At 71.6% G+C, this 114,057-nt stretch carries 99 protein-coding genes and 5 tRNA genes (2 of these 104 cut by a window edge); 35 read left to right on the forward strand and 69 right to left on the reverse strand.

The window, feature by feature from the left end; all coding sequences use genetic code 11:
* From smc to MQE23_RS13300, 3 genes are all read right to left on the reverse strand, one after another.
* Positions 1–2,434, reverse strand: partial view of a chromosome segregation protein SMC gene (gene smc, locus MQE23_RS13290; RefSeq protein ID WP_243379251.1) — the 5' portion only. It extends 1,145 nt beyond the left edge of the window; only the first 2,434 of its 3,579 coding nucleotides appear in the window; the start codon lies at positions 2,432–2,434; its stop codon lies off the left edge, out of view.
* A gap of 212 nt (positions 2,435–2,646) precedes the next feature.
* Entirely contained in the window at positions 2,647–2,850 is a 204-nt protein-coding gene (locus tag MQE23_RS13295) for a hypothetical protein (protein WP_003993245.1), read from the reverse strand.
* Positions 2,851–3,231: 381 nt separating this feature from the next.
* Positions 3,232–3,513, reverse strand: a complete 282-nt coding sequence (locus MQE23_RS13300) for an acylphosphatase (protein ID WP_059421923.1) — start codon at positions 3,511–3,513, stop codon at positions 3,232–3,234.
* Positions 3,514–3,674: 161 nt separating this feature from the next.
* Here MQE23_RS13300 and MQE23_RS13305 point away from each other — a divergent pair, with 161 nt between their 5' ends.
* Both MQE23_RS13305 and MQE23_RS13310 read left to right on the forward strand, forming a co-directional pair.
* Entirely contained in the window at positions 3,675–4,832 is a 1,158-nt protein-coding gene (locus MQE23_RS13305; RefSeq protein WP_243379252.1) for a CAP domain-containing protein, read from the forward strand.
* A gap of 73 nt (positions 4,833–4,905) precedes the next feature.
* On the forward strand, positions 4,906–5,304 hold the full coding sequence (locus MQE23_RS13310; RefSeq protein WP_243379253.1) for a helix-turn-helix domain-containing protein: 399 nt from the start codon (positions 4,906–4,908) through the stop codon (positions 5,302–5,304).
* Here MQE23_RS13310 and mutM read toward each other — a convergent pair.
* From mutM to recG, 8 genes are all read right to left on the reverse strand, one after another.
* Positions 5,294–6,154 carry a bifunctional DNA-formamidopyrimidine glycosylase/DNA-(apurinic or apyrimidinic site) lyase gene (gene mutM / locus MQE23_RS13315; protein ID WP_243379254.1) on the reverse strand — a complete coding sequence of 287 codons (861 nt, stop codon included), beginning with the start codon at positions 6,152–6,154 and terminating at the stop codon, positions 5,294–5,296. The genes MQE23_RS13310 and mutM overlap by 11 nt on opposite strands.
* A 115-nt stretch (positions 6,155–6,269) precedes the next feature.
* Complete coding sequence (rnc, locus tag MQE23_RS13320) at positions 6,270–7,076, reverse strand: ribonuclease III (protein WP_020270071.1); 807 nt, start codon at positions 7,074–7,076, stop codon at positions 6,270–6,272.
* A gap of 49 nt (positions 7,077–7,125) precedes the next feature.
* The gene (rpmF, locus tag MQE23_RS13325) at positions 7,126–7,299 is read right to left on the reverse strand and encodes a 50S ribosomal protein L32 (protein WP_003951102.1); all 174 of its coding nucleotides are present in this window, start codon (positions 7,297–7,299) and stop codon (positions 7,126–7,128) included.
* A 2-nt stretch (positions 7,300–7,301) separates the two neighbouring features.
* Positions 7,302–7,946, reverse strand: coding sequence for a YceD family protein (locus tag MQE23_RS13330; protein WP_020270070.1), 645 nt, complete (start codon positions 7,944–7,946; stop codon positions 7,302–7,304).
* Between the two features lie 129 nt (positions 7,947–8,075).
* Positions 8,076–9,149, reverse strand: a complete 1,074-nt coding sequence (locus MQE23_RS13335) for an ATP synthase F0 subunit B (RefSeq protein WP_243379255.1) — start codon at positions 9,147–9,149, stop codon at positions 8,076–8,078.
* A 121-nt stretch (positions 9,150–9,270) separates the two neighbouring features.
* On the reverse strand, positions 9,271–9,750 hold the full coding sequence (coaD, locus tag MQE23_RS13340) for a pantetheine-phosphate adenylyltransferase (protein WP_037666994.1): 480 nt from the start codon (positions 9,748–9,750) through the stop codon (positions 9,271–9,273).
* A 26-nt stretch (positions 9,751–9,776) separates the two neighbouring features.
* The gene (rsmD, locus tag MQE23_RS13345; RefSeq protein WP_020270067.1) at positions 9,777–10,364 is read right to left on the reverse strand and encodes a 16S rRNA (guanine(966)-N(2))-methyltransferase RsmD; all 588 of its coding nucleotides are present in this window, start codon (positions 10,362–10,364) and stop codon (positions 9,777–9,779) included.
* A gap of 82 nt (positions 10,365–10,446) precedes the next feature.
* Entirely contained in the window at positions 10,447–12,702 is a 2,256-nt protein-coding gene (gene recG / locus MQE23_RS13350; RefSeq protein ID WP_243379256.1) for an ATP-dependent DNA helicase RecG, read from the reverse strand.
* 188 nt (positions 12,703–12,890) lie between these two features.
* On the opposite strand from recG, the gene MQE23_RS13355 reads away from it, so the two are divergent.
* Both MQE23_RS13355 and MQE23_RS13360 read left to right on the forward strand, forming a co-directional pair.
* Complete coding sequence (locus MQE23_RS13355) at positions 12,891–14,729, forward strand: HSP90 family protein (RefSeq protein ID WP_243379257.1); 1,839 nt, start codon at positions 12,891–12,893, stop codon at positions 14,727–14,729.
* Positions 14,726–17,713, forward strand: a complete 2,988-nt coding sequence (locus MQE23_RS13360; RefSeq protein WP_243379258.1) for a tetratricopeptide repeat protein — start codon at positions 14,726–14,728, stop codon at positions 17,711–17,713. The genes MQE23_RS13355 and MQE23_RS13360 overlap by 4 nt, the downstream gene beginning before the upstream one ends.
* 26 nt (positions 17,714–17,739) lie before the next feature.
* Here MQE23_RS13360 and MQE23_RS13365 read toward each other — a convergent pair whose 3' ends face one another.
* Positions 17,740–19,557: a DAK2 domain-containing protein gene (locus MQE23_RS13365; protein ID WP_243379259.1), complete on the reverse strand. Its 1,818-nt coding sequence runs from the start codon at positions 19,555–19,557 to the stop codon at positions 17,740–17,742.
* A 247-nt stretch (positions 19,558–19,804) separates the two neighbouring features.
* On the opposite strand from MQE23_RS13365, the gene rpmB reads away from it, so the two are divergent.
* Positions 19,805–19,990 carry a 50S ribosomal protein L28 gene (gene rpmB, locus MQE23_RS13370; protein ID WP_003993230.1) on the forward strand — a complete coding sequence of 62 codons (186 nt, stop codon included), beginning with the start codon at positions 19,805–19,807 and terminating at the stop codon, positions 19,988–19,990.
* A gap of 96 nt (positions 19,991–20,086) precedes the next feature.
* Here rpmB and thiD read toward each other — a convergent pair whose 3' ends face one another.
* Both thiD and MQE23_RS13380 read right to left on the reverse strand, forming a co-directional pair.
* A complete protein-coding gene (thiD, locus tag MQE23_RS13375; protein ID WP_020270062.1) occupies positions 20,087–20,878 on the reverse strand; it encodes a bifunctional hydroxymethylpyrimidine kinase/phosphomethylpyrimidine kinase in 792 nt (263 codons plus the stop codon).
* Positions 20,875–21,840: a thiamine-phosphate kinase gene (locus tag MQE23_RS13380; protein ID WP_020270061.1), complete on the reverse strand. Its 966-nt coding sequence runs from the start codon at positions 21,838–21,840 to the stop codon at positions 20,875–20,877. Before MQE23_RS13380 ends, thiD begins: the two co-directional genes overlap by 4 nt.
* Before the next feature lie 206 nt (positions 21,841–22,046).
* On the opposite strand from MQE23_RS13380, the gene MQE23_RS13385 reads away from it, so the two are divergent.
* Both MQE23_RS13385 and MQE23_RS13390 read left to right on the forward strand, forming a co-directional pair.
* Positions 22,047–22,280 carry an Lrp/AsnC ligand binding domain-containing protein gene (locus MQE23_RS13385; protein WP_003997603.1) on the forward strand — a complete coding sequence of 78 codons (234 nt, stop codon included), beginning with the start codon at positions 22,047–22,049 and terminating at the stop codon, positions 22,278–22,280.
* 20 nt (positions 22,281–22,300) lie between these two features.
* The gene (locus MQE23_RS13390; RefSeq protein ID WP_243379260.1) at positions 22,301–22,822 is read left to right on the forward strand and encodes a DUF3515 domain-containing protein; all 522 of its coding nucleotides are present in this window, start codon (positions 22,301–22,303) and stop codon (positions 22,820–22,822) included.
* A gap of 15 nt (positions 22,823–22,837) precedes the next feature.
* Here the strand turns inward: MQE23_RS13390 and MQE23_RS13395 are convergent, their stop codons facing one another.
* From MQE23_RS13395 to MQE23_RS13405, 3 genes are read right to left on the reverse strand one after another with little or no spacing between them, the layout of a single operon-like run.
* Positions 22,838–23,995, reverse strand: a complete 1,158-nt coding sequence (locus MQE23_RS13395; RefSeq protein ID WP_020270059.1) for a D-alanine--D-alanine ligase family protein — start codon at positions 23,993–23,995, stop codon at positions 22,838–22,840.
* Positions 23,996–24,054: 59 nt separating this feature from the next.
* Positions 24,055–25,065, reverse strand: coding sequence for an NAD(P)H-dependent glycerol-3-phosphate dehydrogenase (locus MQE23_RS13400; protein WP_020270058.1), 1,011 nt, complete (start codon positions 25,063–25,065; stop codon positions 24,055–24,057).
* On the reverse strand, positions 25,062–25,898 hold the full coding sequence (locus MQE23_RS13405; protein WP_243379261.1) for a lysophospholipid acyltransferase family protein: 837 nt from the start codon (positions 25,896–25,898) through the stop codon (positions 25,062–25,064). The genes MQE23_RS13400 and MQE23_RS13405 overlap by 4 nt, the downstream gene beginning before the upstream one ends.
* A 158-nt stretch (positions 25,899–26,056) precedes the next feature.
* Between MQE23_RS13405 and cofC the strand changes: the two genes are divergently transcribed.
* Together cofC and MQE23_RS13415 are read left to right on the forward strand one after the other, a co-directional pair.
* Entirely contained in the window at positions 26,057–26,695 is a 639-nt protein-coding gene (cofC, locus tag MQE23_RS13410; protein WP_243379262.1) for a 2-phospho-L-lactate guanylyltransferase, read from the forward strand.
* A gap of 9 nt (positions 26,696–26,704) precedes the next feature.
* On the forward strand, positions 26,705–26,908 hold the full coding sequence (locus MQE23_RS13415) for a hypothetical protein (RefSeq protein ID WP_010044574.1): 204 nt from the start codon (positions 26,705–26,707) through the stop codon (positions 26,906–26,908).
* A 60-nt stretch (positions 26,909–26,968) separates the two neighbouring features.
* On the opposite strand, the gene MQE23_RS13420 is transcribed toward MQE23_RS13415, so the two are convergent.
* The 4 genes from MQE23_RS13420 to leuC form a co-directional block, all read right to left on the reverse strand.
* On the reverse strand, positions 26,969–27,607 hold the full coding sequence (locus tag MQE23_RS13420) for an HU family DNA-binding protein (RefSeq protein ID WP_020270055.1): 639 nt from the start codon (positions 27,605–27,607) through the stop codon (positions 26,969–26,971).
* 136 nt (positions 27,608–27,743) lie between these two features.
* Complete coding sequence (locus MQE23_RS13425) at positions 27,744–27,974, reverse strand: hypothetical protein (protein WP_020270054.1); 231 nt, start codon at positions 27,972–27,974, stop codon at positions 27,744–27,746.
* Between the two features lie 277 nt (positions 27,975–28,251).
* Positions 28,252–28,845 (reverse strand): 3-isopropylmalate dehydratase small subunit, encoded by a 594-nt coding sequence (gene leuD, locus MQE23_RS13430; RefSeq protein WP_020270053.1) that lies wholly within the window; start codon positions 28,843–28,845, stop codon positions 28,252–28,254.
* A gap of 5 nt (positions 28,846–28,850) precedes the next feature.
* Positions 28,851–30,281 (reverse strand): 3-isopropylmalate dehydratase large subunit, encoded by a 1,431-nt coding sequence (gene leuC, locus MQE23_RS13435; RefSeq protein ID WP_020270052.1) that lies wholly within the window; start codon positions 30,279–30,281, stop codon positions 28,851–28,853.
* A gap of 197 nt (positions 30,282–30,478) precedes the next feature.
* On the opposite strand from leuC, the gene ndgR reads away from it, so the two are divergent.
* Positions 30,479–31,195: an IclR family transcriptional regulator NdgR gene (gene ndgR / locus MQE23_RS13440; RefSeq protein WP_020270051.1), complete on the forward strand. Its 717-nt coding sequence runs from the start codon at positions 30,479–30,481 to the stop codon at positions 31,193–31,195.
* A 184-nt stretch (positions 31,196–31,379) separates the two neighbouring features.
* On the opposite strand, the gene MQE23_RS13445 is transcribed toward ndgR, so the two are convergent.
* The 9 genes from MQE23_RS13445 to MQE23_RS13485 all read right to left on the reverse strand — a co-directional run bounded on the left by MQE23_RS13445 (position 31,380) and on the right by MQE23_RS13485 (position 35,442).
* Positions 31,380–31,452, reverse strand: a tRNA-Glu gene (locus MQE23_RS13445).
* Positions 31,453–31,480: 28 nt separating this feature from the next.
* A tRNA-Gln gene (locus MQE23_RS13450) sits at positions 31,481–31,552 on the reverse strand.
* A gap of 20 nt (positions 31,553–31,572) precedes the next feature.
* Positions 31,573–31,645 (reverse strand) — tRNA-Glu (locus tag MQE23_RS13455).
* A 40-nt stretch (positions 31,646–31,685) separates the two neighbouring features.
* A tRNA-Glu gene (locus MQE23_RS13460) sits at positions 31,686–31,758 on the reverse strand.
* A gap of 41 nt (positions 31,759–31,799) precedes the next feature.
* Positions 31,800–31,871 (reverse strand) — tRNA-Gln (locus MQE23_RS13465).
* 92 nt (positions 31,872–31,963) lie between these two features.
* Positions 31,964–32,695, reverse strand: a complete 732-nt coding sequence (locus MQE23_RS13470) for an HAD family hydrolase (RefSeq protein WP_020270050.1) — start codon at positions 32,693–32,695, stop codon at positions 31,964–31,966.
* 128 nt (positions 32,696–32,823) lie between these two features.
* Positions 32,824–34,308: a glutamate--tRNA ligase gene (gltX, locus tag MQE23_RS13475; protein WP_082319730.1), complete on the reverse strand. Its 1,485-nt coding sequence runs from the start codon at positions 34,306–34,308 to the stop codon at positions 32,824–32,826.
* Complete coding sequence (locus MQE23_RS13480; protein ID WP_020270048.1) at positions 34,301–35,077, reverse strand: fumarylacetoacetate hydrolase family protein; 777 nt, start codon at positions 35,075–35,077, stop codon at positions 34,301–34,303. Before MQE23_RS13480 ends, gltX begins: the two co-directional genes overlap by 8 nt.
* A gap of 173 nt (positions 35,078–35,250) precedes the next feature.
* Positions 35,251–35,442, reverse strand: a complete 192-nt coding sequence (locus tag MQE23_RS13485; RefSeq protein WP_020270047.1) for a hypothetical protein — start codon at positions 35,440–35,442, stop codon at positions 35,251–35,253.
* A 602-nt stretch (positions 35,443–36,044) separates the two neighbouring features.
* Between MQE23_RS13485 and MQE23_RS13490 the strand changes: the two genes are divergently transcribed.
* The 8 genes from MQE23_RS13490 to MQE23_RS13525 all read left to right on the forward strand — a co-directional run bounded on the left by MQE23_RS13490 (position 36,045) and on the right by MQE23_RS13525 (position 46,757).
* Positions 36,045–39,881: a nitrate- and nitrite sensing domain-containing protein gene (locus MQE23_RS13490; RefSeq protein WP_243379263.1), complete on the forward strand. Its 3,837-nt coding sequence runs from the start codon at positions 36,045–36,047 to the stop codon at positions 39,879–39,881.
* 9 nt (positions 39,882–39,890) lie between these two features.
* On the forward strand, positions 39,891–40,304 hold the full coding sequence (locus MQE23_RS13495) for a roadblock/LC7 domain-containing protein (protein ID WP_020271453.1): 414 nt from the start codon (positions 39,891–39,893) through the stop codon (positions 40,302–40,304).
* Positions 40,305–40,415: 111 nt separating this feature from the next.
* Positions 40,416–40,811 (forward strand): DUF742 domain-containing protein, encoded by a 396-nt coding sequence (locus MQE23_RS13500; protein ID WP_010044602.1) that lies wholly within the window; start codon positions 40,416–40,418, stop codon positions 40,809–40,811.
* The gene (locus MQE23_RS13505) at positions 40,792–41,367 is read left to right on the forward strand and encodes an ATP/GTP-binding protein (protein WP_020271455.1); all 576 of its coding nucleotides are present in this window, start codon (positions 40,792–40,794) and stop codon (positions 41,365–41,367) included. The genes MQE23_RS13500 and MQE23_RS13505 overlap by 20 nt, the downstream gene beginning before the upstream one ends.
* 377 nt (positions 41,368–41,744) lie before the next feature.
* Positions 41,745–45,098, forward strand: coding sequence for a nitrate- and nitrite sensing domain-containing protein (locus MQE23_RS13510; RefSeq protein WP_243379264.1), 3,354 nt, complete (start codon positions 41,745–41,747; stop codon positions 45,096–45,098).
* Positions 45,099–45,108: 10 nt separating this feature from the next.
* On the forward strand, positions 45,109–45,522 hold the full coding sequence (locus MQE23_RS13515; RefSeq protein ID WP_004983065.1) for a roadblock/LC7 domain-containing protein: 414 nt from the start codon (positions 45,109–45,111) through the stop codon (positions 45,520–45,522).
* Between the two features lie 94 nt (positions 45,523–45,616).
* A complete protein-coding gene (locus MQE23_RS13520) occupies positions 45,617–46,195 on the forward strand; it encodes a DUF742 domain-containing protein (RefSeq protein WP_020271458.1) in 579 nt (192 codons plus the stop codon).
* Positions 46,176–46,757 carry an ATP/GTP-binding protein gene (locus tag MQE23_RS13525; RefSeq protein ID WP_014675207.1) on the forward strand — a complete coding sequence of 194 codons (582 nt, stop codon included), beginning with the start codon at positions 46,176–46,178 and terminating at the stop codon, positions 46,755–46,757. Before MQE23_RS13520 ends, MQE23_RS13525 begins: the two co-directional genes overlap by 20 nt.
* A 149-nt stretch (positions 46,758–46,906) precedes the next feature.
* Here the strand turns inward: MQE23_RS13525 and MQE23_RS13530 are convergent, their stop codons facing one another.
* The 4 genes from MQE23_RS13530 to MQE23_RS13545 all read right to left on the reverse strand — a co-directional run bounded on the left by MQE23_RS13530 (position 46,907) and on the right by MQE23_RS13545 (position 52,211).
* Positions 46,907–47,101 carry an acyl-CoA carboxylase subunit epsilon gene (locus MQE23_RS13530; protein WP_020271460.1) on the reverse strand — a complete coding sequence of 65 codons (195 nt, stop codon included), beginning with the start codon at positions 47,099–47,101 and terminating at the stop codon, positions 46,907–46,909.
* 35 nt (positions 47,102–47,136) lie between these two features.
* Complete coding sequence (locus tag MQE23_RS13535) at positions 47,137–48,720, reverse strand: acyl-CoA carboxylase subunit beta (RefSeq protein ID WP_243379265.1); 1,584 nt, start codon at positions 48,718–48,720, stop codon at positions 47,137–47,139.
* A 154-nt stretch (positions 48,721–48,874) separates the two neighbouring features.
* Complete coding sequence (locus tag MQE23_RS13540; protein WP_243379266.1) at positions 48,875–51,265, reverse strand: polysaccharide lyase 8 family protein; 2,391 nt, start codon at positions 51,263–51,265, stop codon at positions 48,875–48,877.
* 94 nt (positions 51,266–51,359) lie between these two features.
* Positions 51,360–52,211 carry an SDR family NAD(P)-dependent oxidoreductase gene (locus MQE23_RS13545; protein WP_243379267.1) on the reverse strand — a complete coding sequence of 284 codons (852 nt, stop codon included), beginning with the start codon at positions 52,209–52,211 and terminating at the stop codon, positions 51,360–51,362.
* Between the two features lie 362 nt (positions 52,212–52,573).
* On the opposite strand from MQE23_RS13545, the gene hpnR reads away from it, so the two are divergent.
* Entirely contained in the window at positions 52,574–54,073 is a 1,500-nt protein-coding gene (gene hpnR / locus MQE23_RS13550; RefSeq protein ID WP_037668119.1) for a hopanoid C-3 methylase HpnR, read from the forward strand.
* Between the two features lie 370 nt (positions 54,074–54,443).
* Here the strand turns inward: hpnR and MQE23_RS13555 are convergent, their stop codons facing one another.
* Positions 54,444–55,157, reverse strand: a complete 714-nt coding sequence (locus tag MQE23_RS13555; protein ID WP_243379268.1) for a glycosyltransferase — start codon at positions 55,155–55,157, stop codon at positions 54,444–54,446.
* A 238-nt stretch (positions 55,158–55,395) separates the two neighbouring features.
* Here MQE23_RS13555 and MQE23_RS13560 point away from each other — a divergent pair, with 238 nt between their 5' ends.
* The 3 genes from MQE23_RS13560 (at position 55,396) to MQE23_RS13570 (ending at position 57,392) form a co-directional block, all read left to right on the forward strand.
* Positions 55,396–55,635, forward strand: coding sequence for a hypothetical protein (locus MQE23_RS13560; RefSeq protein WP_243379269.1), 240 nt, complete (start codon positions 55,396–55,398; stop codon positions 55,633–55,635).
* A gap of 236 nt (positions 55,636–55,871) precedes the next feature.
* Positions 55,872–56,471: a YceI family protein gene (locus MQE23_RS13565; protein ID WP_243379270.1), complete on the forward strand. Its 600-nt coding sequence runs from the start codon at positions 55,872–55,874 to the stop codon at positions 56,469–56,471.
* A 135-nt stretch (positions 56,472–56,606) separates the two neighbouring features.
* A complete protein-coding gene (locus MQE23_RS13570; protein WP_020271468.1) occupies positions 56,607–57,392 on the forward strand; it encodes a serine protease in 786 nt (261 codons plus the stop codon).
* A gap of 59 nt (positions 57,393–57,451) precedes the next feature.
* On the opposite strand, the gene MQE23_RS13575 is transcribed toward MQE23_RS13570, so the two are convergent.
* On the reverse strand, positions 57,452–58,024 hold the full coding sequence (locus tag MQE23_RS13575; protein ID WP_243379271.1) for a YdeI/OmpD-associated family protein: 573 nt from the start codon (positions 58,022–58,024) through the stop codon (positions 57,452–57,454).
* A gap of 39 nt (positions 58,025–58,063) precedes the next feature.
* Positions 58,064–58,657: a TetR/AcrR family transcriptional regulator gene (locus MQE23_RS13580; RefSeq protein ID WP_020271470.1), complete on the reverse strand. Its 594-nt coding sequence runs from the start codon at positions 58,655–58,657 to the stop codon at positions 58,064–58,066.
* A gap of 73 nt (positions 58,658–58,730) precedes the next feature.
* Between MQE23_RS13580 and MQE23_RS13585 the strand changes: the two genes are divergently transcribed.
* Positions 58,731–59,678 (forward strand): DMT family transporter, encoded by a 948-nt coding sequence (locus MQE23_RS13585; protein ID WP_243382618.1) that lies wholly within the window; start codon positions 58,731–58,733, stop codon positions 59,676–59,678.
* 156 nt (positions 59,679–59,834) lie between these two features.
* Positions 59,835–61,007, forward strand: coding sequence for a Cmx/CmrA family chloramphenicol efflux MFS transporter (locus MQE23_RS13590; protein ID WP_243379272.1), 1,173 nt, complete (start codon positions 59,835–59,837; stop codon positions 61,005–61,007).
* 343 nt (positions 61,008–61,350) lie between these two features.
* Here MQE23_RS13590 and MQE23_RS13595 read toward each other — a convergent pair whose 3' ends face one another.
* The 7 genes from MQE23_RS13595 to ureA form a co-directional block, all read right to left on the reverse strand.
* Entirely contained in the window at positions 61,351–62,694 is a 1,344-nt protein-coding gene (locus MQE23_RS13595) for a hypothetical protein (RefSeq protein WP_037668110.1), read from the reverse strand.
* A gap of 94 nt (positions 62,695–62,788) precedes the next feature.
* Positions 62,789–64,393 carry a citramalate synthase gene (gene cimA, locus MQE23_RS13600; RefSeq protein WP_020271474.1) on the reverse strand — a complete coding sequence of 535 codons (1,605 nt, stop codon included), beginning with the start codon at positions 64,391–64,393 and terminating at the stop codon, positions 62,789–62,791.
* A gap of 301 nt (positions 64,394–64,694) precedes the next feature.
* Positions 64,695–65,942, reverse strand: coding sequence for a hypothetical protein (locus MQE23_RS13605; protein ID WP_243379273.1), 1,248 nt, complete (start codon positions 65,940–65,942; stop codon positions 64,695–64,697).
* Positions 65,943–66,069: 127 nt separating this feature from the next.
* Positions 66,070–66,675 carry a TetR/AcrR family transcriptional regulator gene (locus tag MQE23_RS13610; RefSeq protein WP_243379274.1) on the reverse strand — a complete coding sequence of 202 codons (606 nt, stop codon included), beginning with the start codon at positions 66,673–66,675 and terminating at the stop codon, positions 66,070–66,072.
* Positions 66,676–66,690: 15 nt separating this feature from the next.
* Positions 66,691–67,728, reverse strand: coding sequence for an agmatine deiminase family protein (locus MQE23_RS13615; RefSeq protein WP_243379275.1), 1,038 nt, complete (start codon positions 67,726–67,728; stop codon positions 66,691–66,693).
* Positions 67,729–67,736: 8 nt separating this feature from the next.
* Positions 67,737–69,449 carry an urease subunit alpha gene (locus MQE23_RS13620; protein ID WP_243379276.1) on the reverse strand — a complete coding sequence of 571 codons (1,713 nt, stop codon included), beginning with the start codon at positions 69,447–69,449 and terminating at the stop codon, positions 67,737–67,739.
* Complete coding sequence (gene ureA, locus MQE23_RS13625) at positions 69,446–70,150, reverse strand: urease subunit gamma (protein ID WP_243379277.1); 705 nt, start codon at positions 70,148–70,150, stop codon at positions 69,446–69,448. Before ureA ends, MQE23_RS13620 begins: the two co-directional genes overlap by 4 nt.
* 115 nt (positions 70,151–70,265) lie before the next feature.
* Between ureA and MQE23_RS13630 the strand changes: the two genes are divergently transcribed.
* Positions 70,266–71,717 (forward strand): cytosine permease, encoded by a 1,452-nt coding sequence (locus tag MQE23_RS13630; RefSeq protein WP_243379278.1) that lies wholly within the window; start codon positions 70,266–70,268, stop codon positions 71,715–71,717.
* Positions 71,718–71,757: 40 nt separating this feature from the next.
* On the opposite strand, the gene MQE23_RS13635 is transcribed toward MQE23_RS13630, so the two are convergent.
* On the reverse strand, positions 71,758–72,846 hold the full coding sequence (locus MQE23_RS13635; protein ID WP_020271482.1) for a branched-chain amino acid aminotransferase: 1,089 nt from the start codon (positions 72,844–72,846) through the stop codon (positions 71,758–71,760).
* 242 nt (positions 72,847–73,088) lie between these two features.
* On the reverse strand, positions 73,089–74,132 hold the full coding sequence (locus tag MQE23_RS13640; RefSeq protein WP_037668111.1) for a 3-isopropylmalate dehydrogenase: 1,044 nt from the start codon (positions 74,130–74,132) through the stop codon (positions 73,089–73,091).
* A gap of 155 nt (positions 74,133–74,287) precedes the next feature.
* On the opposite strand from MQE23_RS13640, the gene MQE23_RS13645 reads away from it, so the two are divergent.
* Positions 74,288–75,856 (forward strand): metallophosphoesterase family protein, encoded by a 1,569-nt coding sequence (locus MQE23_RS13645; RefSeq protein ID WP_020271484.1) that lies wholly within the window; start codon positions 74,288–74,290, stop codon positions 75,854–75,856.
* A 78-nt stretch (positions 75,857–75,934) separates the two neighbouring features.
* Here MQE23_RS13645 and MQE23_RS43515 read toward each other — a convergent pair whose 3' ends face one another.
* From MQE23_RS43515 to MQE23_RS13660, 4 genes are all read right to left on the reverse strand, one after another.
* Positions 75,935–76,066, reverse strand: a complete 132-nt coding sequence (locus tag MQE23_RS43515; RefSeq protein WP_020271485.1) for a hypothetical protein — start codon at positions 76,064–76,066, stop codon at positions 75,935–75,937.
* A gap of 248 nt (positions 76,067–76,314) precedes the next feature.
* Positions 76,315–76,857 carry a GNAT family N-acetyltransferase gene (locus MQE23_RS13650; protein WP_037668113.1) on the reverse strand — a complete coding sequence of 181 codons (543 nt, stop codon included), beginning with the start codon at positions 76,855–76,857 and terminating at the stop codon, positions 76,315–76,317.
* A 72-nt stretch (positions 76,858–76,929) separates the two neighbouring features.
* Entirely contained in the window at positions 76,930–78,561 is a 1,632-nt protein-coding gene (gene pruA / locus MQE23_RS13655) for an L-glutamate gamma-semialdehyde dehydrogenase (RefSeq protein ID WP_243379279.1), read from the reverse strand.
* Positions 78,562–78,615: 54 nt separating this feature from the next.
* A complete protein-coding gene (locus tag MQE23_RS13660; protein WP_243379280.1) occupies positions 78,616–79,542 on the reverse strand; it encodes a proline dehydrogenase family protein in 927 nt (308 codons plus the stop codon).
* 190 nt (positions 79,543–79,732) lie between these two features.
* On the opposite strand from MQE23_RS13660, the gene MQE23_RS13665 reads away from it, so the two are divergent.
* From MQE23_RS13665 to MQE23_RS13685, 5 genes are all read left to right on the forward strand, one after another.
* Positions 79,733–81,022, forward strand: coding sequence for a helix-turn-helix domain-containing protein (locus MQE23_RS13665; RefSeq protein ID WP_243379281.1), 1,290 nt, complete (start codon positions 79,733–79,735; stop codon positions 81,020–81,022).
* A 236-nt stretch (positions 81,023–81,258) separates the two neighbouring features.
* On the forward strand, positions 81,259–82,752 hold the full coding sequence (locus MQE23_RS13670) for an ABC transporter substrate-binding protein (protein WP_243379282.1): 1,494 nt from the start codon (positions 81,259–81,261) through the stop codon (positions 82,750–82,752).
* Complete coding sequence (locus MQE23_RS13675; RefSeq protein WP_243379283.1) at positions 82,749–84,518, forward strand: ABC transporter permease subunit; 1,770 nt, start codon at positions 82,749–82,751, stop codon at positions 84,516–84,518. Before MQE23_RS13670 ends, MQE23_RS13675 begins: the two co-directional genes overlap by 4 nt.
* Entirely contained in the window at positions 84,508–85,473 is a 966-nt protein-coding gene (locus tag MQE23_RS13680) for an ABC transporter ATP-binding protein (RefSeq protein ID WP_243379284.1), read from the forward strand. The genes MQE23_RS13675 and MQE23_RS13680 overlap by 11 nt, the downstream gene beginning before the upstream one ends.
* Positions 85,470–86,156: a dipeptide/oligopeptide/nickel ABC transporter ATP-binding protein gene (locus tag MQE23_RS13685; RefSeq protein WP_243379285.1), complete on the forward strand. Its 687-nt coding sequence runs from the start codon at positions 85,470–85,472 to the stop codon at positions 86,154–86,156. Before MQE23_RS13680 ends, MQE23_RS13685 begins: the two co-directional genes overlap by 4 nt.
* On the opposite strand, the gene MQE23_RS13690 is transcribed toward MQE23_RS13685, so the two are convergent.
* Positions 86,143–86,721 carry a TetR/AcrR family transcriptional regulator gene (locus tag MQE23_RS13690; protein WP_020271496.1) on the reverse strand — a complete coding sequence of 193 codons (579 nt, stop codon included), beginning with the start codon at positions 86,719–86,721 and terminating at the stop codon, positions 86,143–86,145. The two genes, MQE23_RS13685 and MQE23_RS13690, sit on opposite strands and share 14 nt — an antisense overlap.
* Before the next feature lie 87 nt (positions 86,722–86,808).
* On the opposite strand from MQE23_RS13690, the gene MQE23_RS13695 reads away from it, so the two are divergent.
* Positions 86,809–88,350: an MFS transporter gene (locus MQE23_RS13695; protein WP_020271497.1), complete on the forward strand. Its 1,542-nt coding sequence runs from the start codon at positions 86,809–86,811 to the stop codon at positions 88,348–88,350.
* A 54-nt stretch (positions 88,351–88,404) separates the two neighbouring features.
* Here the strand turns inward: MQE23_RS13695 and serA are convergent, their stop codons facing one another.
* From serA to MQE23_RS13725, 6 genes are all read right to left on the reverse strand, one after another.
* Positions 88,405–89,994, reverse strand: a complete 1,590-nt coding sequence (serA, locus tag MQE23_RS13700; RefSeq protein WP_243379287.1) for a phosphoglycerate dehydrogenase — start codon at positions 89,992–89,994, stop codon at positions 88,405–88,407.
* 269 nt (positions 89,995–90,263) lie between these two features.
* A complete protein-coding gene (gene ilvC, locus MQE23_RS13705) occupies positions 90,264–91,262 on the reverse strand; it encodes a ketol-acid reductoisomerase (RefSeq protein ID WP_020271499.1) in 999 nt (332 codons plus the stop codon).
* A gap of 121 nt (positions 91,263–91,383) precedes the next feature.
* Positions 91,384–91,908 (reverse strand): acetolactate synthase small subunit, encoded by a 525-nt coding sequence (gene ilvN, locus MQE23_RS13710; RefSeq protein WP_010048631.1) that lies wholly within the window; start codon positions 91,906–91,908, stop codon positions 91,384–91,386.
* Between the two features lie 21 nt (positions 91,909–91,929).
* Positions 91,930–93,777 (reverse strand): acetolactate synthase large subunit, encoded by a 1,848-nt coding sequence (locus MQE23_RS13715; RefSeq protein ID WP_243379288.1) that lies wholly within the window; start codon positions 93,775–93,777, stop codon positions 91,930–91,932.
* A gap of 231 nt (positions 93,778–94,008) precedes the next feature.
* Positions 94,009–97,029 carry an EAL domain-containing protein gene (locus MQE23_RS13720; RefSeq protein WP_243379289.1) on the reverse strand — a complete coding sequence of 1,007 codons (3,021 nt, stop codon included), beginning with the start codon at positions 97,027–97,029 and terminating at the stop codon, positions 94,009–94,011.
* A gap of 424 nt (positions 97,030–97,453) precedes the next feature.
* Entirely contained in the window at positions 97,454–98,404 is a 951-nt protein-coding gene (locus tag MQE23_RS13725) for a 2-hydroxyacid dehydrogenase (RefSeq protein ID WP_037668114.1), read from the reverse strand.
* 77 nt (positions 98,405–98,481) lie between these two features.
* Between MQE23_RS13725 and MQE23_RS13730 the strand changes: the two genes are divergently transcribed.
* A complete protein-coding gene (locus tag MQE23_RS13730) occupies positions 98,482–99,480 on the forward strand; it encodes an aldo/keto reductase (protein WP_020271503.1) in 999 nt (332 codons plus the stop codon).
* A 125-nt stretch (positions 99,481–99,605) separates the two neighbouring features.
* The gene (locus MQE23_RS13735) at positions 99,606–100,778 is read left to right on the forward strand and encodes a PQQ-dependent sugar dehydrogenase (protein ID WP_243379290.1); all 1,173 of its coding nucleotides are present in this window, start codon (positions 99,606–99,608) and stop codon (positions 100,776–100,778) included.
* A gap of 20 nt (positions 100,779–100,798) precedes the next feature.
* Here the strand turns inward: MQE23_RS13735 and MQE23_RS13740 are convergent, their stop codons facing one another.
* The 7 genes from MQE23_RS13740 to MQE23_RS13770 all read right to left on the reverse strand — a co-directional run bounded on the left by MQE23_RS13740 (position 100,799) and on the right by MQE23_RS13770 (position 108,867).
* Positions 100,799–100,987: a DUF6191 domain-containing protein gene (locus MQE23_RS13740; protein ID WP_020271505.1), complete on the reverse strand. Its 189-nt coding sequence runs from the start codon at positions 100,985–100,987 to the stop codon at positions 100,799–100,801.
* A 49-nt stretch (positions 100,988–101,036) separates the two neighbouring features.
* Positions 101,037–104,105 (reverse strand): helix-turn-helix transcriptional regulator, encoded by a 3,069-nt coding sequence (locus MQE23_RS13745; RefSeq protein WP_243379291.1) that lies wholly within the window; start codon positions 104,103–104,105, stop codon positions 101,037–101,039.
* Positions 104,106–104,530: 425 nt separating this feature from the next.
* Entirely contained in the window at positions 104,531–104,716 is a 186-nt protein-coding gene (locus MQE23_RS13750; RefSeq protein WP_020269516.1) for a hypothetical protein, read from the reverse strand.
* Between the two features lie 199 nt (positions 104,717–104,915).
* Positions 104,916–105,446 carry a hypothetical protein gene (locus tag MQE23_RS13755; RefSeq protein WP_037666718.1) on the reverse strand — a complete coding sequence of 177 codons (531 nt, stop codon included), beginning with the start codon at positions 105,444–105,446 and terminating at the stop codon, positions 104,916–104,918.
* 35 nt (positions 105,447–105,481) lie between these two features.
* Positions 105,482–106,057, reverse strand: coding sequence for a GNAT family protein (locus MQE23_RS13760; RefSeq protein WP_020269518.1), 576 nt, complete (start codon positions 106,055–106,057; stop codon positions 105,482–105,484).
* Entirely contained in the window at positions 106,035–108,281 is a 2,247-nt protein-coding gene (locus MQE23_RS13765) for an MMPL family transporter (protein ID WP_243379292.1), read from the reverse strand. Before MQE23_RS13765 ends, MQE23_RS13760 begins: the two co-directional genes overlap by 23 nt.
* A 157-nt stretch (positions 108,282–108,438) precedes the next feature.
* Positions 108,439–108,867, reverse strand: coding sequence for a hypothetical protein (locus MQE23_RS13770; RefSeq protein WP_020269521.1), 429 nt, complete (start codon positions 108,865–108,867; stop codon positions 108,439–108,441).
* A 190-nt stretch (positions 108,868–109,057) separates the two neighbouring features.
* Between MQE23_RS13770 and MQE23_RS13775 the strand changes: the two genes are divergently transcribed.
* Positions 109,058–109,867: a methyltransferase domain-containing protein gene (locus tag MQE23_RS13775; RefSeq protein ID WP_020269522.1), complete on the forward strand. Its 810-nt coding sequence runs from the start codon at positions 109,058–109,060 to the stop codon at positions 109,865–109,867.
* Between the two features lie 66 nt (positions 109,868–109,933).
* On the opposite strand, the gene gatB is transcribed toward MQE23_RS13775, so the two are convergent.
* The 5 genes from gatB to MQE23_RS13800 all read right to left on the reverse strand — a co-directional run.
* On the reverse strand, positions 109,934–111,448 hold the full coding sequence (gene gatB / locus MQE23_RS13780; protein WP_020269523.1) for an Asp-tRNA(Asn)/Glu-tRNA(Gln) amidotransferase subunit GatB: 1,515 nt from the start codon (positions 111,446–111,448) through the stop codon (positions 109,934–109,936).
* Between the two features lie 15 nt (positions 111,449–111,463).
* Positions 111,464–111,703, reverse strand: a complete 240-nt coding sequence (locus MQE23_RS13785) for a hypothetical protein (RefSeq protein ID WP_020269524.1) — start codon at positions 111,701–111,703, stop codon at positions 111,464–111,466.
* Positions 111,700–113,199, reverse strand: a complete 1,500-nt coding sequence (gene gatA, locus MQE23_RS13790) for an Asp-tRNA(Asn)/Glu-tRNA(Gln) amidotransferase subunit GatA (protein ID WP_243379293.1) — start codon at positions 113,197–113,199, stop codon at positions 111,700–111,702. The genes MQE23_RS13785 and gatA overlap by 4 nt, the downstream gene beginning before the upstream one ends.
* A gap of 6 nt (positions 113,200–113,205) precedes the next feature.
* Entirely contained in the window at positions 113,206–113,502 is a 297-nt protein-coding gene (gatC, locus tag MQE23_RS13795; RefSeq protein WP_004925108.1) for an Asp-tRNA(Asn)/Glu-tRNA(Gln) amidotransferase subunit GatC, read from the reverse strand.
* Positions 113,503–113,828: 326 nt separating this feature from the next.
* A protein-coding gene (locus MQE23_RS13800) for a bifunctional diguanylate cyclase/phosphodiesterase (protein ID WP_243379294.1) crosses the window boundary here: on the reverse strand, positions 113,829–114,057 show its 3' end. 2,069 nt of this gene lie beyond the right edge of the window; the window shows 229 of its 2,298 coding nt (coding positions 2,070–2,298); its start codon lies off the right edge, out of view; its stop codon occupies positions 113,829–113,831.

A 114,057-nucleotide genomic window follows, 5' to 3' on the forward strand; every position in this document is an offset into this window, starting at 1 on the left:
CCCGCTCCTCGTGCGTACGGACCTGGAGGCGGGCCTCCATCTCGGTCTGGCGCGCGTTGGCACCGTCGGCGGCGAGCCGGTCCCGTACGGAGGTGTCGGGCTCCTCCTCGATCGGCATCTCCTCGGCGACGGCGAGCCGCTCGGCGAGTTCCTCCACCTCTTGCAGCGCCTTGTCGAGTGCCTCCTGGGCACGGGCCGCGGCGGCGGTGGAGCGCTCGGCCTCCCCTGCCGCGCCCCGGGCCTGCCCGGCGAGCCGGCCGAGTTGCTGGGCGACGGCCGACTTCTCCCGGTCGGCGGCCCGGCGCCGCTCCCCCAGCTCCTCGACCAGCGCGGCGCACTCCCTGCGGCGTTCCACCGCCGCCTGCTGGGCCTCGGTCAGCTCCTCACAGCGGACGGCGAGCTCTTCCAGCTCGGCTGCGGCCTCGTCGACGGAGGCCTGTACCTCGAGGAGGCTGGGGGCGCCTGCGGAGCCGCCGTGGGCGAAGTGGGCGCCGAGGAGATCGCCCTCGGCTGTTACGGCGGTGAGGTCGGGGTGGGTGTAGACGAGGTCTTCGGCGTCTTCGAGGGTGCCGACGACGACGATGCCGTGGAGCAGCCGGCGGACGGCCGGCATGAGGTCGGCGGGACCGCGGACCAGGTCGGCGGCGAAGGGGTGTCGTGCGTCTGCGGGGCCGTCATGGCCGGTCGCGCCGTTCCCCGCGCCCCCAGGGGGAGCGTCTCCTGCCAGGAGCAGAGTCGCCCTGCCTCCGTCCTGTTTGCGGAGGAGTCTGATCGCGTCTGCTGCCGAAGACGGGCTCGTCACCGCGATCGCGTCCGCCGCGGCTCCGAAGGCAGCCGCGAGGGCGACTTCGTAGCCCGGGGTCACCGTCAGGAGTTCCGCCGCCGGGCCGAGGAGGCCGGAGAGACGGTCCTTCGCCGCGAGCAGTATCCCGGTGCCGTCCTTGCGGCGCAGGCCGAGCGCCAGGGCCTCGTGGCGGGCCTGGGTGGCGGCGCGCTTGCGTTCCGCCGCCGTGGTCGCCTCGCGGGCTGCAGTGAGGGCGGCCTCGGCGTCGGTGAGCTGCTGCTTCGCCGCGTCGTGCTGCTCGGCGAGTTCGACGTCGCCGGCGTCGAGGCCGTCGACCTCGGCCTTGAGGGCCTCGTACTCCTCCTGGGCTGCGACGGCACGTTCCTGCGCCTCGTCGCGGGCGGCGGCCAGGCGTTCGATCTCGGCCTGGGCGGAGGCCGCCCGGGAGCGGGCCGCGTTGACCTGGCCGCTGAGCCGGGCCAGGCCCTCGCGCCGGTCGGCGATGGCCCGGGCGGCGTCCTTCAGGCGCCGTTCCTCCTGGGTCAGGGCACGCTCCAGCTCGGCGCGGTGCGCGACCGTGTCCTCCAGGGCGCGTTCGGCCGCCTCCAGGGCCGCTTCCAGCTCGGCCTCCTGCTCGCGGATGCGGGCGGCCTCGCGCTCCATGTCCTCGGGGTCGCGGCCGCGCCGTTCCTCGGGGGGCGCGGAGGTGGCGCTCTTCACGCGGGCGTCGGCCAGCGAGATCGTGCCGCGCACCCGCTCGGCGAGCTGGGAGAGTTCGTACCAGGTCTGCTGGGCGCGCTGGAGGCGCGGTGTGAGCTGCCGTACCTCGTCCTCCAGGAGCGCCTCGCGCTGGAGCGCCTTGCGCAGCTCCCGCTCGGCGGCCTCTTTGCGCTCCTTCAGCGCGGCCTCGTCGGCGACCTCGGCCTTGAGGGCTTCCCTCAGCCGTACGAGGTCGTCGGCCAGCAGGCGCAGCCGGGCGTCGCGCAGGTCGGCCTGGATGACGGCGGCCCGGCGCGCGACCGCGGCCTGGCGGCCGAGGGGCTTGAGCTGCCGTCTGAGTTCGTCGGTGAGGTCCTGCACGCGTGCGAGGTTGGCCTGCATCGCGTCCAGCTTGCGCAGCGCCTTCTCCTTGCGCTTGCGGTGCTTGAGGACGCCGGCGGCCTCCTCGATGAAGGCTCGGCGGCCCATGGGGTCGGCGTGCAGCACGGAGTCGAGCTGGCCCTGCCCGACGATGACGTGCATCTCGCGGCCGATGCCGGAGTCGGAGAGGAGCTCCTGGATGTCGAGGAGGCGGCAGGTGTCTCCGTTGATCTGGTACTCGCTGCCGCCGTTGCGGAACATGATCCGCGTGATGGTGACCTCGGCGTACTCGATGGGCAGGGCCCCGTCGGAGTTGTCGATGGTCAGGGACACCTCGGCCCGGCCCAGCGGGGGGCGGCCGGTGGTGCCGGCGAAGATGACGTCCTCCATCTTGCCGCCGCGCAGCGACTTGGCGCCCTGCTCGCCCATGACCCAGCTGAGCGCGTCGACGACGTTGGACTTGCCCGAGCCGTTCGGTCCGACGACGCACGTGATGCCCGGCTCGAACCGGAGTGTGGTCGCCGATGCGAACGACTTGAACCCGCGGAGGGTCAGGGCCTTGAGGTGCACGCCGCTGGACTCTACCGCCCGGGTTCGTCTCACTCCATGAACCCACGGTTTCGCCGCTGAACGCGCAGGGCACACCAGACGTTAAAGACAGTGAAAGGATGCGCGGGGGAAAGAAAGAAGGGACGCCTAGGGCGTCCCTTGCACTTCTGACAACTCAGCGGTTGTGACGGGCGGCCCAACCACTGCGGTGCTGTTGTGGAGCGGTGCAGTGATCAGGTGAGCGCAGGCTCCGCCTGGTGTGCGTCAACGCTCTCCATGATCCTGTCGTGAGAAGCGGCAGCCGTCAGCGCTTCGTTCTCCGCCTGGATCCGTACGAGCTCGGATTCCAGGTCCTGGACGCGCTGCTGGAGCCGTCGCATCTCGGCGAGGAGTCGAGGGTCGGAGCCGCCGACGTAACCGAGAAGCGCCTTTGCCATGATGGATGGTCCTCCACAATGAGTGACCGACCGATGCGGTGTGGGTCGTGAGGGATTCCGCACCCGCAGTCTTGGCAGGGCCTGGAGTTGTGCTGCCGTTCAGCCATGCCAAACAGCTAGGTGCGCGGGGTGCTTTCAGCGTCTCACCAAAAAGTTTGACGGTCAACACGATCACGCCCCGTATTGGCGGCGACCCGGGCGCGCACGGCCTGGAACGGCGGTGTCGGCGCTTCTGCGGGGCCTTCGGGGCGTGGCGATCATCCTTGCGTGTGCGGCCTGCCAAGGCAAGTGATTCTCGGCAATCACCAGCAAGTTTCCGTTCGGGGAGGCCCTCGGCGGCCGGTCCGCGGGCGGCCCCGGGGCCCGCCCGGCGGTGTGGGGTCAGCGGATGGCGAAGCCCTCGTAACCTCCGCGAGGTGTGTCCCAGATCTCGGTGACGCCGTCCACGCGGCCGGGCGTGTCGTCACTCCGGAGCCATTCCAGCAGGCCTTCACAGCCCTCTCGCGCGCCCTCCGCGACCACTTGGACGCGTCCGTCGCCCAAATTGAGAGCAAAACCACTCAGGCCGCCGATCTCCAGGGCCTTGGCCCGCGTGAACCAGCGAAAACCCACACCTTGGACGCGTCCACGCACCCAGGCGACCAGTCGCACATCCTCACTCATGACTGCAACCTAACCGCCCGATCTCGCTCGGGGCACTTCCTCCACTTGCGCCATGCGGTACCGTCCCCACCCAACGAATCTCATATGAAACTCACACGATCGAGTGAGTTTGGTGTTGATCTCGAGGACGAGTCGACCGCCAGGACGAGGAAGGCCAGGACATGGGACGCCACCGACGCTCCGCCGCCGGCCGCGCCGCCACGGGCCGCGCCACGGGGATCACGCAGGCCGACGGCTCCGTGGCAGGCCGCGACCCGCTGCACTCCCCCGCGGGAGACGGCCCGACGATGGGCATCGCGCCCTACCTGAACCCCGAGGCGTACTCCGGCACCTACGCGAAGAGCGAGGCCTACCTGTTCGCCACGGGCGCCTCCGAGCCGGGTGACGGCTACGACGCCCGGAACGCCGACACGGCCGTCTTCGCCGGCGACGGCTTCACGCCCGACGGCGGCGCCCGGCGCTCCGGCTCGCACCGCCGCCGGAAGAAGGCCGCCGCACGGCCGATGCGCACCGGACTGCTCGGCGTGTCCGCCGCGGTCGCCCTCGGCACGGTCGCGGTCGCCACGGGCGCGGTTCCCGGCCTCGAGAACTACCGGCTCGGTGGTGGCGGCGGCGCCGACAAGGTGCAGGCCGGGGACACACCGACGAACAGCCCGATCGAGCAGGGCGGCACCACCGGCAGCGCCGACGGCCGGGACGGCGCGCCCACGAGCCGGGACGCCGAGCGCTCCCTGTCGCCGTCGCCGTCGCCGTCCGCCTCGAAGTCGTCGGCCGCGCCGACGAAGACGCCGGAGAAGACGGCGAAGCCGGAGAAGACGCAGGAGAAGACGCCGGAGAAGAAGGCACCGGCGGCCACCCCCCGCGAGAAGCAGGACGACACCCCCTCCCGTACGGCCACGAAGGCACCGCAGAAGCCCAGCGCGCCCGCCGCCCTCTCCGAGGAGTCCGCCGCCGCGGCCCAGGTGCTCAAGCTGGTGAACGAGGAGCGGGCCAAGGTGGGGTGCAGCGCGGTCGCCGCGAACAGCGCGCTGACCGAGCTGGCGCAGGACTACAGCGAGGACATGGCCGCGCGAGGCTTCTTCGATCACACCGACCCGGACGGCAGGACGCCGTGGGACCGGGCCGAGAAGGCCGGGATATCCAACCTCGGCGGGGAGAACATAGCCCGCGGGCAGGCCGACGCCGCGGCTGTGATGGACGCCTGGATGAACAGCCCCGGCCACCGCGCCAACATCCTGAACTGCGACTTCAAGACGCTGGGCGTCGGTGTCGAGTTGGGGTCGGGCGGCCCGTGGTGGACCCAGGACTTCGGATACTGAGCCCTGCCGATCGTCGCTAACCATCGGTTAGCGCGACCTGTCGGTTAGCGCTGCGCTGGCGTACGCTGGGCATATGACCACCACCCAGGAGCTCACGGCGGGGCTGGACGACCTCCCGTACAACGTGTTCGCCAAGGCCTGCCCTTCGCGCGGCACGCTGGAGCACGTCACGGGCCGCTGGGGCGCACTGACGCTGGGCGCCCTGTACGAGGGCTCGCTCCGCTTCAACGAGCTGCGTCGCCGCGTCGACGGCGTCAGCGAGAAGATGCTCTCCCAGACGCTGCACGCGCTGGAGCGCGACGGCCTGGTGCACCGCGAGGCGCAGCCGACCAACCCGCCCCGCGTGGACTACGAACTGACGCCGCTGGGACGCGGCGTGGCCGAGCGGCTGCTCGCCCTGATCCACTTCGTGGAGGGCAGCATGGACGACGTACTGACCGCGCGCGAGCGGTACGACGCGGCTAGGGCGTGATCCGCGGGGGCCGCTGGCACTTCGGGCAGTAGTAGCTCGACCGGTTCATCCAGGGCCGTCGGCGTATCGGGGTGCCGCAGCGCCGGCAGGGCAGACCCTCGCGGCCGTACGCGTCGAGGGACCGGTCGAAGTAGCCCGACTCGCCGTTGACGTTGACGTACAGGCTGTCGAAGCTGGTGCCGCCCACCGCGAGGGCCGCGTTCATGACGTCCCGCACATGGCCCAGGAGCAGCAGGGTGCGCGGGCGCGTGAAGGTTGCGGTCGGGCGCTCGTAGTGGATGCGGGCGCGCCACAGGGCCTCGTCCGCGTAGATGTTGCCGACGCCGCTGATCAGCGACTGGTCGAGCAGGGCCCGCTTGATGGTGGACCGCTTGCGGCGCAGCGCCCGGTGGAAGGCCTCGTCGTCGAAGAGCGGATCGAGCGGGTCGCGGGCGATGTGCGCGATGACGTCGGGCAGGCCGTCCGGGGTGTTGTCGTGCAGCGACAGGCCGCCGAAGGTGCGCTGGTCGACGAAGCGGAGTTCGGTGTCCAGGGCGTCGGTGAAGCGGACGCGGATGCGCAGGTGCTTCTCGTCCGGCGCCGTCTGCGGCTGGACCAGCAGCTGGCCGCTCATGCCGAGGTGGGCCAGGATCGACTGGTCCGTGTCCTCCAGGGGCAGCCACAGGTACTTGCCGCGGCGGCTCGGGACGCCGATGCGGTGGCCCTTCAGACGGTGCGCGAAGTCGTCGGCGCCCGCGAGGTGGCGGCGCACGGCGCGCGGGTGCAGCACCTCGGCCTCGGCGACGGTCCGGTGGGCGACCCACCGCTCCAGACCGCGCCGTACGACCTCGACCTCGGGCAACTCGGGCATGGGGTCCCCCGTCACGTACCTGCGGATGACCCGAGCGCCCGACCCCGGGCAGGGGCGGGCGCTCGGGTGCGCTGTGCTGTGCCACCGCCCGGCTGGAGTGCCGGGGCGGCGGCTGTCAGCCGTCGACGCTGCCGTCGACGGCCGTGTGGGCGGCCTGAGCCGCCGCCGTCTGCGTCGCCTCGGCGGCCTTGGCCGCCTTGGCGCGCTCGTCCGCCGCGGCCCGGATGGACCGCCACGCGGACTCGGCGGCCTGCTGCTCCGCCTCCTTCTTGCTGCGGCCGGTGCCGGTGCCGTACGAGACGCCTCCGACGCGGGCGGCAGCAGTGAAGGTCTTCTCGTGGTCGGGGCCGGTCTCCGTGACCAGGTACTCGGGCACGCCGAGCCCCTCGGTCGCGGTGAGCTCCTGGAGGCTGGTCTTCCAGTCCAGGCCGGCTCCGAGGTTCGAGGACTTCTCGATCAGGGGGTCGAACAGGCGGTGCACCAGCTCCGCCGCCGAGTCCAGGCCCTGGTCGAGATAGACCGCGCCGATCACCGCTTCCAGGGTGTCGGCGAGGATGGACGCCTTGTCCCGGCCGCCCGTGCCCTCTTCACCCCGGCCGAGCCGGATGAAGGAGCCCAGGTCGAGCCCGCGCCCCACCTCGGCGAGCGCACGCGAGTTCACCACCGCGGCCCGCAGTTTGGCCAGCTGGCCTTCAGGCAGGTCGGGGTGGGTGCGGTACAGCGTGTCCGTGACGACCAGGCCGAGCACGGAGTCCCCGAGGAACTCCAGGCGCTCGTTGGTCGGCAGACCGCCGTTCTCGTATGCGTACGACCGGTGGGTCAGTGCTCGCACCAGAAGGGCGGACTCGACCTTGTAGCCGAGCCGCCCTTCCAGAAGCGTGTGGGACGAGGCCTGGTTGTCCGCCGTTGTGCTTCCGCTCACGCGGGAAGACTTGTTCTTAGGCGTGGACACAGTGCCTCTCACCAGCCGCTCAGACCTCGAGGACCTGGCGCTTGTTGTAAGTGCCGCACGAGGGGCACGCGATGTGCTGCTGCTTGGGCTCGTGGCAGCGCTCGCACGCAACCAGGGTGGGGACCGCAGCCTTCCACTGCGACCGGCGGTGGCGCGTGTTGCTGCGCGACATCTTCCGCTTCGGAACAGCCACGGCTACTTCTCCTGCTTCTCGTCGACGCCCGGTTCGGCGCCGCTCATCTCGTCCTTCTCGCCGTCCGACATGGTGTCGGCGAGTCCCTGCAATGCCGCCCAACGGATGTCGACGGCGTCATGGTGGTGGTCCGGGTCGTCCGCCAGCCGTGCGCCGCACTCGGCACACAGACCAGGGCAGTCTTCCTGGCACACCGGCTGCATCGGCAGTGCGAGCACCACCGCATCACGCAGCACGGGCTCGAGGTCGAACAGGCCGTCCTCGAGGAAGAGCCTGTCCTCGTCGTCCTCGGCGTCGTCGCCCGGCTCCGCGATCACGCGGCCCCGGTCGTCGGCGTCAGGGTACGAGAACATCTCCTGGAACTCCGCTTCGACGTCGAGCTGAAGCGGCTCCAGACACCTTACGCACTCCCCCTCGGCGGCGGCACGGGCGGTGCCTGTGACGAGCACCCCTTCCATGACCGACTCCAGGCGGAGTTCGAGCTCCACCGGGGCGCCTTCCGGCACTCCGATGACTCCCTTGATACCGAGGTCCTGGGGAGCGTCGACCGTGCGGGTCAGGCGCTGTAGCGCACCGGGCCGCCGACCCAGCTCGTGCGTGTCGAACACGAGGGGGTTGCGGTGGTCGAGGCGGGCGTTCAGGGCCATTCCTGCTTTCGGTCTTCCGAGCTGAGGGAGACGCCGCCCTTCGGTGTTCCCGGGCAGCGGTGATCGCGGACGTACGCGCGACCGAAGAGCCAGGATACTGGACCTTTGCCCGTCGGCCCAATCCGGTGCTCAGCCGTTGCCGCGGCCCTGCTCATAGGCCCGGAGCTGCTCGGCGCTGATCATCCCGGTGTCGAACAGGCTGGTCTCGTCCAGGGCGTATGCCTGGTGACTCTGATGCTCGTGTTGCCCGGGCTGGGCCTGTTGCGCCTGCTGGCCCTGGTTCGGGTCGTACGCGGCCTGCTGGGGGTCGTAGCCCTGGTAGGCGTAGGGATCGGCATGCTGGTAGCCGTACGGGTCCTGCTGGGCGGCGTACGGCTGCTGCGGGTAGCCGCCGTAGGGGTCGGGCTGCTGTTGGTAGGCGTACGCCGGCTGCGGCTGTCCGTAGTCCTGCTGCTGGGCGGGCTGCTCGGCCGGGGGCTTCTCCTCCGCGAGGGCGGCCAGACCGGCGAGGTAGTCGGCGTCGCTGGAGTGCTGGACGGTGCTGTTGTCGTCGGCGAGGGCGCCGAGGTCGTCGGTGGCGATCCGGCCGTGCAGCTTCTGCCGGCCGCGGCCGACGGCGTCCAGGGTCTTGGCGAGGACCGCCTCGAAGGCGCCCAGCTTGGCGTCGACGTACTCGTCGGCGGTACGGCGCTGCGTCTCCGGGTCGTGGCTGCGCTCGGGGGCGTCCTCGTCCTCGTAGCCCTGCTCGTCGGTGCCGGGGCCGGTGCCGAGGAGCTTCTCGCGGCCGCGGCCGACGGAGCCGAGGGTCTTGGTGAGGACGACCTCGAAGTTGGCGAGCTTGGAGTCGACGTAGTCGTCGGCCTCGGCGCGGATCTCCTCGGCCTCCTGGCGGGCCTCGGCGAGGATCCGGTCGGCCTCGGCCTGGGAGCGGCGGGCGACCTCGGTGTCGGAGATCAGTGAGCCGCGCTCGGCGTGCGCGGTCTGGATGATCCGCTCGGCCTCCTGGCGGGCCTGTTCGACCATCTGCTCGCGGTCGCCGATCAGCTCCTGGGCCTGGGCGAGGGAGCCGGGCAGCGCCGCGCGCACCTCTTCCAGCATGGAGAGCAGTTCGGCGCGGTTGACCACGCACGAGGCCGACATGGGCATGGACCGGGCGCCGGAGACCGCGGCGACGATCTCGTCGAGCTTCTTCTGCACGTCCACCGTGTGCTCGCCACTCTCTACAGATGCGTTGGAGACGGACGGGACGACTGTACGGCCAGGGGGATGCCGGGGAACACCGGGTGACGGCCTGTCAGGCTCCGGTGGGACGTCCGGGGCTGGTTCAGTCCTGCCCCAGGCGCTCGGTGAGGGCCTGGAGGACCTCCGCCGGAACCAGGTGGGAGACGTCGCCGCCCCAGGTCGCGACCTCCTTGACCAGGGAGGACGACAGGAAGCTGTAGGTGGGGTTGGTGGGGATGAAGAGGGTCTCCACGCCCGAGAGGCCGTTGTTCATCTGGGCCATCTGGAGCTCGTAGTCGAAGTCGCTGACCGCGCGCAGGCCCTTGACGATGGCGGGGATGTCGCGCTGCTTGCAGAAGTCCACGAGCAGGCCGTGGAAGGCCTCGACGCGGACGTTGCCGTACTCGGCGGTGACCCGGCGGATCAGGTCGATCCGCTCGTCGATCTCGAACAGGCCCTTCTTCGACTGGTTGATCATCACCGCGACGTAGACCTCGTCGTACAGCCTGGAGGCGCGGGAGATGATGTCGAGGTGTCCGTTGGTGATCGGGTCGAACGACCCGGGACATACGGCGCGGCGCACTTGTGATCCCTCGCTCTCCGGTCCGGTCATCGTGCGTCTTCGCACGTAGAGGCGGCGCGACCGTACCAAAACGTTCCCTCGCCGTAGCGACGGGCCCGGAGGGCTTCGAAACCCTCGGGCCACCGGAATTCACCGCCTCTGGTGCTGCGCTCCACGGTGACGAGGGCTTCTTCGGTGAGCCAGCCTTCCGTGCGGAGTGTGAGCAGGATCTCGCGAAGATCGTCGTCCGTGACGGCGTACGGCGGGTCGAGGAAGACGAGGTCGTAGGGCTCGCCGTGGGGTGGTGTGCGGATGATCTGTTCCGCTTTGCCTGATCTGACCTCGGCGCCGGGAAGGCCGAGGGACTTCACGTTCTCGCGGACCGTGCGGGTCGCTCGCGCGTCGGCCTCGACCAGGAGGGCGTGGCCTGCGCCGCGGGAGAGGGCCTCCAGGCCTACTGCGCCGGAGCCGGCGTAGAGGTCGAGGACGCGTTCGCCTTCCAGGGGGCCGCCGAGGAGGGATTGCCAGGTGGAGAAGAGACCTTCGCGCGCGCGGTCGGAGGTGGGGCGGGTGCCGGTGCCTGGGGGTACTGCCAGGCGACGTCCGCCGGCTGTGCCGGCGATCACGCGGGTCATCTGTGGTCCTTGGGTGTGGGCGGCCTTAGGTATCAGTGTGGCTGGTCGCGCAGTTCCCCGCGCCCCTTGGGGGCAACACCTGTCACCCCTTTTCCAAGTACTGCTCCCTCTCCTCGTCCAAGAGGGCGTCCAGTGCTGTCCGCAGGGCCGGGAGGTGGGTCAGCTCCGGGTCCTTGGCCACCACCGCTGCTGCCTCTTCCCTCGCCTCGGCGATGATCTCCTCGTCCTCGATGACCGCGAGCATCCGCAGGCTGGTGCGGGCGCCCGACTGGGCCTGGCCGAGGACGTCGCCCTCGCGGCGTTGTTCCAGGTCGATGCGGGAGAGTTCGAAGCCGTCGAGGGTCGCGGCGACGGCGTTCAGGCGCTGGCGGGCCGCGCTCGCCTCGGGCATCTCGCTGACCAGGAGGCACAGGCCGGGTGCCGAGCCACGGCCCACGCGGCCGCGCAGCTGGTGGAGCTGGGAGACGCCGAAGCGGTCGGCGTCCATGATGACCATGACCGTGGCGTTGGGGACGTTGACGCCGACCTCGATGACCGTCGTGGCGACCAGGACGTCCGTCTCCCCGGCGGCGAAGCGGCGCATGACCGCGTCCTTGTCGTCGGGGTGCATGCGGCCGTGCAGCACCTCGACCCGGAGACCCTTCAGGGCGCCCTTGGCGAGCTGGTCGGCCACATCGAGGACGGCGAGCGGCGGGCGCTTCTCCGCGGCGTCCTCGGGGGACCCGGGGGGCCCGGGGGCCTCGGAGGACTTCTTCTTGCCGGCCTTCTTCGGGTCGTCCTCCTCGTCGCCGATGCGGGGGCAGACCACGTACGCCTGATGGCCGTTGCCCACTTCCTCGCGGACCCGTTCCCAGGCGCGGGACAGGAAGTGGGGCTTGTCGGCGGCCGGGACGACATGGCTGGCGATCGGCGAGCGGCCGGCCGGGAGCTGGTCGAGGACGGAGGTCTCCAGGTCGCCGAAGACCGTCATGGCGACCGTGCGCGGAATGGGCGTGGCCGTCATGACCAGGAGGTGCGGGGGCTGCTTGCCCTTGCCGCGCAGGGCGTCGCGCTGCTCGACGCCGAAGCGGTGCTGTTCGTCGACCACGACCAGGCCCAGGTCGTGGAACTGCACCTTGTCCTCGATCAGCGCGTGCGTGCCGATGACGATGCCTGCCTCGCCGGTGGTGAGGTCGAGCAGGGCCTGGCGGCGGGCGGCCGCGCCCATGGAGCCGGTGAGCAGCACCACCTTCGTCCCCTGCTCGGCCCCGCCCAGCATGCCGCCCTCGGCCAGCTCGCCCATCATCTCGACGATCGACCGGTGGTGCTGCTGGGCGAGCACTTCGGTGGGCGCGAGCATGGCGGCCTGGCCGCCGGCGTCGACCACGGCGAGCATGGCGCGCAGGGCCACCATCGTCTTCCCGCTTCCGACCTCCCCCTGCAACAACCGGTGCATCGGATGCTCCGTCGCCAGGTCCTCGAAGATCTCCCGGGAGACGCGCTGCTGGCCCTCGGTGAGGGTGAAGGGGAGACGGGCGTCGAAGGCCGTGAGGAGGCCGTCGGGGCTGGGTGTGCGGGGGACCGCCGGGAGCTGGGCGTCCGCGTGGCGGCGGCGGGCGAGGGCGACCTGGAGGACGAAGGCCTCGTCCCATTTCAGGCGGGCGCGGGCGTCCTCGATGTCCGCCTTGGTGTGCGGGCGGTGGATCTTCAGGAGGGCCTCGGGGAGGGGGACCAGGCCGCGGCCCCGGCGCAGGGATTCCGGCAGTGGGTCGGCGGCCTCCTGGGCGGTGGGCAGGACCGTCTGGAGCGCCTTGCCGATCTTCCAGGACTCCAGCTTGGCGGTGGCCGGGTAGATCGGGATCAGGGCGCCGGCCCAGGTCTCGACGGACTCGGCGGGGTCTTCGGAGTCGCCTCGCAGCAACTCGTAGGCCGGGTGGGCGAGTTGGAGGCGGCGGTTGAAGACGGAGACCTTGCCCGCGAACATCGCGCGGGTGCCCGGCAGGAGCTCCTTGTGGGGCTTGTGAACGCCGTTGCCGAAGAAGACCAGTTGGAGGCGGCCGCTGCCGTCCGTGATCGTGACCTCCAGGCGCTGGCCCTTGCCGCGCGGGGCCCTGGCGGAGGCGAAGGTGTGCAGGCGGGCGTCGGCGACCTGGGCGACCACCGTGACGTGCTCGTCCATGGGGAGGTCGGCGAGGTGCGTGAGCTGGCCGCGCTCCTCGTATCTGCGCGGGTAGTGGTGGAGCAGGTCGCCTACGGTGCGCAGGCCGAGGTGCTCGGCCATCACCTTCGCGGTGGCAGGGCCGAGCACCGACTTCAGTGGTTGTTGCAGCGGTTCGTGAAGTGCGGGCACGAGATCCATTGCACACCACACCACTGACAATGCCGTAGAGGCCATGGCGCAGGTCGCCGTATACGTCCCGGAAATCCCTGGTCAGGCGGCTGGTTCGGGCCTTAGGATGACGCGCTCCCGGCCCTCTTTCGCGGTCACCTCCCCACCGGGACCGCCCGACCCCGCGCCGTCGCGAGTCCCCCACCGGCGCCGTGAAGATGGACTCCCAGACATCACAGGCATCCCAGGCATCCCATTCGCCCCAGTCACCTCATACGTTCCAGGTCGACCTGCGTGGTCTGGTGGACCTGCTCTCCCACCACCTCTACTCCAGTCCGAAGGTGTATCTGCGGGAGCTGCTGCAGAACGCCGTGGACGCCATCACCGCCAGACGCACGGCGGAACCCGACGCTCCGGCCCGGGTTCGGTTGTCTGCGGAGGGCGGCGCCCTGCGCGTCGAGGACACCGGGGTCGGGCTCACCGAGGCGGACGTGCACAGCCTGCTCGCCACGATCGGGCGCAGTTCCAAGCGCGCCGAGGGCCTTCAGGAGGCGCGTTCCGACTTCCTCGGGCAGTTCGGCATCGGGCTGCTGGCCTGTTTCGTCGTCGCCGAGCGGATCCGGGTGGTCAGCCGCAGCGCCCGTACGCCCGGGGCGCCGCCCGTGGAGTGGACGGCGTCCGACGACGGTTCGTACACGGTGCGGACGCTGCCGGACGCCGAGCGGCCCGAACCGGGCACCACCGTGCATCTGGTGGCCCGGGCGGGGGCCGCGGAGTGGCTCACGCCCGAGCGGGTCGGCGCGCTGGCGCGGGAGTTCGGGTCGCTGCTGCCGTACGACGTCCGGGTGGGCGACGACCCGGTCACCGACCTCCCGGCGCCCTGGGACCGGTCGTATCCGGGCCCGGCCGCCCGCCGCGTCGCCCTCGCCCGGCACTGCCACGACCTGTTCGGCTTCACCCCGCTGGACACGATCGACCTGTCCGTGCCGCTGGCCGGCATCCGCGGGGTGGCGTACGTGCTGCCGTCGGCGGTCAGCCCGGCCCAGCGCGCGGGTCACCGCGTCCATCTCAAGGGCATGTTGCTGACCGAGCGGGCCGAACAGCTGCTGCCCGACTGGGCGTTCTTCGTGCGCTGCGTGCTCGACACGGACAGCCTGCGGCCGACGGCGTCGCGCGAGGCGCTGTACGAGGACGAGACGCTGGCCGCCGTACGGGAGGCGCTGGGCGAGCGGATCCGGGCCTGGCTGACCGGTCTGGCCGCCGGTGATCCGGAGCGGCTGGCCGCGTTCCTGTCGGTGCACCACCTGGGCGTGAAGTCGCTGGCCCGGCACGACCGGGAGATGCTGCGCACGATGCTGCCGTGGCTGCCCTTCGAGACGACCGACGGGCGGCTGTCCCTGGAGGAGTTCGCGCAGCGGCACCCGGTGGTGCACTTCACGCGGACCGTCGAGGAGTACCGGCAGGTCGCGCCGATCGCGTCCGCGCAGGGCATCGGCGTGATCAACGGCGGCTACACGTACGACAGCGAGCTGGTTCAGGCGCTGCCGTCGGTGCGGCCGGGGACCGTGGTCGCCGAGCTGGACGCGGAGACGGTGACCGCGCACCTGGACGCGGTCGACCCGGCCGAGGAGCTGGCCCTGTCCGGCTTCCTGGCGGCCGCGCGGGCCCGGCTCGACCCGCTGGGCTGCGACGTCGTGCTGCGGGCCTTCCACCCGCTCTCCGTGCCCGCGCTGCACCTCGACGACCGGGACGCCCGGCACGAACAGGCCCGGGCCGACGCCGAGGCGCAGGCCGACGACCTCTGGGCGGGCATCCTCGGCTCCCTGCGCGGCAGCGCTCCCCGCGCGCGTCTGGTGCTCAACCACCTCAACCCGCTCGTCCGGCGGATCAGCTCGCTGCACGACCCGGAGCTGATCGGCACGGCCACGGAGTCGCTGTACGGGCAGGCGCTGCTGATGGCGCAGCGGCCGCTCAGGCCCGCCGACTCGGCGCTGCTCAACCGGGCGTTCATCGGCCTGTTGGAGTGGGCCACGCACAGCGAGGACGGTCAGGCATGAGTGAGATCACGGACTTCGACGCCCTGCGCCGGGCGATGGCGGAGAACTCCGAGCAGCCGGAGGGGCCTGCCCGCAACGCGCGCGCCGAGGAACTGCTGGCCGCCGCCGAGAAGCTGAACATCCCGCTCGCCGTGATCGAGGCGCTCGGACACCAGCTGAAGGTCTACAACTACAGCTCCGAGAAAGGGAAGATGTTCGTCCCCTTCGCGCGTCTGCTGCGCATGTGGGACGAACGGCCCGAGGACTTCGACGAGTACGAGACCTACACGCTGCACTGGGTCTTCAAGTGGGTCTCGTCCGGCATGCTGGACCAGCCGCACATCCCGCTCGCGTCGATCGAGAAGTGGCTCGGCGAGATGGAGCACCGCTACCGGCTCGCCGGGTACTCCGAGTGTGCCGTGCGCAGCGCCGAGCACAGTGTGGCCGCGCATGTCGGGGACCTGGCGCGGGCCGAGCGGGCGTACGCCGCGTGGCTGGCCGCCGACCGGGACGCCATGGCGGACTGTCACGCCTGCGAACTGCACGGGCAGGGCTGGTGGCAGGCGGAGCGGGGCCGGGACGCGGAGGCGCTGGAGCTGTGGCGGCCGGTGCTGGAGGGCGAGTACACGTGCGCCCACGAGCCGCACACGGCCCTCGCCTCCTCCCTGGTGCCACTGCTGCGGCTGGGCCGCCTGGACGAGGCCCGCGCGAACCATCTGCGGGGCTTCCGGCTCGTACGGGCCATGGAGAGCATGCGCGGCGCCTACGCGGAGCACGTGGAGTTCTGCGCGCTGACCGGCAACGAGGCCCGTGGTCTGGAGCTGCTCGCGGAGCGGCCGGCGTACTTCACGGACGACGGGCAGCCGCAGAGCAAGCTGGAGTTCATGAGCGTGGTGGCCCTGCTCATGGACCGTCTGACCGGGCTGGGGCTGGGTGACCGGCAGGTGCCCGGTCCGGCCGGCCGGACGTGGAGTGCCCGGGAGCTGGCCACGCACGCGCGTGCGGAGGCCCTCGCCCTGGCGGCCCGCTTCGACGAGCGCAACGGCACGACGTACGTCAGCGAGCGGGCCCGCGCGCGGATGGAGCGGCGCCCGCTGGCGGAGCGGCTGCCGCTGGGAGTGCGGTCGGTACGGCCGGTGCCCGCGCCCGCTCCCCCGGCGGCCACGGCCGCCGCGACCGGGCAGCCTGATCTGCCCGCCCTGCTGGCCGAGGCACGCCGGCTGTCGGACAACCTGCGGCCGGGCGCCGTGGAGGCGTGGGCGGCCGTCGCCGAGGCCGCGCACGGCGTGGAGCTGGACCCGCGCGACCGCGCCGAGATCGCCGACCACGAGGCGATGGGCCTCGGCCCGGAGGGCGCCGCGCTCTTCGAACGGGCCGCGCAGCTGTACGCGGCGGCGGGCGACCCCGGTGAGGCCCTGGCCGCACGCGCGCGTGCGGCGTACGTACGTGCCCTCGCGGGCGACGTGGACGCGGCGCTCGCGGCCGTGTCCGGGCCCTACGACGAGATCCTCGCGCTGTACGCCGCCGGCGACACCGGGATACGGCAGACGGCGTCCGTCCTGATGGCACGGGCCCGGATCCTGCTGCGCCGGGCGCACCAGGCCGGGGAAGTTCTCGCAGAAGGTGACGCCGAGCGCGACGGCCCGGAGGCGGTTCTCGGCGAGGCCGAAGCCGCTGTCCGGGAAGTCGTCGCGCTCGTCGAAGGGCGGACCGGTCAGGACGTGCGGCTGGCCGCGCGGGGCGCCGAGGCGCAGGCGATGCTCGCCGAGCTTGCGGGGCTGGGCGGGGACCTGGAGACGGCCGCGGGGCTGTTCGCGCGCGGCGCGGCGGCGTTCGTCGCGGCGGGGCTGCCGTGGTTCGCGGTGGAGTACGAAGCCCGGCTGGCCTCGCTCGCCCACCACCTCGGCGACATGGCGGAGGCGGAACGGGCGCTGCGGGCAGCCCTGGAGCACGGCGGGGCCCAGCTGGAGGCGCCCGGACGGGCCCAGCTGCACCTCCAGCTCGCCGAGCTGGTCGGCGGCCGGGGCGAGGCCGTCGAGGCCGCCCGGCATGCCCTGGAGGCCGCGCACTGGGCCGACGAGGCGGGCGAGGGCACGACGCTGGGCGCCTGGGCCCGGCAGCAGCTCGGCGGGTTCCTGCTGCGGCAGGGACGGTGGGCCGAGGCCGCGGAGGTCCTGGAGTCGGCGCTGCCCGACCTGACGGCCGAGACGCACGGCGACGGGGCGATCGTGCAGACGCAGTGGTGGCTCGGCGACTGCCTGAGCGAACTCGGCGAGCACCGCGCTGCCGCCGAACGGCGTCTCCAGGCCGCCGAGATCGCCCGGCACTGGCCCGAACAGCACGACCACGCGACCCTCGCCCACCTGGCCGGGGAGTCACTCGGGCAGGCCGGACTGGCCGACGAGGCGGACCGGGCCTATGCACGCGCGGGTGACCTGTGGCGCGAACTCGGCAACGTCCACGGGCTGATCCGGTCCCTGCGTGCCCGCGCCTGGCTGGCGTTGCGCACGGAGGACGGACTTGAGGTGGCACGCGCCCTGATGGCGGACGCGGTCCGGGAGTGCGAGGCGGCACGGGACACGGCGGCCGACGAGGAGTCCCGGCAGCGGTTCGTCGCCGAACTCGGCCACACCCACCGCCAGTTCGGTGACCTGCTGGCCCGGTCCGCCGAGGGCGACGCGGAGGGCTCACTCCCGGGCGTGTTCGAGGAGGCGCTGTCCCGACTGCTGCGGGCGGCCGAGGTGTTCGCCTCCCTCGGGGACGGCGCCCTGCACAGCCGTACCGGCGCCGAACTCACCGCGGGGTGGCTGGAGATCGAGATGGACCGTCTCACCGACGCGAGGGCACGCGCGCGTGCGGTGCTGGCGGCGTACGACGGTTACGACGGCACGGCCTCCGGCGGCACGGCCCCCGAGGGGATGAACGACGATGACGGCGAGGCGGTGCGGGCCCGGCGGGCAGAGGCCGAGCACATGCTCCGCGTCGCCACGGAGGACCCGGACTGAATCATCCGGCACCGGCCCTGTTCGGCCTACTCGACGCCGATGAGCAGCACGGCCCCCTGCCGCCCGCCCCGGTACACGACCGTGTCGACGGCGAGGTACCCCTCGCGGACCCGGCCCTCCAGGTGCTCGGCGATGGTGTCGGGAGCCTCGTCGCCGAGCACCAGGGTGACCATCTCGCCGCCCGCCGCGAGCATGCGGTCCAGGACGGCCCGGGCGGTGGCCGTGACGTCCGAGCCGATCACGGCCACGTCGCCGTCGATCAGGCCGAGGACGTCGCCGGCCTGGCAGATGCCGGCCATCGTCCAGGCCTGGCGCTCGGCGACGGTGACCTCGGCGTAGCGGGTCGCGCCGGCCGCCGAGGTCATCGACACCACGTCCTCGTCGAAACGGCGCTCCGGCTCGTGCACGGCGAGTGCCGCGATGCCCTGGACCGCCGAGCGGGTCGGGATGAGGGCCACGCGGATGCCCTCGGTACGGGCCTGCTCGGCCGCCGCGGCTGCAGTGTGGCGCAGTTCGGCGTCATTGGGCAGCAGCACGACCTCGCGCGCGTGGGCCCGCCGTACGGCCTGCACGAGCTCGCCGCTCGCGGGCGGCTCCCCGGGGCGTGCGAGCACGGTGGTCGCGCCTGCCTCGGCGTACAGCCCGGCCAGGCCCTCACCGGGCACCACGGCCACGACGGCACGCTGGGCGCGCTCGCGGGGAGGCCGCTCGGCGCCGGTGGTGTGCACGTCGCCGGCGCCGAAGTGCGTGATGCGGATCCGGTAGGGCCGCCCGGCCTCGATACCGGCCTCGACGGCGGCGCCCGCGTCGTCGACGTGGACGTGGACGTTCCACAGCCCGTCGCCGCCGACCACGACGAGCGAGTCCCCGAGCGCGTCGAGCCGCTCCCGCAACCGCGCCACGGCCGTGTCCTCGGCCTCCAGGAGGTAGATCACCTCGAAGGCGGGACCGTCCTGGCCGACCACGGCGGCGGTGTCGGCGCACTCGCCGTGCGGGCTTCCGGCGGCCGGGGCGGGGCCTCCGGCAGCTGCCACGCGCGCCGGCGCCCCCGCAGGGCCCTGATCGCCCTCATGGGCCTCATCGCCCAGACGCGCCTCGCCCACCCGCGACGCGCCCGCCCTCACCGTCGCCGCCCCGTCCCGCGGCCTCTCCCCCGTGAACGTCTCCACCAGCGCCCCGAGCACCGCCACCAGCCCTCGCCCACCGGCGTCGACCACCCCGGCGCGCTCCAGGACCGGCAGCTGGCCGGGAGTGGCGGCCAGTGCCGCGCGAGCTCCCTCGTAGGCCGCCCTGGCCACCGTCCCGCAGTCGCCCTCGGCACCGCAGGCTGCGTCGGCAGCGGCAGCGGCGACCGTGAGGACCGTGCCCTCGACGGGGTGAGCCACGGCCTGCCGGGCCGAGTCGGCCGCGTGCCGCAGGGCCAGCCGCAGGCCCTGGCCGTCGGCGTGCGCGGTACCGCCTGCGGGGGGAGGGGCCTGGTCGTCGGCGTGCCCGGTCTCGTAGTCGGCCAGCACCTGGGACATGCCGCGCAGCAGCTGGGCGAGGATCGTCCCGGAGTTCCCGCGGGCACCGATGAGCGCCCCGTGCGCCATCGCCCGGGCGGCGTCGGCCAGCGTCGGCCCCGCAGGGCCCGACCTCGCCGCATGCCCCGCGAACACGGCCTCGACCGCCGCGACGGCGGACTCCACGGTCAGATACAGGTTCGTGCCGGTGTCCCCGTCCGCCACGGGATAGACGTTGATCGCGTCGATCTCCTCACGCGCCCGCCCCAGCGTCTCGAGTGCGAGACCGCACCAGGTGCGCACCGCGAGAGCATCGAAGAATGTCTGCGGCACCTGCGCCACCGCGCCTCCCTGAGCTGCTGGACGTGGCACGCAGCGTAGACCCCGGGGCCGTGCCCACCGGAAGTGGGCCGGGAGGGGGCGTGGGCCGACCATGGTAGTTTCACTGCACGGGCGCAGTCGTTGTATGCTGCTCCGGTTGCCCGATCGAATCGGGCCATTCCCCTGGCAGCGCCACTCAGATCCTCTCATCCGGATCCCGGCATGCCGGGATCAACCGTAAGTGCATCTGAAGTCTTTGGAGTGACCCGTGGCTGCCAACTGCGACGTCTGCGGCAAGGGGCCGGGCTTCGGCAACAACATCTCGCACTCGCACCGCCGTACGTCCCGTCGCTGGAACCCGAACATCCAGCGTGTGCGTACCGTGGTGGGCGGGACGCCGAAGCGCGTGAACGCTTGCACCTCGTGCATCAAGGCCGGCAAGGTCTCGCGCTGACGCTCAGCTAGCGCGCGGCCACTGCTGGTTCGCTTACAGAGCCGGTCCACCTCAGGTGGACCGGCTCTTTGCCGTGTCAGGACACCGTCATGACGCTCAGGACCCGGCCCGGAACCGCCAGCCATGATCCACCGGACCGATCCCCCCGCCGAGCGCGAAACCGGCCGCGATCGCCCCGGTGACGTACTCCTTGGCCGCCGCCACCGCCTCCGGCACCGAGTCCCCCTTCGCGAGCTGTGACGCGATCGCGGAGGCGAGGGTGCAGCCCGTGCCGTGGGTGTGCCGGTTGTCGTGCCTCGGCGCCCGCAGCCAGTGCTCCTCGGAGCCGTCCGTGAGCAGGTCCACGGCGTCCCCGGACAGATGACCGCCCTTGATCAGCACCCACCGCGGCCCGTACCCGAGCACGGCCGCCGCGGCCCGTCGCAGCTGCTCCTGCGACTCGACACGGACACCCGTCAGCTGGGCCACCTCGTCGAGGTTCGGGGTGGCGACCGTGGCGACCGGCAGCAGCTTCGTACGGACGGAGTCCAGTGCGGACGCGGCGAGCAGGGAATCGCCGTGCTTGGAGACGCCCACCGGGTCGACGACCGCCGGGGCGTCCGTGCCCGCGATCAACTCGGCGACCGTCTCCACGAGTTCGGCGGAGGCCAGCATCCCGGTCTTGACCGCCTGGACGCCGATGTCGTCGACGACACTGCGGTACTGGGCCCGCACCGCCTCCACCGGCAGCTCCCAAGCCCCCTGCACGCCGAGGGAGTTCTGCGCGGTCACCGCCGTGAGGACGCTCATGCCGTGCACGCCGAGCGCGAGCATCGTCTTCAGGTCGGCCTGGATGCCGGCGCCGCCGCCCGAGTCGGAGCCCGCCACCGTGAGGACGTTGGGAATCATGAGTCCATGTCCCCGAAGTGGTCCCAGCCGCCCTTGCTGGTCCACGGCGCCCCGTCGACCGTCACCTGAGGCAGCGCCGAGGGGTTGAGGACCTCGCCGATGACCTTCCAGCGGGCGGGCAGCTTCACGTCCGGCGGGAAGGTCGCCACGATCGCGTGGTCCTCTCCCCCGGTCAGCACCCACTGCATCGGGTCGACGCCGACGGCCTGCCCGATGTCGTTCATCTGGGAGGGGATGTCGATCGCCCCGGAGCGGATGTCGATCCGCACCTTGCTGGCCTCGGCGATGTGCCCCAGGTCGGCGATCAGCCCGTCGCTCACGTCGCACATCGCGGTCGCCCCGAGCCCGGCGGCCGCCGGACCGGCGTGGTACGGCGGCTCGGGCCGCCGGTGCGCTTCCACGAACGCCCGCGGCGAACGGAACCCGCGCGACAGCACCGCGTACCCGGCCGCCGACCAGCCCAGCCAGCCGGTCACCGCGACGAGGTCGCCGGGCTGCGCGCCCGCCCGCGTCACCGGCTCCTGGTTGCGCAGATCGCCGAGCGCGGTGATCGACACCATGATCGAGTCGCCGCGTACGACGTCACCGCCGACCACGGCGGCACCGGCCACCTGGCATTCGTCGCGCAGGCCGTCCATCAGCTCGCTCGCCCACGTCACCGGCAGCTCGGCCGGAACGACCAGACCGAGCAGCAGCGCCGTCGGTACGGCACCCATGGCGGCGATGTCGGCGAGGTTCTGCGCCGCCGCCTTGCGGCCCACGTCGTAGGCCGTGGACCAGTCCCGGCGGAAGTGCCGGCCCTCGACCAGGATGTCCGTACTGGCCACGACCCTGCGGTCGGGCGCGGCCACCACGGCGGCGTCGTCGCCGGGGCCGACCCGGACCGCCGGGGTGGTGGTCAGACGGGAGGTGAGCTCCCTGATGAGCCCGAACTCACCGAGCTCACCAACAGTGCCCTTCATTGCCCTTTCTCCCCTTCTGTCCCTGTCCGTGCCCGGTCGCGAGGCCTCTCGGTCCTCGCTACGGTCGAAGTGACCGTCAAGTTCTGCCGGACCTGCACCCCGGCGCGCAAGACCCGGTCCCCGCAGGTCTCCCCGCGGCGAGCGGCGACGCGATACCGTGGCGTTCCTTTTCCCCACATGATCCTCGTGGCCGCCCTGGAGGTTCCGTGGTACAGGCGTACATCCTGATCCAGACGGAGGTCGGCAAGGCGTCGACCGTCGCCGAGACGATCAGCAAGATTCCTGGGGTCATCCAGGCCGAGGACGTCACAGGACCGTACGACGTGATCGTGCGGGCCCAGGCCGACACCGTCGACGACCTCGGCCGCATGGTGGTCGCCAAGGTCCAGCAAGTGGACGGCATCACCCGTACCCTGACCTGCCCGGTCGTCCATCTGTAGCCCCCGTCTACCCTGTGCCGGTGAACTCTTTCCGTCACCGGCACCGTTCTGTGTTCCGTGTTTTCTTCCGCCTGCCCGCTCTCGCGCTGTTGATCACTGCCGCGGGCTGCTCCTCGGCAGACGACAGCGCGTCGGCGGCGGTTCCCAGTCCGGACGCGAAGGTCACGGAACTGTGCCGGAACCTGGACAAGGTACTGCCCGCGAAGGTGGACGGAGAGCGTCGCGAGGATCCCGAGCCCGCGTCGGCGCTGACGGCGGGCTGGGGCAGCCCGGCGATCATACTTCGCTGCGGTGTGCCGCGGCCGCCCGAGATGGTCGATCCGAAGGTGGCGGAGGGGCGGGATCCGGATGCGGTCGCCGGGGGTGTGAACGGGGTCGACTGGCTGATGGAGAAGCAGGACGACGGGGGGTACCGGTTCACCTCGGCGAACCGTGAGGTCTATGTCGAGGTGGCCGTGCCCGAGGGTGTGGACAGCTCGGGGGTTCTCATCGATCTGGCTTCGGCTGTGAAAAAGGCGATCCCCGAGGGGATCGCCTCCTGAGAGCCCCTGGGCCGGTCAGCGCAAACCCGTGGAACGGCGAAGTGCCGCCTGCACCAGACGGTCCACCAGCTCCGGGTAGCTCACCCCGCTCGCCTCCCACATCTTCGGATACATCGAGATGGGCGTGAAGCCGGGCATCGTGTTGATCTCGTTGATCACGAACTCGCCGTCCTCGGTGAGGAAGAAGTCCGCGCGGACCAGGCCCTCGCAGGACGTCGCCTCGAAGGCGTCGACCGCCAGGCGCTGCACCTGCGCCGTCTCCTCCGCCGTCAGCGGCGCCGGCACGATCCCCGGCGTCGAGTCGATGTACTTGGCCTCGAAGTCGTAGTACGCGTGGTCCTCCGGCGAGGGGATCTCCGCGGGGGCGGAGGCCCGGGGGCCGTCCTCGAACTCCAGGACGCCGCACTCGATCTCGCGACCGCGCAGCGCGGCCTCCACGAGGATCTTCGGGTCGTGCCGCTGGGCCTCGGCGATCGCCTCGTCGAGACCGGAGAGGTCGTCGACCTTGGTGATGCCGATCGACGAACCGGCGCGCGCGGGCTTCACGAACAGCGGCCAGCCGTGCTCGCCGGCGAAGTCGACGATCTTCTTGCGGGCGGCCGGCTCGTCCTGCTGCCACTCGCGGGGCCTGATCACCAGGTACGGGCCCACCTGCAGCCCGAACGAGGTGAACACCCGCTTCATGTACTCCTTGTCCTGGCCCACGGCCGAGGCGAGCACACCCGAACCGACGTACGGGACGCCGGAGAGCTCCAGGAGGCCCTGGAGGGTGCCGTCCTCGCCGTACGGGCCGTGCAGCACCGGGAAGACCACGTCGACCTCGCCGAGCGCCTTGGGGACCGATCCCGGCTCGCTGTAGACGACTTCGCGGTTGGCCGGGTCGACCGGGAGGATCACTCCGCCCTCGTCGGACTCGGCGAGCAGGTCGACGCTCGGCTGGCGCCGGTCGACGATCGCCATCCGCTCCGGTTCGTCCGCCGTGAGCGCCCAGCGGCCGTCCTGGGTGATACCGATCGGCAGGACGTCGTACTTCGTCCGGTCGATCGCCTTGAGGACGGCGCCGGCCGTGACCACGGAGATCCCGTGTTCGGAGCTGCGCCCGCCGAACACGACGGCCACACGCGGCTTGCGAGGCGGCTGCTCGGGGCTCTGGGGGAGGTTCTCGGTGCTCATATCGCGTTGAGAGTACCCGTTGGTAAGGCCGGGATACAGCGCCCGCGAAGCCGCGTCGCTCAGCGTCGTTCCGGCTTCGCGCTGCGCGACATCAGCTCCTTGAGGGCCACCACCGGAGGCTTGCCCTCGTGCACGATGCCGACGACCGTCTCCGTGATGGGCATGTCGACGCCGTGCCGGCGGGCCAGATCCAGCACCGACTCGCAGGACTTGACGCCCTCGGCGGTCTGCTTGGTGACCGCGATGGTCTCCTGGAGCGTCATGCCCTTGCCGAGGTTGGTGCCGAAGGTGTGGTTGCGGGACAGCGGCGAGGAGCAGGTGGCCACCAGGTCGCCCAGGCCCGCGAGTCCGGAGAAGGTCAGCGGGTCGGCGCCGAGCGCCATGCCGAGCCGGGTGGTCTCCGCGAGACCGCGCGTGATGAGCGAGCCCTTGGCGTTGTCGCCGAGGCCCATGCCGTCCGCGATGCCGACGGCCAGGCCGATGACGTTCTTGACCGCGCCACCGAGTTCGCAGCCGACGACGTCGGTGTTGGTGTACGGGCGGAAGTACGGCGTGTGGCAGGCGGCCTGGAGCCGCTGGGCGACGGCCTCGTCGGTGCAGGCGACCACTGCGGCGGCCGGCATCCGCGCGGCGATCTCGCGGGCCAGGTTGGGTCCGGTGACCACGGCGATGCGGTCCGGGCCGACCTTGGCGACGTCGTCGATGACCTCGCTCATGCGCATCGCGGAGCCGAGTTCGACGCCCTTCATCAGCGACACGAGGACCGTGCCGGGGGCGAGCAGCGGCGCCCACTCGGCGAGATTGCCGCGCAGGGTCTGCGAGGGGACCGAGAGGACCGTGAAGTCGGCGTCCGCGGCGGCTTGAGCCGGATCCGTGGTGGCCCGGACGTTCTCCGGGAGTTCGACGCCCGGGAAGTAGTCGGGATTGGTGCGGGTGGAGTTGATCGCCTCCACGACCTCCGGGCGGCGCCCCCACAGGGTGACCTCGCACCCGGCGTCGGCGAGCACCATGCCGAAGGCCGTACCCCACGAACCGGCGCTCAGGACCGCCGCCTTGACCGGCTTGCTCACTTGCCCAGCCCCTCTTCCTGTGCCGACTGTGCCGACTGTGCCGTTTGCGCCGACTGCACCGGCGACGCCGTCTGCTGCCCGCTCCGCTGTGTCTCTGTCTGCGCCTTGGTGCGGCGCCGCTGTTCGATCCGCTCCCGGCGCGGGTCGTAGGGCGTCTCGGGCGCCTTCTCGCCGCGGATCTCCTCCAGCTGGCGGGTGATGGCGGCCATGATGACCTCGGTGGCCTCCTTCAGGAGCTCCGCGGTCATCTCCCGGTCGTAGAACCGCGTGAGGTCAACCGGCGGTCCGGCGAGCACGCGGTGCGTCTTGCGCGGCAGGAGGTGCGGCTTCTTCGCGTACGGCGGCAGCAACTCGTTGCAGCCCCACTGGGCTACGGGGATCACCGGGCACTTGGTCTGGAGGGCGACACGTGCGGCCCCGGTCTTGCCGGTCATGGGCCAGCCCGCCGGGTCGCGGGTGAGGGTGCCCTCGGGATAGAAGGCGACGCATTCCCCGCGGTCCACGGCGTCGATCGCGGCCCGGAAGGCGCTCAGCGCGTCCGTGCTCTCGCGGTAGACGGGGATCTGCCCGGTACCGCGCATCGCGGCGCCGACGAATCCCTTCTTGAAAAGCCCGCTCTTCGCGAGGAATCGCGGGACGCGCCCGGTGTTGTACTGAAAGTGCGCGTAAGCGAAGGGGTCGATGTGCGAATTGTGATTCACCGCGGTGATAAATCCACCCTCGGCCGGAATGTGCTCCATTCCGCGCCAGTCCCGCCTGAGCAGAACCACCAGCGGCGGTTTGCAGATCACCGCGGCGAAGCGGTACCAGAAGCCGATTCTGCGGCGGGGCACGCGGACACCTTCCTCTAGGGCCTGAAGCGGGGGCCACGGGGGGCCGCACAAGTGTCGCCCCAGGCCGCCGGTCTGTCGAGAACACCGTACGCCCCGACACGCCGGGCCCCGGCGGCCCCGGGTGACAATGACCGCGACAAGAGAGGGACGGAACATCTGTGCAGTGGACCTTGGTCGTACCCCTGAAGCCCCTGGCCCAGGCCAAGAGCAGGCTCGCGGACACGGCGGACGACGGGCTGCGGCCGGACCTGGCGCTGGCCTTCGCCCAGGACACGGTGGCGGCCGCGCTGGCCTGCCCTGCGGTGCGTGATGTGGCAGTCGTCACGGACGACGCCCGGGCGGGCCGTGAGCTGGCCGCACTGGGCGCGGAGATCATCCCCGACGAGCCGGGAAGCGGCCTCAACGCCGCCCTCGCACACGGGGCGGAGGCCGTCCGGTCCGCTCGTCCCGGAAGTTGCGTGGCGGCGCTGAACGCCGACCTGCCGGCGCTGCGCCCGCCGGAATTGGCACGGGTACTCGACGCCGCCGCTGAATTCCCGCGCGCTTTTCTCCCGGACGCGGCCGAAATCGGTACGACCCTGCTGGCCGCCGCCCCCGGCCGGCCATTGTTCCCGGCATTCGGTATCGATTCCCGCGCCCGGCACCGCGCGTCCGGGGCCGTGGAACTGTCCGTCACCGCCGTGGATTCCGTACGCCAGGACGTGGACACCGGCGACGACCTGCGCACCGCGCTGGCCCTGGGGGTCGGCCCTCATACGGCCGCGGCCGCCGCGCGGTTGCTGATACCCGGGCAGTAGGCTGCGGCCATGCAGGCGACCGCGTACACGTACGACCCCGAAAGCCGCAGCGGGCAGGTGCTCCTGGACGACGGCACCCCGGTGCCCTTCGACGCGGCGGCGTTCGACGCCGGGGGGCTGAGGCTGCTGCGCCCGGGGCAGCGGGTGCGGATCGAGGTGGAGGGCGCGAAGGAGGACTTGCGGATCACTCTGGTGACCCTCCAGACCCTCTGAACACACCGCGGGCCGGACTCCGTACGGAGTCCGGCCCGGCGCGTGAGTGCCCCAGCGCCCCTACTTCTTGCGGGCGGTGGTCTTCTTCGCGGTGGTCTTGCGCGCCGTCGACTTCTTGGCGGGCGCCTTCTTGGCGGTCGCCTTCTTCGCCGGTGCCTTCTTGGCGGTGGTCTTCTTCGCGGCGGTGGTCTTGGCCGTCGTGGTCTTCTTGGCCGGGGCCTTCTTCGCCGTGGTCTTCTTGGCCGCCGCCGTCTTGGTGGTGGCCTTCTTCGCCGTCGTCTTCTTGGCCGTGGTCTTCTTCGCGGCCGCCGTCTTGGCGGTCGCCTTCTTCGCGGCGGCCTTCTTGACCGTCGCGCCGGCGCCGCCGGTCAGGCTGCCCTTGGGAGCCTTCTTTACGGAGACCTCGCCGCCACGCGGCAGCTTCTTCGAGCCGCTGACCAGGTCCTTGAAACCCTGGCCCGCGCGGAAGCGCGGAACGGAGGTCTTCTTGACCCGAACCCGCTCGCCCGTCTGGGGGTTACGGGCGTAGCGGGCCGGACGGTCGACCTTCTCGAAGGAACCGAAGCCGGTGACGGAGACCCTCTCACCAGCGACGACCGCGCGGACGATGGCGTCCAGTACATGGTCGACAGCGTCGGCGGCCTGCTGTCGGCCGCCCATCTTGTCGGCAATCGCTTCTACGAGCTGCGCCTTGTTCACGTCTTCCCCTTCGGAGACATCGCCAGAACGAAAGTGTTCAAGCTTTTTCGCACGTTAGGCAGATATATACCGCAAATCAAACACGAAACGGGCTTATCACCCTTGTGCCGCAACGAACTCGGCGGTGCCGTCCGGTTCAGCGTTCCTCGTCGGGGAGACGTCCCTCGTCGAGGTCCGCGGTGAACCGATCCAGCCGCCTTGCCGCGTCGGCGAGATCGTGCTTGGCCGCGGCCGTAATGACCAGCAGCTTCCGGGTCAGCGCCATCCGTACGCCCTCCGGGACTTGCAGTGCGCGCACTCTTGCGTGCGCTTCCTTGAGTTGGCCCGCGACTGCCGTATAGAGCTCGAGTTGGCCGTCGTGTTCCATGCACAGATTGTGCCATCTGGGGCGAGTTGTCGCCTGCGCAGGGGACAACTGCCGCCTCAAACGGCCTTCCGGGCGCACACGGAGGTCGCGGCTGTACAACTCGCGTACCCCAACAACCACCGGCATAACGTGGGAAGTTGAGTGGCCGGCTCAGGACGGGCAGGGCCGTTCGGGTGCAGAAACAGCTGTACCCCCGATCGGGCTGATCAGGGGTACAGAGGGGGTGTTGTGGTGGCCGAAAGTCGCCTTGTTCAGGGGCGGCGGATCGTGCTCCGGATCAGACCGGGAGCGTCCGCGGCTTGAACGACGGGCGCTTCGCCTCGTACGCGGCGATGTCCGCCTCGTTCTGGAGGGTGATCGAGATGTCGTCGAGGCCGTTCAGCAGCCGCCAGCGGGCGTTCTCGTCCAGCTCGAAGGAGGCGGTGACGCCCTCGGCGCGGACCTCGCGGGCGACCAGGTCGACGGTGATCTCGGCCTGCGGGTCCTTCTCGGTGAGCTCCCACAGCGCGTCCACGATCTTCTGCTCCAGAACGACCGTGAGCAGGCCGTTCTTGAGCGAGTTGCCGCGGAAGATGTCGGCGAAGCGGGAGGAGATCACGGCCTTGAAGCCGAAGTTCTGCAGCGCCCAGACGGCGTGCTCACGCGAGGAGCCGGTGCCGAAGTCGGGGCCGGCGACCAGGACGGTCGCGCCCTGCCGCTCGGGCTGGTTGAGCACGAACGACGCGTCCTTGCGCCAGGCCTCGAACAGCCCGTCCTCGAACCCGTCCCGCGTGACCTTCTTGAGCCAGTGGGCGGGGATGATCTGGTCGGTGTCGACGTTGCTGCGGCGCAGCGGGACGGCCCGGCCGGTGTGGGTGGTGAAGGCTTCCATGATTCTCAGACTCCAGCGGGCGTACGGGTGTCGGCGGCGGACAGGTCGGCCGGGGAGGCCAGGTGGCCCAGGACGGCCGTAGCGGCCGCGACCTGCGGCGACACCAGGTGCGTACGACCGCCCTTGCCCTGCCGGCCTTCGAAGTTGCGGTTGGAGGTGGACGCGGAGCGCTCGCCGGGGGCCAGCTGGTCGGGGTTCATGCCCAGACACATCGAGCAGCCCGCGTGCCGCCACTCGGCGCCGGCCTCCTTGAAGACGACGTCCAGCCCCTCGGAGACGGCCTGGAGACCGACCCGCGCGGAGCCCGGGACGACCAGCATCCGTACGCCGTCGGCGACTTTGCGGCCCTTGAGCAGCTCGGCCGCGGCGCGCAGGTCCTCGATGCGGCCGTTGGTGCAGGAGCCTACGAAGACGGTGTCCACCTTGATGGAGCGCAGCGGCTGACCGGCCTCCAACCCCATGTATTCCAGGGCCTTTTCGGCGGCGTAGCGCTCCGATGCGTCTTCGTACGAAGCAGGGTCGGGGACCGATGCCGAAAGCGGTGCGCCCTGGCCGGGGTTGGTGCCCCAGGTGACGAACGGCGACAGTTCGGCGGCCTCGATGACGACCTCGGCGTCGAACTCGGCGTCCGCGTCCGTCCTCAGCGTCTTCCAGTACTCGACGGCGGCGTCCCAGTCCGCGCCCTCGGGGGCGTGCGGGCGGCCCTTGAGGTACGCGAAGGTGGTCTCGTCCGGGGCGATCATGCCCGCGCGGGCGCCGGCCTCGATCGACATGTTGCAGATGGTCATGCGCGCTTCCATCGAGAGCTTCTCGATGGCCTCGCCGCGGTACTCCAGGACGTAGCCCTGGCCGCCGCCGGTACCGATCCGGGCGATGATCGCCAGGATCAGGTCCTTGGCGGTGACGCCCTCGGGCAGTTCGCCGTTGACCGTGATGGCCATGGTCTTCGGGCGGGACATCGGCAGCGTCTGGGTGGCCAGCACGTGCTCCACCTGGGAGGTGCCGATGCCGAACGCCAGCGCGCCGAAGGCGCCGTGCGTGGAGGTGTGGGAGTCACCGCAGACGACGGTGGTGCCCGGCTGGGTCAGACCCAGCTGCGGGCCGACGACGTGCACGACGCCCTGCTCGACGTCGCCCAGCGGGTGCAGCCGCACGCCGAAGTCGGCGGCGTTCTTGCGCAGCGTCTCCAGCTGGATCCGGGAGACCGGGTCCGCGATCGGCTTGTCGATGTCGAGGGTGGGGGTGTTGTGGTCCTCGGTCGCGATGGTGAGGTCGAGGCGCCGGACCTTGCGGCCGCTCTTGCGCAGGCCGTCGAAGGCCTGCGGGCTGGTCACCTCGTGCAGCAGGTGCAGATCGATGAAGAGAAGGTCGGGCTCGCCCTCCGCGCGCCGGACGACATGGTCGTCCCAGACTTTCTCCGCGAGTGTCCTACCCATCGCTGTTCCCTCCGGCCGACGACGATCCGCCGGCCCAACTAGAGATCTTGAGGAGGCGGGCCCGCGCCCCTGCGTTTCCGGGCAACCGCCGCCAGGCCCGTACGTCACGGGCCGCTGTGACTTCGTGTCTTCCAGAGTGGCGGGTTCCACGAGAATTTGAACTTGCGTTTCACAGAGTGAGACGCGAGTATCGTTTCATGGACAACAGTAGCGGCGTCGGCGTTCTGGACAAGGCGGCCCTCGTCCTGAGCGCTCTGGAGTCCGGTCCGGCCACCCTCGCGGGCCTGGTCGGCGCCACCGGACTGGCACGACCCACGGCCCACCGCCTGGCCGTGGCGCTGGAACACCACCGCATGGTGGCGCGCGACATGCAGGGCCGTTTCATTCTCGGCCCCCGTCTGGCAGAACTGGCCGCGGCCGCGGGTGAGGACCGTCTCCTCGCCACCGCGGGCCCGGTGCTCACCCACCTCCGTGACGTCACGGGCGAGAGCGCGCAGCTCTACCGCCGCCAGGGCGACATGCGCATCTGTGTGGCGGCGGCGGAGCGTCTTTCCGGGCTGCGGGACACCGTCCCCGTCGGTTCGACGCTCACGATGAAGGCCGGCTCGTCGGCGCAGATCCTGATGGCCTGGGAGGAGCCGGAGCGGCTGCACCGCGGCCTCCAGGGCGCGCGCTTCACGGCGACGGCCCTGTCGGGCGTACGGCGGCGGGGCTGGGCCCAGTCGATCGGTGAACGCGAGCCGGGGGTGGCGTCCGTCTCCGCGCCGGTGCGGGGGCCTTCCAACCGGGTGGTCGCCGCCGTGTCGGTGTCCGGACCCATCGAGCGGCTGACGCGGCACCCTGGCCGGATGCACGCGCAGGCCGTGATCGATGCGGCAGGGCGCCTCTCCGAGGCGCTGCGACGTACTGGCTGATCGACAGGGAGTTTCGGGGAGAGTCGGCCTCAACGCCGCGGCAGGCTTTCCCCGACCAGGCGCCGTGGCAGCTTTCGGTCTCGTGTCGAGTGCCGGCCGTCGGTGGTTGATCGCGCAGTTCCCCGCCCCTCTGAGGTCGGACACGAAAAGGCCCCCCACCGAAGTGGAGGGCCTTCCCTGTATGTACCCCCGACCGGATTCGAACCGGCGCTACCGCCTTGAGAGGGCGGCGTGCTAGGCCGCTACACAACGGGGGCGTGGATCCTGCGTTTCCGCAGGTCCGAGCTGGTCTACCTGGACTCGAACCAAGACTAACTGAACCAGAATCAGTCGTGCTGCCAATTACACCATAGACCAATGTGGTTTAGACCAGTCAGTACCCCCGACCGGATTCGAACCGGCGCTACCGCCTTGAGAGGGCGGCGTGCTAGGCCGCTACACAACGGGGGCCCTAGCGATCCCGGGATGATCGTCGATCTTCCGGAACCAGTACCCCCGACCGGATTCGAACCGGCGCTACTGCCTTGAGAGGGCAGCGTGCTAGGCCGCTACACAACGGGGGCTTGCGGATACAGGATCCGCAGGCGCAGATAAGCTCTGCGAGCTGGCCTACCTGGACTCGAACCAAGACTAACTGAACCAGAATCAGTCGTGCTGCCAATTACACCATAGGCCACTGGAACGCAAGCCCCTCGGGGGGATTTTGTTCTAGCAGTGCGCCTGGGGGTTCTTGCCTTCCGGCCCGCTCCCCGCGGCGCAGGAAGAACATTACCTGAAGGTGGACGGGGCTCCAAAACGACTATCCGTGCCGAGCACAGACGGAAGTTCGGCGAGGGAGGCGATGCGGTGCGGCCCGACGGGCGGCTCGATCGTGGCGTACGCACCCCCGCGGTCGATCCACACCGACAGCAGCCCGGCGTCGGCGGCACCCCGTCCGTCGATCTCCGGGTGGTCGCCGACGTAGGCAACCTGGTGCGGTGGCAGGGCGAGGGCCTCGCAGGCCGCGAGGAACGCCCCGGCCTCGGGCTTGGAGACGCCGAGCTCGGCCGCACACAGGATGCTCTCGAAGCGGTCGTGGACGCCGAGGACGCGGAGCTTGCGGTCCTGGACGTGGATGCTGGAGTTGGACAGCACGGCGTGCCGGTGGCTGGCGGCGAGGGCGTCGAGGACGGGCAGGACGTCCGGGAAGAGGGCCCAGACCGCCTCGTAGCGGGCGCGGTACCGCTTGAACCACGCGTCGGCCTCGGCATCGGTGAGGTCCTGGCCGAGGAACACCCGTACGCGGTCGCGCCGCTGCTCCTCGAAGGTGGCCTCACCGGCCGCGAAGCGCGCCCATTGCAGGTCCGTGATCTCCCGCCAGCGGGCGATGGCCTGCTCGACGGTTTCGTAGTCGCCGAGCAGGCCCTCGGCCGTCAGGTGGGCGCGCATGCCGAGGCGGTCGGCGGTGGTGTAGTCGAAGAGGGTGTCGTCGACGTCCCAGACCACGGCGTGGATGCTCATGGCCGGACCGTACCCATTGGCGGGCGCTCTCAGCCAAGGGGTGAGCTGCGGGCCCTCGTCCCCCGTGACGGGGACGCGGAGGGCGGCGCCCGAACCGGACGCCGCCCTCGCCGTGTGGGTGCCGCGCGTTACGCGGCCAGCTTCGCCAGCGCCGCGTCGATGCGGGCCAGGGTCTTCTCCTTGCCCAGGACCTCCAGCGACTCGAACAGCGGCAGGCCGACCGTGCGGCCGGTGACGGCGACGCGGACCGGGGCCTGGGCCTTGCCGAGCTTGAGGCCGTGGGCCTCGCCGGCGGCCAGGACGGCCTCCTTAAGCGACTCGGCGGAGGTCCAGTCGGCCGCTTCCAGCTTCTCGCGGGCGGTGCGCAGCAGGGCGTCCGAGCCCTCCTTCATGGCCTTCGTCCAGCTGGCCTCGTCCGCCACCGGCTCCGGCAGGAACAGGAAGTCGACGTTGTCGGTGATCTCGGAGAGCACCTTGAGGCGGGTCTGGGCGTGCGGGGCGACGGCCTGCCACTTCGCCTCGTCGAAGGCCTCCGGGGCCCAGGGGGCGAACGGCGCCTGGAGCCACGGGCGGCAGCGCTCGGTGAAGTCCTTCACGTCCAGCATGCGGATGTGGTCGCCGTTGATGGCCTCGCACTTCTTCAGGTCGAAGCGGGCCGGGTTGGGGTTCACGTCGGAGATCTCGAACGCCGCGATCATCTCGTCGATCGTGAAGACGTCCTGGTCGGCCGAGAGGGACCAGCCGAGCAGCGAGAGGTAGTTGAGCAGACCCTCGGGGAGGAAGCCGCGCTCCCGGTAGAGGTTGAGGGACGACTGCGGGTCGCGCTTGGAGAGCTTCTTGTTGCCCTCGCCCATGACGTACGGCAGGTGGCCGAAGGCGGGGATCTGCTTGGCGATGCCCAGCTCGATCAGCGCCTTGTACAGGGCGATCTGGCGCGGGGTGGAGGAGAGCAGGTCCTCGCCGCGCAGGACGTGGGTGATCTCCATCAGGGCGTCGTCGACCGGGTTGACCAGCGTGTAGAGCGGGGCGCCGTTGGCGCGGACGATGCCGTAGTCCGGGACGTTCTCCGGGGTGAAGGTCAGCTCGCCGCGGACCAGGTCCGTGAAGGTGATCGTCTCGTCGGGCATCCGGAAGCGGACGATCGGCTCCCGGCCCTGGGCCTGGTACTCGGCGACCTGCGCGTCGGTCAGCTCGCGGCAGTGGCCGTCGTAGCCGGAGGGCTTGCCGGCGGCGCGGGCGGCCTCGCGGCGGGTGTCCAGCTCCTCCTGGGAGCAGTAGCAGCGGTAGGCGTGGCCGGCGTCCAGGAGCTTGGCCGCGACGTCCTTGTACAGGTCCATGCGCTGCGACTGGCGGTACGGCGCGTGCGGGCCGCCCACCTCGGGGCCCTCGTCCCAGTCGAAGCCCAGCCAGCGCATCGAGTCGAGCAGCTGGGTGTACGACTCCTCCGAGTCGCGGGCCGCGTCGGTGTCCTCGATGCGGAAGACCAGGGTGCCCTGGTGGTGCTTGGCGAACGCCCAGTTGAACAGGGCGGTGCGCACCAGACCCACGTGGGGGTTACCGGTGGGCGACGGACAGAAACGGACGCGTACGGAGGAGCCGGGTGCGCTAGCCACGCTTGACAACCTTGTTGGTGAGAGTGCCGATGCCTTCGATGGTGACGGCGACCTCGTCGCCGACGTTGAGGGGGCCGACCCCAGCCGGGGTGCCCGTGAGGATCACGTCGCCGGGGAGCAGCGTCATGGCCTCGGAGATGTTGACGATCAGGTCCTCGATGGAGTGGATCATCTCGCTGGTGCGGCCCAGCTGGCGCTGCTGGCCGTTGACCGTGAGCTGGATGGTGAGATCGGCCGGGTCCAGGTCCGTCTCCACCCAGGGGCCGAGGGGGCAGGACGTGTCGAAGCCCTTGGCCCGGGCCCACTGCTTCTCGCGCTTCTGGACGTCACGGGCGGTGATGTCGTTGGCGCAGGTGTAGCCGAAGATCACGTCCTTGACGCGCTCGCGCGGGACCTCGCGGCACATCCTGCCGATCACCACGGCCAGCTCGGCCTCGTGGTGCACCTCCGCGGAGAAGGAGGGGTACTGGATCTCGTCGCCGGGGCCGATCACCGAGGTGGACGGTTTGAAGAAGGCGAAGGGAGCCTGCGGGACCTCGTTGCCCAGTTCCTTCGCGTGCTCGGCGTAGTTGCGGCCGAAGGCCACGACCTTGTTGGGGAGCACCGGCGGCAGGAGCCTGACCTTGCCGACCGGCACCTTCGTGCCGGAGAGCTCGAAGTCCGCGAACGGGATGCCCTTGATGATGTCCAGGACGAGTTCGTCCTGCTTCTCGCCCTCGATGGCGCCGAAGGCGACGTTCCCGTCGATGGAGAATCTGGCGATGCGCACGGGATGCTTGGCCCCTTGACTGAAGCGGCTGGAGTCTGACGCTCCAGGCTAACGCGGGGACGGGTCCGTGCCGCGCGCATGACGAAGGGGCGCCGCCGTCGCCGGGGGCGCCCCTCGATGTTCTTGTCCCGCCGCCGTGAGCATCCGGCGGCCGGTGCGCGTATTACCCGGTGTCACTCCGCGGCAGCGGCGGCCGCGACGGGGACCTCGGTGAGGATGGTGCGCTTGGGGTTGGCAGTCTGGGTGGGGAGTTCGACGCGGTGCTCCGGCTGTTCCGGCGTCTGCAGTTCGTCGGCGTCGTCCAGGTGCGCCAGCGTCGTGCGTCGCGGGTTGGCGATCTTGTGGAACATCGTCGTCGTCTTCACTGTTTACTTGACCCTGTTCTGTGACGGGCGCCGGGAGGGCGCGGAGGACCCTCGCGCAGGCGCGGGTTGTCGGTTTTGCCATCTCTGTAAAGCGTCAGGCTAAACATGGGATTCCCGGCGCAATCGCGGGGAGATCATGATCAGCATGTGAGTTTTCTCACGACTCAGGGGGCGAATCGGTCAATTCGGGCTTGTCTTTCACCCCACCGAAACGGACATTGACCCACTGAAGCGCTCATTCCGCTGCTGATCATGGCGACTGGGACACCCGTCGCGCCACGGCGACTCGCGGGCATACGCCCGAAATGGGCGAACTCACTTTCTACGTCCGGTGATTCGGCACTCACGTGGTGTCACCTATGTCACGGCCTGGCCTACGAGCCTTGTTGGAGATCCTGTGCTGTGCTGGAATGCCACGGACCGCCGCAGGATCGAGCCGGCGCACAGGGGGCGCACAGACGCGCCGAGTGGCGGCCAGAAGGGGGAGCCAGCGCCGGTCACTCACGACCACCACGGGGGCGTACTCAGGGCGTCCCCAGAACGCCGACACCGTGCCCCGCCGTTCACGCGATGGGGCGCCTGGTCCAGAGGTTGCGACGCTAGTGCAGGGACGTTTCAAGAGGGATGGCAGCGCTTCGGCGGAGCCGGAGCCGCACGGCGGGACCGACCGAGGTCCCTCGCCCCAGCACGCCCAGAACCAGGGCCCGGCCGGTGACGGAGGCGGGCGCCCCGGCGCCTCGGCCCCCACGGGGTCCGCGAGCCCGGCTCCGGCCCTGAAGCCGCCGACGGGTCCGGCAGGCCCCGGTTCGCGAATAGCCCTGCGCAACTGGCGCATCTCCACCCGTCTGGTGTCGCTGCTCGCGCTCCCGGTGGTCGCCGCCACCTCGCTGGGCGCGCTGCGTATCAACCAGTCCATGGACGACATCCAGCAGCTCGACAACATGAAGCTGCTGACGGACATGACCAAGCAGGCCACCGAGCTGTCCGCCGCCCTCCAGGAGGAGCGCGACCAGTCGGCCGGCCCGCTCGCGCACGGCGGCAAGGCGACCGACTTCACCGTCAAGGGTCTTCGCGAGAAGACCGACCGGGCGATGAAGAACTTCCTCGACAGTTCCGAGGAGATCGACGGCGCCAGCAAGGACGGCAACCTCAAGGGCGTCCGCGAGTACCTCGTCCAGCTCGCCGGCGAGCTCGGCGACCTGGAGCAGATCCGCAAGGGCGCCTACGCCTCCGAGGGCAACTCCACGCAGACGATCGAGGCGTACCACCGTCTGATCGAGAACCTGATCGACCTCTCCCAGGACATGGCCGAGGCGACCAGCAACCCGGACATGATCCAGCGCACCCGCGCTCTGGCGGCGTTCTCCTCCGCCAAGGAGTACTCCTCGATCCAGCGCGCGGCCCTCGCGGCGGCGCTGCCCGCGAGCAACACCACCACCGGCAAGCTCTCGCCGAACGACCGGCTCTACGCCGAGTCGGCCCTGGAGAGCCAGAACTCCGAGATCCGCAGCTTCAAGAGCATCTACGGCGAGGACTCCGCCGCCGAGCTGCTCAAGCCCATCGAGGACGGCGGCAACTCCACGATCAAGGCCACCGACACCTACGCGGGTCGTGCCCTGGTCTCCGCGAGCGGACTCGCCCAGCAGGACAAGCGGTCCTACCGCGACTGGCTGGACGACAGCTCCACCAAGATCCAGCAGATGAAGAACATCGAGCACACGCTGCTCGAGGAGATGGAACAGAAGGCCCGCGAGCTGCGCAGCGCCACCGAGCGCGACGCGATCATCTCCGGTGCGCTGATCCTCATCGTGCTCGGTGTGTCGCTGGTCGGCGCCTTCGTCGTGGCCCGCTCCATGATCCGCTCGCTGCGCCGCCTGGAGGAGACCGCGACCAAGGTCGCCTCCGACCGTCTGCCCGAGCTCGTCAAGCAGCTGTCCGAGTCCGACCCGCAGGACGTCGACACGTCCGTGGAGTCGGTCGGTGTGCACTCCCGGGACGAGATCGGCCGGGTGGCCGCGGCCTTCGACGACGTGCACCGCGAGGCGGTCCGCCTCGCCGCCGAGCAAGCCCTGCTGCGGGGCAACGTCAACGCGATGTTCACCAACCTCTCGCGCCGCTCCCAGGGTCTGATCCAGCGCCAGCTGTCGCTGATCTCCGAGCTGGAGTCCCGCGAGGCCGACCCGGACCAGCTGTCCTCGCTGTTCAAGCTCGACCACCTCGCCACGCGCATGCGCCGTAACGGTGAGAACCTCCTCGTCCTCGCGGGTGAGGAGCCCGGCCGCCGCTGGACCCGCCCGGTCCCGCTGGTCGACGTGCTCCGCGCCGCCGCGTCCGAGGTGGAGCAGTACGAGCGCATCGAGCTGGCCTCCGTGCCGACCACCGAAGTGGCCGGCCGGGTCGTCAACGACCTCGTGCACCTGCTCGCCGAGCTGCTGGAGAACGCGACCTCGTTCTCCTCGCCGCAGACCAAGGTCAAGGTCACCGGTCACGCCCTGCCCGACGGCCGGGTGCTGATCGAGATCCACGACACCGGTATCGGTCTGTCGCCGGAGGACCTCGCCGCGATCAACGAGCGGCTCGCCTCTCCCCCGACGGTGGACGTCTCCGTCTCCCGCCGCATGGGTCTGTTCGTGGTCGGCCGGCTGTCCCAGCGGCACGGCATCCGCATCCAGCTGCGCCCGTCCGACTCCGGGGGTACGACCGCGCTGGTCATGCTGCCCGTCGATGTCGCCCAGGGCGGCAGGAAGCCCCAGCCCAAGCAGCCCGGCCAGCCGCCCGTCGGCGGTGGCGGTCCGGCCGCCGCGCAGGCCGCCGCCGGTGCGGCCGCGGCCCGGCGGGCCGCCGGTGCCGGCCAGGCGGGCGGCGGCGCCCTCGGGGCCGGCGCGTCCGGTGGCGGTGGCTTCGGCGGCGGTGCGTCGTCCGGCGGTGGCCGGCTCGGTGCCGGCCAGGGTCCGCGCGCCGCGCTGCCCGGGCGGGACGCGGACGGTGGCCGTCCGGGCGGCGGGCGTGGTCCGCAGGGTCCCGACAAGTCCCCGTCGCTGTTCGAGCAGAGTGGTCCCCCGGCGCCCCCGCAGGGCCGTCCGGCTCCCGCCGGTGCCGGTTACGGGCAGGCGCCCGGTGCCCCGCAGGGTCTCCAGGCCGCGGGTACGAACGGGCCGCAGGGCCAGGACGGCTACGGCGGTGGCCGGGGTTCGCAGCGCCCGGGCAACTCCGAGCAGGGCCAGGGTCAGGGCCGTCGGCCGCAGCTGCCGCCGCGCGGCGGTCCCCGGGCCGAGCTTCCCGGCGGCGACTCGCAGCCCCGCGTGCCGAGCTGGAGCGACGAGAACGCCCAGCCGCCGGTGCCGCGTGCCTCACTGGACACCCCCCGCGGGCACGAGGAGCCGGATGTCTCCCGGACCTCATCGATGCCGCGGATCGACGACCGGCAGGGCCCGGGCTCGACTGCGGAGATCCCCGCCGTCCCGCGCGACGACGACCGGCAGGGCCCCGGCTCTCCGGCCGACTTCGGTACGCGCGGCCCCCAGCACGCCGACCGGTTCGGCCTTCCCGGCGCTGACAGCTCGCAGGGCTCGGGCCAGTTCGTCCGCCCGGACGTCTTCGGCACCCCGGGCGGCCGCCACGACCAGTCGTCCACGACGGGCCAGTACCCGGCTCCGCAGTCCTACGACAACGGCCAGAGCGGCCAGTACGACAGCGGCTCGACCGGCCAGTACCCGGCGCCCCGCCAGGACAGCGGCTCGACCGGCCAGTACCCCGCGCCGCAGTCCTACGACAACGGCTCGACGGGTCAGTACCCGGCGCCCCGCCAGGACAACGGCTCCGGCCGGCCCACCCTCCCCGGTCCGGCCACCCCGGCCGACCCCGCGGGCACGGGCCAGTTCGAGCGGCCGCAGGTCAACGGCGCCCGGGGCGGGGCCGACTTCGGCGCCCCGCGTCCGCCCGCCCCGCAGGCCCGGCCCGCGCGGCAGGAGCCCGAGGCGCTGCCGCCGGCGACCGGTCCGGGCGACGGGCGTACGCCGCTGTACGACACGCTCGAGACCAACTGGTTCCACGGCCAGCAGGAGCAGCAACCGGCGCAGAGCAACGGCTCGGCTCCGGCCCCGCAGCAGCCGCAGGAGAACGGTGGTCCCCAGCGGTCCGCCTCCTCCGGCTGGCGCAGCTCGCCGAACGACGACCTCGTCCGCCAGGCCGAGCGCGTCCGCCAGCCCGCCGCCGGCGGTGTCACCACCTCCGGCCTGCCGCGCCGGGTGCCCCGGGCGAACCTCGTTCCGGGCACGGCTCAGCAGCAGCCCCAGCAGAGCGGTCCGCAGATCTCGCGTGCCCCCGATGACGTACGCGGTCGGCTGACCAATCTCCGCCGCGGTATTGCACAGGGTCGTCAGGCCGGGTCCACCCAGACCGGCAGCTTCCCTCGGCCCTCTCACCAGCAGGAGCGTTAGTTGAGTCCGATGAGCCAGGCGGCACAGAATCTCAACTGGTTGATCACCAACTTCGTGGACAACACCCCAGGGGTGTCCCACACCGTCGTCGTGTCCGCCGACGGTCTCCTCCTGGCGATGTCGGAGGGCTTCCCGCGCGACCGCGCGGACCAGCTCGCGGCCGTCGCCTCCGGTCTGACGTCCCTGACGGCAGGCGCCTCCCGGATCTTCGAGGGCGGCGACGTGGCACAGACGGTCGTGGAGATGGAGCGGGGATTCGTCTTCCTCATGTCCGTCTCGGACGGCTCGTCCCTGGCCGTCCTCGCTCACCCTGAATGCGACATCGGCCTCGTCGGCTACGAGATGGCGCTCCTGGTCGACCGCGCGGGCGCGGTCCTCACCCCCGACCTGCGAGCTGAGCTCCAAGGCAGTCTGCTCCATTGATCGGCCCCGGCACCACCCGTCTCACCACATCACCGTCCGGCTGCCACACACCCCACACAGGCCTCGTCAGACGGCTCGACTGACCGACTTGCTGTCCCGCCCGGAGGACCCATGACCCCGCCCCCCGCCTCTCATGATCCGTACGCGGAGCCGTACGAGGACGAGGGCGACCAGCCGCTGGTCCGGCCGTACGCCATGACCGGCGGCCGGACCCGGCCGCGTTACCAGTTGGCCATCGAGGCACTGATCAGTACGACCGCCGATCCCGCGGCGCTCATGGGACTGCTCCCTGAGCACCAGCGCATCTGCCACCTGTGCCGTGAGGTGAAGTCGGTCGCCGAGGTCTCGGCGCTGCTCAACATGCCGCTCGGTGTGGCCCGGATCCTGGTCGCGGACCTCGCGGAGGCCGGTCTCGTCGCGATCCACCAGCCGGGCGGCGACGAGGCCACCGGCGCACCGGACGTGACACTGCTCGAAAGGGTGCTCAGTGGACTTCGCAAGCTCTGACGCGGGTCGGTCGACCACCTCCGCGAAGATCGTGGTGGCGGGTGGCTTCGGCGTGGGCAAGACCACGTTCGTCGGGGCCGTCTCGGAGATCAACCCGCTGCGCACCGAGGCCGTGATGACCTCCGCCAGCGCGGGAATCGACGACCTCACCCACACCGGGGACAAGACCACCACCACGGTGGCCATGGACTTCGGCCGTATCACCCTGGACCAGGACCTGATCCTGTACCTCTTCGGTACACCGGGCCAGGACCGCTTCTGGTTCATGTGGGACGACCTGGTGCGCGGCGCCATCGGCGCGGTGGTGCTCGTGGACACCCGGCGCCTGGCCGACTGCTTCCCCGCGGTCGACTACTTCGAGAACAGCGGTCTGCCCTTCGTCATCGCCCTCAACGGCTTCGACGGGCAGCAGCCCTACACCCCCGATGAAGTGCGGGAAGCCCTCCAGATCGGCCCCGACACCCCCATCATCACGACGGACGCCCGGCACCGGGCCGACGCGAAGAGTGCGCTGATCACGCTGGTCGAGCACGCTCTGATGGCACGGCTGAGGTAGCACGCAATTCAGAAGCGCCATACGGCAGTTGTCGTAGATGTACCGGAGCCGACTGTGTCCTTTGACACGGTCGGCCAAGGTGTTCATAACGTTTCGGCAGAGGAATCTGGTGGTACGGCCACGCGTCGCGCACATCCGGTCTCGCTGCGCGCACAATCGCCCCGCCTTTTGGCGGGGCTCGCTCTTTATGACCGTTTTATCTGGGGCTTACATCCCTCGGAATCCCCACCCCGGACTGTTTGGAAGAGCGCAGGTCGTCGTGCTGGAATGCCTGAACTGCCCAATAGTCAATGGCGTACACGTCAGTCGATGGCGTACCGGGCTCTGAGAAACTGCGGCACAACGTTGGTGCCGACCGCCGAGAGGTTGTTGGTCGAGTGAGGCGAAGCAAGAACAGTCCCGAGCCGTCGGCCCGGGGCAACTTCACCCCGCCGCCGCGCACAGCGGCGCCCGCCCCCGTGCCCGGTTCGGAGCCGACGGCCGCGCCCGCCCAGAGCGGCGGCCGTCTCTCCCCGCGCAACTGGCGTGTGGCGACCAGGCTCAACGCGATCCTGCTCATACCCGTGCTGGTCGGCCTCGTCATGGGCGGCTTCCAGGTGAAGAGCTCGATCGACACCTGGCAGGAGGCCGAGGACGCGGAGAACACCGCGCGTCTGGTGCGGGCCTCCCTGCTGTACGCCAATGCCCTCTACATCGAGCGCGACACCTCCGCGGCGCCCCTGCTGAAGGGCAGCGCCCAGAACGCCCAGGACAAGGCGACCGTCGCTCAGGTCCGCAAGGCCACCGACGAGGCGGCCGACGCCTTCGACGCCGCGGCCCAGAGCATGCCGGCCAAGCCCGGCCTGGAGCGCCGTCTGGACCTGTTCCGCAAGGCGGAGCCCAAGCTGCAGACCCTGCGCCAGGTCGCGTACACCTCCAAGCTCAAGGGCGTACAGACGGAGGAGGGCTACGTCGAGATCGCCCACCCGCTGACGGAGTTCGCCAACGAGCTGGGCCTCGGCACCGGCAACATCACCAGCTACGGCCGGACCGTCTACGCCATCGAGCTCACCAAGGCGGCCCTGTCGCTGCAGCGCTCCATCGGCATGCACATCCTGACGAAGCCGGGCCCGGACGAGGGCAACCTCGCCAGCCAGCGCATCGCCCTGTCCTCGTACGCCTACCTCGAGCGCATCGCCATGCAGGAGTACATCGGCGGCGGTACCGAGGAGGACGCGGCCAAGCTCAAGGCCGCCGAGGCGAAGATGAGGGCCGACGGTGCCGCGATGGCCCGGGAGGCCAAGGCCAAGAACCCGGACTACGTCGCCCCGCCGTCCAAGCCGGAGACGATGGTCTCGGCCGTCGCGACGCTCCGGACCACGGACCCGAGCGCCCGTGCCGCCCTCGCCGAGCAGGGCATCACCGCCGAGAACTGGTGGGCGGTCAACACGCTCCGGTTCAACGCGTACGAGAAGATCGAGACGGACATGGCCGACAAGGCCGTGAGCGAAGCCTCCGACATCGCCGACGGCGCCCAGCGCGACGCCTACATCACCGGTGCCGCCGTCGTGGTCGCCCTGCTCCTGGCCTTCATCCTGGCCGGCGCGGTGGCCCGCCAGATGAGCCGCTCGATGCGCCAGCTGCGCAACGCCGCCTTCGGCATCGCCGAGCAGCGCCTGCCGATGCTGGTCGACCAGCTCTCGCGCACCGACCCCGGACGCGTCGACACCCGCGTGCAGGCCATCCCGATCACCACCACGGACGAGATCGGCGAGGTCGCCCGCGCCTTCGACCAGGTCCACCGCGAGGCCGTCCGGCTCGCCGCCGAGCAGGCCCTGCTGCGGGGCAACATCAACGCGATCTTCACCAACCTCTCGCGCCGCAACCAGTCGCTGATCGAGGGCCAGCTGACCCTGATCACCGACCTGGAGAACAACGAGGCCGACCCGGACCAGCTGGAGAACCTCTTCCGCCTGGACCACCTCGCGACCCGTATGCGCCGCAACGGCGAGAACCTCCTCGTCCTCGCCGGCGAGGAGCCCGGCCGCCGCTGGGACCAGCCGGTTCCGCTGGTCGACGTGCTGCGCGCCGCCTCCTCCGAGGTGGAGCAGTACGAGCGCATCGAGCTGTCGGGCGTCCCCGAGGCCGAGATCCACGGCCGGGCCGTGACCGACCTCGTGCACCTGCTCGCCGAGCTGCTGGAGAACGCCACCACGTTCTCCTCCCCGCAGACCAAGGTCCGCGTGACCGCGACCCGTCTCCCCGACGGCCGCGTCATGATCGAGATCCACGACAAGGGCATCGGCCTGACCGCCGAGGACTTCGCGGACATCAACCACAAGCTGGCCAACCCGCCGACCGTGGACGCCGCGATCTCGCAGCGCATGGGCCTGTTCGTGGTCGGCCGGCTGTCCGACCGGCACGGCATCCGCGTCCAGCTGCGCCCCTCGGGCGAGCAGGCCGGCACCACCTCGCTGGTCATGCTGCCCGACGCGATCACCCACGGTGGTGGCGGCGAGCAGCACGTGGACCGCGACGAGTTCACCGTCTCGCAGATCATCCCCGAGCAGAACTTCGGCGGCGGCGAGAACTTCAACCAGCAGCCCATGCGTACGGCGGCGGAGCTCGGCTTCGACGACAGCCGCTACTCCGACGTGCCCGACGACATACGCGAGCTGGACCCCGTCGGCCGCTCCCTGATGCGCGAGGAGCGCCGGGCGGCCCTGGAGGCCCAGTCGCACGGACAGCCCGCCCTGCCCGGCCAGAACGGCCACAACAACCAGGAGCAGGCCGAGACGTCCGGATACGCCGAGGACTTCCACGGCCGGCAGGGCTACGACACCGGCCAGGGCTACGACACCGGCCAGACCGGCTACCCGGAGCAGCCCGCCGCGTACGACCGCCAGGCACCGTACGAGGAGCAGCAGCGGGCGTCGTACGAGGAGCAGCGGGCGTCGTACGAGGAGCAGCGGCAGACGGCGTACGAGGAGCCTCAGCGGGCCGCGTACGACGAGCAGTACTACGCGCCCAACGGCGGTCTGCCGCAGAACGACACCTTCTCGCCGAACGGCGGCTACCCGGACCCCTCCTCCTATGCGGAGCCGGCCCAGGAGGAGCACTCGGGGCCGGGCGCGGGCGGGCCGGGCAGCTTCCCCGCCTTCGAGCAGCGGCGCCACCAGGACGACTGGCCGCAGCAGGACGGTTACCAGAACGGCTACCCGAGCCAGTACCCTTCTCAGGCCCAGGAAACGGAATCTGCGCAGGCCGCTGACGCGAGTGAGCAGGACCGCGTAGGCTTCGACCGTCCGGGACCGGCCCACTCCGCCGCACCCTCGCTGACCGACGCCGGGCTTCCCCGTCGCGGGTCCGCCGCGAGCGGTGCGAACGGCGCGGGCGGCGCCAGGCACGCGAGCCAGGAGCCTCCGGCCTCGGCCTCCACCCCGGAGAGCAACGGCGACAGCGACTGGCGCTCGGCGAACGACGAGCGGTGGCAGCAGGCCTCGCAGCTCCGGAAGCCCAAGGCGGGCGGGGTCACCTCCTCCGGCCTGCCGAGGCGGGTGCCCAAGGCCAACCTGATCGAGGGTTCCGCCGAGAGCACTCCCCAGGGGGGCCCACAGGTCTCCCGCGCCCCGGAGGACGTCCGGGGCAGGCTGAGCAACCTGCGTCGCGGCGTACAGCGTGGTCGCAGCGCAGGCAGTGAAACGAACGGCCAGGGCTTCGGTCCTGACAGCACCTACAACCAGGAGCGTTAGTGTGAGCCCGATGAGCCAGGCGGCACAGAACCTGAACTGGTTGATCACCAACTTCGTGGACAACACCCCGGGGGTGTCCCACACGGTGGTGGTCTCCGCCGACGGACTCCTTCTGGCGATGTCCGAAGGCTTCCCCCGCGACCGCGCCGACCAGCTCGCGGCCGTCGCCTCCGGTCTGACGTCTCTGACGGCAGGCGCCTCCCGGATCTTCGAGGGCGGAAGCGTCAATCAGACGGTTGTGGAGATGGAGCGGGGATTCCTCTTCATCATGTCCATCTCCGACGGCTCGTCGCTCGCGGTTCTCGCACATCCGGAGGCTGACATCGGCCTCATCGGATACGAGATGGCGCTGCTGGTTGACCGAGCCGGTACGGTCCTGACACCGGACCTTCGTGCGGAGCTCCAGGGGAGCCTGCTCAACTAACAGACGGACGGTGCGTTTTGGCGTCCCGTGGCCGTAAGGTTTCGGGACGCGGCTCCACAGCGTTGGGTGCCCGGCACAGTCGGAGGAGGAGAAAGTGGCAACACCCCCAGGCGGTTCGTCTTCGGGCAACTGGTCGTACGGCCCTGCCCAGGGCCAGGGCGACGGTGGGCAGAACCCGAACCGTTACAACTTCCCCTCCGCACCAAGCCACCGGCAGCCGTACGCGCCGCAGGGCCCCGGCCCGTCGCCGTACGACCAGCCGCCCGCCCCGCGCATCCAGCCCGTGCAGCCGCAGCGCCGCAACCCGGAGCCGGCGCCCGCAGGGGCGTCGAACAATCCGTTGGTGCGTCCGTACGCCATGACCGGTGGCCGGACCCGCCCGCGTTACCAGCTCGCCATCGAGGCGCTGGTGCACACCACTGCGCAGCCGCACCAGATGCAGGGCCAGTTGCCCGAGCATCAGCGGATCTGCAACCTCTGCCGGGAAATCAAGTCGGTCGCCGAGATCTCGGCGCTCCTCACGATCCCTCTCGGCGTGGCCAGGATCCTCGTCGCCGACTTGGCGGAGGCGGGACTGGTCGCCATCCATCAGCCCGGCGGCGACGAGAACGCCGGCGGCCAGCCAGACGTGACACTGCTCGAAAGGGTGCTCAGTGGACTTCGCAAGCTCTAGCGGAGGGCCTTCCCGCTCCACCACGTCCGCGAAGATCGTGGTGGCTGGCGGCTTCGGCGTGGGCAAGACCACGTTCGTGGGTGCCGTCTCGGAGATCAACCCGCTGCGCACAGAGGCCGTCATGACGTCCGCTTCGGCCGGCATCGACGACCTCACCCACACCGGGGACAAGACGACCACGACGGTCGCCATGGACTTCGGCCGTATCACCCTGGACCAGGACCTGATCCTGTACCTCTTCGGTACGCCGGGCCAGGACCGCTTCTGGTTCATGTGGGACGACCTGGTGCGCGGCGCCATCGGCGCGATCGTGCTGGTCGACACGAGGCGGCTCGCCGACTGCTTCCCGGCCGTCGACTACTTCGAGAACAGCGGACTGCCGTTCGTCATCGCGCTGAACGGCTTCGACGGCCAGCAGCCGTACACGCCCGACGAGGTCCGCGAAGCCCTCCAGATCGGCCCCGACACCCCCATCATCACGACCGACGCCCGCCACCGGGCGGACGCGAAGTCGGCGCTGATCACGCTGGTCGAGCACGCTCTGATGGCCCGGCTGCGTTAGTTCTCTTGCTGTGGGACAGCCCCTGGCGGCCTCTGGGCTGCCGGGGGCTGTCGTACGCCTGGTGCGGGTCGTGTGTGGCTTGTCGCGCAGTTCCCCGCGCCCCAAAAAAGAAGGCCCCTCCATGAGGGGCCTTCTTTCTGGTTCTGGTGTCAGCGCCAGCTGTGCGGGGCGCGGAAGCCCGGCTCGCGCTCCAGGCGACGCCAGCCGGCCTTCACGCGGCCGCGGTGCGTCGGGGTCGGGTCCGTGGGGCGGGCGGCGGCGCGGGCCAGGAGGATCGCCGTGATGGCGGCGACTTCCTCGGGCTCGGCGTGGCCCTTCTCGACGCGGATGTCAGGGGTGTCCATGGGTGTCAGTCTCCGTGAGAGAGATGTCCGCCGTGTTACTGCGGAGGGTTGCCGTGCTTGCGGGAGGGCAGATCGGCGTGCTTGGTCTGGAGCATCGCGAGGGACTTGATCAGCACCTCGCGGGTTTCCGCGGGGTCGATGACGTCGTCGACCAGGCCGCGCTCGGCCGCGTAGTAGGGGTGCATCAGCTCGGACTTGTACTCCTTGACCATGCGGGCCCGCATGGCCTCGGGGTCCTCGGCGTCGGCGATCTGGCGGCGGAAGATGACGTTGGCCGCACCCTCCGCGCCCATGACGGCGATCTCGTTGGTCGGCCAGGCGTAGGTGAGGTCCGCACCGATGGACTGGCTGTCCATGACGATGTACGCACCTCCGTAGGCCTTGCGCAGGATCAGCGAGATCCTCGGCACGGTCGCGTTGCAGTAGGCGTAGAGGAGCTTCGCGCCGTGGCGGATGATGCCACCGTGCTCCTGGTCGACGCCCGGGAGGAAGCCGGGGACGTCCAGAAGAGTGATGATCGGGATGTTGAAGGCGTCGCACATCTGGACGAAGCGGGCCGCCTTCTCGGAGGCCTCGATGTCCAGGACACCGGCGAGCACCTGCGGCTGGTTGGCGATGATGCCGACGACCTGGCCGTCCATCCGGCCCAGCGCGCAGATGATGTTGCGGGCCCAGCGCTCGTGGACTTCGAGGTAGTCGCCGTCGTCGACGATCTCCTCGATGACCTTGGTCATGTCGTAGGGCCGGTTGCCGTCCGCCGGGACCAGGTCCAGGAGGACGTCCGAGCGGCGGTCGGCCGCGTCCGAGGACTCGGCGCGGGGCGGGTTCTCGCGGTTGTTCTGCGGGAGGAGGGAGAGGAGGTAGCGGACCTCGGCGATGCAGGTCTCTTCGTCGTCGTAGGCGAAGTGGCAGACGCCGGAGGTCTCGGCGTGCACGTCAGCGCCGCCCAGGCCGTTCTGCGTGATCTCCTCGCCGGTGACCGCCTTGACGACGTCCGGGCCGGTGATGAACATCTGCGAGGTGTCGCGGACCATGAACACGAAGTCCGTCAGGGCCGGGCTGTAGGCGGCGCCGCCCGCGCACGGGCCGAGCATCACCGAGATCTGCGGGATGACCCCGCTCGCCTTGGTGTTGCGCTGGAAGATGCCGCCGTAGCCCGCGAGGGCCGAGACGCCCTCCTGGATGCGGGCGCCCGCGCCGTCGTTCAGCGAGACCAGGGGCGCACCGGCCGCGATGGCCATGTCCATGATCTTGTGGATCTTCGTGGCGTGGGCCTCGCCCAGCGCGCCGCCGAAGATGCGGAAGTCATGGGCGTAGACGAAGACCGTCCGGCCCTCCACCGTGCCCCAGCCGGTGATCACACCGTCGGTGTACGGCTTCTTGGCCTCCAGGCCGAAGCCCGTGGCCCGGTGCCGGCGCAACTGCTCGACCTCGCGGAAGGAATCCGGGTCGAGGAGGAGTTCGATGCGCTCCCGCGCGGTCAGCTTGCCCTTGGCGTGCTGCGCCTCGGTCGCCTTCTCGCTCGGTCCGGCCACCGCCTGCGCACGGATCTCGTGCAGTTCGGCCACGCGTCCGCGCGCGTCGGTCGGCTCACCCGGCGCCTCATCCAAAACGGTCATGTAGCGACCTTACGAAGCCAACCAAGGAATGCGGGCCGTCGACTCCTCACAGTCTCCGGCGTGTTTTCCTGGTACCCCTGAACAGAACCATGGCGGGGTGCAGCCCTTCTGACTGCTCAGGGGGCGTGTGGCTTGTAGGGGTCGAACAAAGCCGTCAGCCGAGAGTCATCTCACAGACGTGGGTGGCGCATGCCTTCCCCGGGGTGACACGCACGCGCAGTCGGCGGCCTGTGGAGAGCACTTCGACCGTCTCGTCCGCACGGGTGACCCGACGCACCGGGCGGTTCCAGGTGATCTCCAGCGGTTCGCCCGTGCGGGGCGGTTCGCTCACGCAGAGGGTAGCGGTACGGCCCCGGCGGACGGTCAGCACGCTCGCGCCTGCGGACGCGGTGAGCGGGCCCGCCGTGCCGGCCTGCCAGAAGTTCGCGGCCGTGAGGCCGAGGGAGGGCACGCCGACCGCCTGGCTGCCGGCGTCGTTGGCGAGGACCGACAGCCAGTGAGGGTCGGCGGCGCGGCGCGCGACCGCGCGGCGCGGCGCGCCGGGCATCAGGACGTAGGCGTACGTGGCGTCCTGCGGGTCGGTGCCGTGGTCGAGCCGGAGGGTCTGCCAGCGGCGGGTGCGCCGCTGGGGCGCGCCGCCGGTGTTGATGTCGGACCAGGCGCCGGTGCGGTCCTCGCGCAGGGCCGTCGGCTCGCCGTCGAGCAGGACCCAGCCGCCGTGATCCTCCAGGTGGGCCCAGTCCGGGCCCCGCAGGAAGGTCTGGGTGCCGGACTCGCCGAGGTTGCGGTTGTCGACGATCGTCTCCACCGGGACGCCGTCGGCGCAGCTGATTCCGGCGCCCAGGCAGATCACCGCGTCCGCGACGCAGAACCAGGACTTGCGGGCCTCGAGGGTGGAGCCGAGGCCCTTGAGGTGCTGGCCGAGCGCGGCGTACTGGCCGTCGGTGGTGCCGCCGACCCAGCGCGCGTCCGGGCGGGCCGTGCCCCACTCGCCGCCTTCCCGGTCGGCGAGGCGCTTGGTGGAGACGGTGGTGCCGGGCAGGCGGTACCAGTCCACGGTGGGCCAGAACCAGTCCGTGTACTGGTCGCTCGTGCCGGCCCACCAGGAGACCATCCCGGCGCCCGTGTGCCAGCCGCGTGGGTTCTCGCCGTTGCCGCACTCGTAGTGGGCGATGCGGTCGCTGGCCATGGCGATGTTCACGGTGAAGCCGGGGCCGCGGTGGACGGCGCGGTCCATGGCGGCGAAGAGGCGGTGGCCGGTGGGTTCTGGTGCGGCCGGGACGGGCGAGGCGGCGATCGCGTGCAGCCGGGCCAGCTCGGCGACGCCGAACTGGCGTGCCGTCAGGATCGGGGTGACGGTGTCCCGTTCGATCCAGCCCTTGATACGGGCGTGCCAGCGGTCGCGTTCCGCCGGGCTCGCGCCGGCCGCGAGGAGCGCGATGGCCGCGATGAGCTGCTGGCCGTGGAAGTGGTCGCTGCGCATGGCCGTGCGGTCGTCGGAGGCGAGGAGACCGCGGCTGATGGCCCGGCCGTTGACGCTGTCCATGACGAGTCCGTCGTGGATGAGCGGTGCGTAGGCGTGCTCGACGCTGTCGAGGACGATCTGCCGGTCCGGGTCGGTGACCTCCCAGTCGGATCCGGCGAGCAGGGCGAAGAGCCGGCCGAGGCCGTCGAGCACGACCTGGCCGTACGTGCCGGAGTAGGCGACCCAGGTGTGCTGGACGAAGGAGCCGTCGGCGTAGAGGCCGTCGCCCCGGGTGACGTACGGGAAGACCGGGGAGAGCGCGTCGCGGGCGAGGGCGATTTTGTCGGGGTCGCGGCCGAGGATGCCGCGCAGGGCGACGGAGCGGCACAGATCGACCCGGTTGGCGCCGGTGGAGGTGCCGGAGTAGTCGCCGAGGGCCGAGTCGGGCACGAAGTGGTCGACGGCGGCGCAGGCGGCCTGGATCCGGGCGTCGCCGAGCCGGTCGTACAGGGCGGCCGTGATGTCCATGAGCAGGCGCGGGCTGCCGATCTGCCATTCCCACCAGTTGCCGTAGCGGGTGGTGGCGGGGTTGTAGACCGTGGCGGAGAGGTGGTCGAGGCCGCGCAGGATGCCGGTGAGGAGGTCCGGGTCGGCGGTCGAGCCGGTGCCCTGCTGGACGTGGGCCCGGGTCATGGTCCACAGGCGGCTGTAGCTCTTGGTGATGCCGGCCGGCGGGTCGAAGGGGTGGCCGGGCCACAGGGAGTCCGCTGCCGGGGCCATGGCGGAGTGCAGGGCGCGGGCGAGCTCACCGGTCTCGGCGAGGCGGGAGGCGTACGGCTGCGCGGCCGGGTCGTAGCCGGTGCCGAGTGCGATGCCGAGCCAGCGCCGGCGGAGGGTGTCGTACGGGTCGGTGCCGACGCCGGCCTCTGGGTCCTGAGCATCGGCGCCGCGGGGCCCGGGCGTCGCGCCGCCGGTCGCCGCCAGGGCCGCGGCCGCGAGCAGCAGGGCGCGTCGCCCGGGGCGGGGCGGGGCGGCGGCCTCGGCCGTACGGCGGGAGAAGACGCGACGCTGGGGAGTCATGCCCATGCCCTACCACGGGGAGGCGGTCACCTGAACGGAGGATCCGGCCGGAGTGACCCGAACGGCGCAGCGGCGCCGCGGGTGTGAGGCCGGGTCAGCCGAAGCGGCTCAGCAGGTGCCTGGACACCCTCGGGGCCAGGGCACGGAGGCGGTCCGGGAGGGCGAGCCAGGCGGGGACGTAGACCTGGTCGCGGTTCTCGCGTACCGCCTCCCAGACGGCGCCGGCGACGCAGCCGGGCGTGATCCGCCGGGGTCGGGGGCGGTCGTGCAGCCCGCCGCGGCGAGCGTGGAAGGGCGTGTCGACGGCACCGGCCACCACGAGGGTCACGCCCACGCCCGTGCCGCGCAGTTCCCGGCGCAGCGCCTCGGAGAAGGCGGCCAGAGCGGCCTTGGCGGCGGAGTACACCGCTTCGTCCGGTACGCCCGCACAGCCCGCGATCGAGCCGAGCAGGACCACCCGGCCCCGCCCGGCCGCGATCATGGAGGGCAGCACCTCGCGCACGAGGTGGAGTGTGGCGTTGAGGTCGAGGGCCAGCACGCGGTCGATGTCGGTGTGCGGCATGGCGGCGAACGGGCCCGCCCAGCCGATGCCCGCCCCGGCGACCAGGACGTCGACCCGGCCGGTCGTGTACAGCGCGGACCGGGCCAGCAGGCGCGGGCCGTCCGGCGCGGCGAGGTCGGCGGGCAGCACGATGGCCGAGGTGCCGGACGCCGTCTGCTCCAGGCGGCGCCGGTCGCGGCCGCTGAGGAGCAACTGCCAGCCGTCCGTGGCGAAGCGCCGTGCCGTGGCCGCCCCGATGCCCGAGGAGGCCCCGGTGACGAGGGCCACGCGCCGGTCCAGCCGTCGCGGCGGCCCGTGTTCGCGCGCCGGGGAGGGGGCCGCGGGAGGGCGTGGGGTGACGCCCGCTGGTGGGTCGTAGGCCGAGCCGGAGCCGGTGAGTGTCATCGGTCGGTCTCCCTGCGCTGTACGTCCGCCGTGGTCTCGGCTGTCGGTCGGCTTCCCGGGAACGGAACGCCGTCTGTCTCCTTGCCGGTCCCTTGACACGGAACCTTGCCTTCCAGGACACCGCCACCGCGGGGTCCCGCGCCAGTGCTGAGGCCGTTCCGGCGGGCCGGGCTCACCCGGTCCGGCGTGCGCCGTGCCGTGGGCGGTCCGCGGGCCGGGCGCCCGCGTACGGGATGCCACAGGACCACCCCTGCGTGCCGCCCCGTGCCGCCAGGCGGCCGTATGGACGGCACACCGACCGGCCGCGCCGGGTTACGTAGGGAGCACCAGTGTCCGGTACGGCTCCCCGTGGCGAGGTGACCATGCGTGTGCTGCTCGTCCATCCCAGCGCCCTGATGTACTCCGAGATCTTCCTGCGGCTCGAGCCCCTGGGCCTCGAACGGGTGGCGGGCGCGGCCCGCGAGGCCGGTCACGAGGTGCGGCTGGTGGACCTTCAGGTGCTGAGCCGCGGGACGCTGCGCGGTGAGGTGCGGTCCTTCCGGCCGGAGGCGCTCGGCATCTCGCTGAACTACCTCGCGAACATCCCGGAGGCGATCGAACTGGCCGCCGAGGTGAAGCGGGCGGTGCCGGACTGCTTCGTGTTCCTCGGCGGGCACAGCGTCTCCTTCGTCGCCGAAGACGTGCTGGAGCAGGCCGAGGGTGCGGTGGACGCGGTGGTGCGCGGCGAGGGCGAGCCCGCGATCGCGCCGCTGCTGGAGGCGGTCCGCGACGGGGGCGTGGCGGACGTGCCCGGCATCGTCACGGCCGCCGGCCGGGGTCCCGCGCCGTTGATGCTGCACGGCATCGACACGCCGCTGCCCGCGCGGGACCTGACGCGCGCCCGCCGGCGGTACTTCATCGGCGAGCTCGACCCGTGCGCCTCCATCGAGTTCACGCGCGGCTGTCCGTGGGACTGCTCGTTCTGCTCGGCGTGGACGTTCTACGGCCGCAGCTACCGCAAGGCCTCGCCCGAGGCGGCGGCCGACGACCTGGCGAACATCCGGGAGCCGAACGTCTTCATCGTCGACGACGTGGCCTTCATCCGGCCCGAGCACGGGGACGCCATCGCGGCGGAGGTGGAGCGGCGCGGCATCCGCAAGCGCTACTACCTGGAGACCCGCAGCGACGTCCTGCTGCGCCACCCCGAGGTCTTCGAGCGGTGGGCCCGGCTGGGGCTGAATTACATGTTCCTGGGGATGGAGGCCATCGACGCGGAGGGCCTGGACCTGTACCGCAAGCGGGTCAGCCCCGACGAGAACCTCCGCGCTCTGGAGACTGCCCGGCGCCTCGGCATCAAGGTCGCCGTCAACCTGATCGTGGATCCGTCCTGGGACGAGGAGCGCTTCCGGGTGGTCCGGGAGTTCGCGCTGGCGGTGCCGGAGATCGTCCACTTCACGGTGATGACGCCGTATCCGGGTACGGAGATCTGGCACACCGAGTCGCGGCGCCTGACCACCCGCGACTACCGCCTTTTCGACATCCAGCACGCGGTCGTGCCCACCACGCTCCCCCTGGAGCGCTTCTACGAGGAACTGGTGCGCACCCAGGCCGTCATCAACCGCAAGCACCTGGGCCTGCGCACCGCCGTGGGCGCCGCCCGGGTGCTGGCCCAGAACCTGCTGCACGGCCAGACGAACTTCGCCCGCATGCTGTGGAAGTTCAACCAGGTCTACAACCCGCGCCGGCAGTTCGCCGACCACGGCCGGCCGGTGCGCTACGAACTGCCCCTGCCGCGGCACCTCGACGTCGGCGACCGGCGTGCGCTCTACGTCCACACCCGGGGCGCGACGCAGGGCGCGCCGTCCCGGCGGACGACCGACTAGCACCACACGCCCGGCATCCCGACCGCGGTGCTGGCCTCCCTCGCCGCCGGTGTCTGCTTCGCCGTGGCCGGAGTGCTCCAGCAGTGGGCCGCGGGCGGGCGCCCGGACGCGGAGGCGCTGTCACCGCGCTTGCTGGCCCATCTGGCGCGTGACCGGGTGTGGCTGGGCGGCATCGCACTGGCCGTGCTCGCCTACGGCTTCCAGTCGCCGGCGCTGGCGTACGGGCCCCTCAGTCTGGTGCAGCCGCTGATCGTCGCCGAACTGGTCTTCGCCGTACCGCTGTCGGCGCGACTGCACCGGATGCGGCTGGGGTTTCGCGCTGACGCGGGGTGGGCGCAGCGGCACCCCACTCCGCCGGGCTGCCGGATCCTCACGCCGCCCGCGTGTTCTCCCTCTGCCGAGACCGTACGTGTGGCAGCCAGGCGGGGAGGAGGTCCTCCGTCAGGACACGGTCCCAGGTGGGGTGGGTGTCGCGGGCCGTGGTGATTGCGTGGTGGCGTACCGCCGAGAGCAGGCGGGGGCGGTCGACGAGCGCGCCGAGGGCGTCCGCCCACTCCCCCGGGTCGTCGTGCCGTACGACGATGCCGTCGCGGCCCGGTGCGGTCAGCCACTGTGCGGTGCGCGCGCCCTCGGGCAGCACGACCGCCAGGCCGCTCGCCATCGCCTCGGCGACGACGTTGCCGCAGGTCTCGGTGCGAGAGGGGAACGCGAAGACGTCACAGCCTGCGTACACCCGGGCCGGCCGGTCCAGCGGGAGCGGGCCGAGGAGGCTGACGTCGGCGCCGAGGGCGCGCCGGACGGGCCCGGACTCCGCGCCGGCGCCGGCCAGGACGAGGTGCACGGCCCGGCCGCGCTCGCGCAGCAGCCGCACGCTCTCGGTCAGCAGGGGCACACCCTTGGTCGCGTCCAGCCGTCCGGCGAACAGCACCGGCGGACGGTCGGCCGGGACACCGTACTCGCGGCCGAGCGGGCGAGCGCCGGGGTCGGGGCGGAAGCGCTGATGGTCGATGCCGCGGCGTAGCAGGGAGACCCGGTGCGGCCCCAGGACGCGGGCGAGTTCGGCCCGCTCGGCGGGGGTCGGCACCAGCACGCGTTCGCAGCCGTCGAGGAGCCGGTCCCGCCGCCGGCGCAGCCGGCTCTCTGCCAGGTCCGCGAGGAACTCGCCTGGGCGCCGGGTGGTCGCCGGGCAGCCACCGGCCGGCCAGGTAGCGGGCGTAGACCGAGGCCGGCAGCGGGACGTCGGTGTGCACGGAGGCGAGCAGCCGGGGTGCCGGTCCGGCTCTGCGGGCGAGGCGGACGGCAGTGGTGGCGTAGGCGAAGCCGTGGGTGAGGTGCCAGACGTCGTGGCGCGGGAGCAGGGCCGCGAGCCGGGGGTGGTACGGAGCGAGATCGGTGACGTCCTCGGCGCCGTCGGCCGAGGTCAGGGCGGCCGTGCCGAGCACCGGGCGGAGCGTGACGATGCGCACGCGCGGCGACAGGACGTCGACCCGTTCGCGCTCGCCGAGGAAGTAGCCGGTCAGGTCGAGACCGGACTGGACGCCGTCGGGCAGGTGTTCCGGTAGGCGGGCGGCGCTCTCCGCGAAACGCTCCCAGCACTTCACATGGCCGCCGGACGTGCGGCTCCGCAGCAGCTCGACCAGGACCGCGACCGAGGTCATGATCACCGGGTACCGCTCGCGCCGCGGGCCCGATCGTGAACACGCCGGCCCATGATGTTGAACGTTGAACGGGAATAGGTCTACGGTGGGTCGCGTTACCTAGTTCAACGTTCAACATTCAACGCAGGAGGCGTATCCCCGTGAGTATCTTCAGCCGCAAGGACACCGAGACCGCCACGACCGACGCCGTCCGCCCGGAGCTGGCCGCCGTGACCGGCGACTACACGATCGACCCCGCGCACTCGACGATCGGCTTCGTCGCCCGGCACGCCATGGTCACCAACGTCAAGGGCAGCTTCCAGGACTTCACGGGCACCCTCCACCTCGACGGCACCGACCCCTCCCGGTCCACGGCCTCCCTGGACGTCGTGATGGACAGCATCGAGACGGGCAACGCCGACCGCGACGGCCACCTCAAGAGCTCGGACTTCTTCAAGGCGGACGAGTTCCCGGCCATGACGTTCCGCTCCACGAAGGCGGAGGCCCTCGGCGGCGACGACTACCGCATCACCGGCGACCTGACGATCCTCGGCACGACCCGCCCCCTCGCCATCGACCTCGAGTTCAACGGCGCCGCGAAGGACCCCTTCGGCAACGAGCGCGTCGGCTTCGAGGGCAAGGCGGAGATCCTGCGCTCCGAGTGGGGCCTGACCTGGAACGCCGCCCTGGAGACCGGCGGTGTCCTGGTCTCCGACAAGATCAAGCTCAACTTCGACATCTCGGCGATCCGGAACGCGTGAGCCCGGTGCGGCCGGCCCGGTGACATACCACCGGGCCGGTTCTGGCCGGTTCCTGTCTTCCGTTTTTGTCATGCGCTCGTCAATCTGATGCCTCGGTTGCACCTCCCCAGTCAACCCCCCACGAAAGGCATCACGTTGAAGAGACTCCTCACGGCCCTCAAGAGATGCGCGGTCCTCGGGGCCGCCGCCCTCGCGGTCGCCAGCCTTCAGCCCGTCACCGCCGCGCAGGCCGCCCCGTCGCCCGTCGTCGGCGGGACGCGCGCCGCGCAGGGCGAGTTCCCGTTCATGGTCCGGCTCTCCATGGGCTGTGGCGGCGCGCTGTACACCCAGCAGATCGTGCTCACGGCCGCGCACTGCGTGGGAGCCTCCGGCAACAACACCGGCATCACCGCCACCGCTGGGGTCGTCGACCTCCAGTCCACCAGCGGCCGGGTCCAGGTCCGCTCCACCAAGGTGCTCCGCGCCCCCGGCTACAACGGCACCGGCAAGGACTGGGCGCTGATCAAGCTCGCCCAGCCCATCAACCTGCCGACCCTGAAGATCGCCACCACCGCGCAGTACAACACCGGTGACTTCACCGTCGCCGGCTGGGGCGCGAACCGTGAGGGCGGCTCCCAGCAGCGCTACCTGCTGAAGGCGACCGTGCCGTTCGTCGGCGACGCCGCCTGCAAGGCCTACGGCGGTCTCTACAGCGGCCTCGTCGCGAACGAGGAGATCTGCGCCGGCTTCGACGCGGGCGGTGTCGACACCTGCCAGGGCGACTCCGGCGGCCCCATGTTCCGCAAGGACAACGCCGGCGCCTGGATCCAGGTCGGCATCGTCAGCTGGGGTGAGGGCTGCGCCCGGCCCGAGGCCCCCGGCGTCTACACGGAGGTCTCGACGTTCGCCTCCGCCATCGCCTCGGCGGCGTCGACCCTCTGACCCGCCCCCACGACAGCCTGCGGGCCCGGTGCCGTACGGTGCCGGGCCCTGCCCGTGTCTCACCGGGCCTTCCGGGCGGCCTCCAGCTTCGCGACCGCCGCCGCCACCTGTGCCGCCCGGCTCCGCGGCGTCCGGGCGCGGAGCACGCCGAGCATCGCCAGGTACCGGTCCGTCCGCCCGAGCGCCTCGAAGGCCGCCGCGGCCCGCGGGCTCCGCTCCAGGGCCGCCGCCAGGTCCTCCGGGACCTCGGCCTCCTGCTGGGACGCGTACGCCGCCTCCCACCGTCCGTCCGCCCGTGCGGCCGCCACCTCCGCGAGGCCGCCGGGCCGCATCCGTCCGGCGGCGGTCAGCTCCTCGACCCGGCGGACGTTGACCATGGACCAGAGGCTGCCGGGGCGCCGCGGGGTGATCCGCTGAAGGTAGTACGACTCGTCGAGTCCCTTGCGCTGCCCGGTGATCCAGCCGTGGCACAGCGCCACGTCGTTGACGTCGGCGGCGCTGACGGAGGGGATGCCCGAGCCCTTCTTGGCGACCTTGACCCAGAGGCCGGGATGCGGGGCGGGGTGTGCCGCCAGCCAGGAGTCGAGGTCGGCGGCGGCTGCGAAGGAGAGGGCGTCTCCGGAGGCGGTCATGACACCACCGTAGGGACGGAGTAGGACGGATCCTGTCCGCTACGCCAGGAGCGCGCGGGCCTGTTCGCGGGCCTGGGCGATGGCGTCCGGGAAGATGCCCAGGCCGTGCGCGACGAGCGCCCCCTCGTGCAGCAGCATCAGCGCCCGGGCCAGGGCGTCGGCCCGCTCCGGGGCGATGTCCGAGGCGAGGCGGGTGAAGAGGGCGAGCATCCACTGCTTCTGTCCGGTGATGACCGGATGGGCCGGGTGGGCGGGGTCGCTGATCTCCGCGTGGGCGTTGACCATGCTGCACCCCTTGGGGCTGAGCTCCGCCGCCCATTCCCGCGAGGCGTCGAAGACCGCCAGGACTTGCTCCCCGGGCTCGGGCGGGGCCGCGTCGAGGCGTTCGGCGAGGAAGGCCCGCCAGCGCTCGTCGCGGTCCGCGAGGTACTCCACGACGACCTGCTCCTTGGAGCCGAACCGGTCGTAGAGGGTCTTCTTCGTCACCCCGGCCTCGGCGGCGATGAGATCGACTCCGACGGCGTGGATGCCGCGCTCGTAGAACAGCCGGGCGGCCGCTTCCACTACGCGACGGGCGGCGGGCGTCATCGTGATCCGGCGCGGATTCTCGGCGGTGGAGGCGGTGGTACCCATGGCACCCGAGTATACCGATCTGTATAGTGAGCGGGGAACGGGTATACCGATCTGTCTACTGGTTGTGATGTTCGTGAACATCCTGCTCTCCGTCGCCTTCGTCCTCTGCTGGAGCTCCGGGTTCATCGGGGCCAAGCTCGGAGCGGGCAACGCGTCCGCGATCACGGTCCTGATGTGGCGGTTCCTGCCGCTGGCCGTCGTCCTCGTCGCGGTCGCCGCCCTCACGCGCACGGCCTGGCGGGGGCTCACCGCCCGGGACGTGACCCGGCAGGCCGTCATCGGCGTGCTGTCGCAGAGCGGCTATCTGCTCAGCGTCTACTACGCCATCCAGCTCGGCGTCTCCAGCGGCACGACGGCCCTGATCGACGGTGTCCAGCCCCTCGTCGCCGGGGCCCTCGCGGGACCGCTGCTGGGGCAGTACGTCTCGGGCCGGCAGTGGATCGGCCTCGTTCTGGGGCTGAGCGGCGTATCCGCGGTCACCCTGGCCGACGCCGCTGCCGGGACCGGCGTCGCCTGGTGGGCGTACGCCGTCCCGCTGCTCGGCATGCTATCCCTGGTCGCGGCCACCTTCCTGGAGAGCCGGTCCCGCTCGCGGGTCGCCCCCTCGGTGTCGCTGACCGTCCACTGCGCCACCAGCGCCGTCCTCTTCTCCGCGCTGGCCCTGAGCACCGGGGCCGCCGCGCCGCCCGCCGAGGGCGGGTTCTGGGTGGCCGTCGCCTGGCTCGTGGGGCTGTCCACGTTCGGCGGGTACGGGCTGTACTGGCTCATCCTGAAGCGCTCCGGGGTGACGAAGGTGAACACGCTGATGTTCCTCATGGCCCCGGTCACGGCCGTCTGGGGTGCGCTGATGTTCGGTGAACCGTTCGGCGGGCAGACCGCTCTCGGCCTGGCCGTCTGCCTCGCGGCCGTGGTCGTCGTCCACCGGGGTGGCGGCCGGAAGAACCGGAAGGACACGGCTGTGACCGCCGCGCGGGGCGAGCCGGAGGAAAACCGGTGGACCCGTGCCGCCGGGTCCGCTTAACGTCGCCCCCATGTCCAGCCCCGAGGCGTCCAGAGTGCGGCCACCGGCTCTCCGGTGGCTGTTCGTGATGCCGGGCCGCTGAGCCCGCTCGCTCCGCTGCCGGAAGCCGTCCGACCTGTCGTGTCCGACGTCGACTTCGGGTTGCGGAGTTTCTTCATGCCGTTCGCTCTTCTCTTGCTGGGCCTTGCCGTGTTCGCGCAGGGCACGTCCGAGTTCATGCTGTCCGGTCTGGTGCCGGACATCGCGCGGGATCTGGGGGTGTCCGTTCCCGCGGCGGGGGCGCTGACCTCCGCCTTCGCAGTGGGGATGGTCGTGGGGGCGCCGCTGGTGGCGGGGCTCGCGCGGCGCTGGCCGCGGCGGGGTGCGCTGCTGGCGTTCCTCGTGGTGTTTCTGGCCGTCCATGTCGTCGGTGCCCTCACCGGCAGTTTCGAGGTGCTGCTCGCCACGCGGGTCGTGGGGGCGCTCGCCAACGCCGGGTTCCTCGCCGTCGCCCTCGTGGCCGCCGTGGACATGGTCCCGGCGGACGCCAAGGGGCGAGCCACGTCCATGCTGCTGGGCGGGGTGACGCTGGCGTGCGTGGCCGGTGTGCCCGCCGGGGCCGTGCTGGGTGGGCTGTGGGGCTGGCGTGCGGCGTTCTGGGCCGTGGCGCTGGTGTCGCTGCCCGCGCTGGTGGCGGTGGCCAGGTCGGTGCCGGGCGGTTCGGCGGGGGGTGCGCCGCCCGCGCTGGGCGGTGAGCTGCGGTCGCTGCGCAGCCCCCGGCTTGTCGTCACGCTGGCGCTGGGGGCCCTCGTCAACGGTGCGACATTCTGCACCTTCACCTATCTCGCGCCGCTGGTCACCGAGGTGACGGGGCTGGGCAGCGCCTGGGTCCCCGGGGTGCTCGCGCTGTTCGGGGCCGGGTCGTTCGCCGGGGTGACCGCAGCGGGCCGGTTCGCCGACCGGCACCCCGTCCCGGTGCTGGCCGGCGGGGGCGCCGCGGTGGGCCTGGGCTGGTGCCTCCTGGCGCTCGGGGCCGGGCACCCGGTCCTGGCCCTCGCGCTCGTCTTCACCCAGGGGGCGCTGTCCTTCTGCGTCGGCTCCACGCTGATCTCCCAGGTCCTGTACGCGGCACCGGGCGCCCCCACGCTGGCCGGTGGTTTCGCCACGGCCGCGTTCAACGTGGGTGCCGCGCTGGGCCCTTGGGCCGGTGGCGTGGCGATCGGCGCGGGGTTCGGGTACCGGTCGCCGGTGTGGGTCAGCGCGGGCCTGATCGCACTGGCGGGCGTGACGGCCGCGGTTGTGTGGCGGCAGGGGGAGCGGGTGCTGGGGCGGGAAGCGGCCGAGCGCTGACCTCCGGCGCAGGCGCCGGGCCTGGGCCCAAACGGCCGGGCGCTGAGCCTCGGCCGGGGGTGCCGGGGGCTGAGGACGGCGACCAAGGTCGAGGCTGGCGGCGGCCAGGTCGAGACCTGGCAGCAGCGCGCGGGGCCTGGGCCCGGAAACGGCCGGTGCGCTGAAACCCGGGCGGCCGGAGTGCCGGGGCTGAGGACGCCGGCCAAAGTCGGGCCTGCCGGCGGCCGGGTCGGGCCCGGCAGCAGCGGGAGCGGAGCCTGGGCCGGGAAGCAGCCGAACACTGCCCCCGGCTCAGGCACCCGGCCTGGCCCGGTAACGGCGCGAGGTCGGCCCGCCGGTCGCGTCAGAATCCGCCTCCGAAGTCGCCTCCCCCGCCGAAGTCGCCTCCGCCGAAGCCTCCGTCACCGAAGCCGCCGCCGAAGTCGCCCGTGTCGAAGTCCGCGCCGGAGACGTCGCCGCCGCTGAAGTCGCCGTAGCCGGAGCCGTAGTCGGACGCGTAGGCGGGGGCGGCCATCATGCTGCCGAGCATGGTGCCGATGAGGAGGCCGGGCAGGAGGCCGCCGCCGAAGTAGCCGCCGGCCCAGGGGCCGTACGCCGGGCCGGCCTCCCAGTACGGGCGGCGGCCGAGTTCGGTGTCGACCTCGCGGATCACCGGGTCCCGGCCCTCGGCGAGCCGCGTCCGGTCGGCCGCGCAGACGGGGACGTCGCGCGTGGCACCGCCCGGTGGCGTCCAGCTCGCGTCGGCGACCGAGGGGCCGTGGCGCGGGTCGAAGAAGCAGGGCGGGCGGCGCTCCGGCAGCGGGGCGCCCTCGCGGCGGGCCGCGAGGCGCGCCAGCGAGAAACGCCCGTCCTCCACGGCCTGGGTGACGGGCCGGACGTCCTCCGGTTTCGTCGCGGCCGCCATCAGGGACTTCGCCTGTTCGTAGGAGTCGAGGGCACGCTCGTAGTCGGCGCGCATCGCGTCGTCGGCACCGGGTTCGCCGGGGTGGAAGTCGAGGCGGTCGAGTTCCTCGCCGAAGGCGGTGATGTCCTCGTCGACCACCACGCGCAGCTTCTCCAGCGCGGCCCGCTGCTCCTCCTCGTGGCGGCGGCGGTTGCGGCGGACCAGCGCGTAGGCGCCCGCGCCACCGGCCGCGACCAGCGCGCCGAACGTGACCAGGCCGCCGACCGGCACGTCGGTACCCGAGCCGTCGCTCCAGCTGCTGGGCGCCGAGCCGCCCACGTTACGCAGGGCGTCGTCGACGAAGTCGTTCAGCTGGGCCTTGGCATCGCCCGCGCCCCTGACGGCCGTGACCAGGTTGGCCACCGCCTGGCTGCTCATCACCGAGCTGTCCGCACGGGCGTCGAACCGGTCTCCGAGGCGGATGCCGTACAGACCGGTGATGCCGGTCTCGGTGCGGAGGTTGCGGAAGAGGTCCTGTGTGGGGACGTCGGCAGGCAGGACCGCCACGAAGACGGGCTTGTCCGCGTCCTTGATCTTGTCGGCGAGCGCCTCGGCGTCCGACGCGGCCAGCTGCCCGCGAGCGGCGGGATCGACGTAGACCGGGCTCTCGCGCAGTTCCGCGGCGACCTTCGAGAGGTCGGTGGCCGCGTGCGCCCCGGGCGCACCGACCATGAGCGCCGCCAGTACGGCGACGACCGGCACGATCAGCAAACGTACGAGGGTACGCACCGTTGCGGCCTTCATATGTTCGAAGCTACCCGAATCGGCACAGAATCGACACAGACGGACGCAATGGATCGGCTGAGGCGACGGCGCGCAAGGCGCCGTCGCCACCCGCCTACTCGGCCGGGCTCACTCCCGCTCGCAGCAGCCCGTACGTGTACGCGTCCTCCAGGGCCTGCCAGCTCGCGGCGATGACGTTGTCGGCCACGCCCACCGTCGCCCACTCGCCCGTGCCGTCGGACGTGGAGATCAGCACGCGGGTCGTCGAGTTGGTGCCGTGCTTGCCCTCCAGGATGCGGACCTTGTAGTCCACCAGCTCCAGCTTGGCGAGCTGCGGGTAGATCTTCTCCAGACCCACGCGCAGGGCCCGGTCCAGCGCGTTGACCGGGCCGTTGCCCTCGGCCGTGGCGACGATGCGCTCGCCCTTGGCCCAGAGCTTGACCGTGGCCTCGTTGGCGTGGGAGCCGTCGGGCCGGTCCTCGACGATGGCGCGCCAGGACTCGACCTCGAAGTAGCGCAGCGGCTTGCCCTGGACCTCGGTGCGCAGGAGGATCTCGAAGCTCGCGTCGGCCGCTTCGTACGTGTAGCCCCTGAGTTCGCGTTCCTTCACTCGCTCGACCACCCGGCCGACCAGTTCGCGGTCGCCGCCGAGGTCGACGCCGAGTTCCTTGCCCTTGAGCTCGATGGAGGCGCGGCCGGCCATGTCGGAGACCAGCATCCGCATGGTGTTGCCGACCTGCTCGGGGTCGATGTGCTGGTACAGGTCCGGGTCGACCTTGATGGCCGAGGCGTGCAGGCCGGCCTTGTGCGCGAAGGCCGAGAGGCCTACGTAGGGCTGGTGCGTGGAGGGCGTGAGGTTGACGACCTCGGCGATCGCGTGCGAGATGCGCGTCATCTCGCGCAGCCGGCCCTCGGGCAGGACCTGCTTGCCGTACTTGAGCTCCAGGGCCGCCACGACCGGGAAGAGGTTGGCGTTGCCGACGCGTTCGCCGTAGCCGTTGGCCGTGCACTGGACGTGCGTCGCGCCCGCGTCGACGGCGGCCAGGGTGTTCGCCACCGCGCAGCCGGTGTCGTCCTGGGCGTGGATGCCGAGGCGGGCGCCCGTGTCGGCCAGGACCGTGCCGACGACCGCCTGGATCTGCGCCGGGAGCATGCCGCCGTTGGTGTCGCAGAGGACCACCACGTCCGCGCCGGCCTCCGAGGCCGTACGGACGACCGACTTCGCGTACTCGGGGTTCGCGCGGTAGCCGTCGAAGAAGTGTTCGCAGTCGACGAAGACCCGGCGGCCCTGTTCCTTCAGGAAGGACACCGTGTCGCGGACCATCGCCAGGTTCTCGTCGAGCGTGGTGCGCAGGGCGAGTTCGACATGACGGTCGTGCGACTTGGCGACCAGCGTGATGACCTGCGCGCCGGACTCCAGGAGCGCCCTGACCTGCGGGTCCTCGGCGGCGGTGGCACCGGCGCGGCGGGTGGAGCCGAACGCGACCAGCTGGGCGTGCCGGAAGTCGATCTCCTGGCGGGCGCGGGCGAAGAACTCGGTGTCCCGGGGGTTCGCGCCCGGCCAGCCGCCCTCGATGAAGCCCACGCCGAAGTCGTCCAGGTGCCGAGCGATGGCCAGCTTGTCCGCGACGGTGAGGTTGATGCCCTCCCGCTGGGCGCCGTCGCGGAGGGTGGTGTCGAAGACGTGGAAGGAATCGTCGAGCTCGCTGGTAGCGGTCATGGTGTCAAGGCTCCTGAGGATTGGATCTCGGTCGTACCGGAATGACCGGCTCCACCGCCCCCACATACTCCCTCGCGCTCTCGCTCCTGACTGCGGGTGGGCCAGAAATGCGAAAAACCCCTCGCGGGTGCGAGAGGTCTGCGCGCGGGTCGAGGACGACGGTGTCCGCCCGTACCTGGTCGTACGTGGCGGTCACTGCGGACCGGCGCGCCTGCTGCCAATAATCATGGCGAACGAGAGCACGGGGGCAGTCTGGCACAACCCCCGTGCCGGGATCACGGTTGTCTCAGGATGCGGTCGGTCACTTCAGGTGACGGACGTAGACGTGCGAGGTGTCGTACATGTCGCCCGGGACGAGGTCGGGCGCGGAGCTGCTGAAGGCGACCCGGCGGCCGTGCCGGTCGATCACCGGGGCGGACACGCCCTGGTCGTTCGGCCCGCCCTGGGCGTCCGGGCTGGCGAGGACCGTGCGCCCGGTGCGCAGGTCGCGGACGTACGCGCGGGTGGTGTGGTGCGTGTCGCCCGGGTCGGCCGAGACGTAGGCCAGAAACCGGTTGTCGGCGCTGAGCTGCGGATTCGCGGTGAACGCGGCCGGGTCGGCGGCGTCGATGCGGCGCAGCTCGCCCGTCTTGAGGTCGCGGACGAAGACGTTGTGTCCCTTGTTGGTGTCGCCCGGGGTGAGCCGCGAGTCGAGCGAGTTGAACAGGGCGTACCGTCCGTCGGCGCTGACCTGCGGGAACTCGGTCTGTCCGTCGGACTTCGCCCCGTCCGGCGCCCGGTCTGCGTGGAACAGCTCGCCGCTCGGCACGTCACGGACGTAGGCGTCGCTCCAGTCGCCCGGGGCCGGGTGCGGGATGAAGAACTGGTAGCCGACGCGCTTGCCGTCGGCGCTGATGGACGGGTTGGTGGCGGCGGTCTTCCGGTCGCCTGCGGCGGGCACCTGGCTGACGCGGACGGCCTCGCCGGTGGTCCGGTCGACCCGGTAGACGCGTCCCCAGCCGTCGTCGGACGGCGTGAGGTCCGAGCGCTGGGCGATGAAGGCGACGTAGCGGCCGTCGGCGCTGAGGGCGGGCCGCCGGCCGGAGTCGTAGCCCGTGTCGACGGTGTCCTCGATGCGCTGGAGCGCGCCGGACTTCAGGTCCTTGACCCAGATGTGGCTGCGCCCGTCGCCGGTGCCGGTGGCGCCGAACGCCAGGTAGCGGCCGTTGCCGCTGAGGGCGACGTCGTCGACCGGGCCGACGTCCGCACCGGTACTGGCCAGCCGGGTCGTGCCGGTCCGCAGGTCGCGCACGAAGGCGTCGGCGGCGCCGTCGGTGTCACCGGCGACGAGGTTGTCGGCGCTGGAGACGAAGGCCAGACGGCGGCCGTCGGCGCTCAGGCTCGGCCCGCCAGAGTCGCCGTTGCCCTCGGCGCCGTCCGGGGCGACGCTCGCCTTCTCGGTCCGCGGCGCCTCCGGAGCGGCGGTCGCGGGCAGCGCGGCGAGGCCGCCGAGTGTGACGGCCAGAGCCACGCCGAGCGCGCCGGACGTGACCCTTGTGGTGCTGGTCATGTGCTGTTCCCCCTGTGTTCCCCGTTGACGCTTCTCCCCCGGCCCCGCGCCGAGGGCTCCCCCAGAGCCAACAGCACCGCGAGCCACAGGGTCAATCCGTCGTTTTGAGTACAACCCGGGCAGGCGTTCAGGCGTCCGCGAGGAGGCTTTCGACGAGGAACTCGTGCACGTGCCGGAGGACTTGGGCCCGGTCGGTGCCGCGCAGGCCGATCGCCACATGGATGGCGAAGCCGTCCAGCAGCGCGCGCAGGCGGGTGGCGAACCGGTCCGGGTCGACGCTGCGGAACTCGCCCCGCGAGATGCCCTCGGCGAGCAGGGCGACCAGGTCGCGGTGCCAGACGCCCTCGATGGCGGCCTGCCGGTCGCGGGCGTCCGAGTCGACGGCAGCGCTCTGCGAGCGGTTCCAGACCTCCAGCCACAGGATCCAGTGCGGGTCCCGGTGGCCGTCGGGGACGTACAGGTCGACGTAGGCGTCGAGGCGTTCGCGGGCGGTGGCGGCACGGGCCAGCAGCCGTCCGCGCTCGGCGCCCAGCCGGCCCTCGCTCCACTCCAGGGTGCGCAGCAGCAGTTCGTCCTTGGAGCCGAAGTAGTAGAGCAGGTGGCCGCTGCTCATGCCGACCTCGCGGCCGAGCGCCGCCATGGTGAGCTTCTCCAGGCCGCGCTCGGCGATCATCTCCATGGCGGCGGCGAGCACGTCCTCGCGGGGCGGGGCCTGCCTGCGCCCACCGGCCATCTGCTCTCCCGGGTGTCAGATCCTCGGCTGTTGCTGGGTGATGCAGTGGATGCCTCCACCGCCGGCAAAGATCGTACGGGCGTCCACCAGTGTCACGGTCCGCTCCGGGAAGAGACGGCGGAAGATGCCGGCCGCGAGTTCGTCGCGCGGGTCGTCGAAGCCGCACAGGACCACGCCGCCGTTGCAGAGGTAGTGGTTGATGTAGGAGTAGTCGGCCCAGTGGCCGTCGGTCTCCAGGACGGTGGGGGCGGGCACCTCGACGACCTCCAGGCGGCGGCCCCGCGCGTCCGTCTGCGACCTCAGCAGGCCGGCGATCTCCTTCGTCACCTCGTGGTCGGGGTGCGCCGGGTCGGGCTGCGCATGGGCCACGATCACGCCGGGGCGGGCGAAGGCCGCGACGATGTCGACGTGGCCGAGGGTGCCGAAGCCGTGCGGGGGGTAGTCGCCGGTCAGGCCGCGCGGCAGCCAGATCGCCTTGCGGGTGCCGAGCAGGGCGTGGATCTCGGCCTCGACCTCCTCCCGCGTCCAGCCGGGGTTGCGCTCGGGACCCAGTTGAACGGTCTCGGTCAGCAGGACCGTCCCCTCGCCGTCCACATGGATCGCCCCGCCCTCGTTGACGAGCCGCGAGGCGTACGTCCGTGCCCCCGCGAGGTCCGCGACGTGCGCGGCGATCTTCGCGTCGTGCTCCCAGCGGGCCCAGCTCTGGGCGCCCCAGCCGTTGAAGGTCCAGCCGACGGCGGCCAGTCCGCCACGCCCGTCGGTCAGGAACGTCGGGCCGATGTCGCGCATCCAGGCGTCGTCGAGGTCACGCTCGACGGTCTCGATCCCCTTCCCGAGCAGCGCACGCGCCTGGTCCGACTGCCCCGGGCCGCACACCACCGTCACCGGCTCGAACCGGCGGACCGCGCGGGCCACCGACGCCCAGGCGGTCCGGGCGGCGGCCAGGTCCTCCGGGTCGTCGAACGTCGGGTTCGGGCCGGGCCAGGCCATCCAGGTGCGCTCGTGCGGGGCCCATTCGGCGGGCATGCGGAAGCCGTCGGCGGCTGCGGACATCGTGAACCTCAGAGGAAGTAGAGACGGTTGAGGGAGACGGACTCGGCCGGTGCGGAGCGCAACGGCTCGCCGTCGAGGGTGACGAGGCCGGTGCGCTGGTCGACGTCGACGGCCCCGGTACGGGAGTTGAGGCGCAGGTCGGCCGGGCCGATACCGCGCGTGCCGCGCACGGCGACTCTGCGGCGGCGGGTGGGCATGGTGTCGCGCCCCTGGTCCAGGGCTGCCTGCGCGACGAACGCCACCGAGATGTCGGCCGGTGTCGCCCCGTGCGCGCCGAACTGCGGTCCCAGCACGAGGGGTTCGCAGGTGTCCGTCGCCGCATTCGGGTCGCCGGTCACGCCGTACGCCGGGAAGCCGGCCTTCAGCACGAGCTGCGGCTTCGCCCCGAAGTACTCCGGCCGCCACAGCACGATGTCGGCGAGCTTGCCGGCCTCCAGGGACCCCACCTCGTGCGCGAGTCCGTGCGCGATGGCCGGGTTGACGGTCAGCTTGGCGATGTACCGCAGGACGCGTTCGTTGTCGTGACCGGCATCCGGGGCGCCGGACTCGGCCTTCATCTTCCCGGCCATGGCGAAGGTACGGCGGACCGTCTCGCCCGCGCGCCCCATGCCCTGCGCGTCCGAGGAGGTGATGCCGATCGCGCCCAGGTCGTGCAGGACGTCCTCGGCGCCCATGGTTCCGGCGCGGATGCGGTCGCGGGCCATGGCGGCGTCGCCGGGCAGGTCGGGCTTGAGGTCGTGGACGGAGACGATCATGCCGTAGTGCTCGGCGACGGCGTCCCGCCCGAAGGGCAGGGTCGGGTTGGTGGAGGAGCCGATGACGTTCGGCACGCCCGCCATCTTCAGGACGTTCGGGACGTGCCCGCCACCGCAGCCCTCGATGTGGAAGGCGTGGATGGTCCGGCCCTCCAGCACCCGCAGGGTGTCCTCCACGGACAGACACTCGTTCAACCCGTCGCTGTGCAGGGCGACTTGGACGTCGTGCTCCTCGGCGACGCGCAGCGCGGTGTCCAGAGCACGGGTGTGCGCGCCCATGTCCTCGTGCACCTTGAAGCCGCAGGCGCCGCCCTCGGCGAGCGCCTCGACCAGGGGCGCCGGGTGGGAGGAGGAACCCCGCCCCAGGAAGCCGATGTTGACGGGCCAGGCGTCGAACGCGTTGAACGCGTGCCGCAGCGCCCAGGGCGAGTTGACGCCGACACCCCACACGGGACCGAACTCCTGCCCGATGACCGTGGTCACGCCGGAGGCGAGCGAGGCCTCCATGACGCGCGGCGACAGCAGGTGGACGTGGGTGTCGACGGCTCCGGCGGTGGCGATGAGCCCCTCGCCGGACACGATGGACGTCCCGGTGCCGACGACGACGTCGACGCCGTCGAGAGTGTCGGGGTTACCGGCCCGCCCGATCGAGCAGATCCGCCCCTCGCGGATGCCGATGGAGACCTTCCGGATGCCCTGCACGGCGTCGATCACCACGACGTTGCTGATGACGACGTCACACGTCTCCCGGACGGCGGCGGCCTTGAGGTGCAGCCCGTCGCGGGCGGTCTTGCCGAACCCGGCGAGGAACTCGTCGCCGTACCGCTGGGCGTCGGACTCGACGCGGACGATCAGGCCGGAGTCGCCGAGGCGGATGCGGTCGCCGGCGCGGGGGCCGTGGGTGGCGGCGTACTCGTACGGGGTGAGGCGGCGGGCCTCGGCGGGGTGGCCTCCTGGGCGGCTCATCGCTCGACCTCCTGATCAGGTGTTTCCGGTACGCCGAGGTATCCGCAGGCGGCGGCCCGCCGCAGGGCCTCCTCCTTCGCGCCCGGTGCGTCCAGCGGCCCGTCGACGAGTCCGGCGAAGCCGATCGCGACCCGCTCGCCCCCGATCGGCACCAGCCCCACCTCGACGCTCTCCCCCGGCCCGAACCGCACGGAGGACCCGGCGGGCACGGCCAGGCGCATGCCGTAGGCCCGCCCGCGGTCGAAGGCGAGCCGAGGGTTGGCCTCGAAGAGGTGGAAGTGGGAGGTGACGGAGACGGGCACGGTGGCGGTGTTGGTGACCGTCAGCCGTACGACCGCCTCGGGCTCGGCGTGCTCGGGCCCCGGCAGCAGGGCGCCCGGGGCCCGGTCGCCGAGGCCGGCGCCGATCGGATCGCTGACGACCGCGAGCCGCGAGCCGTCGTCGAAGACCGCCTCGACGTGCACCTCGGTCACGACGTCGGCGACGCCGGGCAGCACGTCGTCGGGCCCGAGGACGGACCGGGCGGCCTCGACGGCCTCCGCGAGCCGCTGGCCGTCCCGGGCGGCCTCGCACACCGTGTCGGCGATGAGCGCGGTCGCCTCGGGGACGTTGAGCCTCAGTCCCCTGGCCCTGCGGGCGCGGGCGAGCTCGGCGGCACCGAAGAGCAGCAGCCGGTCGCGTTCGGTCGGGGTCAGCCGCATGTCACTCCCTCCATTTAGAGCATCACTCTAAACATGAAATTCCCTCCACCGGAAGGTTGACGTCGAGCCTTCACGCCCATCACATTGAACGTCGCTCTAACCGAGGGAGACAAGCATGCCGATCGAACAGCGCGGAGTCGACACCATCCCCGAGGAGGAACGCACCAGCGGGCCACGCGACCTCGTCTCGATCCTGCTCGGCTCCAACCTCTGCCTGGGCGTGATCGTCTTCGGCTGGCTGCCGCCGTCCTTCGGCCTGGACTGGTGGTCGTCGGTCAGCGCGGTACTGGCGGGCACGGTGGTGGGAGTGGTGCTCACGGCCCCCCTCGCCCTGGTCTCGCTGCGCACCGGCACCAACCTGTCGACCTCGTCCGGCGCCCAGTTCGGGGTCCGCGGGCGGCTGGTCGGCTCCGTGGTCGGCCTGCTGCTGGCCCTCGGCTACACCGCGCTGACCGTGTGGATCGGCGGGGACGTGATGGTGGGCGTGCTGGGCCGGCTGGCCGGGCTGCCGCAGGACGGGGTGTCGTACGGGATCGTCTACGGGCTGCTCGCCGCGGCCACCGTCGCGGGCGCGGTGTACGGCTACCGGGTGCTGCTCGCCATGTCCCGGATCCTCGCCTTCGGCATGACGGCCCTGCTGGCGCTCGGCGTGATCGCCTACGCGCCCGGCTTCACCACCGCCGCGCTGCCGGAGACCGGCGGCTATCTGCTGGGCGGGTTCTGGCCGACCTGGCTGCTCGCGGCCGTGGCCGCCGGGCTGTCAGGGCCGATCGCCTTCATCACCCTCCTCGGCGACTACACCCGCTACATCTCCCCGGCCCGCCACTCCGCACGCAAGGTGCTGCACGCGACCTGGCTGGGGCTGATGCTGGGCCTGCTGGTGCCGCAGCTCTTCGGCACCTTCACGGCGTACGCGGCCGGAGCCGCCCTCGACTACGCGGGCCCGCTCGTCTCCGCCGCCCCCGCCTGGTACCTCGTCCCGCTGCTGCTCGCGGCCTCCGCCGGCTCGGTCGGCAACGCGGGTCTGATGCTCTACTCGATGGGCCTCGACCTCGACGCGATCCTGCCGCGCGCCTCCCGGGCCAGGGCCACGTACACGGTCGCCGTGGTGGCCACGGCCTGCGTCTTCGCCGGGCACTACTACTCGACCGCGCAGAACGCGATGACGTCCTTCGTGCTGCTGCTGACGGCCATCGGCACACCCTGGGCGGTCATCACCCTCATCGGCTTCGCCCGCTGCGGCGGGGTGTACGACGCGGACGCCCTCCAGGTCTTCAACCGCCGCGCACGGGGCGGCGTCTACTGGTACCGCGCCGGCTGGAACCTCCCGGCGACCCTGTCCTGGGCGGCCGGCGCGCTGGTCGGCGTCCTGGCGGTGTCCCTGCCGTCGTACGAGGGCCCACTGCTGGCACTGACCGGCGGGGTGGACTGCAGCTTCCTGCTGTCGGGGCTGGTGGGCGGGGTGGCGTATGCGCTGTCGGCCCCGGGTTCCGTGGCAACGGGACCCGGGGCCGATGAGGCGACCAGCGCTTCCAGTCCGACCGCTTCGGGCGGCGGGTGGGCATAGGCCGGAGTCCGGGGGCGGAGCCCCCGGTGGGCACGGGCACTCAGCCCAGCTGGTGCATCCAGCCGTGCTTGTCCTCGGCCGTACCGCGCTGGATGTCGAGCAGGGCCTGGCGGAGCCGGAGCGTGACCTCGCCCGGCTCTCCCCCGCTCTGCTTCCACTCGGCCCCGGCCCGCTTCACCGTCCCGACAGGCGTGATCACCGCGGCCGTACCGCAGGCGAACACCTCCGTGAGCGACCCGTTCTCCGAGTCCCGCTGCCACTGGTCGACCGAGACCCGGCCCTCCTCGGCCTCGTACCCGAGGTCACGGGCGACGGCGAGCAGGGAGTCGCGCGTGACACCTTCCAGGATCGAACCCGTGAGGGACGGCGTGACGATCTTGTTGCCGTACACGAAGTACAGGTTCATGCCGCCGAGCTCCTCGACCCACTTGTGCTCGACCGCGTCGAGGTAGCAGACCTGGTCACAGCCCTTGGTCGCGGCCTCGGCCTGCGCCAGCAGGGACGCCGCGTAGTTGCCGCCGGTCTTCGCGTCGCCCATACCGCCGGGGACGGCACGGACGCGGTCCTCGGAGACCCAGATGGAGACCGGCTTGACGCCGCCCGGGAAGTACGCACCGGCCGGGGAGGCGATGACCAGGAACAGGTACTCGTTGGCCGGCTTCACACCCAGCCCGACCTCGGTCGCGATCATGAACGGGCGCAGGTAGAGGGACTCCTCGCCGCCGTGCGCCGGCACCCACGCCTTGTCCTGCTTCACCAGCGCGTCGCACGCCTCGATGAACGTCTCGACCGGCAGCTCGGGCATCGCCAGCCGGCGCGCGGAGCTCTGGAAGCGCTCGGCGTTCTTCTCGGGACGGAACGTGGCGACCGAGCCGTCGGGGCGGCGGTAGGCCTTCAGCCCCTCGAAGATCTCCTGCGCGTAGTGCAGGACCGTGGTGGCGGGGTCGAGGGAGATCGGCGCGTACGGCACGAGCTGGCCGTCGTGCCAGCCGCGGCCCTCCGTCCACCTGATCGTCACCATGTGGTCGGTGAAGTGGCGGCCGAACCCGGGGTTGGCCAGGATCGCCTCCCGGTCTGCGGCGGAGAGCGGGTTGGCGGACGGCTTGAGCTCGATCGTGGGCGTCGTCATGGGTTGAAGTCCTTCACCGGTTGTAGTGACGGGCCGCGCTCGGTACAGCTCTGATGGTGACCAGTGCTAGGACGTCCGAGCATTCCCTCGTTCCGCGGCCTCGCGTTCGATTATCGCCCGGGGGCGACGGAGGACGGAACGGGGTGAATGCGGCCCGGTGGTCGATGGTGACACCCGGCGGGAACATGCGGAAGCCGCCGGGTGCGGATGCGACCCGGCGGCTTGGGTGAAGCAGCGGCGGGTCAGCCGGCTACTCGTACGGCGAGCGCGTCGCCGATCTCCGAGGTGGAGCGGGCGGGCTTGCCGGTGCGCTCCGACAGGTCGGCGGAGACCGCCTCGTCGATCCGGGCGGCCTCGGCCTCGTAGCCGAGGTGGCGCAGGAGCAGGGCGACGGACAGCACGGTGGCGGTCGGGTCGGCCTTGCCCTGGCCGGCGATGTCCGGGGCCGAGCCGTGCACGGGCTCGAACATCGAGGGGAACTCTCCGGAGGGGTTGATGTTGCCGGAGGCCGCCACGCCGATGCCGCCGGAGACGGCCGCGGCGAGGTCGGTGATGATGTCGCCGAAGAGGTTGTCGGTGACGATCACGTCGAAGCGCTCGGGCTGGGTGACCAGGTAGATGGTCGCCGCGTCGACGTGCATGTACTCGGTGGTGACCTCGGGGAACTCCTCGGCCACCTTGTTGAAGATGTTGGTCCACAGGTGACCCGCGAAGGTCAGCACGTTGTTCTTGTGGATCAGCGCCAGCTTCTTGCGCGGACGGGCCTGGGCACGCGCGAAGGCGTCGCGGACCACGCGCTCGACACCGAAGGCCGTGTTCACGGACACCTCGGTGGCGACCTCGTGCTCGGTGCCCTTGCGGATCGTGCCGCCGTTGCCGGTGTACGGGCCCTCGGTGCCCTCGCGGACCACGACGAAGTCGATCTGCGGCTCGCCGGCCAGCGGGGTGGCGACACCCGGAAGCAGCTTGGAGGGACGCAGGTTGACGTGGTGGTCGAAGGCGAAGCGGAGCTTCAGCAGGAAGCCGCGCTCCAGGACGCCGGACGGCACGCTCGGGTCGCCGATCGCGCCGAGCAGGATGGCGTCGTGCTTCTTCAGGGCGTCGAGGTCGGCGTCGGTGAGGGTCTCACCGGTGGCGTGGTAACGCTTGGCGCCGAAGTCGTAGTCCTTCGTCTCCAGCTTCACATCCTGCGGAAGGACGGCGGAGAGGACCTTCAGGCCTTCGGCCACGACTTCCTGGCCGATGCCGTCACCGGGAATCACTGCGAGATTGATGCTGCGAGACATGCGGGCACCCTACTCCTCGTCCCATGGAATGACACAGGGTGTCCGTGATGCGGACAGTCGAGACGGCACCCGCCCGGGGGAACGCACTCCGCCGACGGCTTCCGTTCACCCGTATGTGGGGCGGACGTTGGCGTTCGCTGGGAAATTGACCCGACATGGAGATCCCCCACTTCGGCATCCCGCCCGAGCTCGCCCGCCGCATGAGCATGGCGGAACAGCACGAGTACCTGCGCACCCGGCTGTCGCGGCGCCGCACGCTGGTGACGGCCGGCGCGGTCGCGGGCGGCCTGCTGACCGGCTGCTCCGGCTCCGGGCCGGGGAGCGCCGCGCCGACCAGGAGCCCGTCGCCGAGCACGTCGAAGGCGCCCGGCTCCTTCATCACCCCCTTCGGCCGCCATCTCGCCTTCGGTGCCGACCCGAAGACACAGATGCGGATCTCCTGGCAGGTGCCGCTGGCGGTGAAGAAGCCGTACGTCCGGGTGGGCCCGCGCCCCGACGACCTCGGCCGCAAGATCGAGGCGGAGCTGCGCGACCTGCACACCCCGGAGCTGAAGGGCGTACGGCCGGCGGTCGAGCAGTACTACCTCCACGCGGCGCTGGACGGCCTGCGCCCGGACACGACGTACTACTACGGCGTCGGCCACGAGGGCTTCGACCCGGCGTCCCCGCGCCACCGGTCGACCGTCACGTCGTTCCGGACGGCGCCCGCGAGCCCGCCGGAGCGGTTCGTGTTCACCGCGTTCGGCGACCAGGGCGTCGGCGAGGAGGCGGCCCTCAACGACCGTCTGCTGCTGCGCCGGAGCCCGGCGTTCCACCTCCACGCCGGCGACATCTGCTACGCCGACCCGACCGGCAAGGGCAAGGAGTCGGACGTCTTCGACGCCGGACAGTGGGACCGGTTCCTGAAGCAGACCGAGCCGGTGGCCAGGTCGGTGCCGTGGATGGTGACGACCGGCAACCACGACATGGAGGCCTGGTACTCGCCGGACGGCTACGGCGGCCAACTCGCCCGCTTCTCCCTGCCGGACAGCGGCTTCGACGCGCGCACGGCGCCGGGGGTGTACTCCTTCACGTACGGCAACGTCGGCGTGGTCGCGCTGGACGCGAACGACGTGTCGTACGAGATCCCCGCCAACTTCGGCTACACGGAGGGCAGGCAGACCAAGTGGCTGGACAGCAAGCTCGGCGAGTTGAGGTCCTCGAAGGACGTGGACTTCATCGTCGTCTTCTTCCACCACTGCGCGTACTCGACGTCCACGCACGCCTCCGACGGCGGGGTGCGCGCCGAGTGGCTGCCGCTGTTCGCCAAGCATGAGGTGGACCTGGTGATCAACGGCCACAACCACGTCTACGAGCGGACCGACGCCATCCGCAACGGCGAGGTGGGCAGGCCGGTGCCGGTCGGCGGGACGACGGATCCCAGGCGGGACGGGATCGTGTACGTCACCGCGGGCGGCGGCGGCAAAGAGCTGTACGGCTTCCCGGACGGCGTGAAGGAGAGCTACGAGGGGAACACCGCCGACCGCGAGTCGGTCGCCACGTTCCGGTGGACCAAAGGCCAGGACACGAAGGCGGAGTCGGCGCAGTGGTCGCGCGTGCGCTACCGCGGGTTCTCGTTCCTGTCGGTGGAGGCCGTGAGCGGCGCCGCGCCGAGGCTGAAGGTGTCGGCGCTGGCGTCGAGCGGTGAGCGGATCGACCATTTCGAGGTGCGGCGCGGGGGGTGAGGCCCCGCACCGCACCTCGTCGGGTGCGGCTCCCGGACCAGGAGTGTCACGGCGCGGCTCGGTGGCCGGCGGATCCGCTCAGTGACCGGTGTTTCCGCCGTTGTCCCTGCGGTCGAGGGCGCGCTGGAGCGCTGCGGCGGCGTTCTTGCGGTCGGACTCGCTCGTGCGGGAGACGTGACGGACTCGGCGGCGGACGGTCGTCTCGGCCATGGGAAATCGACTCCTTCGACAGCACGGAGTGCACAGGGAGGGTTACGAGACGCCGGATGGGGCGGGGAGCGGTGCCGCAGGGGTTGCCTGCACGGGGCCCGGCTCACGACCGCCATTCGCTTGGTCGAGCGAGACGTTCGGCTCCTACAAAACTAAGGGAGGCCGGAGCGTCTGTCTCCACAATTACTCGGACTTCCTACTATCTGAGACGGTGGACTATGTCACACCGCGCTGACCTGCGGTGATCCCTAGAGCACATCTCCGTCGCGCCAGTCGAAGAGCAGCTCGTGCGCGGGGTCGAGCGGGCCGGCGAGGGCGGGCCGGACATAGGTGCTGCCCTCTTCGTCCGGCAGGCGGACGACACCGTCCTGCGGGCTGAGGGCGTGCACCTGGCCGCGCCACAGCCGCCAGCCGCGGGAGGTGTAGAGCCGGGCGCCGGCGTCGCTGGCGGAGAGGGCGCCGAGGTCGTAGGCGCGGTCGACGACGCGTTCCAGCTCCGCCATGACCTGCCCGCCGAGGCCGGTGCGGCGGGCGTCGGCGCGTACGGCGACGTTCTCGACGTACCCGGCGCGCAGCCACCGGCCGCGGTGGCGCACCCGGCGCATCACGACCGCCCCGTGCGCGGCGAGCCCCGAGCCGTCGTACACGAGGGCGTGCATGCCGCCGAGGCCGTGGTCCCAGTCCTCGTCGGCGAAGTCGCCGTCGAAGGCGGCGTCCAGCAGGGCCCGTACGGCGTCGAGTTCCGCCGGGCTGAGGTCGGCGGTGTGGGCGGTGCGCACTCGGGTGGTCATCGGCCCAGTCTTCCCGCGGACATGCCGACGGGCCAGGTCATTTCGTGACCCGGCCCGTCGGTGCCGCGGGGCTCAGCCCATGTGCGGGTAGGTGTAGTCGGTCGGCGGGACCAGCGTCTCCTTGATGGCGCGGGTCAGGGTCCAGCGCATCAGGTTCTGCGGGGCGCCGGCCTTGTCGTTGGTGCCGGAGGCACGGCCGCCGCCGAAGGGCTGCTGGCCGACGACGGCGCCGGTCGACTTGTCGTTGATGTAGAAGTTGCCGGCCGCGTAGCGGAGCTTGTCCGCCGTGTACGCCGCCGCCGCGCGGTCGTTCGCGATGACCGAGCCGGTCAGGGCGTAGTCGGAGACGGACTCCATCTGCGTCAGCATCTCGTCGTACTTGTCGTCCTCGTAGACGTGCACGGCGATGACCGGGCCGAAGTACTCGGTGCGGAAGACCTCGTTCTCCGGGTCGGTGCACTCGATGACGGTCGGGCGGACGAACCAGCCCTCGGAGTCGTCGTAGGTGCCGCCCGCGACGATCGTGCAGGAGGGGTCCTCCTTGGCACGGTCGATGGCGGCCTTGTTCTTGGCGAAGGCACGCTCGTCGATGACGGCGCCGATGAAGTTCGACAGGTCGGTGACGTCACCCATCCTGATGCCGTCGACCTCGGCGGCCCACTCCTCCTTGAAGCCGGAGTTCCAGATCGAGGCGGGGACGTACGCCCGGGACGTGGCGCTGCACTTCTGGCCCTGGTACTCGAAGGCACCCCGGGTCAGCGCCGTCTTCAGGATGGCCGGGTCCGCCGACGGGTGGGCGACGAGGAAGTCCTTGCCGCCGGTCTCGCCGACCAGACGCGGGTAGGTGCGGTACTTCTCGATGTTGTTGCCGACCGTCTTCCACAGGTACTGGAAGGTCTTGGTCGAGCCGGTGAAGTGGATGCCGGCGAGGTCCCGGTGCTCCAGGGCGACCTTGGAGACCTCGATGCCGTCACCGGTGACGAGGTTGATGACGCCCTTGGGCAGGCCGGCCTCCTCCAGCAGCTGCATGAGCAGCACGGCGGCGTGGGTCTGCGTCGGGGACGGCTTCCAGACGACGACGTTGCCCATCAGGGCCGGGGCCGTCGGCAGGTTGCCCGCGATCGCCGTGAAGTTGAAGGGCGTGATCGCGTAGACGAAGCCCTCCAGCGGGCGGTGGTCCAGCCGGTTCCACACGCCCGGGGAGTTGGCCGGGGGCTGCTCGGCCAGGAGCTTGCGGGCGTAGGAGACGTTGAACCGCCAGAAGTCGATCAGCTCGCAGGGCGTGTCGATCTCGGCCTGCTGGGCGGTCTTGGACTGGCCGAGCATGGTGGAGGCGGCGAGCGTCTCGCGCCAGGGGCCGGACAGCAGCTCGGCGGCGCGCAGGATGATCGCCGCGCGGTCGTCGAAGGACATCGCACGCCAGGCGGGCGCGGCGGCCAGGGCCGCGTCGATGGCGTCCTGGGCGTCCGCCTGCGTGGCGTTGCGATACGTGCCGAGGACGGCCTGGTGGTTGTGCGGCTGGACGACCTTGAAGGCCTCACCGCCGCCCATCCGCTTCTCGCCGCCGATGGTGCAGGGCAGGTCGACGGGGTTGTCGGCCAGCTCCTTCAGCCGGGCCTCCAGCCGGGCACGCTCGGGCGAGCCGGGGGCGTAGCCGTGCACCGGCTCGTTGACGGGGGTGGGGACCTGGGTCACAGCGTCCATGTTTTCCGTAACTCCTTACTGAGCGGTGTTTCGGTCTCAGCCCTTGAAGAGCTGTCAGCCCTTGGTGAGCATCGAACGGGCGAAGAAGCGCAGGTTGGCCGGCTTCTCCGCGAGTCGGCGCATGAAGTAGCCGTACCAGTCGGTGCCGTAGGCCGTGTACACGCGCATCCGGTGGCCCTCGGCGGCCAGCCGCAGGTGCTCCTCGGTGCGGATGCCGTAGAGCATCTGGAACTCGTACTCGTCGAGCTTTCGCCCGGCGCGGTGGGCGAGCTCCTGGCCGATGGCGATCAGGCGCGGGTCGTGGGACCCGATCATCGGGTACCCCTCCCCCTCCATCAACGTCCTGAGGGTCCGGACGTATGCCCGGTCGATCTCGTGTTTGTCCAGATACGCGACCGAGGCCGGCTCCTTGTACGCGCCCTTGACCAGGCGCACCCGGCTGCCGTTCGCGGCGAGGCGGCGGGCGTCGGCCTCGGTGCGGAAGAGGTACGCCTGGATGACGCACCCGGTCTGCGGGAAGTCCTTCCGCAGCTCCTCGTGGATGGCGAACATCGAGTCGAGCGTGGTGTGGTCCTCGGCGTCCAGGGTGACCGTGGTGCCGATCTCGGCGGCCGCCTCGACGACCGGGCGGACGTTGGCGAGGGCCAGTTCGTGGCCGCCGTCCAGCGCCTGCCCGAACATCGACAGCTTCACCGACATCTCGGCGCGGGTGCCGAGCTCCAGCGGCTTCAGGCGGTCGATCAGCTCCAGGTAGGCGTCCCGCGCGGCGGCGGCCTGGGCGGGGTTGGTGATGTCCTCGCCGACGACGTCCATCGTCAGCTCCAGGCCCTGCCCGGTGAGCTCCCGGATGACCGGTACGACGTCGTCGACGTCCTCGCCCGCGATGAATCGGTCGACGACCTGTTTGGTCACCGGGGCCGCCGAAACCAGGCGTCGCATCCGGTCGCTGCGCGACGCGGCGAGAATCACGGGACCCAGCACGGGGCACCTCCAGAGCACAACCAACGGATGGCCGGACCCCGGGCGGATGACGCTTCGGGTACGGCGCGGAGAACCACCGTGAAACCTAAGGATCCCCCCGATCGTCGGCCATCGACAGCTGTCACGCATCCGTGCCGCAGATCTCAGACAGATGTATGAAGGGTCCCGTGGAGTGCGGGACAATGCCCGGATGACGTCGGAACACAGGGGTGACTACGAGGAGCTGGTCGACGAGATCTCCGAGCTGCTCGGGGCGCCCGCGACGCTGGAGAACCGGGACTTCGAGCTGATCGCCTTCGGCGCGTACGACAGTGAGGGCGACCTCGATCCGTCGGCCCTGGACCCGGTGCGCACCCGCTCGATCCTCACCCGCCGCTCGACGGCGGCCGTCCGGGCGTGGTTCGAGGGCTTCGGCATCACGCGTGCGACGGGCCCGGTCCGCATCCCGCCGACGCCGGAGGCCGGGGTGTACCGGGGCCGGATCTGCCTGCCCGTCCGGCACCGGGGCGTGGTCCACGGCTACATCTGGCTGCTGGACGACGACCCCGGCCCGAGCGAGCGCCAGCTGTCCGCCGCCATGCAGGTCACGGCCCGGATCGGGGCGCTGCTCGCGGACGAGGCCCAGCACGGCGCCGACCTCAGCCGCGAACTGCGGGCCGTCCTCACGGCCGACCGCGACTGGCAGCGCGACATGGCCATCGCGGAACTCCGCACCGCCCTCGGCCCCCGCGCCGACGGTCTCCACGCGGTGCTCTGTGTCGCCCCCTGGCCCACGGCCGACCCCGACGACGCCCCTTCGGTCCGCACGATGCCGGGCGCGACTGCCCTGTGCACCGTGCCGTGGGGGGCCTCGTCCCAGTGCGTGGCCGTCCTGATCCGCCTGCGCTCGGCGGACGTACTGACCCCGGCGACGACAGCGGCGGCCCGCCTGCTGGAACGGGCGGGCGGCCCGGCGGGGCCTGACGCCCGGGGGGCGGCGGCGAGCCCGGCACGAGCAACGGCCTCGGGCGCGCGAGGCGCAGCGGGCACTGGCACCCGCTCCCCCGCCGCCGGTCTCGCGACGCCCCGCTCCGGTCTCGCCGAGCTGGGAACCGCCTGGTGGGAGGCCTCGGCGGCGGCGCGGGCCGCGTTGGCCGAACCCCGGCTGGGGCCCGTCGCCGAGTGGGCGTCGATCGGGCCGTTCCGGCTGCTCACCGCGCTGCCGCCGGACGTGGCCCACGACCCCGCGGTGCACGCCCTGCTCTTCCCCGTCCACCGGGAGCTGGCCCGTACCGCCGAGGTCTACCTCGACTGCGCCGGCCAGGCCGCCCGGGCCGCCGCCGAGCTGGGCATCCACCGCCAGACCCTGTACTACCGCCTCTCCAGGATCGAGAAGCTCACCGGTCTGGACCTGGACGACGGCGAGGACCGCCTGCTCCTGCACATGGCCCTGAAAGGGGCCCGGCTCGCACAAGGTCAGGACAGCGGGCCGTCCGGATGAGCCCCTTCGCCCGAACGGGCGGTTCCGGGACGGACCCAGGCCGTCGGACGCCGCGCGTGGCCACGGTTCTCCCGGTGTGCATCGCCGACTCGCCGCCTGGGCGCTGCGGACGTACTTCCGCCCCGTGCCCTGACAGCCGGGCAGCCGGGCAGCCGGGACCGCTTCTGAAAACGATTGTCATCATGCTACGGTCGTGGCGCTTTCAATCATTTACCAGGCCTTGACCGAGGTGTCCCGTGCGCGTCCCCGCCCGTCTCGTCCCCCTCGCTGCCCTCAGCGCGGCTTCCGCCCTGCTCACCGGCTGCTTCTCCGGTGGGCAGTCGGCCACCGACGACTCCGGGGCAGGGGGCAAGCGCATACGCGTCGCGATGATGCTGCCCCCGCGCTCGGCGCTGTCCCCGCTGTCGGACGACGCCTTCAAGCTGTCGCGCTGGTCCACGGCGGAGACCCTGGTGAAACTGGACGCGGACGGTGACGCCGAGCCGGCGCTGGCCACCGAGTGGACCCAGTCCGGCCGGAGTTGGACCTTCACCCTGCGCGACGGCGTCACCTTCCACGACGGGACGAAGCTCACCGCCGAAACCGTCGTCAACTCCCTCACCAAGGCCGCAGCCGCCTCCCCCAAGCCCCGCATCCTCGACGGCGTCGACCTGACCGCGAAGGCCGACGGCGACAAGGTCACCGTCACCACCGCCACCGAGGACCCCCTGGTCCCGCAGCGGCTCAGCTCCCCGCAGTTGTCGATCCTGGCCGCCAAGGCCTACCGGGGGAAGACCGTCAGCCCCGTCGGCGCGGGCACCGGCCCCTTCGAGCTGACTAAGGTCAACGGCACCTCCTCCGCCGCCCTCGACCGCTACGACGGCTACTGGGGCAAGAAGGCCAAGTCCCCCGGCATCGACGTGCGGTTCGTGCCGGACGGCACCGCCCGCGCCGCGGCCCTGCGCAGCGGCGAGGCCGACATCGTCGAGGCGGTGCCGGTGTCGCAGGCGGCGGTGCTGGACCAGGACCTGATCACCGAGGTGCCCATGCCGCGCACCAACACCCTGTACCTGAACACCGACAAGGGCCCCTTCAAGGACGCCGCGCTGCGGGCGGCGGCACGCGAGGCGATCGACGCCGAGTCGATCGTGAAGGGCGTGTACGAGGGGCGCGCCGATGTCGCCGAAGGGCTGCTCGGCCCCGCCCTGCCGTGGGCGGCCGAGCTGCGGAAGCCGGTGAAGCGGGCCAAGGCCGGCGACCCGGCCGGCAAGACGATCACCATCGGCACCTTCACCGACCGCGCCGAACTGCCCGAGGTCGCCGCCGCGCTGCAACAGCAGCTCCAGAAGGCCGGGTTCAAGGTGAAGCTCGACGTCCGCGAGTACGCCAACATCGAGTCCGACGCGCTGGCGGGCGCCTTCGACGCGTTCATCCTCTCCCGCGCCACCGTCCTCGACTCCGGGGACCCGGCCGCCTACCTCTACAGCGACTTCGCCTCCGACGGCTCTTTCAACATCCCCCAGCTCGCCGACCCGGCCGTGGACAAGGCCCTGAAGAAGGCCGGCGAGACGCCGACCGGCGACGCCCGGCGCAAGGCGGTCATCGCCGCCGAGGCCGCCGTGCTCGGCACGGACGCGGCCGTGCCCATGCTGCACGAGCGCGTGATCCAGGGCGACGCCGCCGGCGTGACCGACGCCGCCCACGACCCGCGCGAGCGGGAGCTGGTCACGGCGGACACCTACGTCAAGTGATAGCCCGGATACGACGGTCGGCCGGCGCCGCCGCGCTGACCCGCCTCCTCTGCCTGATCGCCGTCCTGGCCGCCGTCGGCCTGCTGCCCTGGCTCTCCGGCCGGGACCCGGCACTGGCCGTGCTGCGGGCCCGCTCCGCCGAGCAGGACCCGACGAAGGAAGCCCTGGACTCCATACGACGGGACCTCGGTCTGGACGCCGGCCCCCTGTCCCTGCTGGGCGACTGGGCCGCGGACCTGCTGCGCGGCGACCTCGGCACGTCCTGGGTGTCGGGGACCGAGGTCCTGCCCTCCGTGGTCTCCGGGCTCCAGGTGTCGCTGGCGCTGATGGGTGCCTCGCTCGGCGTGGCCCTGCTGCTGGCGTGCGCCCTGGTCACGCCGGTGCTGGTGCGGGGCCGGGCCTCGGCCGGGGCGTGGGCCGCGATGCTGGCCGCCGTGCCGGAGTTCCTGCTGGCCACGGTCGCGCTGCTGGTGTTCGGGGTGTGGCTGGGGTGGCTGCCGACGTCGGGCTGGATGGGGCCGCAGAACATGGTCCTGCCCGCCGTGGCCCTCGGCGTCCCGGGTGGCGGGCTGCTCGGCCGTCTGGTCGCGGACGCGCTGCCCGCCGTGCTCGACGAGCGGTGGGTGGAGCTGTGGCGGGGCGCCGGGGTGAACCGGGCGCGGATCGCCGGGGCGGCGCTGCGCCGCGTCCTGCCGCCGCTGGTCCCGCAGTTCGGGATGGTCGCCGTGGGGCTCACCGGGGGCGCGGTCGCCGTGGAGACGGTCTTCGCGGTGCCGGGCATCGGCCGCACCGCGCTCGGCGCGGCCAAGTCGCAGGACCTGCCGCTGCTCCAGGGCGCGGTGCTCGCGCTGCTCGCGCTCGGCCTGGTCACGGGCGCGCTGGCGGCGCTCGCCCGGCGGCGGCTGCTGGGCCCGGCCCTGCGTGACGCCTCGCTGGCGCTGCCCCCGGCACGGCCGGTGCGCGCGCACCCAGCGGTCCCGTTGTCGCTGTTCACCGTCCTCGCCGTGACCATCGGCTGGGGCCTGCTGCGCGACCCGTACGCCGTGAACACCACGGCCCGGCTGGCCTCGCCCTCCTGGGCGCACCCGCTCGGCACCGACGGCCTCGGCCGTGACGTGCTCGCGCGCCTCGGCCACGGCGCCGCCTCCACGGTCGGCACGGCAGCGGCCGTCTGCCTGCTGAGCCTGCTGGTCGCGCTCGCCCTGGGCTTCCTGCCCCGGATCGCGGAGGGCGCCGCTGACATCGCCAACGCCCTGCCCCCGGTGATCGTCGGCATCCTGGTCGCGGCGGCCGTCGGCCCGGGCACCGGCGGGGCGGCCCTCGCGGTCGCGCTGATCTCCTGGCCGGCCCTGTCCGCGCACGCGGCGGCGCTGGTGCAGGAGGTGCGCGCGTCGGCGTTCCTGACCGCCCAACGGGCCATCGGGGCGAGCCCGTTCTGGATCCTCACCCGGCACGTCCTGCCGTCGGTGGCCGGCCCGGTCGCCCGCCACGCCCTGCTGCGCCTGCCGGGCATCGCCCTGGCCCTGGCCTCGCTGGGCTTCCTGGGTCTGGGCGCCCAGCCGCCCGCCCCCGAGTGGGGTCTGCTGCTCGACGAGTCCCGCGCCTATGTGGAGCGCGCCCCGTGGGCGGCCCTCGCCCCGGCGGTGGCGCTGGCCCTGCTGGCGGGCCTCGCGGTGTCGGGCGCGGCACTCACACAGGGCCGGAGGGTACGACGAGCCACCCCGACTCCGGTCAAGATGACGAAGGAGGCCCCCGTTGGAGTCTGAGGCACTGCTGTCGGTCCGCGAGTTGCGGATCGCCTTCGACGGGGTCGAGGCCGTGCGCGGCCTGTCCTTCGACGTCCGGCCTCGCGAAGTGCTGGCGATCGTCGGCGAGTCGGGAGCGGGCAAGTCCCTCACGGCGCGCGCGCTCCTCGGCATGCTGCCGCGCGGCGCGACGACGAGCGGGACGATCAGCCCGGACCTCTCGGCCCACCGGGGCCGGCGCATCTCCCTCGTCCCGCAGGACGCCCTGTCGGCCCTGTCGCCCGTGCACCGGGTGGGCGACCAACTCGCCGCCGCCGCACGGTCGGTGGCCGGGATCTCCCGCACCGAGGCCCGGGCCCGGGCGGTCGCGGCCCTGGACCGCGTCGGCATCCCGGACGCGGCACGCAAGGCGCGGGCGTATCCGCACGAGTACTCCGGCGGGATGCGGCAGCGTGCGGTGATCGCCATGGCCACGATCAACGAACCGGACGTCGTGGTCGCCGACGAACCCACCACCGCCCTCGACGAGGAGCGCCGCGACCGGGTGCTGCGCCTGCTCGGCGAGCAGCGGGAGGCGGTCGGCGCCGCGCTCGTCCTGGTCACGCACGACATGGACGCCGTACGCGGACACGCCGACCGGGTACTGGTGATGTACGCCGGGCGCCTCACCGAACTCGGCCCGGCGGACGAGGTGTTGGCCCGTCCTCGCGCCCCCTACACGGCCGGCCTGCTGGCGTCCCTCCCGCAGAACGCGACGGGCCGCCGTCTCCCGGCCCTGCGCGGCACCCCGCCCGCCCCGGGCACGCTCACGCCGGGCTGCGCCTTCGCCCCGCGCTGCCCGCTCGCAGCGGACGCCTGCCACACGGCGGAACCGGAGCCCCGGCAGGTCTCCGGACGCCTGGTCGCCTGCCACCGCTGGGAGGAACTCCCCCACCCGGCCACCGAGTTGTTCCTGAAGGAGGGGCAGCCCGCATGACCGATCCCCTGCTCGACGTCCGCGACCTGGTCGTCCGCTACGGCCCGGTCACCGCCGTGGACGGCGTCTCCTTCACCCTGGCCGCCGGCGAGACCCTCGCCCTGAACGGCCCGTCCGGCTGCGGCAAGTCCTCCACGGCCCTGGCGGTACTCCAGCTGCCCCGCCCGGCCGCAGGTGAAGTGCATTTCGAGGGGCGGGAGTTGACGTCCCTCACCGAACGCGAACTGCGCCCGCTGCGCCCCCGTATGCAGCCGGTCTTCCAGGACCCGTACGGCTCGCTGAGCCCCCGCCACCGCATCCGCGACGCCATCGCCGAACCCCTGAAGATCCAAGGCCGCTGGCATCCCGCCGACGGCCCGGCCCGGGTCGCCGAACTCCTCGACCGGGTCGGCCTCGACCCCGCGTACGGTGACCGCCGGCCGCACGAACTCTCCGGCGGCCAGTGCCAGCGCGCCGGCATCGCCCGCGCCCTGGCCTCCGAACCGCGACTGCTGGTGCTCGACGAGCCGGTGTCGTCACTCGACCCGTCGGTACGCGCGGGCGTGCTGAACCTGCTCGCCGACCTCCAGGACGACCTGGGCCTCGGCTACCTGTTCATCTGCCACGACCGGGCGGTCGTACGGCACTTCGCGGACCGGGTCGTCGAGATGCGCGAGGGGCGCGTCGGCGTCACTTCGGGGTAGCGGCCTCGATCACCTGGCGGAGCCCCTCGGCGAGCTGGCCGGCCTCGGGCGCGCTCTTCGGATCGAAGGTCCACTGCGCCATGAGCCCCATCATCAGGGTCAGGTAGAAGTAGCCGACGGTGTCCACCCGCTCCTCGGGGATGTCGTCCTCGCTGCCGCCGTGGAAGAGCGTCACGATGCCGCGCGCACCCTCCCGCTGGGCCCGCGCGAGATGCTCCCGCACCTCCGGCAGCTGGTCCCCCATGGCCACGATCTCCATACTGAGCCGCCACATCGAACCGGGCTCCCGCATGGTGGAGATGATGTTCGCCCACACCTCGGTGAACCGCTCCAGCGACCCCGGCTCCCCGCGCAGCTCGCCGCCTCCCTCGAAGGCGTCGGACATCCCCTCCACCATCTCGACGTACGCCTGTGCCAGCAGCGCGTCCTTCGAGCCGTAGTGGTAGCCGATCGACGCCAGGTTCGTCCCCGATTCCTTGACGATGTCGCGCGCGGTGGTGCGCAGGAAGCCCTTCGCCAGCAGGCAGCGCTTCGCGCCTTCCAGCAGATCCTCACGGTGTCCCATGGCTCGTCACCCTACCCCGGTATCCAGACATCCGTATTAAACAACCGTACTAGACAAGCGTTTAATACGCCCGTACAGTCCTGCCCCATGACGACGAACCCCAACCCGCCGGCCCGCGCCGGCCGCCGCGAATGGACGGCGCTCGGCGTGCTGATGCTGCCGTTGCTGCTGGTCTCGATGGACGTGTCCGTCCTCTACTTCGCGATCCCCGCGATCAGCGCCGACCTGGAACCGAGCGCCACCCAACAGCTGTGGATCTTCGACATCTACGGCTTCGTCCTGGCCGGCCTGCTGATGACGATGGGCTCGCTGGGCGACCGCATCGGCCGCCGCAGGCTCCTGCTGTTCGGGGCCGCCGCCTTCGGCGCGGCCTCCCTGGTCGCGGCCTACGCGGACAGCGCCGAGACGCTGATCGCCGCCCGCGCGGTCCTCGGCATCGGCGGCGCGACGCTGATGCCGTCGACGATGGCGCTGGTGCGCACGATGTTCACCGACCCCGGGCAGCGCACCAAGGCGATCGGTGTGTGGTCGGGTGTGATGACGGCCGGCATCGCGCTCGGCTCGGTCATGAGCGGGGTCCTCGTCGAGCACTTCTGGTGGGGCTCGGTCTTCCTGGTCAACCTGCCCGCGATGGTGCTGCTGCTGGTCCTGGGGCCCGTCCTGCTGCCCGAGTCGAGGAGCCCGGGTCAGGGCCGCTTCGACTGGCTGAGCGTTCCGCTGTCGATGGCGGCGGTGCTCCCCGTGATCTACGGCCTGAAGGAGCTCGCGTCTCAGGGCTGGAACGTGCGGTACGTCCTGTCGGTGACGGTCGGCCTGCTCTTCGCCGCGCTGTTCGTCCACCGCCAGCGCACGGCCGTGTCCCCGCTGATCTCACCGGCACTGTTCCGGAGCCGCGGCTTCACCCCGGCCGTCGTCCTCAACCTCGTCGCCGCCTTCGGCATGATGGGCTCGGCCTACTTCACGACCCAGTACATCCAGTCGGTCCTGGACAAGAGCCCTCTCGAAGCAGCGCTGTGGAGCCTGCTGCCGTCGGTGCCCATCGGACTGGCGGCCCCGGTCAGCGCCCAGCTCGTGCAGCGCGGCGTCCCCCGCGCGTACGTCGTCGGCGCAGGCTTCGCGATCACCGCGGTCGGCTACGTACTGCTGGCCCTGGTCGGCACGGACTCCCTCTGGCTGCTGCTGGCCGCGTGTGCCGTCCTGGCCTGCGGTGTCGTCGCCGTCATGTCCCAGGTGGCCGACCTGGCCCTGAGCGCCGCCCCGGTGGAGAAAGCGGGCGCGGCCTCGTCGCTGCTGGAGACCGGCACGGAGTTCGGCGGCGCGCTGAGCATGGCGTTCCTCGGCTCCATCGGCACGGCCGTCTACCGCCATGAGATCCCGGCCTCGGCGCCCGGTCCGGCCCGCGAGACACTGGGCGGCGCCCTGGCCGTCGCCGACCGGCTTCCGGGGCGCGCGGGGGACGCCCTGGCGGCGGCGGCACGCGAGGCCTTCACCAGCGGGATGCACGCGGCGGCGGTCACGAGCGCGGTGCTGCTGGTCGGGGCGGCGGTGGCGGCGACGGTGACGCTGCGGCGGGTCCGGGTACGGGAAAACGCCGGACGAGCTGATCAACTCAGCCCGTCCGGCGTGTGAAGACGAACCCGTTCGGGGCGAACGGGGTCCGGGGGCGTCAGCCCCCGGGATGCATCAGACCAGGTTCACCGAACGAGCCGAGGTCGCACCGATCTCAGCCGCCACTTCGGCCAGCACACCGGAGGTCACCGTGTCGTCCACGGTCAGCACCGCCAGCGCCTCGCCGCCGGCCACGGCCCGCGACACCTGCATACCGGCGATGTTGATGCCCGCCTCACCGAGGATGCGGCCCACCGTGCCGACGACACCCGGCCGGTCCTCGTACTTCAGGACGACCATGTGCTCGGCGAGCGCGAGGTCGACGTCGTACTCGCCGACGGCGACGATCTTCTGCAGGTGCTTGGGGCCGGCGAGCGTGCCGGAGACCGACACCTCCTCGCCGTCGGCGAGGGTGCCGCGCACGGTGACGACGTTGCGGTGCTCGGTCGCCTCCGAGCTGGTGGTCAGCCGCACCTCGACGCCACGCTCCTGGGCGAACAGCGGGGCGTTGACGTACGACACCGTCTCGTCGACGACGTCCTCGAAGACACCCTTGAGGGCGGACAGCTCCAGCACCTTCACGTCGTGCTGGGTGATCTCGCGGTCCGCCTCGACGTCGAGGCGGACCGCGACCTCACCGGCGAGCGCGGTGAAGATCCGGCCCAGGCGCTCGGCGAGCGGCAGGCCCGGCTTGACGTCCTCGGCGATGACGCCGCCCTGGACGTTCACCGCATCCGGCACGAGCTCACCGGCGAGCGCGAGGCGCACCGAGCGGGCGACGGCGATACCGGCCTTCTCCTGCGCCTCGTCGGTGGAGGCACCGAGGTGCGGGGTGGCGACGACCTGGTCGAACTCGAAGAGCGGGGAGTCCGTGCAGGGCTCCTTCGCGTACACGTCGAGGCCGGCACCGGCGACCCGGCCCTCCTTGAGCGCGGAGTACAGCGCCTCCTCGTCGACGATCCCGCCGCGCGCGGCGTTGACGATGCGCACGCTCGGCTTGACCTTGCGCAGCGCCTCGTCGCCGATCAGACCGAGCGTCTCGGGGGTCTTCGGCAGGTGGACGGTGATGAAGTCGGAGACCTCGAGCAGCTCGTCCAGCGACAGCACCTTGACGCCCATCTGCGCGGCCCGGGCCGGCTGCACGTAGGGGTCGTAGGCGACGACCTTCATGCCGAAGGCGGACATGCGCTGCGCGACGAGCGCGCCGATGCGGCCGAGGCCGACGACGCCGAGGGTCTTCTCGGCCAGCTCCACGCCCGTGTACTTGCTGCGCTTCCACTCGCCGTTCTTCAGCGCGGCGTTGGCCTGCGGGATGTTGCGGGCGGTGGCGAGGAGGAGACCGCAGGCCAGCTCGGCGGCGGTCACGATGTTCGAGGTGGGGGCGTTGACGACCATCACGCCGGCCTTGGTGGCGGCGGAGACGTCCACGTTGTCCAGGCCGACGCCGGCTCGCGCGACGACCTTGAGCTTCTTCGCGGCGGCGATCGCCTCGGCGTCGACCTTGGTGGCCGAACGGATCAGGATCGCGTCCACGTCGGCGATGGCGGGGAGCAGTTCGGCCCGGTCCCCGCCGTTGCAGTGCCGGATCTCGAAATCCGGGCCCAGCGCGTCGACGGTGGCAGGCGACAGCTCTTCAGCGATGAGTACGACTGGTTTCGAGCTCACGTGAGTCCTCACAAGTCCAATGCTGCGGACGGCCGTCCCGACGGCCGCAGGCGGTGGAGGGGGCTAGCCGCGTGGAAGACGCACGACGCTGTGGGCCTGACGCGTATGTAATGCAGCAGTCTAGTGGCGCCGAGGGCGTCGTCTTACGCCGCTGCGGAAGGATCACCCGTCCGTGGCCGGACGGGATGGACAACGCCGTACCACCGACGTTACCCCGGGTCAGCCGAAAGGGCCGGAGCCTGTCGCTCCGGCCCTTTCGGCCGTGAGGCTTACGCCTCCTCGTCGACCCAGCTCATGAGCTTGCGCAGCTCCTTGCCGGTGGTCTCCAGGAGGTGCTCGGAGTCCTGGGTCTTGTACTCGTTGTACTTCTTCAGACCGCCGTGGTACTCGTCCATCCACGCCTGGGCGAAGGTGCCGTCCTGGATCTCGGCGAGGACCTTCTTCATCTCGGCCTTGGTGGCGTCGGTGATGATGCGCGGGCCGGTGACGTAGTCGCCCCACTCGGCGGTCTCGGAGATCGACCAGCGCATCTTCTCCAGGCCGCCCTCGTACATGAGGTCCACGATGAGCTTCAGCTCGTGCAGGCACTCGAAGTAGGCGATCTCCGGCTGGTAGCCGGCCTCGGTCAGCGTCTCGAAGCCCGCCTTCACCAGCGCGGCCGTACCACCGCAGAGGACGGCCTGCTCACCGAACAGGTCGGTCTCGGTCTCCTCGGTGAAGGTCGTCTTGATGACGCCGGCGCGGGTGCCGCCGATGCCCTTGGCGTACGACAGGGCCAGCGCGAAGGCGTTGCCGGTGGCGTCCTGCTCGACGGCGGCGATGCAGGGAACGCCGCGGCCCTCCTCGTACTGGCGGCGGACCAGGTGGCCCGGGCCCTTCGGGGCGACCATGCAGACGTCCACGCCGGCCGGGGGCTTGATGAAGCCGTACCGGATGTTCAGGCCGTGGCCGAAGAACAGCGCGTCGCCGTCGTTCAGGTTGGGGGCGATGTGCTCCTCGTAGACCTGCGCCTGGATCGGGTCCGGGACGAGGATCATGATGACGTCGGCCTCGGCGGCGGCCTCCGACGGCGTCACCACGCGCAGGCCCTGCTCCTCGGCCTTGGCCTTGGACTTGGAGCCCTCGTGCAGACCGACGCGGACGTCGACACCCGAGTCACGGAGCGACAGCGCGTGGGCGTGGCCCTGGCTGCCGTACCCGATGACCGCGACCTTGCGGCCCTGGATGATGGACAGGTCGGCGTCGGCGTCGTAGAACAGCTCGGCCACTTTGGGTTCTCTCCTCGGGAGTGCAGGTGTTGCGTCCCACCGTATGACGGGGGGCGGAAGGGAAGTCTGAGGGTCTCGGAATACGGGCGGCCGGCGGCGCGCCGACCGCCCGTTTCAGGTCTTAGGCCGACCGGTCCAGGGCGCGCAGCGACCGGTCCGTGATGGAACGGGCTCCACGGCCGATCGCGATCGTGCCGGACTGGACGAGCTCCTTGATGCCGTACGGTTCCAGCATCTTGAGCATGGCGGACAGCTTCTCGCCGGATCCGGTGGCCTCGATGGTGACGGCCTCCGGGGAGACGTCGACGGTCTTGGCGCGGAACAGCTGGACGATCTCGACGATCTGGGAGCGCGTCTCGTTGTCGGCGCGCACCTTCACCAGGACGAGTTCGCGCTGCACCGCCTGCGACGGCTCCAGCTCGACGATCTTCAGCACGTTGACGAGCTTGTTGAGCTGCTTGGTCACCTGCTCCAGCGGCAGGTCCTCCACCCCCACGACGATGGTGATCCGGGAGATGTCGGGGTGCTCGGTGACGCCGACGGCGAGCGAGTCGATGTTGAAGCCGCGGCGGGAGAACAGCGCGGCGATCCGGGCGAGGATGCCGGGGGTGTTCTCCACCAGGACGGAGAGCGTGTGCTTGGACATGATCTCTTCGGTCTCTCTCGCTCAGTCGTCTTCGTTGTCGCCGAAGTCGGGGCGGACGTCCCGGGCGGCCATGATCTCGTCGTTGGAGGTGCCGGCGGCGACCATCGGCCAGACCATCGCGTCCTCGTGGACGATGAAGTCGACGACGACCGGGCGGTCGTTGATCGAGTTCGCCTCCTCGATGACCTTGTCGAGGTCGTCCGGGGACTCGCAGCGGATGGCGTAGCAGCCCATGGCCTCCGACAGCTTCACGAAGTCGGGGACGCGGGTGCCGCGGGCCTCGGGGTTGACGTCGTCCGGGCCGGAGTGCAGCACCGTGTTGGAGTACCGCTGGTTGTAGAAGAGGGTCTGCCACTGGCGGACCATCCCGAGGGCGCCGTTGTTGATGACGGCGACCTTGATCGGGATGTTGTTCAGGGCGCAGGTCGTGAGCTCCTGGTTGGTCATCTGGAAGCAGCCGTCGCCGTCGATGGCCCAGACGGCCCGCTCGGGTGCGCCGGCCTTGGCGCCCATGGCGGCCGGGACGGCGTAGCCCATGGTTCCGGCGCCGCCGGAGTTCAGCCAGGTGCCAGGCTTGTCGTACTCGATGAAGTGGGCGGCCCACATCTGGTGCTGGCCGACGCCCGCCGCGAAGATCGTGCCCTCGGGCGCGAGCTTCCCGATGCGCTCGATGACCTGCTGCGGGGAGAGCGAGCCGTCGCCGGGCTGGTCGTAGCCGAGCGGGTAGGTCTCACGCCAGCGGTTCAGGTCGTTCCACCACATGCTGTAGTCGCCCTGGTGGCCCTCGCTGTGCTCCTTCTGCACGGCCTGGATCAGGTCGGCGATGACCTCGCGGGCGTCGCCGACGATCGGCACGTCGGCGGCGCGGTTCTTGCCGATCTCGGCCGGGTCGATGTCCGCGTGGACGATCTTGGCGAAGGGCGCGAAGCTGTCCAGCTTGCCGGTGACGCGGTCGTCGAAGCGGGCGCCGAGCGCGACGATCAGGTCGGCCTTCTGCAGGGCGGTGACGGCGGCCACGGAGCCGTGCATGCCGGGCATGCCGAGGTGCTGCGGGTGGTCGTCGGGGAACGCGCCGAGCGCCATCAGGGTGGTGGTGACCGGCGCGCCGGTGAGCTCGGCGAGGACCTTCAGCTCGGCGGTGGCCTTGGCCTTGAGCACGCCGCCGCCGACGTACAGCACCGGCCGGCGGGCCTGGGTGATCAGCTTGGCGGCCTCGCGGATCTGCTTGGCGTGCGGCTTGGTGACGGGCCGGTAGCCGGGCAGGTCCATGGTGGGCGGCCAGGAGAACGTGGTCTTCGCCTGCAGGGCGTCCTTGGCGATGTCGACCAGGACCGGGCCGGGGCGGCCGGTGGAGGCGATGTGGAACGCCTGCGCGATGACCCGCGGGATGTCCTCGGCCTTGGTGACGAGGAAGTTGTGCTTGGTGATCGGCATGGTGATGCCGACGATGTCCGCCTCCTGGAAGGCGTCCGTGCCGATCGAGGCGGAGGCGACCTGGCCCGTGATCGCGACCAGCGGCACCGAGTCCATGTGGGCGTTGGCGATCGGCGTGACCAGGTTGGTGGCGCCCGGTCCGGACGTCGCCATGCAGACGCCGACCTTGCCGGTGGCCAGCGCGTAGCCCTCGGCCGCGTGACCGGCGCCCTGCTCGTGGCGGACCAGGACGTGGCGCACCCTGGTGGAGTCCATCAGCGGGTCGTAGGCCGGGAGGATCGCACCGCCGGGAATGCCGAATACCGTGTCGGCGCCGACCTCCTCGAGGGAGCGGATGAGGGACTGCGCGCCCGTCACCTGCTCGGGGGCGGAGTGCTGTCCTCCGGATCGGGGCCGGGGCTGCGGGTGATGGGCCCCGGTGGCCTGCTCGGTCATCGGCATTCTCTTCTCAGATGCTGAGGGTTTTTTGCGAAGGTTGTACGGTTTTCGGCTGTTGCACGGAAGGCGCCCGTGCAACAAAAAACCCCTCGTGCCATAAGGCAAGCGAGGGGAGCGCGCCGGGTGGGGTCGCTGAGCGGTCGAGGCTCAGCGTCAGCCGACGCGCTTTCCAAGTACGAGAATTCGGGTGCGCATGGCACAGACCCTCCCCCCGGCACGCACTCACTGTCAAGTGGGTGGGACGGGAGTCTCATTATGTGAGCGGAGGGCCGTGCCGCCTCCGATGACGGCGGACACACCCGAGCTGTACACCCGCGAGGCACCGCCCGCGAACACCGGTTCGGCCGGTTCGTGCGGCACCGGATAATGGCCGGAAGCGAGCGCCCGGCGCAGCCGGTACTCGTCGAGCGGCCCGGAGAATGCCATCCCCTGCCCGTGGGTGCAGCCCATCGCGCGCAGGGCGACGACCTGCTCGGGCAGATCCACCCCGTCGGCCACGGACTGCAGCCCCAGGTCGCCGGCGATGCGCAGCAGCCCACTGGTGATCTTGTGCAGACGGGCCGACTCGACGACGCCCTCGACCAGACTGCGGTCGAGCTTCAGCACGTCGACGGGCAGCCGCCTGAGGGCCGTGATCGCCCCGTAGCCACTGCCGAACCCGTCGAGGGCGATCCGGACCCCGACCCGCCTGAGGGCACCCAGACGCCGCTCCAGCTCGTCCAGGCCGGTCCTGGGGTCGGCGTCGGACAGCTCGATGATCAGCGACCCGGACGGCAGTCCGTGCCGGGTGAGCAGCGCCTCGATCGAACCGAGCGGCATCGACCGGTCCAGCAGCCGGCGGGCGCTCATCCGGACGACGACCGGCGCGGACAGCCCGGTCCCGTGCCGTTCGGCGGCCTGCTCGACGGCCTCCTCGATCATCCAGCGGCCCAGCTCGGCGGTCTTGTCGCTGTCCTCGGCCACGCGCAGGAACTCCGCCGGGGTGAACAGCACCCCCTGCGAGGAGCGCCAGCGCGCCTGCGCGGACACCGACGCGATCCGGCCGTCCTCCAGGGACACCACCGGCTGGTGCAGCAGGGTGAACTCACCGTCGTGCAGCGCGGCCCGCAGGCGCGTGGCCAGCTCCGCCTTCCGCACGACGTCCTGCTGCATCTGCGGCTTGTACAGCTCGACGCGGCCCTTGCCGCCGGCCTTGGCGCGGTACATCGCGAGGTCGGCGTTGCGCAGCAGCTCGCCCGCGCCGAGGCCGGCCTCCGCGAAGGCCACACCGATGGAGGCGTTGACACGGACATCGTTGCCGTCGATGAGGTAGGGCTGGGACAGCGTCGTCCTGAGACGGTCGGCGAGCTCCAGTATGTGCCGCTGCCGCGCCTCGCGGTCGCGGGTGTTGTCCCCGACGATCAGGGCCGCGAACTCGTCGCCGCCCAGCCGGGAGGCGGTGTCGCCGTGCCGGACGGAGTCCTGGAGGCGGCGGGCGGCCTGGACGAGCAGCTCGTCCCCGGCCTGGTGCCCGATCGTGTCGTTGACGGCCTTGAAGCCGTCCAGATCGATGAACAGCACGGCCGTGTTCCGCAGGGCCACACCCCGGTCGGAGGCGCGGCGGCCCGACAGGGCGTGCTGGACGCGCTTGGTGAACAGGGCGCGGTTGGGCAGGTCCGTGAGCGGGTCGTGCTCGGCGTTGTGCTGCAACTGGGCCTGGAGCCGGACCCTTTCGGTCACGTCCCTGCTGTTGAAGATGAGGCCGCCGTGATGCCGGTTGACGGTCGACTCGACGTTCAGCCAGCCTCCGTCACCCGAGCGGAATCGGCACTCGATGCGCGTAGTGGGTTCCTCGACCGGGTCGGCGGCGAGGAAACGCCGCACCTCGTGCACGACGCAGCCCAGATCCTCGGGGTGGATGAGGTTGGCCAGTTCCGTGCCCACCAGCTCCTCCGCCGGACGGCCGTACACACCGGCTGCGGCCGGGGAGACGTACCTCAGGACACCGCTGGGTGCGGCGATCATGATGACGTCGCTGGAGCCCTGTACCAGGGAGCGGAAGTGGTTCTCCTTCTGGGCCAGTTCCTGGGTGAGGGTGATGTTGTCGAGCAGCATGATGCCCTGGCGCACCACCAGCGCGAGCACGACCGTGCCGCCGGTGAGCAGGACCACGCGGTCGACGCTGCGGCCGTTGAGCACGTTGTAGAGGATCCCCAGGGTGCACACGGCCGCCGCGAGATACGGCGTGAGGGCGGCGAGCGAACCGGCGATGGGCCGGGCGGCCGGATACCGGCCGAGTTCGCCTCCGGGCAGGGGCACATGGTGGTGCGGGCCGCTGCGCTGCCCGGGCACGTGCTCGTGCACCACGCGCGTGTGCCCTGCCGTGCTCTGCCGGTCCGGGCCGTGCCGGTCGCTGTCCGGCGTGCGGGGCCCGGCCCACGGGGCGTAGGCCAGGAGCAGCGAGCCGGCGAACCAGCCCGCGTCGAGCAGCTGGCCGGAGTGGTAGTCGTGGTGCATCAGCGGTGAGGTGAACAGGGCGTCGCACATCACGGTCAGCGCGAGCGCGCCGATCGCGGTGTTGACGGCGGAGCGGTTCACCGCGGACCGCCTGAAGTGCAGCGCGAGCACCATGCTCACCAGCGCGATGTCGAGCAGCGGGTACGCCAGCGACAGCGCGGTGTGCGCCACGCTCGGCCCTTCGGACTTCGCGGCCTGGGCGAGGGCGAGGCTCCAGGCCAGGGTGAGCAGCGAGCCGCCGATCAGCCAGGCGTCCAGCCCGAGGCAGACCCAGCCGGCCTTGGTGACCGGCCGCTTGGCGAGCACGAGCAGCCCGACGATCGCGGGCGGGGCGAAGCAGAGGAAGAACAGGTCGGCGTAGCTGGGACTGGGCACGGGCTGTCCGAGGACGACCTCGTACCACCCCCAGACCAGGTTGCCCAGGGACGCCATGGCCGAGGAGAGGCCGAACAGCAGCCAGGCGGGTCGAAAGCGGGTGTCGCGGCTGCGGGCGTAGAGGAAGCACGACACGGCGGCGGTGGCCGCCGCGGCGCTCAGCCCGAAGTCGCCCATGATCAGGGCCAGTTCGCCCGAACCCCAGCCGAGCGCGGAACCGACGGCGTATCCCGCGCAGACCAGGGCGAGGACGAGTTGGAGGGCCGGGCCCGGCCGGGGGCCGGGGGCCGGCGTGCGGGGCAGCAGCGCCCCGGGGGACGGAGGCTGTGCCCGCAGCGCTCCGTCGAGCGTGGGCGCGGGGGTCGGCGGCGCGCTCACCGGACCCTCCCGGTCCGCGCCGCTCCCGGGTCCTGTCGGCCCCGGTGCGCCGGCTGGGCATGCCTTCTGCGGCTGCCGGGCCTGCGGCGGTGATGGCTGTGGTCGGTGTGGTGGTCGCTGTGGTGGGTGTGGTGCCCGCCGTGATCGGCGTGGTGACCGCGTCTGCCCGCGGCCGTCCGCCAGGGTCGCCGCCGGCAGCCCCGCCCCGTCGGATCGCTCGTCCATAGGCCGTGCATCGCCTGTCGCCCCCCTCACAGTCCGAAGTGTCCATCCCCGGCGCCGAACGGTCCGCGGCGCAGCCCCTGTCGGGACGATACACCAGTCTCGTCACTCAGGGACATAGGTTCTCTACGCTCCGTGACGATCAATAGATATATGAGTACCCACCGCGCCCGAAGGATTGCGGACGGTACTCGAGTTCGGATCAGCCGGCGGATGCACCCGTCGTAAGGATCACGTTGCGCAGCGGCTCCCGGTTCACATAACGGTTCAACTGGTCCACCAGGAGCCGCTTGGCGCGCGGCAGGAACGCGGAGGTGGGACCGCCGACGTGCGGGCTGATGAGTACCCCCGGCGCACGCCACAGGGGATGTTCGCGCGGCAGGGGCTCGGGGTCGGTGACGTCGAGGGCGGCGGTGATGCGGCCGCCCTCCAGCTCGGCGAGCAGCGCCTTGGTGTCGACGACGGGGCCGCGGGCGACGTTGACGAGGAGCGCCCCGTCCTTCATGCGGGACAGGAAGTCGGCCCCGGCCAGGCCACGGGTGGTTTCGGTGAGCGGCGTGGACAGGATGACGACGTCCGCTTCCGGGAGCAGCGCGGGGAGTTCGGTGAGCGGATGCACCGGCCCGCGCGCCGTGGTGCGCTTGGAGCGCGCGACGCGCGCCACCCGCGCCACCTCGAACGGAACGAGCCGGTCCTCGATGGCCTCGCCGATCGATCCGTATCCGACGATGAGGACGTTCTTGTCGGCGAGCGCGGGCCGGAACCCGGCGAGCCACTCCCCGCGGTCCTGCGCGCGGACGAAGTCGGGGACACCGCGCAGCGAGGCCAGGATCAGCGCGAGGGTGAGCTCTCCGGTGCTGGCCTCGTGCACTCCGCGCGCGTTGCACAGCCGCACCCCCGGAGGCAGGTGCCGCAGCCCCGGCTCCACGTGGTCGATCCCGGCCGAGAGGGTCTGCACGACCTGTACGTGGCTCATCTCCGGCATCGGACGCACGCACAGCGGGCTGGGCTTCATGTAGGGGACGACGTAGAAGGCGCAGTCGGCCGGGTCCGCGGGGAAGTCCTCCTCGCCGTTCCAGAAGCGGTAGGCGAGGCCCTCGGGGAGGCCCTCGATCTCGTCCGGCGGGATGGGCAGCCACACGTCAGCAGTCATGCTCAGGAGGCTATGTCAGGAGGGTGCGACGCCAGAGGTTAGGTTGGGGTGGCCGGAACAGGGAGGGTCACGACCAGGTGGAGCGCAGGACGATCGGCGCGGCGGCGCTCGCGGTGGGGGCCGTCGGACTCGGGTGCATGCCGATGAGCTGGGCGTACAGCGCGTCGCGGCAGCGGGGGGACGAGTCGCTCAGGGCGGTGCACCGGGCGCTCGACCTGGGTTCGTCCCTGCTGGACACGGCCGACATGTACGGCCCCTTCACCAACGAACTGCTGGTGGGGCGGGCGTTGAAGGAGCGGCGGCCGGACGCGTTCGTGTCGACGAAGGTCGGTCTGCTCGTCGGTGACCAGCACATCGTCGCCAACGGCCGCCCCGGGTATGTGAAACGGGCCTGCGACGCGTCGCTGCGGCGCCTCCAGACGGACGTCATAGACCTCTACCAGCTGCACCGGGCCGACCCGGAAGTGCCCGTCGAGGAGACGTGGGGCGCGATGGCGGAGCTCGTCCGGGCCGGGAAGGTAAGGGCGTTGGGCCTGTGCGCGGTGGGCGCGCGGGCCGGCCGCCGCTCCGGGGCCCGGCTGCACGACGCGACGATACGGCAGCTGGAGCGGGTGCAGCAGGTGTTCCCCGTGAGCGCGGTGGAGGCCGAGCTGTCGGTGTGGTCGCCGGAGGCTCTGGAGACGCTGCTGCCGTGGTGCGAGACGCGGGGCATCGGGTTCCTGGCGGCGATGCCGCTCGGCAACGGCTTCCTGACCGGCCGGCTGCGGCCCGGCGCGGGCTTCGAGGCGGACGATCTCCGGGCCCGCCACCCCCGCTTCACGGCCGAGATGATGGCCGCGAACCAACCGATCGTCGCGGGCCTGCGCCGGGTGGCCCGCCGCCACGGCGAGCACGTCACCGCCGCCCAGGTCGCCCTCGCCTGGGTCCTCGCCCAGGGCCGGCACGTGGTCCCGGTCCCCGGCACGAAGCAGGAGCGCTGGGTCACGGAGAACGCCGCCGCTTCGGCCCTGCGCCTGACGACGGAGGATCTGCGCGAGGTGGCGGAACTGCCGCCGGCACAGGGGTCCTGGGACTGAGCCCCGTCCCGCGCAGGGGGCGTTTCGGGCAAACCCCGTGTTCGCGGTCCCGGGTTCCGTGATCGGGAACTTGGGAGGCGCCCGCGGTGTATGACAGGGAGAAGACCTGCCCCGTCGAAGGGACCATGATCGTGCAACGTCGAGCCGTGCCGACCGTGTTGGCCGCCGCCGCGCTCCTGCTGACGGCCGGCTGTTCCTCCGACGGCGGAGGATCATCCGGCACCGACGGGAGCGCCTCCCCGAGCCGTAGCGCACCCGGGTCTTCCGCACCCGCGGGGCGGGCCGCGGAGGAGACACCGCCCGCCGAGGGCTCGGTGAAGGTGGTGCGTACCGTCGCCGAGGGCCTGGACTCCCCCTGGGGCCTCGCCCCGCTGCCCGGCGGCGGTCTGCTCGTCTCCTCCCGGGACGACGGGACGATCGTCCGGGTCGACGAGAAGACCGGCAAGAAGACCGAGCTGGGCGAGGTGCCGGGCGTATCGGCCGCCGGCGAGGGCGGCCTGCTCGGCATCGCCCTGTCCCCCGAGTACGCCTCGGACCACATGGTCTACGCGTACTTCACCTCGGCCTCCGACAACCGCATCGTCCGCATGCTCTACGACGAGAAGAAGCCCTCCGGCGAGCAGCTCGGCGCTCCCGACACGGTCTTCAGGGGCATCCCCAAGGGCTTCATCCACAACGGCGGCCGGATCGAGTTCGGCCCGGACAAGATGCTGTACGTCGGCACGGGCGAGAGCGGTGACACGGGCCTGTCCCAGGACAAGGACTCCGTGGGCGGCAAGATCCTTCGGCTGACCCCGGAGGGCGAGCCGGCGCCGGGCAACCCGTTCGGGGACTCGCCGGTGTACTCGTACGGCCACCGCAATGTGCAGGGCCTGGCCTGGGACGCCAAGCAGCGGCTGTTCGCCTCGGAGTTCGGCCAGGACACCTGGGACGAGCTCAACGCGATCAAGCCCGGCGACAACTACGGCTGGCCGGAGGCCGAGGGCACATCCGGCGACTCCGGGTTCCACAACCCGGTCGACCAGTGGACCACGGCCGAGGCCTCGCCCAGCGGCATCGCCTACGCCGAGGGTTCGGTCTGGATGGCGGGCCTGCGCGGCAAGCGGCTGTGGCGCATCCCGCTGAACGGCACCGCGGCCTCGGCCGAACCGCAGGCGTTCCTCGAGGAAGAGTACGGCCGCCTGCGCACGGTGGTCCCGGCGGGCGGCGACCGGCTGTGGCTGGTGACCAGCAACACGGACGGCCGGGGCAGCCCGAAGGACGGGGACGACCGGATCCTCGAACTGCGGGTGAGCTAGTGCGGGATCCGTCCTCGGGGTCAGTCCTCTGAGTCTTCGGCCTCCGGCTCCTGAGGCGGGCGTACGACGACCTTCCCGGACGACAGGTCTATCGGCCCGCGTCCGGGATCGCCGTCCCCGGTGTCCTGACGGGTCAGCTCCAAGCGGTTCTGTTCGTCACGGGTGTGCTTGCGGCCTGGTGAGAACAGTTCCTCGAACATGTTGAACACGGAGCCTCCCAGGGCCGCGACTCCCCCGACGTCCTTTACAGCGTATACCTCAGCCTGCCGGGCCGGGGATGACGGATTCGGCCGGGAACAGCCCCAGCCGGTGGGCCACCGCCGCCGCCTCGCCGCGCCCTGAGACGCCGAGCTTCGCCAGGATGTTGGAGACGTGGACGCTGGCGGTCTTCGGGGAGATGAACAGCTCCTCGGCTATCCGGCGGTTGGTGTGACCGGCGGTGACCAGGCGCAGCACGTCCCGTTCCCTGCTGGTCAGGCCGAGGGCCTCGGCGGGATCCGCGGGGGCGATGGCCGGGTCCGTGGCGGGCGTGAGCGGCAGGCGGGCGCGCTGGGCGAGCGCGGTGGCGGCGTCGGCGAGCGGCCGGGCCCCGAGGTGGCGGGCTGCGGCATGGGCGAGGCGGAGCAGTTCCGTGGCGCGGTCGCGCTCGTCGGCCTCGCCGCCGTCCGCCAGCAGCGACTCGGCCAGGCGGTACCGGACGCGGGCGAGGTCGTAGGGGCGCTCCAGGGCTTCGAAGGCGCTGACCACCTCCGACCAGATCTCCGGGGCGCTCCGGCTTCCGGTGCCGTGGAACGCGGCGCGGTGGAGTTCGGCGCGGACCCACTTCTCGTGGGCGAGCCAGACGGGGGCGTTCGTGGTGAGGCGTCTGACGGCCTCGAAGATGCTCTCCAGGGTCTCCTCCCGGCCGTTCCGAGCGGTCGGCAGCGCCCGGGTGTCGGCCTCGGCCGTGGCGGCTTCGAGCAGCAGGGGCCAGGCGTAGCGCTGGGTGCCGGGCGGGAAACCGGACTCCAGGGCGCGGGCCAGTTCGGCGCGGGCGTCGGCCAGGCGGCCCTCGGCGACGGCGACCTGGAGGGTGAGGCAGGCGATCGGGAGGTCGTGCTGCGGCATGGGGTCGTGCGGGCCGTAGGAGGCGCGGCTCTCGGCGAGATGGCGAGCCGCCTCGGGCACCCGGCCGCGGGCCAGCGCGAGGAACGCCAGGCTGTTGGCGCCCGAGCCGTACGGCGCGGCCGTCTGCCCGCGCCGCTGGGCGCTGACGGCCGCCTCGGCCGCCTCGTCCCAGCGGCCGAGGGAGATGAGCGACTCGGCGAGGTTGCCCCAGACCCAGCCCTCGGCCTCCCGCAGGCCCATCCTGCCGGTGAGGCGCAGGCCCTCGTGCAGGACGTCCACGGACTCCTCGGAGCGCCCGATGCCCTCCAGGGCGGAGGGCAGGTTCACATGGCTGCGGCCCACGACCCCGGCGAGTCCCCGGGCCACGACCTCGTCCCTGACCTCGTACATGTGGGCCAGACCGGCCTCGATCTGCCCGGCGTCGATCATGAGCCCGCCGAGGGTCAGCCGGGCGTTGGACTCGATGTCGTCGGCGCCCACCATGCGCGCGTACTCCACCGCACGCTCGGCGGCCGTCAGGGCCTCCGGGCCCGGCTGGCGGAGCATCGACCAGTGGGCGACCGTGGCGAGCACTTCGGCGTGCACCTCGGACGGCGGCAAGCCACGGACCAGGTCCTGCGCGGTGGCGATCTCCTTCCAGCCGTCGCCGCGGGCGAGCCGCTGCACCAGCCGGGAGCGCTGGATCCAGAACCAGGCGGCGCGCAGGGGGTCGTCCTCCTCGTCCAGCTGGCGCAGCGCCCGCTTGGTGATCTTCAGTGCGCTCTCGCGCTCGCCGCAGAGCCGTCCGGCGACGGCCGCCTCGGCCAGCAGGTCGAGGTGGCTCAGCGCGGGGGCCTCCGGACCGCCGCAGGCCGGATAGACCTCGGCGTAGTCGACGGGGCGCAGGGTCCGGCGTACGGCTTCGGGGGCGGTGTCCCACAGTTCCATCGCCCGTTCCAGCAGCCGCAGTTGCTCGGCGTAAGCGTGGCGGTGGCGGGCCTCGACGGCGGCGTCGAGGACGGCGGGCAGGGCCTTGGCCGCGTCGTGGGCGTGGTACCAGTAACTGGCCAGGCGCGTCGCGTGCTGGTCGGCCGGGACGAGGGTCGGGTCGGCCTCCAGGGCTTCGGCGTAGCGGCGGTTGAGGCGGGAGCGCTCGCCGGGGAGCAGGTCGTCGCTGACGGCCTCGCGGACGAGGGAGTGGCGGAAGCGGTAGCCGTCGCCGCCGGGCGCGGGGGTGAGGATGCTGGCGTTCACGGCGGCCCGCAGCGCCTCGATGAGGTCGTCCTCGGCGAGCCGGGCGACGGCGGCCAGCAGCCGGTACTCGACGGTGGAGCCGCCCTCGGCGACGATCCGGGCGACCTGCTGGGCGGTCTCGGGCAGCCCCTCCACCCGGACGAGCAGCAGATCGCGCAGGGAGTCGGTCAGGCCCGTGCGGCAGCCCTCGTGGGCGGCGACGGCGAGTTCCTCTACGAAGAAGGCGTTGCCGTCGGAGCGTTCGAAGATCGCGTCGATCTGGTCCGGGTCGGGTTCCTGGGCGAGAATGCCGGCGACCTGGCGGCACACTTCCTCGCGGGTGAAGCGGGCGAGGTCGATGCGGCGGATGGTGCGGAGGCGGTCGAGTTCGGCGAGCAGGGGCCTGAGCGGGTGGCGTCGGTGGATGTCGTCGGAGCGGTAGGTGGCGAGGACGACGAGGCGGCCGGTGCGCAGGGTGCGGAAGAGGTAGGCGAGCAGGTGCCGGGTGGAGGCGTCGGCCCAGTGCAGGTCCTCCAGGGCGAGGACGACGGTGTGCTCGGCGGTGACGCGTTCCAGCAGGCGTGCGGTGAGTTCGAAGAGGCGGGCCATGCCGTCCTCGTCGTGCCGGGCCGCCTCGCGGGCCGCGGCCGTGCCGATCTCGGGGAGCAGCCGGGCCAGCTCCTCCTCCTGCCCGGCGGCCGCGGCGGCGAACTGCCCGGGCAGCTCGCGGCGCAGGGCGCGCAGGGCGGTGGAGAACGGCGCGAACGGCAGCCCGTCGGCGCCGATCTCGACGCAGCCGCCGAGCGCGACGACCGCGCCCCGCCTGCGGGCCGCGGCGGCGAACTCCTCGACGAGGCGGGTCTTGCCGACTCCGGCCTCGCCGCCGATGAGCAACGCCTGGGGGTCGCCCGCGGCGGCACCGGCGAGCACCTCGCCGAGCAAGCCCAACTCGGCTGCCCGGCCGACGAACACGGGGCTGACGGACCTGGTCTCCACGGACCTGAGCATCGCATGCGGGCCCGCCGACCCGGCACCGGTTTTGCCACGCCGGACCCCGGGACCGGCCGTCGTCCCCACCCGGACCCCGGGACCGGCGCTCGTCCCGGGCGGACCGGCCGTCGTCCCCGTCCGGACGACCCCGGCGCCGGCAGGTGCATCCCTGCGGAGTGCCGCCGCATCAGCAGCCCCATACGTACGAGCGGCGGCCACCGGAGCGGCGGCCGCCTCTGTGCGGGTGATCGCGGAGGCGGCCGGTCCCGTCCGGATGCCCCCGGGACCAGCCGCCGCCCCCACCCGGACGCCTCCGGAACCGGCAGCCGCCTCCCCGCGGACCGCCGCCACATCAGCAGCCCCATCCGCACGAGCGGCGGCCACCGGAGCGGCGGCCGCCTCCCCGTGGGTGGGCGCGGAGGCGGCCGGTTCCGCCCCCGTGTTCACGCGGTCCGGGCGGACCGTGGCCGGCGGATGCGGCGGCTATGGCTCTCGTGCTCGGCGGAGCCTTCCGCGGCTTCGCGGCGGGCGGCGCGGCGGGCCCGGGCGGCCTCGCGGACCTGGCGCTCGTGGTCGGCGCGGCGGATGAGGTCGGCGGCGCGCAGCTGCTGGAACTCGTACTCGTACATGGCGTGTCCTTGGTGAGAGTCGGGTGCGTGGGCTTCGCTTTCTGCGATGCCTCCACCTTCGTCTCCCAGGCGGCGCTGCCACATCGGGAGAGTTCCGCATCTTCCGGGGGCGGGCGGGGCCTTAGACACGGTTGAGGGGCCTCAGGGCCTCCGTAAGGTGCTCACGGATGCCCTAAGACCCCTCAGGACCTGCGGTGACTCAGGCCGCCGACGGCAGTCCGAGCAGGATGCCGGTGTACTTGAGGACGGCCAGGAACAGGCCGATCACGCCGAGCGCGACACCCGCCCAGGCGACCGACTTGATCCAGGGGGCCTGGATCCTGCCGGGGGTGCCGAAGGCCGGCCGGGCCAGCACGAAGACGCCGGCGATCAGCGCCGTCACCGCGAACAGGCCGCCCCACAGGGCGGTGGTCTGCCAGGCGTCGCCGTAGACCGCCTGGATCTGCTTGGCCACACCCGCGTTCTGCGCGGTCTCCAGCTGACCGACGAGGTTCTGCCGTGCGGCAGCCACCGTGCCGATCCAGCTGCCGGTGAGCGAGACGACGCCCAGCGCGGCGGAGACCACGGCGGCAGCGCCCTGGCCGACGCCGGAGGCACCCTCCTCCTTGGTCTCGGCGGCCTCGGCCGGGACCTCGGTCCGGGTCACCTCGTCGGACTTGGTGGTGTCCACCGCCTTCTCGTCGGTCGTGGCCTCGGTGGCCTCGGTCTCGTCCACTGCGTTCGTTGCCATGTGTCGCACCGTAGGGTCGCTGTCTGAGAAGTCTCTTAATGATCGTCGTGAGCGGCACGCACGCGTGCGGCGCGCCACTCGGGTGCCAGCACCGACCAGACTTCGAGATCGTGCCGTACGCCACCATAGGGGTGCGCCTCGCGTCGCACACCGTCACGGGTCATGCCGAGGCGCCGGGCCACGTTCAGGCTCGGCTGATTGCCCGAGGCGGCGACCCACTCGATCCGGTGAATGCCGCGCTCTTCGACCGCCCAGTCGATCAGGACGCGCATCGCCCGCGTGACCAGTCCGCGCCCGGTCCCTGCGGGCTCCAGCCAGCAGCCGACCTCGCAGTTGCCGCTCGCGGCGTCGAAGTTCAGGAACAGCACTCCGCCCACGAGCTTGCCGTTCAGCCACAGTCCGTGCAGCGAGCGGGTGTCGGCGGCGCGCATGTCGGCGTACCGCTGGAGCATGGCCCGCGCGGACTCCACGTCCGTCTCCTGCGACCCGAAGTTGATGAACCGCCCGATGAAGTCCCTGCCCCGCTCCAGGTGCGCGAAGAACTCCTCCGCGTGCCAGGGCTCCAGGGGGCGCAGTTCGGCGCCGTCGTCACCCAGGGATATCGCGTACATCCCGCTGCCGCTCCTCCTCCGCCAGGACGTCCGCCACCTCGGCGTCCGTCGCGGCGGCCAGCCTCTCATGCGCGGCACGGCACTCGGGCGGTTCGATGCTGATCCGCGGCAGGCGCTTGCCGAGCCAGCGGGGCAGCCACCAGTTGGCGCCGCCGAGCAGGTGCATCAGGGCGGGGACGAGGAGCGTGCGCAGGACGAAGGCGTCCAGGGCGACGGCGGCGGCCAGGGCGATGCCGAACATGGCGATCACGCGGTCGCCGCTGAGCACGAAGGCGAGGAAGACGGAGATCATGATGACCGCCGCCGAGTTGATCACCCGGCTGGTCTCGGCGAGGCCGACCCGGACGGCCCGCCGGTTGTCGCCGGTCTCCAGCCACTCCTCGTACATCCGGCTCACCAGGAAGACCTGGTAGTCCATGGACAGGCCGAAGAGCACCGACACCATGATCACGGGCAGGAAGGGCTCGATGGGCCCGGCGCTGCCGAGGCCGAGCAGTTCGCTGCCCCAGCCCCACTGGAACATCGCGGTGACCACTCCGAAGGCGGAGGCCACGGCGGCGACGTTCATCGCGGCGGCCTTCAGCGGGATGCCGATCGACCGGAAGGCGAGCAGGAGCAGCAGACAGCCCAGGCCGATCACGACCCCGACGAAGACGGGCAGCTTGGCGACGATGATGTCGGCGAAGTCGTCGTAGCCGGCCGTCATGCCGCCGACCTGCGTGTCGAGCGAGGTACCCGCCTCGGCCCGGGGCAGCACCTCCTCGCGCAGCCGGTCGACGAGGTCGCTGGTCTGCTTCGACTGCGGCGAGGACTCGGGGACGACGGTGAGGTACGCGGTGTCGCCGCCGGAGCCGAAGGTCACCGGCGTCACCGAGGCGACGCCCTCGGTGGTCCGGAGCGTGGCGTCGAGGTTGTCCAGGGCGAGCTTCTCGTCGGCTCCGTCGACCTTCGTGACGAGGGTGAGCGGGCCGTTGACGCCGGGGCCGAAGCCGTCGGCGAGGAGGTCGTAGGCCTTGCGGGTGGTGGCTGTCTTCGGGTCGTTGCCCTGGTCGGAGGTGCCCAGGTGCAGGGAGAACGTGGGCAGCGCGAGGACGGCCATGACCACCAGGGCGACCGCGCCGAGCACCTTGGGGTGGCGCTCGACGAACGCCGACCAGCGGGCGGCGAAGCCGGTGGGCAGTTCGGGTTCGGGCCCGTGCTCCGCCAGGCGGCGGCGCTCGCGGCGGCTGAGTGCCCGCATACCGATGAGGGACAGCAGGGCGGGCAGCAGCGTCACGGAGGCCGCGACGGTGAGGATCACGGTCAGGCTGGCGGCGATGGCGACGCCGTTGAGGAAGCTCAGCCGCAGGATCAGCATGCCCAGCAGGGCGATGCAAACGGTGGCACCCGCGAAGACGACCGCCCGTCCCGTGGTCGCTACGGCGTTGGTGGCCGCCTCGGTGACGGACAGCCCGCGTTTCAGCCCGCGCCGGTGTCTCGTCACGATGAACAGCGCGTAGTCGATGCCGACGCCGAGCCCGATCAGCATGCCGAGCATGGGGGCGAAGTCGGCGACGGTCATCACGTGCCCGAGCAGCACGATCCCGGCGTAGGCGGTGCCGACGCCGACCAGGGCGGTGGCGATGGGCAGCAGTGAGGCGGCCAGCGAGCCGAAGGCGAGGAACAGCACGACCGCGGCGACGACCACCCCGACGACCTCGGCGACGTGCCCGCCGGAGGACTCGGTGAGCGCGACGGCGCTGCCGCCCAGCTCCACCTGGAGCCCGTCGGTCTGAGCGCTCTTCGCGGTGTCGACGACGGCCTGCGCCTCGGACCGGCTGACGTCCTGCGCCTGGTCGTCGAAGGTGACCGTGGCGTACGCCGTACGGCCGTCCTCGCTGACGCGTCCCGCGCCCGGCCCGTCGTAGGGGCTGGTCACGGAGGCCACGCCGGGCAGGTTCTCGACGCGTTCCAGGGCGCGGGTCATCGTCTGCTCGACGTCGGCGGCGCGGACGCTGCCGGACGTGGTGTGCCAGACGACGGTGTCGCTGTCGCCGCCGAGCCGCGGGAAGCCCTCGTGCAGCAGCTGGGTGGCGCGGCCCGACTCGGTGCCGGGGACCTGGTAGTCGTTCGAGTACGCGGAGCCGGCGACGGCGGCGCCCGTGGCCACCCCCGCGAAGGCGAGGAGCCACAGCAGAACGGTGACCAGACGGCGTTGGACACACCAGCGTGCGAGGGCTGCCACGAAACGTGCTCCCAGGTGACTTTTTTTGGATCTTTGACCGGGAACAGTCGTCCATGAACTGAACAGCCCGCAAAGAACGCATGAGCAATGCGGAATCACTCTTACAGGCGTGCGAGATCATTTGTCGGTTTCGTGGGCTTATTCACAGCGGGCGGGATCAGTCGAACTGGTCCCCCAGCGCCATCACCATCACGCCGGCGATCAGCAGCCACAGAGCCCGCCGGGTGCGTCCGCGGGCGCCCAGTACGGCGGCGCCCGCGCAGACGGCCGCGCCGCCGGCGTACGCCGCCGGGACGAGTGCCGGTGCGGAGCGGGTGAGGCGGAGCAGCGCCGCGGACAGCCCTGCCAGGGTCAGCGCGGCGCCCGTACCCGCCGCCGTCCAGCGGGCCCGCCGCGCACCCTCCGCCGGATCGTCGTCGTCCGGCTCGTCGTCCAGTTCCTCGTCCGGCTCGGCCGGCTCGTCATCCGGCTCGCCCGGCATGGCATCGGGCTCGTCCGGCACGGCATCGGGCTCGGTGTCCTGCGCGGTGGCTGCCTCCGGGTCCGTTATCTCAGGATCGGTGTCGGAATCAGCGCGTCCACTCATGGCCGAGACGGTAGCGCGTCCGGCGCGAAAACCGGATGCGGGGCCGACGGGCCGGCTGTTAGCGTCCGCGGGTCCGAGGAACGCCCGCGGCACCTCGCCGCCCGGCCGAAGCAGGTGCATTGTTTGACGGTCCGACCGAGCTCCGACGCATCCCTGTTCTCTTCCATGGACTCAAGGAGCCCGTTCACCGATGTCCGACATCACTTCCAGGACCTCGAACGACCATCTCACTGACCGTCTGACCCACCCCCGCTATCCCCGCAGCAACGCCTACGACGTCCGCTGGACCATCGAGAACCAGATGGGCCCGAACGCGCTGTGGCTGCTGGAGTGGCTGGCCCCGGCGCTGGGCGTGGAGCAGCTGCGTCCCGGCGCGCGCGTGCTCGACCTGGGCTGCGGACGCGCCATGACGTCCGTATTCCTCGCGAAGGAGTACGACGTCCAGGTAGTCGCCGCCGACTTGTGGATCAAGCCCGACGAGAACGCGGCGCGTATCGCCGAGGCGGGCGTGGCCGATCGCGTTCTGCCCGTGTTCGCCGAGGCGCACGACCTGCCGTTCGGCGAGGGCAGCTTCGACGCGATCGTCTCTGTCGACGCGTACCAGTACTTCGGCACCAACGACCTGTATCTGCCCGAGCTGACCCGGCTGCTGAAGCCCGGCGGGCGGATCGGCGTCGTCGTACCGGCGCTGCGGGAGGAGATCGACGACCACGAGCCGCCGCCGCACCTGAAGGAGTACTGGCAGAAAGACCCGGGTTTCTGGGCCTTCCACACCCCCGCCTGGTGGCGGCGGCAGTGGACGCGCACCGGGGCCGTGGAGGTCGAGACGGCCGAGTGGCTGGAGGACGGCTGGCGCGACTGGCTCCTGTGGAGCGAGGTGTGCGCCGAAGAGAGCCCGAGCGAGTTCATGGCGGACATGGCTCGCTGGTCGGTGGAGCTGATGCACGCCGACGTGGAGCACGTCCTCGGTTTCGCACGCGTCGTGGGACGCCGCCTCTGATGTGACACACCTGGGCGGATGCATCGGTCCCGATGCATCCGCCCAGGGCTGCGCAGAACGCCGGGCTCAGCCCTCGCTGACGCCCAGCTTCTGAAGGATCAGCTCCTTGACGCGGGCCGCGTCGGCCTGGCCCCGGGTCGCCTTCATGACCGCGCCGACCAGCGCGCCGGCCGCGGCCACCTTGCCGCCGCGGATCTTGTCCGCGATGGCCGGGTTGCCGGCGATGGCCTCGTCGACGGCGGCGGTGAGCGCGCCCTCGTCGGAGACGACCTTCAGACCGCGCTTGTCGACGACCTCGTCCGGGGTGCCTTCGCCCGCGAGGACGCCTTCGATGACCTGACGGGCCAGCTTGTCGTTCAGGTCACCCTTCGCCACCAGCTCGGTGACGCGGGCGACCTGCTGCGGCGTGATGGCCAGCTCGTCGAGCGCCTTGCCCGACTCGTTGGCGCTGCGGGCCAGCTCGCCCATCCACCACTTGCGGGCGGAGGCGGCGTCGGCCCCGGCCTCGATGGTGGCGACGATGGGCTCCAGCGCACCGGCGTTGAGGATCGCCTGCATGTCGGTGGCCGAGACGCCCCACTCCTCGCGAAGCCGGTTGCGGCGGACCAGCGGCAGCTCGGGCAGCGCGGCCCGCAGCTCCTCGACCCACTCGCGGGACGGGGCCACCGGGACGAGGTCGGGCTCCGGGAAGTACCGGTAGTCCTCGGCCTCCTCCTTCACCCGGCCCGAGGTCGTCGACCCCGTGTCCTCGTGGAAGTGCCGGGTCTCCTGGATGATCGTCCCGCCGCTGCTCAGCACGGCCGCGTGCCGCTGGATCTCGAAGCGGGCCGCGCGCTCCACGGACCGCAGCGAGTTGACGTTCTTCGTCTCCGAACGCGTGCCGAACTTCTCGGTGCCGTTCGGGCGCAGCGACAGGTTCACGTCGCAGCGCATCTGGCCCATCTCCATACGGGCCTCGGAGACGCCGAGCGCCTTGATGACCTCGCGCAGCTCACGGACGTAGGCCTTCGCCACCTCGGGAGCGCGCTCGCCCGCTCCCTCGATCGGCTTGGTGACGATCTCGATGAGCGGGATGCCGGCGCGGTTGTAGTCCAGGAGCGAGTGCGAGGCGCCGTGGATACGGCCCGTCGCACCGCCCACGTGCGTGGACTTGCCGGTGTCCTCCTCCATGTGGGCGCGCTCGATCTCCACGCGGAAGGTCTCGCCGTCCTCCAGCTGCACGTCGAGGTAGCCGTTGAAGGCGATCGGCTCGTCGTACTGGGAGGTCTGGAAGTTCTTCGGCATGTCCGGATAGAAGTAGTTCTTCCGGGCGAAGCGGCACCACTCGGCGATCTCGCAGTTCAGCGCGAGGCCGATCTTGATCGCGGACTCGACGCCGGTCGCGTTGACGACCGGGAGCGCGCCGGGCAGGCCGAGGCACACGGGGCAGGTCTGCGCGTTGGCGTCCTGGCCGAGGGCGGTCGAGCAACCGCAGAACATCTTGGTCTTGGTGCCGAGTTCGACATGGACCTCGAGGCCCATGACGGGGTCGTACGACGCGAGTGCTTCCTCGTACGACACCAGGTCGGTCGTGGTGGTCACGGTGAAACTTCCCTCTCAGCCCAGCAGGACGTCGTCGTCGCCCAGCCGCTTCAGCTCGCGGTACAGGATCGCGAGGCCGGTGACGATGGCGACGGCGGACACGGTGGCGTCGATCAGGACCAGGGTGTCCTTGTCGGCGCGGGCCTTCTTCAGCCGCTTGGCGACGCCGATCGCGCCGAACGCGGTCCCGGCCATGGACAGGTACGTGCCGGACCTGGACTTCTTGAAGCCCTTGGCCTTGGTCAGTGCACTCACAGCGACGGAGCCTCCTCGATCAGCGGGTGGCCCCACTTTTCCACGAAGGCGGCCTCGACGGCGGCGCCGACCTTGTAAAGACGGTCGTCCTTCATGACCGGGGCGATGATCTGCAGTCCGACCGGGAGGTTGTCCTCCGGGGCGAGACCGCACGGCAGCGACATGGCCGCGTTGCCCGCCAGGTTGGTCGGGATGGTGCACAGGTCGGCGAGGTACATCGCCATCGGGTCGTCGGCGCGCTCGCCGATCGCGAAGGCGGTGGTCGGGGTCGTCGGGGAGACGATCACGTCGACCTGCTCGAACGCCTTGTCGAAGTCCTGCTTGATGAGCGTGCGGACCTTCTGGGCGCTGCCGTAGTACGCGTCGTAGTAGCCGGAGCTCAGCGCGTACGTGCCGAGCATGATGCGGCGCTTGACCTCGGGGCCGAAGCCGGCCTCGCGGGTCAGGGAGGTGACCTCCTCGGCGGAGTGCGTGCCGTCGTCGCCGGTGCGCAGGCCGTAGCGCAGGCCGTCGAAGCGGGCGAGGTTGGAGGAGCACTCGGACGGCGCGATCAGGTAGTACGCCGACAGCGCCAGGTCGAAGGACGGGCAGTCCAGCTCGACGATCTCGGCGCCCAGGTCCTTCAGCAGCGCGACCGACTCGTCGAACCGCTGGATGACACCGGCCTGGTAGCCCTCGCCGCGGAACTGCTTGACGACGCCGACGCGCATGCCCTCCACGCTGCCGTTGCGGGCGGCCTCGACGACCGGCGGGACCGGGGCGTCGATCGAGGTGGAGTCCAGCGGGTCGTGGCCGGCGATCACCTCGTGCAGCAGGGCCGCGTCCAGGACCGTGCGGGCGCAGGGGCCGCCCTGGTCGAGGGAGGAGGAGAAGGCGACCATGCCGTACCGCGACACGCCGCCGTACGTCGGCTTCACGCCGACCGTGCCGGTGACGGCGGCGGGCTGGCGGATGGAGCCGCCGGTGTCGGTGCCGATGGCGAGCGGGGCCTGGAAGGAGGCGAGCGCTGCGGACGAACCGCCGCCGGAGCCGCCGGGGATCTTGGTCAGGTCCCACGGGTTGCCGGTCGGCCCGTAGGCGCTGTTCTCGGTGGAGGAGCCCATGGCGAACTCGTCCATGTTGGTCTTGCCGAGGATGACCACGTCGGCGGCCTTGAGCCGCTTCGTGACGGTCGCGTCGTACGGCGGGATCCAGCCTTCGAGGATCTTCGAACCGACGGTGGTCGGGATCCCCTCGGTGGTGAAGATGTCCTTGAGCGCCAGGGGAACGCCGGCCAGCGGACCGAGCTTCTCCCCCTTGGCACGCTTCTCGTCGACGGCACGGGCCTGGGCGAGCGCGCCCTCGCGGTCGACGTGCAGGAAGGCGTGCACCTTCTCGTCGACGGCCTCGATCCGGGCGAGGTGGGCCTCGGTGACCTCGACGGCCGTGAGCTCGCCGGAGGCGATCTTGGCGGCGGTCTCGGCGGCCGTGAGCTTGATGATGGGGCTGTCCGTCATGGCGGGTTACTCCTCCCCCAGGATCTGCGGCACCTTGAAACGCTGCTGCTCCTGGGCCGGGGCTCCGGAGAGCGCCTGCTCGGGGGTGAGCGAGGGACGGACCTCGTCCGGGCGCATGACGTTCGTCAGCGGGAGCGGGTGCGAGGTCGGCGGTACGTCTTGGTCGGCGACCTCGCTGACGCGGGCCACCGCGCCGATGATGTCGTCCAGCTGTCCCGCGAAGTGGTCGAGCTCTTCGGGCTTCAGCTCCAGACGCGCCAGCCGGGCGAGGTGGGCGACCTCCTCGCGCGTGATGCCAGGCATGCAGCGATCCTCTGGGGTGAGTGTCGTGTGGTTCGGGCCTAGGGCCTGGCGTCACATTCCCGTCGTCCGCCCGGAGGGCGGGCCGTGCGGCGTCTCGCGCGTGCGATCGCAAGGCGCCGGAGCGTCCTCGTGGCACAGCCACGTGGGCGATTCGGCAACACGGCGAGCGTGCGTGCCAGGCGTCGCACGGCAGGCGGGAATGTGGCGCCAGGCCCTAATCCTATGGGGCGGGCAGGCGTGACCGTGAAACGGTTTGCCCGGCCCCGGCAGCCGGGCCCGTCCGGAGTCTCCCAGGACCGGCGACCGAACCGGTCCGGGCCGGGGCCTCAGGCGATGCGGCCCGAGTCGTCCGCCGTGGCCGCCGGGAGGGCGGCCCGGGGGCGCTGCCAGCCGCGGGAGCCGCGGGCGCGGAGCCAGGCCGTGGTCTCCTCGGGGGGCATCGCGGCGGCGACCAGCCAGCCCTGGACGGCGTCGCAGCCGAGGTCGCGCAGGCGCTCCCAGGTCTCGTCGTCCTCGACGCCCTCGGCGACGACGAGCAGGCCGAGGGAGTGCGCG

This window comes from Streptomyces sp. HP-A2021, from assembly GCF_022807935.1.
Classification (GTDB): Bacteria; Actinomycetota; Actinomycetes; order Streptomycetales; family Streptomycetaceae; genus Streptomyces; species Streptomyces afghaniensis.

What these genes read in the sequence shown, in the direction of transcription:
- MQE23_RS13395 (WP_020270059.1), bottom strand. Translation starts at nt 23,995, where the DNA reads ATGAGCACCGAGAACCTCCCCCAGAGCCCCGAGCAGCCGCCTCGCAAG.
- MQE23_RS13305 (WP_243379252.1), top strand. Translation starts at nt 3,675, where the DNA reads ATGGGACGCCACCGACGCTCCGCCGCCGGCCGCGCCGCCACGGGCCGC.
- MQE23_RS13635 (WP_020271482.1), bottom strand. Translation starts at nt 72,846, where the DNA reads ATGACGACGCCCACGATCGAGCTCAAGCCGTCCGCCAACCCGCTCTCC.
- MQE23_RS13695 (WP_020271497.1), top strand. Translation starts at nt 86,809, where the DNA reads ATGACGACGAACCCCAACCCGCCGGCCCGCGCCGGCCGCCGCGAATGG.
- MQE23_RS13650 (WP_037668113.1), bottom strand. Translation starts at nt 76,857, where the DNA reads ATGACCACCCGAGTGCGCACCGCCCACACCGCCGACCTCAGCCCGGCG.
- MQE23_RS13595 (WP_037668110.1), bottom strand. Translation starts at nt 62,694, where the DNA reads ATGAAGGCCGCAACGGTGCGTACCCTCGTACGTTTGCTGATCGTGCCG.
- MQE23_RS13750 (WP_020269516.1), bottom strand. Translation starts at nt 104,716, where the DNA reads ATGTACGAGTACGAGTTCCAGCAGCTGCGCGCCGCCGACCTCATCCGC.
- ureA (WP_243379277.1), bottom strand. Translation starts at nt 70,150, where the DNA reads ATGCGGCTGACCCCGACCGAACGCGACCGGCTGCTGCTCTTCGGTGCC.
- MQE23_RS13540 (WP_243379266.1), bottom strand. Translation starts at nt 51,265, where the DNA reads ATGACTCCCCAGCGTCGCGTCTTCTCCCGCCGTACGGCCGAGGCCGCC.
- MQE23_RS13530 (WP_020271460.1), bottom strand. Translation starts at nt 47,101, where the DNA reads ATGGACACCCCTGACATCCGCGTCGAGAAGGGCCACGCCGAGCCCGAG.
- leuC (WP_020270052.1), bottom strand. Translation starts at nt 30,281, where the DNA reads ATGGGTAGGACACTCGCGGAGAAAGTCTGGGACGACCATGTCGTCCGG.
- ilvN (WP_010048631.1), bottom strand. Translation starts at nt 91,908, where the DNA reads ATGTCCAAGCACACGCTCTCCGTCCTGGTGGAGAACACCCCCGGCATC.
- MQE23_RS13610 (WP_243379274.1), bottom strand. Translation starts at nt 66,675, where the DNA reads ATGGCCGGTGGGCGCAGGCAGGCCCCGCCCCGCGAGGACGTGCTCGCC.
- ndgR (WP_020270051.1), top strand. Translation starts at nt 30,479, where the DNA reads ATGGACAACAGTAGCGGCGTCGGCGTTCTGGACAAGGCGGCCCTCGTC.
- MQE23_RS13500 (WP_010044602.1), top strand. Translation starts at nt 40,416, where the DNA reads ATGACCCCGCCCCCCGCCTCTCATGATCCGTACGCGGAGCCGTACGAG.
- MQE23_RS13425 (WP_020270054.1), bottom strand. Translation starts at nt 27,974, where the DNA reads ATGGAACACGACGGCCAACTCGAGCTCTATACGGCAGTCGCGGGCCAA.
- MQE23_RS13580 (WP_020271470.1), bottom strand. Translation starts at nt 58,657, where the DNA reads ATGGGTACCACCGCCTCCACCGCCGAGAATCCGCGCCGGATCACGATG.
- gatA (WP_243379293.1), bottom strand. Translation starts at nt 113,199, where the DNA reads ATGACGGACAGCCCCATCATCAAGCTCACGGCCGCCGAGACCGCCGCC.
- MQE23_RS43515 (WP_020271485.1), bottom strand. Translation starts at nt 76,066, where the DNA reads ATGGCCGAGACGACCGTCCGCCGCCGAGTCCGTCACGTCTCCCGCACG.
- rsmD (WP_020270067.1), bottom strand. Translation starts at nt 10,364, where the DNA reads ATGACCCGCGTGATCGCCGGCACAGCCGGCGGACGTCGCCTGGCAGTA.
- MQE23_RS13745 (WP_243379291.1), bottom strand. Translation starts at nt 104,105, where the DNA reads ATGCTCAGGTCCGTGGAGACCAGGTCCGTCAGCCCCGTGTTCGTCGGC.
- MQE23_RS13575 (WP_243379271.1), bottom strand. Translation starts at nt 58,024, where the DNA reads ATGACCGCCTCCGGAGACGCCCTCTCCTTCGCAGCCGCCGCCGACCTC.
- MQE23_RS13690 (WP_020271496.1), bottom strand. Translation starts at nt 86,721, where the DNA reads ATGGGACACCGTGAGGATCTGCTGGAAGGCGCGAAGCGCTGCCTGCTG.
- MQE23_RS13310 (WP_243379253.1), top strand. Translation starts at nt 4,906, where the DNA reads ATGACCACCACCCAGGAGCTCACGGCGGGGCTGGACGACCTCCCGTAC.
- MQE23_RS13615 (WP_243379275.1), bottom strand. Translation starts at nt 67,728, where the DNA reads ATGTCCGCAGCCGCCGACGGCTTCCGCATGCCCGCCGAATGGGCCCCG.
- gatC (WP_004925108.1), bottom strand. Translation starts at nt 113,502, where the DNA reads ATGCCTGGCATCACGCGCGAGGAGGTCGCCCACCTCGCCCGGCTGGCG.
- MQE23_RS13535 (WP_243379265.1), bottom strand. Translation starts at nt 48,720, where the DNA reads ATGACCGTTTTGGATGAGGCGCCGGGTGAGCCGACCGACGCGCGCGGA.
- MQE23_RS13470 (WP_020270050.1), bottom strand. Translation starts at nt 32,695, where the DNA reads ATGAGCATCCACGCCGTGGTCTGGGACGTCGACGACACCCTCTTCGAC.
- MQE23_RS13775 (WP_020269522.1), top strand. Translation starts at nt 109,058, where the DNA reads ATGTCCGACATCACTTCCAGGACCTCGAACGACCATCTCACTGACCGT.
- MQE23_RS13735 (WP_243379290.1), top strand. Translation starts at nt 99,606, where the DNA reads ATGATCGTGCAACGTCGAGCCGTGCCGACCGTGTTGGCCGCCGCCGCG.
- leuD (WP_020270053.1), bottom strand. Translation starts at nt 28,845, where the DNA reads ATGGAAGCCTTCACCACCCACACCGGCCGGGCCGTCCCGCTGCGCCGC.
- mutM (WP_243379254.1), bottom strand. Translation starts at nt 6,154, where the DNA reads ATGCCCGAGTTGCCCGAGGTCGAGGTCGTACGGCGCGGTCTGGAGCGG.
- MQE23_RS13300 (WP_059421923.1), bottom strand. Translation starts at nt 3,513, where the DNA reads ATGAGTGAGGATGTGCGACTGGTCGCCTGGGTGCGTGGACGCGTCCAA.
- MQE23_RS13495 (WP_020271453.1), top strand. Translation starts at nt 39,891, where the DNA reads ATGAGCCAGGCGGCACAGAATCTCAACTGGTTGATCACCAACTTCGTG.
- MQE23_RS13545 (WP_243379267.1), bottom strand. Translation starts at nt 52,211, where the DNA reads ATGACACTCACCGGCTCCGGCTCGGCCTACGACCCACCAGCGGGCGTC.
- MQE23_RS13360 (WP_243379258.1), top strand. Translation starts at nt 14,726, where the DNA reads ATGAGTGAGATCACGGACTTCGACGCCCTGCGCCGGGCGATGGCGGAG.
- MQE23_RS13645 (WP_020271484.1), top strand. Translation starts at nt 74,288, where the DNA reads ATGGAGATCCCCCACTTCGGCATCCCGCCCGAGCTCGCCCGCCGCATG.
- pruA (WP_243379279.1), bottom strand. Translation starts at nt 78,561, where the DNA reads ATGGACGCTGTGACCCAGGTCCCCACCCCCGTCAACGAGCCGGTGCAC.
- recG (WP_243379256.1), bottom strand. Translation starts at nt 12,702, where the DNA reads ATGGATCTCGTGCCCGCACTTCACGAACCGCTGCAACAACCACTGAAG.
- cimA (WP_020271474.1), bottom strand. Translation starts at nt 64,393, where the DNA reads ATGACCGCTACCAGCGAGCTCGACGATTCCTTCCACGTCTTCGACACC.
- MQE23_RS13355 (WP_243379257.1), top strand. Translation starts at nt 12,891, where the DNA reads ATGGACTCCCAGACATCACAGGCATCCCAGGCATCCCATTCGCCCCAG.
- MQE23_RS13640 (WP_037668111.1), bottom strand. Translation starts at nt 74,132, where the DNA reads ATGTCTCGCAGCATCAATCTCGCAGTGATTCCCGGTGACGGCATCGGC.
- MQE23_RS13415 (WP_010044574.1), top strand. Translation starts at nt 26,705, where the DNA reads ATGCAGGCGACCGCGTACACGTACGACCCCGAAAGCCGCAGCGGGCAG.
- MQE23_RS13760 (WP_020269518.1), bottom strand. Translation starts at nt 106,057, where the DNA reads ATGTACGCGATATCCCTGGGTGACGACGGCGCCGAACTGCGCCCCCTG.
- MQE23_RS13605 (WP_243379273.1), bottom strand. Translation starts at nt 65,942, where the DNA reads ATGACCAGCACCACAAGGGTCACGTCCGGCGCGCTCGGCGTGGCTCTG.
- MQE23_RS13685 (WP_243379285.1), top strand. Translation starts at nt 85,470, where the DNA reads ATGACCGATCCCCTGCTCGACGTCCGCGACCTGGTCGTCCGCTACGGC.
- MQE23_RS13295 (WP_003993245.1), bottom strand. Translation starts at nt 2,850, where the DNA reads ATGGCAAAGGCGCTTCTCGGTTACGTCGGCGGCTCCGACCCTCGACTC.
- MQE23_RS13715 (WP_243379288.1), bottom strand. Translation starts at nt 93,777, where the DNA reads ATGACCGAGCAGGCCACCGGGGCCCATCACCCGCAGCCCCGGCCCCGA.
- MQE23_RS13380 (WP_020270061.1), bottom strand. Translation starts at nt 21,840, where the DNA reads ATGAAGGGCACTGTTGGTGAGCTCGGTGAGTTCGGGCTCATCAGGGAG.
- MQE23_RS13620 (WP_243379276.1), bottom strand. Translation starts at nt 69,449, where the DNA reads ATGAGCCGCCCAGGAGGCCACCCCGCCGAGGCCCGCCGCCTCACCCCG.
- MQE23_RS13515 (WP_004983065.1), top strand. Translation starts at nt 45,109, where the DNA reads ATGAGCCAGGCGGCACAGAACCTGAACTGGTTGATCACCAACTTCGTG.
- hpnR (WP_037668119.1), top strand. Translation starts at nt 52,574, where the DNA reads ATGCGTGTGCTGCTCGTCCATCCCAGCGCCCTGATGTACTCCGAGATC.
- MQE23_RS13590 (WP_243379272.1), top strand. Translation starts at nt 59,835, where the DNA reads ATGCCGTTCGCTCTTCTCTTGCTGGGCCTTGCCGTGTTCGCGCAGGGC.
- MQE23_RS13725 (WP_037668114.1), bottom strand. Translation starts at nt 98,404, where the DNA reads ATGACTGCTGACGTGTGGCTGCCCATCCCGCCGGACGAGATCGAGGGC.
- MQE23_RS13665 (WP_243379281.1), top strand. Translation starts at nt 79,733, where the DNA reads ATGACGTCGGAACACAGGGGTGACTACGAGGAGCTGGTCGACGAGATC.
- MQE23_RS13770 (WP_020269521.1), bottom strand. Translation starts at nt 108,867, where the DNA reads ATGAGTGGACGCGCTGATTCCGACACCGATCCTGAGATAACGGACCCG.
- MQE23_RS13755 (WP_037666718.1), bottom strand. Translation starts at nt 105,446, where the DNA reads ATGGCAACGAACGCAGTGGACGAGACCGAGGCCACCGAGGCCACGACC.
- thiD (WP_020270062.1), bottom strand. Translation starts at nt 20,878, where the DNA reads ATGATTCCCAACGTCCTCACGGTGGCGGGCTCCGACTCGGGCGGCGGC.
- MQE23_RS13630 (WP_243379278.1), top strand. Translation starts at nt 70,266, where the DNA reads ATGCCGATCGAACAGCGCGGAGTCGACACCATCCCCGAGGAGGAACGC.
- MQE23_RS13330 (WP_020270070.1), bottom strand. Translation starts at nt 7,946, where the DNA reads ATGGCCCTGAACGCCCGCCTCGACCACCGCAACCCCCTCGTGTTCGAC.